The sequence below is a fragment of the Moraxella pluranimalium genome (assembly GCF_002014825.1).
Lineage (GTDB): Bacteria > Pseudomonadota > Gammaproteobacteria > Pseudomonadales > Moraxellaceae > Moraxella > Moraxella pluranimalium.
Genome location: NZ_MUYU01000012.1, coordinates 1 through 115,343, shown reverse-complemented (window position 1 = coordinate 115,343; position 115,343 = coordinate 1). Strand labels below are relative to the sequence as shown.

Annotated in this window: 106 protein-coding genes and 2 tRNA genes (1 of these 108 running past the window's edge); 69 read left to right on the top strand and 39 right to left on the bottom strand. The window is 47.2% G+C overall.

Annotated elements, in window-relative coordinates; genetic code table 11:
* The 6 genes from infB to pnp all read left to right on the top strand — a co-directional run.
* Positions 1-807, top strand: the final stretch of a protein-coding gene (infB, locus tag B0680_RS05385) for a translation initiation factor IF-2 (protein WP_169835329.1). Its footprint begins 1,944 nt before the window's first position; 807 of the gene's 2,751 nt are visible here — the last part of the coding sequence; the start codon falls outside the window, past its left edge; its stop codon occupies positions 805-807.
* A 145-nt stretch (positions 808-952) separates the two neighbouring features.
* Positions 953-1,360 (top strand): ribosome-binding factor A, encoded by a 408-nt coding sequence (locus B0680_RS05380; RefSeq protein WP_078254069.1) that lies wholly within the window; start codon positions 953-955, stop codon positions 1,358-1,360.
* A gap of 3 nt (positions 1,361-1,363) precedes the next feature.
* On the top strand, positions 1,364-2,284 hold the full coding sequence (truB, locus tag B0680_RS05375) for a tRNA pseudouridine(55) synthase TruB (protein WP_078254068.1): 921 nt from the start codon (positions 1,364-1,366) through the stop codon (positions 2,282-2,284).
* Between the two features lie 162 nt (positions 2,285-2,446).
* Positions 2,447-3,097, top strand: coding sequence for an opacity family porin (locus tag B0680_RS05370; protein WP_078254067.1), 651 nt, complete (start codon positions 2,447-2,449; stop codon positions 3,095-3,097).
* 183 nt (positions 3,098-3,280) lie between these two features.
* Positions 3,281-3,547, top strand: coding sequence for a 30S ribosomal protein S15 (gene rpsO, locus B0680_RS05365; RefSeq protein ID WP_078254066.1), 267 nt, complete (start codon positions 3,281-3,283; stop codon positions 3,545-3,547).
* 196 nt (positions 3,548-3,743) lie between these two features.
* Positions 3,744-5,837 (top strand): polyribonucleotide nucleotidyltransferase, encoded by a 2,094-nt coding sequence (pnp, locus tag B0680_RS05360; RefSeq protein ID WP_078254065.1) that lies wholly within the window; start codon positions 3,744-3,746, stop codon positions 5,835-5,837.
* A gap of 75 nt (positions 5,838-5,912) precedes the next feature.
* Here pnp and B0680_RS05355 read toward each other — a convergent pair whose 3' ends face one another.
* Positions 5,913-6,317, bottom strand: a complete 405-nt coding sequence (locus B0680_RS05355; protein ID WP_158078300.1) for an Lrp/AsnC family transcriptional regulator — start codon at positions 6,315-6,317, stop codon at positions 5,913-5,915.
* 114 nt (positions 6,318-6,431) lie between these two features.
* On the opposite strand from B0680_RS05355, the gene B0680_RS05350 reads away from it, so the two are divergent.
* Entirely contained in the window at positions 6,432-6,923 is a 492-nt protein-coding gene (locus tag B0680_RS05350) for an isochorismatase family protein (protein WP_078254063.1), read from the top strand.
* An 81-nt stretch (positions 6,924-7,004) separates the two neighbouring features.
* Here B0680_RS05350 and rlmH read toward each other — a convergent pair whose 3' ends face one another.
* Positions 7,005-7,487, bottom strand: a complete 483-nt coding sequence (gene rlmH, locus B0680_RS05345; RefSeq protein WP_078254161.1) for a 23S rRNA (pseudouridine(1915)-N(3))-methyltransferase RlmH — start codon at positions 7,485-7,487, stop codon at positions 7,005-7,007.
* A 138-nt stretch (positions 7,488-7,625) separates the two neighbouring features.
* Between rlmH and B0680_RS05340 the strand changes: the two genes are divergently transcribed.
* The 9 genes from B0680_RS05340 to B0680_RS05300 all read left to right on the top strand — a co-directional run bounded on the left by B0680_RS05340 (position 7,626) and on the right by B0680_RS05300 (position 15,888).
* On the top strand, positions 7,626-8,096 hold the full coding sequence (locus tag B0680_RS05340) for an RDD family protein (protein ID WP_078254062.1): 471 nt from the start codon (positions 7,626-7,628) through the stop codon (positions 8,094-8,096).
* Positions 8,096-8,506, top strand: a complete 411-nt coding sequence (locus tag B0680_RS05335; protein ID WP_078254061.1) for a YraN family protein — start codon at positions 8,096-8,098, stop codon at positions 8,504-8,506. The genes B0680_RS05340 and B0680_RS05335 overlap by 1 nt, the downstream gene beginning before the upstream one ends.
* 49 nt (positions 8,507-8,555) lie before the next feature.
* Positions 8,556-9,320, top strand: coding sequence for a BON domain-containing protein (locus tag B0680_RS05330; protein WP_078254060.1), 765 nt, complete (start codon positions 8,556-8,558; stop codon positions 9,318-9,320).
* Positions 9,321-9,462: 142 nt separating this feature from the next.
* Complete coding sequence (locus tag B0680_RS05325) at positions 9,463-9,708, top strand: BolA family protein (RefSeq protein WP_078254059.1); 246 nt, start codon at positions 9,463-9,465, stop codon at positions 9,706-9,708.
* Between the two features lie 22 nt (positions 9,709-9,730).
* Positions 9,731-10,993: a UDP-N-acetylglucosamine 1-carboxyvinyltransferase gene (gene murA, locus B0680_RS05320; RefSeq protein ID WP_078254058.1), complete on the top strand. Its 1,263-nt coding sequence runs from the start codon at positions 9,731-9,733 to the stop codon at positions 10,991-10,993.
* An 83-nt stretch (positions 10,994-11,076) separates the two neighbouring features.
* Positions 11,077-11,733 carry an ATP phosphoribosyltransferase gene (gene hisG, locus B0680_RS05315; protein WP_078254057.1) on the top strand — a complete coding sequence of 219 codons (657 nt, stop codon included), beginning with the start codon at positions 11,077-11,079 and terminating at the stop codon, positions 11,731-11,733.
* 42 nt (positions 11,734-11,775) lie between these two features.
* Positions 11,776-13,077 carry a histidinol dehydrogenase gene (hisD, locus tag B0680_RS05310; RefSeq protein WP_078254056.1) on the top strand — a complete coding sequence of 434 codons (1,302 nt, stop codon included), beginning with the start codon at positions 11,776-11,778 and terminating at the stop codon, positions 13,075-13,077.
* Positions 13,078-13,116: 39 nt separating this feature from the next.
* Entirely contained in the window at positions 13,117-14,202 is a 1,086-nt protein-coding gene (hisC, locus tag B0680_RS05305; RefSeq protein ID WP_078254055.1) for a histidinol-phosphate transaminase, read from the top strand.
* 156 nt (positions 14,203-14,358) lie between these two features.
* A complete protein-coding gene (locus tag B0680_RS05300; RefSeq protein ID WP_456080957.1) occupies positions 14,359-15,888 on the top strand; it encodes a fumarate hydratase in 1,530 nt (509 codons plus the stop codon).
* A gap of 213 nt (positions 15,889-16,101) precedes the next feature.
* Here the strand turns inward: B0680_RS05300 and B0680_RS05295 are convergent, their stop codons facing one another.
* The 10 genes from B0680_RS05295 to pstS form a co-directional block, all read right to left on the bottom strand.
* Entirely contained in the window at positions 16,102-16,512 is a 411-nt protein-coding gene (locus B0680_RS05295) for a hypothetical protein (RefSeq protein ID WP_078254053.1), read from the bottom strand.
* A gap of 460 nt (positions 16,513-16,972) precedes the next feature.
* Positions 16,973-18,244, bottom strand: a complete 1,272-nt coding sequence (rho, locus tag B0680_RS05290) for a transcription termination factor Rho (protein WP_078254052.1) — start codon at positions 18,242-18,244, stop codon at positions 16,973-16,975.
* Positions 18,245-18,532: 288 nt separating this feature from the next.
* Positions 18,533-18,608, bottom strand: a tRNA-Gly gene (locus B0680_RS05285).
* Positions 18,609-18,772: 164 nt separating this feature from the next.
* A complete protein-coding gene (locus tag B0680_RS05280) occupies positions 18,773-20,272 on the bottom strand; it encodes a Ppx/GppA phosphatase family protein (protein WP_078254051.1) in 1,500 nt (499 codons plus the stop codon).
* Positions 20,273-20,275: 3 nt separating this feature from the next.
* Positions 20,276-21,334 carry a phosphate regulon sensor histidine kinase PhoR gene (gene phoR, locus B0680_RS05275; protein ID WP_078254050.1) on the bottom strand — a complete coding sequence of 353 codons (1,059 nt, stop codon included), beginning with the start codon at positions 21,332-21,334 and terminating at the stop codon, positions 20,276-20,278.
* Between the two features lie 2 nt (positions 21,335-21,336).
* On the bottom strand, positions 21,337-22,029 hold the full coding sequence (phoB, locus tag B0680_RS05270) for a phosphate regulon transcriptional regulator PhoB (RefSeq protein ID WP_078254160.1): 693 nt from the start codon (positions 22,027-22,029) through the stop codon (positions 21,337-21,339).
* Positions 22,030-22,227: 198 nt separating this feature from the next.
* Positions 22,228-23,028, bottom strand: a complete 801-nt coding sequence (gene pstB / locus B0680_RS05265) for a phosphate ABC transporter ATP-binding protein PstB (RefSeq protein WP_078254159.1) — start codon at positions 23,026-23,028, stop codon at positions 22,228-22,230.
* 85 nt (positions 23,029-23,113) lie between these two features.
* Positions 23,114-23,995, bottom strand: coding sequence for a phosphate ABC transporter permease PstA (gene pstA, locus B0680_RS05260; RefSeq protein ID WP_078254049.1), 882 nt, complete (start codon positions 23,993-23,995; stop codon positions 23,114-23,116).
* Positions 23,996-24,013: 18 nt separating this feature from the next.
* Complete coding sequence (gene pstC / locus B0680_RS05255) at positions 24,014-24,979, bottom strand: phosphate ABC transporter permease subunit PstC (protein ID WP_078254048.1); 966 nt, start codon at positions 24,977-24,979, stop codon at positions 24,014-24,016.
* 84 nt (positions 24,980-25,063) lie between these two features.
* Positions 25,064-26,050 (bottom strand): phosphate ABC transporter substrate-binding protein PstS, encoded by a 987-nt coding sequence (gene pstS, locus B0680_RS05250; RefSeq protein ID WP_407661998.1) that lies wholly within the window; start codon positions 26,048-26,050, stop codon positions 25,064-25,066.
* Between the two features lie 489 nt (positions 26,051-26,539).
* On the opposite strand from pstS, the gene B0680_RS05245 reads away from it, so the two are divergent.
* The 5 genes from B0680_RS05245 (at position 26,540) to B0680_RS05225 (ending at position 30,294) form a co-directional block, all read left to right on the top strand.
* Positions 26,540-27,364: a M48 family metallopeptidase gene (locus B0680_RS05245; protein WP_078254046.1), complete on the top strand. Its 825-nt coding sequence runs from the start codon at positions 26,540-26,542 to the stop codon at positions 27,362-27,364.
* 18 nt (positions 27,365-27,382) lie between these two features.
* On the top strand, positions 27,383-27,712 hold the full coding sequence (locus B0680_RS05240; protein WP_078254045.1) for a BolA family protein: 330 nt from the start codon (positions 27,383-27,385) through the stop codon (positions 27,710-27,712).
* Positions 27,713-27,793: 81 nt separating this feature from the next.
* A complete protein-coding gene (locus B0680_RS05235; RefSeq protein WP_078254044.1) occupies positions 27,794-28,186 on the top strand; it encodes a hypothetical protein in 393 nt (130 codons plus the stop codon).
* A 3-nt stretch (positions 28,187-28,189) separates the two neighbouring features.
* Positions 28,190-29,887 carry a SulP family inorganic anion transporter gene (locus tag B0680_RS05230; protein ID WP_078254043.1) on the top strand — a complete coding sequence of 566 codons (1,698 nt, stop codon included), beginning with the start codon at positions 28,190-28,192 and terminating at the stop codon, positions 29,885-29,887.
* Positions 29,888-29,964: 77 nt separating this feature from the next.
* Complete coding sequence (locus B0680_RS05225) at positions 29,965-30,294, top strand: beta-lactamase hydrolase domain-containing protein (protein ID WP_078254042.1); 330 nt, start codon at positions 29,965-29,967, stop codon at positions 30,292-30,294.
* 82 nt (positions 30,295-30,376) lie between these two features.
* Here B0680_RS05225 and B0680_RS05220 read toward each other — a convergent pair whose 3' ends face one another.
* On the bottom strand, positions 30,377-31,105 hold the full coding sequence (locus B0680_RS05220; protein WP_078254041.1) for an RluA family pseudouridine synthase: 729 nt from the start codon (positions 31,103-31,105) through the stop codon (positions 30,377-30,379).
* 227 nt (positions 31,106-31,332) lie between these two features.
* Here B0680_RS05220 and trxA point away from each other — a divergent pair, with 227 nt between their 5' ends.
* Positions 31,333-31,653 carry a thioredoxin gene (trxA, locus tag B0680_RS05215; protein WP_078254040.1) on the top strand — a complete coding sequence of 107 codons (321 nt, stop codon included), beginning with the start codon at positions 31,333-31,335 and terminating at the stop codon, positions 31,651-31,653.
* 149 nt (positions 31,654-31,802) lie between these two features.
* On the opposite strand, the gene B0680_RS05210 is transcribed toward trxA, so the two are convergent.
* Positions 31,803-32,702 carry a hydrogen peroxide-inducible genes activator gene (locus B0680_RS05210; RefSeq protein WP_078254039.1) on the bottom strand — a complete coding sequence of 300 codons (900 nt, stop codon included), beginning with the start codon at positions 32,700-32,702 and terminating at the stop codon, positions 31,803-31,805.
* A gap of 246 nt (positions 32,703-32,948) precedes the next feature.
* On the opposite strand from B0680_RS05210, the gene ahpC reads away from it, so the two are divergent.
* Positions 32,949-33,515 carry an alkyl hydroperoxide reductase subunit C gene (gene ahpC, locus B0680_RS05205; RefSeq protein WP_078254038.1) on the top strand — a complete coding sequence of 189 codons (567 nt, stop codon included), beginning with the start codon at positions 32,949-32,951 and terminating at the stop codon, positions 33,513-33,515.
* A gap of 144 nt (positions 33,516-33,659) precedes the next feature.
* On the opposite strand, the gene B0680_RS05200 is transcribed toward ahpC, so the two are convergent.
* Positions 33,660-33,893 carry a YdcH family protein gene (locus tag B0680_RS05200; RefSeq protein ID WP_078254037.1) on the bottom strand — a complete coding sequence of 78 codons (234 nt, stop codon included), beginning with the start codon at positions 33,891-33,893 and terminating at the stop codon, positions 33,660-33,662.
* Positions 33,894-34,112: 219 nt separating this feature from the next.
* Between B0680_RS05200 and ahpF the strand changes: the two genes are divergently transcribed.
* Positions 34,113-35,669, top strand: coding sequence for an alkyl hydroperoxide reductase subunit F (ahpF, locus tag B0680_RS05195; protein WP_078254036.1), 1,557 nt, complete (start codon positions 34,113-34,115; stop codon positions 35,667-35,669).
* Positions 35,670-36,009: 340 nt separating this feature from the next.
* Positions 36,010-36,624: a hypothetical protein gene (locus B0680_RS05190; protein ID WP_078254035.1), complete on the top strand. Its 615-nt coding sequence runs from the start codon at positions 36,010-36,012 to the stop codon at positions 36,622-36,624.
* 160 nt (positions 36,625-36,784) lie between these two features.
* On the opposite strand, the gene B0680_RS05185 is transcribed toward B0680_RS05190, so the two are convergent.
* A complete protein-coding gene (locus B0680_RS05185) occupies positions 36,785-37,132 on the bottom strand; it encodes a hypothetical protein (RefSeq protein ID WP_078254034.1) in 348 nt (115 codons plus the stop codon).
* 156 nt (positions 37,133-37,288) lie between these two features.
* Here B0680_RS05185 and B0680_RS05180 point away from each other — a divergent pair, with 156 nt between their 5' ends.
* Positions 37,289-37,750, top strand: a complete 462-nt coding sequence (locus B0680_RS05180; protein WP_078254032.1) for a DMT family transporter — start codon at positions 37,289-37,291, stop codon at positions 37,748-37,750.
* A 39-nt stretch (positions 37,751-37,789) separates the two neighbouring features.
* Here B0680_RS05180 and B0680_RS05175 read toward each other — a convergent pair whose 3' ends face one another.
* Both B0680_RS05175 and B0680_RS05170 read right to left on the bottom strand, forming a co-directional pair.
* Positions 37,790-38,704, bottom strand: a complete 915-nt coding sequence (locus B0680_RS05175) for a DUF5672 family protein (RefSeq protein WP_078254031.1) — start codon at positions 38,702-38,704, stop codon at positions 37,790-37,792.
* Positions 38,705-38,835: 131 nt separating this feature from the next.
* Positions 38,836-40,497, bottom strand: a complete 1,662-nt coding sequence (locus B0680_RS05170) for an electron transfer flavoprotein-ubiquinone oxidoreductase (protein WP_078254029.1) — start codon at positions 40,495-40,497, stop codon at positions 38,836-38,838.
* Between the two features lie 315 nt (positions 40,498-40,812).
* Between B0680_RS05170 and B0680_RS05165 the strand changes: the two genes are divergently transcribed.
* From B0680_RS05165 to B0680_RS05155, 3 genes are read left to right on the top strand one after another with little or no spacing between them, the layout of a single operon-like run.
* Positions 40,813-41,427, top strand: coding sequence for a DUF1285 domain-containing protein (locus tag B0680_RS05165; protein ID WP_078254028.1), 615 nt, complete (start codon positions 40,813-40,815; stop codon positions 41,425-41,427).
* Positions 41,428-41,468: 41 nt separating this feature from the next.
* The gene (gene murI, locus B0680_RS05160) at positions 41,469-42,356 is read left to right on the top strand and encodes a glutamate racemase (protein WP_078254158.1); all 888 of its coding nucleotides are present in this window, start codon (positions 41,469-41,471) and stop codon (positions 42,354-42,356) included.
* Between the two features lie 34 nt (positions 42,357-42,390).
* The gene (locus tag B0680_RS05155) at positions 42,391-43,365 is read left to right on the top strand and encodes a hypothetical protein (protein WP_143821358.1); all 975 of its coding nucleotides are present in this window, start codon (positions 42,391-42,393) and stop codon (positions 43,363-43,365) included.
* A gap of 63 nt (positions 43,366-43,428) precedes the next feature.
* On the opposite strand, the gene B0680_RS05150 is transcribed toward B0680_RS05155, so the two are convergent.
* Entirely contained in the window at positions 43,429-44,463 is a 1,035-nt protein-coding gene (locus B0680_RS05150; protein ID WP_078254026.1) for a bifunctional nicotinamide-nucleotide adenylyltransferase/Nudix hydroxylase, read from the bottom strand.
* 91 nt (positions 44,464-44,554) lie between these two features.
* Here B0680_RS05150 and nfuA point away from each other — a divergent pair, with 91 nt between their 5' ends.
* The 3 genes from nfuA (at position 44,555) to B0680_RS05135 (ending at position 45,798) form a co-directional block, all read left to right on the top strand.
* Positions 44,555-45,163: a Fe-S biogenesis protein NfuA gene (nfuA, locus tag B0680_RS05145; protein WP_078254024.1), complete on the top strand. Its 609-nt coding sequence runs from the start codon at positions 44,555-44,557 to the stop codon at positions 45,161-45,163.
* Positions 45,164-45,301: 138 nt separating this feature from the next.
* Positions 45,302-45,484 carry a hypothetical protein gene (locus tag B0680_RS05140; protein WP_078254023.1) on the top strand — a complete coding sequence of 61 codons (183 nt, stop codon included), beginning with the start codon at positions 45,302-45,304 and terminating at the stop codon, positions 45,482-45,484.
* A 20-nt stretch (positions 45,485-45,504) separates the two neighbouring features.
* Positions 45,505-45,798 carry a hypothetical protein gene (locus B0680_RS05135; RefSeq protein WP_078254021.1) on the top strand — a complete coding sequence of 98 codons (294 nt, stop codon included), beginning with the start codon at positions 45,505-45,507 and terminating at the stop codon, positions 45,796-45,798.
* An 83-nt stretch (positions 45,799-45,881) separates the two neighbouring features.
* Here the strand turns inward: B0680_RS05135 and B0680_RS05130 are convergent, their stop codons facing one another.
* The 3 genes from B0680_RS05130 to B0680_RS05120 form a co-directional block, all read right to left on the bottom strand.
* Positions 45,882-46,892, bottom strand: a complete 1,011-nt coding sequence (locus tag B0680_RS05130; RefSeq protein WP_078254020.1) for an adenosine kinase — start codon at positions 46,890-46,892, stop codon at positions 45,882-45,884.
* 103 nt (positions 46,893-46,995) lie between these two features.
* The gene (locus B0680_RS05125) at positions 46,996-47,445 is read right to left on the bottom strand and encodes a universal stress protein (RefSeq protein WP_078254018.1); all 450 of its coding nucleotides are present in this window, start codon (positions 47,443-47,445) and stop codon (positions 46,996-46,998) included.
* Positions 47,446-47,562: 117 nt separating this feature from the next.
* Complete coding sequence (locus B0680_RS05120) at positions 47,563-48,225, bottom strand: histidine phosphatase family protein (RefSeq protein ID WP_078254017.1); 663 nt, start codon at positions 48,223-48,225, stop codon at positions 47,563-47,565.
* Positions 48,226-48,500: 275 nt separating this feature from the next.
* Between B0680_RS05120 and B0680_RS05115 the strand changes: the two genes are divergently transcribed.
* Positions 48,501-51,494, top strand: coding sequence for an insulinase family protein (locus tag B0680_RS05115; RefSeq protein WP_078254157.1), 2,994 nt, complete (start codon positions 48,501-48,503; stop codon positions 51,492-51,494).
* A 92-nt stretch (positions 51,495-51,586) separates the two neighbouring features.
* Here the strand turns inward: B0680_RS05115 and B0680_RS05110 are convergent, their stop codons facing one another.
* Positions 51,587-52,810, bottom strand: a complete 1,224-nt coding sequence (locus B0680_RS05110; protein ID WP_078254156.1) for a BaiN/RdsA family NAD(P)/FAD-dependent oxidoreductase — start codon at positions 52,808-52,810, stop codon at positions 51,587-51,589.
* 204 nt (positions 52,811-53,014) lie between these two features.
* Here B0680_RS05110 and pgsA point away from each other — a divergent pair, with 204 nt between their 5' ends.
* Positions 53,015-53,668, top strand: coding sequence for a CDP-diacylglycerol--glycerol-3-phosphate 3-phosphatidyltransferase (pgsA, locus tag B0680_RS05105; protein WP_078254155.1), 654 nt, complete (start codon positions 53,015-53,017; stop codon positions 53,666-53,668).
* Positions 53,669-53,751: 83 nt separating this feature from the next.
* Here the strand turns inward: pgsA and B0680_RS05100 are convergent, their stop codons facing one another.
* The 3 genes from B0680_RS05100 to nadR form a co-directional block, all read right to left on the bottom strand.
* Positions 53,752-54,186, bottom strand: a complete 435-nt coding sequence (locus tag B0680_RS05100; protein ID WP_078254015.1) for an Mpo1 family 2-hydroxy fatty acid dioxygenase — start codon at positions 54,184-54,186, stop codon at positions 53,752-53,754.
* A 112-nt stretch (positions 54,187-54,298) separates the two neighbouring features.
* Positions 54,299-55,057: a nicotinamide riboside transporter PnuC gene (gene pnuC, locus B0680_RS05095; protein ID WP_078254014.1), complete on the bottom strand. Its 759-nt coding sequence runs from the start codon at positions 55,055-55,057 to the stop codon at positions 54,299-54,301.
* Entirely contained in the window at positions 55,054-56,109 is a 1,056-nt protein-coding gene (gene nadR, locus B0680_RS05090; RefSeq protein ID WP_078254012.1) for a multifunctional transcriptional regulator/nicotinamide-nucleotide adenylyltransferase/ribosylnicotinamide kinase NadR, read from the bottom strand. Before nadR ends, pnuC begins: the two co-directional genes overlap by 4 nt.
* Positions 56,110-56,329: 220 nt before the next feature.
* Between nadR and B0680_RS05085 the strand changes: the two genes are divergently transcribed.
* From B0680_RS05085 to B0680_RS05065, 5 genes are all read left to right on the top strand, one after another.
* Positions 56,330-56,563, top strand: coding sequence for a PspC domain-containing protein (locus B0680_RS05085; RefSeq protein WP_078254011.1), 234 nt, complete (start codon positions 56,330-56,332; stop codon positions 56,561-56,563).
* A 354-nt stretch (positions 56,564-56,917) separates the two neighbouring features.
* Positions 56,918-57,859 carry a glycine--tRNA ligase subunit alpha gene (gene glyQ, locus B0680_RS05080; protein ID WP_078254010.1) on the top strand — a complete coding sequence of 314 codons (942 nt, stop codon included), beginning with the start codon at positions 56,918-56,920 and terminating at the stop codon, positions 57,857-57,859.
* Positions 57,859-58,212 (top strand): hypothetical protein, encoded by a 354-nt coding sequence (locus B0680_RS05075; protein ID WP_078254008.1) that lies wholly within the window; start codon positions 57,859-57,861, stop codon positions 58,210-58,212. The genes glyQ and B0680_RS05075 overlap by 1 nt, the downstream gene beginning before the upstream one ends.
* A 27-nt stretch (positions 58,213-58,239) precedes the next feature.
* Positions 58,240-60,306: a glycine--tRNA ligase subunit beta gene (gene glyS / locus B0680_RS05070; protein ID WP_078254006.1), complete on the top strand. Its 2,067-nt coding sequence runs from the start codon at positions 58,240-58,242 to the stop codon at positions 60,304-60,306.
* A gap of 401 nt (positions 60,307-60,707) precedes the next feature.
* Entirely contained in the window at positions 60,708-60,926 is a 219-nt protein-coding gene (locus B0680_RS05065; RefSeq protein WP_078254005.1) for a hypothetical protein, read from the top strand.
* A 134-nt stretch (positions 60,927-61,060) separates the two neighbouring features.
* Here the strand turns inward: B0680_RS05065 and upp are convergent, their stop codons facing one another.
* The 4 genes from upp to B0680_RS05045 form a co-directional block, all read right to left on the bottom strand.
* The gene (gene upp, locus B0680_RS05060) at positions 61,061-61,705 is read right to left on the bottom strand and encodes a uracil phosphoribosyltransferase (protein WP_078254004.1); all 645 of its coding nucleotides are present in this window, start codon (positions 61,703-61,705) and stop codon (positions 61,061-61,063) included.
* Positions 61,706-61,817: 112 nt separating this feature from the next.
* Positions 61,818-62,696 (bottom strand): 4-(cytidine 5'-diphospho)-2-C-methyl-D-erythritol kinase, encoded by an 879-nt coding sequence (ispE, locus tag B0680_RS05055; protein WP_078254002.1) that lies wholly within the window; start codon positions 62,694-62,696, stop codon positions 61,818-61,820.
* 22 nt (positions 62,697-62,718) lie between these two features.
* A complete protein-coding gene (locus B0680_RS05050; RefSeq protein WP_078254001.1) occupies positions 62,719-63,291 on the bottom strand; it encodes an outer membrane lipoprotein LolB in 573 nt (190 codons plus the stop codon).
* A 51-nt stretch (positions 63,292-63,342) separates the two neighbouring features.
* Entirely contained in the window at positions 63,343-65,460 is a 2,118-nt protein-coding gene (locus B0680_RS05045; RefSeq protein ID WP_078254000.1) for a tetratricopeptide repeat protein, read from the bottom strand.
* Positions 65,461-65,697: 237 nt separating this feature from the next.
* Between B0680_RS05045 and hemA the strand changes: the two genes are divergently transcribed.
* From hemA to B0680_RS05025, 4 genes are all read left to right on the top strand, one after another.
* The gene (gene hemA / locus B0680_RS05040) at positions 65,698-67,041 is read left to right on the top strand and encodes a glutamyl-tRNA reductase (protein ID WP_078253999.1); all 1,344 of its coding nucleotides are present in this window, start codon (positions 65,698-65,700) and stop codon (positions 67,039-67,041) included.
* A gap of 176 nt (positions 67,042-67,217) precedes the next feature.
* On the top strand, positions 67,218-68,348 hold the full coding sequence (locus B0680_RS05035) for an aminotransferase class V-fold PLP-dependent enzyme (protein ID WP_078253998.1): 1,131 nt from the start codon (positions 67,218-67,220) through the stop codon (positions 68,346-68,348).
* A gap of 230 nt (positions 68,349-68,578) precedes the next feature.
* On the top strand, positions 68,579-68,917 hold the full coding sequence (locus tag B0680_RS05030) for a YegP family protein (RefSeq protein WP_078253996.1): 339 nt from the start codon (positions 68,579-68,581) through the stop codon (positions 68,915-68,917).
* A gap of 99 nt (positions 68,918-69,016) precedes the next feature.
* A complete protein-coding gene (locus B0680_RS05025) occupies positions 69,017-70,519 on the top strand; it encodes an aminoacyl-histidine dipeptidase (protein ID WP_078253995.1) in 1,503 nt (500 codons plus the stop codon).
* Between the two features lie 120 nt (positions 70,520-70,639).
* Here the strand turns inward: B0680_RS05025 and B0680_RS05020 are convergent, their stop codons facing one another.
* The gene (locus B0680_RS05020; RefSeq protein WP_078253993.1) at positions 70,640-71,377 is read right to left on the bottom strand and encodes a dienelactone hydrolase family protein; all 738 of its coding nucleotides are present in this window, start codon (positions 71,375-71,377) and stop codon (positions 70,640-70,642) included.
* A 156-nt stretch (positions 71,378-71,533) separates the two neighbouring features.
* On the opposite strand from B0680_RS05020, the gene B0680_RS05015 reads away from it, so the two are divergent.
* The 5 genes from B0680_RS05015 to B0680_RS04995 all read left to right on the top strand — a co-directional run bounded on the left by B0680_RS05015 (position 71,534) and on the right by B0680_RS04995 (position 77,295).
* Positions 71,534-71,998, top strand: a complete 465-nt coding sequence (locus tag B0680_RS05015; protein ID WP_078254154.1) for a YcgN family cysteine cluster protein — start codon at positions 71,534-71,536, stop codon at positions 71,996-71,998.
* 152 nt (positions 71,999-72,150) lie between these two features.
* A complete protein-coding gene (locus B0680_RS05010; RefSeq protein WP_078253992.1) occupies positions 72,151-73,023 on the top strand; it encodes an HlyC/CorC family transporter in 873 nt (290 codons plus the stop codon).
* 150 nt (positions 73,024-73,173) lie between these two features.
* On the top strand, positions 73,174-74,778 hold the full coding sequence (lnt, locus tag B0680_RS05005) for an apolipoprotein N-acyltransferase (RefSeq protein ID WP_078253990.1): 1,605 nt from the start codon (positions 73,174-73,176) through the stop codon (positions 74,776-74,778).
* Between the two features lie 127 nt (positions 74,779-74,905).
* Positions 74,906-75,319, top strand: a complete 414-nt coding sequence (locus B0680_RS05000; RefSeq protein WP_078253989.1) for a hypothetical protein — start codon at positions 74,906-74,908, stop codon at positions 75,317-75,319.
* Between the two features lie 179 nt (positions 75,320-75,498).
* On the top strand, positions 75,499-77,295 hold the full coding sequence (locus B0680_RS04995) for an aminopeptidase P family protein (protein ID WP_078253988.1): 1,797 nt from the start codon (positions 75,499-75,501) through the stop codon (positions 77,293-77,295).
* An 85-nt stretch (positions 77,296-77,380) separates the two neighbouring features.
* Here the strand turns inward: B0680_RS04995 and B0680_RS04990 are convergent, their stop codons facing one another.
* The 4 genes from B0680_RS04990 to B0680_RS04975 all read right to left on the bottom strand — a co-directional run bounded on the left by B0680_RS04990 (position 77,381) and on the right by B0680_RS04975 (position 82,706).
* Complete coding sequence (locus B0680_RS04990) at positions 77,381-78,772, bottom strand: anthranilate synthase component I family protein (protein ID WP_078253986.1); 1,392 nt, start codon at positions 78,770-78,772, stop codon at positions 77,381-77,383.
* Positions 78,773-78,896: 124 nt separating this feature from the next.
* Positions 78,897-80,552 carry an alpha/beta hydrolase gene (locus B0680_RS04985; RefSeq protein WP_078253985.1) on the bottom strand — a complete coding sequence of 552 codons (1,656 nt, stop codon included), beginning with the start codon at positions 80,550-80,552 and terminating at the stop codon, positions 78,897-78,899.
* Positions 80,553-80,814: 262 nt separating this feature from the next.
* A complete protein-coding gene (locus B0680_RS04980; RefSeq protein ID WP_078253983.1) occupies positions 80,815-81,183 on the bottom strand; it encodes a hypothetical protein in 369 nt (122 codons plus the stop codon).
* A gap of 290 nt (positions 81,184-81,473) precedes the next feature.
* The gene (locus B0680_RS04975) at positions 81,474-82,706 is read right to left on the bottom strand and encodes a beta-ketoacyl synthase N-terminal-like domain-containing protein (RefSeq protein WP_078253982.1); all 1,233 of its coding nucleotides are present in this window, start codon (positions 82,704-82,706) and stop codon (positions 81,474-81,476) included.
* A 207-nt stretch (positions 82,707-82,913) separates the two neighbouring features.
* Here B0680_RS04975 and B0680_RS04970 point away from each other — a divergent pair, with 207 nt between their 5' ends.
* The 17 genes from B0680_RS04970 to gorA all read left to right on the top strand — a co-directional run bounded on the left by B0680_RS04970 (position 82,914) and on the right by gorA (position 105,000).
* Complete coding sequence (locus B0680_RS04970) at positions 82,914-83,876, top strand: EcsC family protein (protein WP_158078299.1); 963 nt, start codon at positions 82,914-82,916, stop codon at positions 83,874-83,876.
* Between the two features lie 228 nt (positions 83,877-84,104).
* Positions 84,105-84,479 (top strand): 30S ribosomal protein S12, encoded by a 375-nt coding sequence (gene rpsL / locus B0680_RS04965; RefSeq protein ID WP_003656377.1) that lies wholly within the window; start codon positions 84,105-84,107, stop codon positions 84,477-84,479.
* A gap of 114 nt (positions 84,480-84,593) precedes the next feature.
* Positions 84,594-85,067, top strand: a complete 474-nt coding sequence (rpsG, locus tag B0680_RS04960; RefSeq protein ID WP_078253979.1) for a 30S ribosomal protein S7 — start codon at positions 84,594-84,596, stop codon at positions 85,065-85,067.
* A 138-nt stretch (positions 85,068-85,205) separates the two neighbouring features.
* On the top strand, positions 85,206-87,332 hold the full coding sequence (gene fusA / locus B0680_RS04955) for an elongation factor G (RefSeq protein ID WP_078253978.1): 2,127 nt from the start codon (positions 85,206-85,208) through the stop codon (positions 87,330-87,332).
* Positions 87,333-87,453: 121 nt separating this feature from the next.
* Positions 87,454-88,644 carry an elongation factor Tu gene (tuf, locus tag B0680_RS04950; RefSeq protein WP_078253976.1) on the top strand — a complete coding sequence of 397 codons (1,191 nt, stop codon included), beginning with the start codon at positions 87,454-87,456 and terminating at the stop codon, positions 88,642-88,644.
* 137 nt (positions 88,645-88,781) lie between these two features.
* A tRNA-Trp gene (locus B0680_RS04945) sits at positions 88,782-88,857 on the top strand.
* Positions 88,858-88,918: 61 nt separating this feature from the next.
* Positions 88,919-89,380, top strand: a complete 462-nt coding sequence (secE, locus tag B0680_RS04940) for a preprotein translocase subunit SecE (RefSeq protein ID WP_078253974.1) — start codon at positions 88,919-88,921, stop codon at positions 89,378-89,380.
* 25 nt (positions 89,381-89,405) lie between these two features.
* The gene (nusG, locus tag B0680_RS04935) at positions 89,406-89,936 is read left to right on the top strand and encodes a transcription termination/antitermination protein NusG (protein ID WP_078253972.1); all 531 of its coding nucleotides are present in this window, start codon (positions 89,406-89,408) and stop codon (positions 89,934-89,936) included.
* A gap of 101 nt (positions 89,937-90,037) precedes the next feature.
* Positions 90,038-90,469 carry a 50S ribosomal protein L11 gene (gene rplK / locus B0680_RS04930; protein ID WP_078253971.1) on the top strand — a complete coding sequence of 144 codons (432 nt, stop codon included), beginning with the start codon at positions 90,038-90,040 and terminating at the stop codon, positions 90,467-90,469.
* Positions 90,469-91,170, top strand: a complete 702-nt coding sequence (rplA, locus tag B0680_RS04925) for a 50S ribosomal protein L1 (protein ID WP_078253969.1) — start codon at positions 90,469-90,471, stop codon at positions 91,168-91,170. The genes rplK and rplA overlap by 1 nt, the downstream gene beginning before the upstream one ends.
* Before the next feature lie 313 nt (positions 91,171-91,483).
* Positions 91,484-91,987, top strand: coding sequence for a 50S ribosomal protein L10 (gene rplJ / locus B0680_RS04915; protein WP_078253966.1), 504 nt, complete (start codon positions 91,484-91,486; stop codon positions 91,985-91,987).
* A 57-nt stretch (positions 91,988-92,044) separates the two neighbouring features.
* Positions 92,045-92,419, top strand: coding sequence for a 50S ribosomal protein L7/L12 (gene rplL, locus B0680_RS04910; RefSeq protein WP_078253965.1), 375 nt, complete (start codon positions 92,045-92,047; stop codon positions 92,417-92,419).
* Between the two features lie 421 nt (positions 92,420-92,840).
* Positions 92,841-96,932 (top strand): DNA-directed RNA polymerase subunit beta, encoded by a 4,092-nt coding sequence (rpoB, locus tag B0680_RS04905; protein ID WP_078253963.1) that lies wholly within the window; start codon positions 92,841-92,843, stop codon positions 96,930-96,932.
* A gap of 82 nt (positions 96,933-97,014) precedes the next feature.
* Positions 97,015-101,247: a DNA-directed RNA polymerase subunit beta' gene (gene rpoC / locus B0680_RS04900; protein ID WP_078253961.1), complete on the top strand. Its 4,233-nt coding sequence runs from the start codon at positions 97,015-97,017 to the stop codon at positions 101,245-101,247.
* Between the two features lie 182 nt (positions 101,248-101,429).
* On the top strand, positions 101,430-102,656 hold the full coding sequence (gene serA, locus B0680_RS04895) for a phosphoglycerate dehydrogenase (RefSeq protein ID WP_078253960.1): 1,227 nt from the start codon (positions 101,430-101,432) through the stop codon (positions 102,654-102,656).
* 268 nt (positions 102,657-102,924) lie between these two features.
* Positions 102,925-103,632 (top strand): class I SAM-dependent methyltransferase, encoded by a 708-nt coding sequence (locus tag B0680_RS04890; RefSeq protein WP_143821357.1) that lies wholly within the window; start codon positions 102,925-102,927, stop codon positions 103,630-103,632.
* A gap of 12 nt (positions 103,633-103,644) precedes the next feature.
* On the top strand, positions 103,645-105,000 hold the full coding sequence (gorA, locus tag B0680_RS04885) for a glutathione-disulfide reductase (RefSeq protein ID WP_078253959.1): 1,356 nt from the start codon (positions 103,645-103,647) through the stop codon (positions 104,998-105,000).
* A 110-nt stretch (positions 105,001-105,110) separates the two neighbouring features.
* On the opposite strand, the gene B0680_RS04880 is transcribed toward gorA, so the two are convergent.
* Positions 105,111-107,291, bottom strand: coding sequence for a carboxy terminal-processing peptidase (locus B0680_RS04880; RefSeq protein WP_078253957.1), 2,181 nt, complete (start codon positions 107,289-107,291; stop codon positions 105,111-105,113).
* A 332-nt stretch (positions 107,292-107,623) separates the two neighbouring features.
* On the opposite strand from B0680_RS04880, the gene nagZ reads away from it, so the two are divergent.
* Positions 107,624-108,697, top strand: coding sequence for a beta-N-acetylhexosaminidase (gene nagZ / locus B0680_RS04870; protein ID WP_078253955.1), 1,074 nt, complete (start codon positions 107,624-107,626; stop codon positions 108,695-108,697).
* A gap of 176 nt (positions 108,698-108,873) precedes the next feature.
* Positions 108,874-109,827, top strand: a complete 954-nt coding sequence (locus B0680_RS04865; protein ID WP_078253953.1) for an arginase family protein — start codon at positions 108,874-108,876, stop codon at positions 109,825-109,827.
* A gap of 37 nt (positions 109,828-109,864) precedes the next feature.
* Here B0680_RS04865 and B0680_RS04860 read toward each other — a convergent pair whose 3' ends face one another.
* The 3 genes from B0680_RS04860 to B0680_RS04850 form a co-directional block, all read right to left on the bottom strand.
* Positions 109,865-110,695, bottom strand: coding sequence for an N-acetylmuramoyl-L-alanine amidase (locus tag B0680_RS04860; protein WP_078254152.1), 831 nt, complete (start codon positions 110,693-110,695; stop codon positions 109,865-109,867).
* A 166-nt stretch (positions 110,696-110,861) separates the two neighbouring features.
* Positions 110,862-111,686 (bottom strand): Cof-type HAD-IIB family hydrolase, encoded by an 825-nt coding sequence (locus B0680_RS04855; protein ID WP_078253951.1) that lies wholly within the window; start codon positions 111,684-111,686, stop codon positions 110,862-110,864.
* Positions 111,687-112,304, bottom strand: a complete 618-nt coding sequence (locus B0680_RS04850; protein ID WP_078253949.1) for a DedA family protein — start codon at positions 112,302-112,304, stop codon at positions 111,687-111,689.
* A gap of 362 nt (positions 112,305-112,666) precedes the next feature.
* On the opposite strand from B0680_RS04850, the gene B0680_RS04845 reads away from it, so the two are divergent.
* Positions 112,667-114,427, top strand: coding sequence for an N-6 DNA methylase (locus B0680_RS04845; protein WP_078253948.1), 1,761 nt, complete (start codon positions 112,667-112,669; stop codon positions 114,425-114,427).
* Positions 114,428-114,570: 143 nt separating this feature from the next.
* Entirely contained in the window at positions 114,571-115,287 is a 717-nt protein-coding gene (locus tag B0680_RS04840) for a hypothetical protein (RefSeq protein ID WP_078253947.1), read from the top strand.
* Positions 115,288-115,343 lie beyond the last annotated feature (56 nt).

Below are 115,343 nucleotides of genomic sequence, written 5' to 3'. Positions count from 1 at the left end.
GGCCCGTCGATTCCTGTTGAGATTCTAGGCTTGCCAGAAGCACCTGCGGCAGGTAGTGAGTTCTTGGTCGTCTCAGATGAGAAAAAAGCCCGTGAAGTGGCGGATTTCCGTGCGGCTCGTGAGCGTGATCGCATCCTTGAACGCCAAAACAAAATGCGCCTAGATACGCTATTTGATAGCATGGGTAGTGCTGAAGTTGCCACCTTGAACATCATCCTAAAGACCGATGTGCGTGGTTCACTCGAAGCACTGCTTGGTGCGCTTGATGAGCTATCGACTGATGAAGTCAAAGTGCGTGTCATCAGCTCAGGCGTCGGTGCGATTACCGAGTCTGATGTCATCTTGGCAGAATCATCGGAAGCGGTACTGCTCGGCTTTAATGTCCGTGCTGACAATCAAGGCAAGAAAAAAGCCGATGCAGCTGGCTTAGACATCCGTTACTACAGCGTCATCTATGGTCTTATCGATGATGTCAAAGCGGCGATGAGCGGTATGCTTGCGCCTGAACATCGTGAGCAAATCTTGGGTATTGCTGAAGTCCGTGAAGTCTTCCGCTCAAGTAAATTTGGTGCAGCAGCAGGCTGTATGGTACAAGAAGGTACTATCCATCGCAACAAGCCAATCCGCGTCTTGCGTGATGATAAGGTCATCTTCACGGGTCAATTGCAGTCATTGCGTCGCTACAAAGACGATGTCAATGAAGTCAAAGCCGGTATGGAATGTGGTCTTGCGGTCAAAGGCTATGAAGTCGCTGTGGGCGATAAAATCGAAGTCTTTGAAATCCACGAAATCAAACGCGAGCTATAATCGCCGAACCCTTGCCAAAACCCTGTCGCATGATGGGGTTTTGTCGCCATAGCGATACGAAATTTGTTATACTAACAGGCATACAAGACAGCCCTTTATCCAAGTTGTCTTTGCTGGAAAATTCATTATTATTGGAAAAAATTCAATGAGCCAACGCTTACAACGACTTGCTGATCAGATTCAGCGCACCCTTGCTACCTTGATCCGTGATGAGATTAACGATCCGCGCTTGACGGGATTTGTGACCATCTCAAGTGTCAAGGTCAGCCCTGATTTGGGCTATGCCGATGTGTATGTGACCATTCTTGAGCCGCACAATGACACAGGCATGAATATCGATAGCCACCGTGAGAGTGTCGCCATCTTGAACCGTGCGTCGGGATTTTTGCGCACCGAATTATCACACACGATGAAAACTCGCACCACGCCACGCCTAAGATTTCATTATGATGAAGTGACAGCGCATGGCAATCACATGATGGATTTGGTCAATCAAGCGATGAAAAAGACGCACGAAAGCGAAAAACATTATGACGATGAGACGGCAGAGTGAGCGATGACCAAAACCGTCATTTCAGGCATTTTGCTACTGGATAAATCACAAGGCATCAGCTCGCATTCAGCATTGGCAAAAGCCAAATTCTTGTACAAATCCGACAGCCAAGATTCCAAAAAAGCAGGGCATACAGGCACGCTTGACCCGATGGCGACGGGGCTGCTGCCTTTGGTGTTTGGCGAAGCGACCAAATTTGCCCAATATGGGCTTGATGCGGATAAAGGCTACACGGCGATCATTCAACTAGGTGTGGCGACTGACTCGGGTGATGCTGATGGGCAAATGATTGATACCAAAGCTGTGCCAAGCTTTGACCAGGCGATGCTTGATGCCATTGCAGATAATATGACTGGGGTGCAAAGCCAAATCCCGCCGATGTATTCAGCACTCAAAAAAGACGGCAAAAAGCTTTATGAATATGCCCGAGATGGCATTGAGATTGAGCGTGCGCCACGAGCCATCACCATTCATATACTTCGCCTAACCAAAATCAGTGATGATACTATTGAGCTTGATGTCACTTGCTCAAAAGGCACTTATGTGCGTGTGCTGGGTGAAGACATCGCCAAACAGCTTGGCACAGTTGGGCATCTGACACGACTACATCGCACGATGACGGGTGGTTTTGGTATTGATGATGCCATCACCACCGATATGCTCGAAACACTGCCGATGAGTGAGCGACTTGGCAGGCTACTACCGATCGATGCCATGCTGATACATCTGCCGACTTTGGCGGTGAGCGATGATGAAGCATCACGGCTAAAGCTTGGTCAACGGCTGAATGTCAAAGACCGAGTGGCGGCATTGCCTGTATTTGATGAGAGTTGCTTGGTGCGTCTGTATCATCAGGCGGATTTTATTGGACTTGGTGAAGTGGCGGTGACAGGTAGGCTGCAGCCGAAGAAGCTTGTGGCTTGATACAAAGAATAATGCCTGATTTTACGCTTGCCAAAAAAATGAACCATGCCCCAAAAGTTAAACAGCTTTTGGGGTTTTGTGTATAAAAAATTCCATAATCGGCTTGCGGTTTTGTGCTTTTGAATGTACAATGAAACAAATCTGTAACAATTGGAGAAAGTGATGAAATTACGTCTAGTGACAGCATTGGTTGCGCTGATTGCAGGTGGTGCTCAGGCATCTGAATATGACTATGACTACGAATACACAAACCCGTGGACGACCCAATTTGACCTAGGTTACTCAGAGCTGACTTTTAGCCGTGGTGATTTTGAGCGTACCGAAGACGGCGTGGGTGCAAAAGTTCTGTTTAGTAAAGAATTGCCAAGTAACTTTCGTTATGGCTTTGATTATAGCTACTTTGGCGATTTGACGAACGTTGAGAGATATCAGGCGTACAACACTTTTTATCGTCGTAATGTTGATGTCCGTGATGAATTTAATTTGGCGGTACACTCTGTCGGCGTCAATGTATTTTACGACTTCAAAAACCAAAGCAAGCTTACCCCATATGTTGGTGTGCGTGGCGGTGTCAATCTGTTGAAATATGATGAAGAGCGTTGTGTCACCGTCTGGTCTGGCAATTCGGGTTGTACGGAACTATATTCGGATTCTGAAACTAAGGCGGGTGTTGGTGGTGTGCTTGGTGTTGCCTATCGCACAAGCCCGACCATGCAATGGACGGTCAGCGGTGAATATAACTACATCGGCAAAATTGAAGAGATTAAAGTGGATCAATACGGCATCAATCTTGGCGCACGTATGAGCTTCTAATTCATTGCCAAATCGCTTAAAACCCATCACACGCTGATGGGTTTTTGCCAAAAATAACAAAATCAGCTGACATCAGCTTAAAAATCTGTTATAATCTGCGTTTAAGTGCCAATTAGGCTTAGGCAGGCTTTAGCAATGCAATGCTTGCCCGAATCTCACCGCATTGCTTATTAGGAAATTGTTATGCTAACGAATCAAGATCGTATCGACATTATTGCTAAATACAAGCGTGGCGAAAATGACACTGGTAGCCCAGAAGTGCAAGTTGCACTACTAACTGCTCGTATCAACGACCTACAAGACCACTTCAAAACTCACAAAGCTGACCATCACAGCCGTCGTGGTCTAATCCGTATGGTTAACCAACGCCGTAAGCTACTTGACTACCTAAAAGGTAAAGACCTTAACCGTTACACCGACCTAATCGGTTCACTAGGTCTGCGTCGTTAATTCGCCCGATGGCGACAGGTAAGTCCTGTTTACGATAATAAAAACGGCGTGCTTTTTGCGTGCCGTTTTTTCGTTAATTTTCAGCAAAATTTGGCAAGTATTTAGAACTCTAAGGCATGGCACAAGTTGGCTTTCCAATCGGTGTAATGGCTTAGGGCTTTAGATATTGCCAAAGTTCATTAATTAGGAAAAGTTTATGTTTAATACCATTCGTCAAGAATTCCAATATGGCAACCAGCAAGTTGTCCTAGAAACTGGCCGTATCGCACGCCAAGCCAATTCAGTGCTTGTGCATATGGGCGGCGTGTCTGTACTGGTTGCTGTGGTGGTTCGCCCAGAAGCTGTCGCTGGTCAAAATTTCTTCCCATTGACTGTCAATTATCAAGAAAAAATGTACGCATCGGGCAAAATCCCGGGTGGTTATGGCAAGCGTGAAGGCCGTGCTAGCGAGTTTGAGACGCTGACATCTCGTCTGATTGACCGTCCAATCCGCCCGCTATTCCCAGAAGGCTACTACAACGAAATCCAAATTACTGCTACCACGATTTCATCTGACAAGACCCAAGATGCTGACATCGCAGCGATGATTGGTGCATCAGCAGCATTGGCGATCTCACCTGCGCCATTTAATGGCCCAATCGGTGCGGCTCGTGTTGGCTTTATCAATGGTGAATATGTTCTAAACCCAAACCTTGCTCAGATGAAGCAAAGCGATCTTGACCTAGTTGTCGCAGGCACCAAATCAGCCGTGTTGATGGTTGAGTCTGAAGCGCGTGAACTGTCAGAAGATCAAATGCTGGGCGCAGTGCTATACGGTCATGCACAGCAACAAATCGTGATTGACAACATCAATGCCTTTGCCGCTGCTGTTGGTAATGCTAAGCAAGAATTTGTTGCCCCTGCGATCAACGAAGAATTAAACAATGCACTAAAAGCAGGCTTTACTGACAAAGTGAGCGAAGCTTATACCATCACTGTTAAGCAAGATCGCTATGCTCGCCTAGATGAAATCAAAAACGAAGCCATCGAAGCATTGGCAGGCGATGCTGAGAGCGAAGGCTATGCTGAGCGTGTCGATGAAATCAAAGCGCTATTCGAAGAGCTTAAATACCGCACCGTGCGTGATAACATCCTATCAGGCAAGCCACGCATCGACGGCCGTGACCTAGAGACAGTGCGTGCACTGGATATCCAAGTGGGTGTATTGCCATATACACACGGCTCTGCGCTATTCACTCGTGGCGAGACCCAAGCTTTGGTTGTGACCACACTAGGTACAAGCCGTGATGTGAACTTGGTAGATACTTTGGCAGGCACTAAGCAAGACCACTTCATGCTACACTACAACTTCCCGCACTTCTCAGTGGGTGAGACAGGCCGTGAAGGTGCGCCAAAACGCCGTGAGATCGGTCATGGTCGCCTAGCTCGCCGTGGTGTCCAAGCCATGCTACCAGCTGCTGACCGCTTCCCATATACCATCCGTGTGGTATCAGAAATCACCGAGTCAAACGGCTCATCATCGATGGCATCTGTGTGCGGTGCATCACTGTCATTGATGGATGCGGGTGTACCGCTAAAAGCCCCTGTGGCAGGTATTGCAATGGGCTTGGTCAAAGAAGGCGAGCGTTTTGCGGTACTATCAGACATCCTAGGCGACGAAGACCATCTGGGCGATATGGACTTTAAAGTGGCGGGTACGACCGAAGGTATCACAGCGCTACAGATGGACATCAAAATCGAAGGTATCACCGCTGACATCATGGAACAAGCGCTTAAGCAAGCACACGCTGGCCGTATCCATATCCTAAAAGCGATGAATGAAGTCATCTCATCTAGCCGTACCGAAATCAATGCGCACGCACCAAACTATGCGACCATCAACATTAACCCAGAAAAAATCCGTGATGTGATTGGTAAAGGCGGCGCAACCATCCGTCAGCTGACCGAAGATACTGGTGCAACCATCGACATCGAAGACAACGGCACTATCCGTATCTTTGGTATGGATAAGGCATCAACTCGTGCCGCCATCGCCCAAATCGAAGCCATTACTGCTGAAGTTGAAATTGGTGCAACCTATGAAGGTACTGTGGCTCGCATCGTTGATTTTGGTGCATTTGTCACCATCCTACCGGGTACTGACGGTCTGGTGCACATCAGCCAAATCTCTGATGAGCGTGTCGAGAATGTCGCTGACTACCTAAAAGAAGGTCAAGTGGTCAAAGTCCAAGTCCAAGACATCGACAATCGTGGTCGCATCAAGCTAACCATGAAAGGCATTGAGCAATAAGCCATTGCTAATTAACCAAAACCGCCTTATCGTTGTGATAAAGCGGTTTTTTTTGTTGGGTGATGAAGTGTGTCTTTAAAGTATTCGTCGCACACTGCTTGAGAGTCGGTACGAACCATGCTGCAATAGTTCGGTCAAAAATTCATCAAGTACTGCATTGTCGTCTGTTGCATACACAATCAAATAACAGCCATCGCCACTGGTTTTATCAACGCTTTCAATATTTGGATGCTGACCAAGCCATGATTCAAAGTGGGCAAAGCGAGTATGTTGCATGATGACGGTGATAAAATGGCGAGTACGAGACTCTTTGATGCTAAAGCCAGTAATAATACCCTGCGCTTGCAGTTGGCGTACACGCTCAGCCACTGCTTGACCACTCAGATGTACACGCCTACCAAGATTTTGCCAACTGATGCGCCCATTGTTTCTTAACTCACGCAAAATTGCTTGATTCATCCGATCTTGCAATAATTTCATTTTCTCTGCCATATCGATTTTTTCTTTCAATTTACAATGTCATCATCTTACTAAATTTTGTAAGATAGCACTAGGGTGAAATTGCCCAAGAATGTATTTTAATGGGAGAAATATATGAAAAAAGCACTAATTGTAATTGATGTTCAAAATGATTATTTTGCCAATGGCGCATTTGAGCAAGCTAATGCTGAAACTGTGTGCGCTAATATTGTGGCACAAATTCGCACTGCAAAAGCTGATGGCGATTTGGTGGTATTGGTGCAGCATATCTTTGATGATGTCAATGCGCCATTATTCGCTAAAGACTCTCAGGGTGCACAATTGCACCAAGATATTTTGGCAGTAGCCAGCGATTGTCCTGTTGTGATTAAGGCGCACGCCAATTCATTTTTAAATACGACGCTTGAGAGTGTATTGGCTGAATTTGCAATTACCCATTTGCAACTTTGTGGGATGATGACCCAAAATTGCGTCACGCATACTGCGATTGCTAAAGAAGCTGAAAAATATACAGTCTCTGTACTTGGTGATGCATGTGCCGCACCAACGCAGATGGTTCATCAGATTGCTTTGGCTGCGTTGGCAGATCGGGTGGCTGTGATTTGATAAACAAAACCGCTTTATCGTCGTGATAAAGCGGTTTTTTGCTTGCTGATTATTTAAATAGGCTTTATCCAAACAGATAAATCAGCCGCCTCGATGATAAGGGTGGTTATTGATAATACTCATCGCACGGTATAGCTGTTCCATCAAAATCACCCGCACGAGCGGATGTGGTAGGGTCAAATCAGACATCGACCACTTAAAATCCGCCGCTTGTAGCACATCATCAGCGACACCGTCAGCACCGCCGATGACCAGTGCAATATCCGCACCATCTTGCATGGCGATGGATAATTTGTCGGCAAGCTTTTCGGTAGAGAGCATCTTGCCTTTGACTTCAAGTAGCCATAAGAGCTCTTTGGGCTGTTTGGCGTTTAAAATCGTCGCCGCTTCCACAGCTTTATATTTATCAATCTCGGCAGGCGATGGGTTTTTGCTGCGCTTGGCAGGCGGTAATTCAACAAGTTCAACGCTCATCATCGGCTGAATCCGCTTAAAATACTCTTCAAAACCTGTCTGCACCCAGTTTGGCATCTTATGCCCGACACTTAAAATTCGTAATTTCATCATCAATTTCCCAAAAATTTGCCAACAGTTTACCCAATTTTCCCCAAAAATTCACCGAAAAAATCGATAATTGATGGCGAAAATAACAAAACTTTGTTATGCTACAATTATTTCTTATCATCATATAGTTTATATCGCATGACTGCTACGAACACCGCCTTACATGACCCTAGATTGGATGACTCTGAATTTGAATATGCAGGGTTTTGGGAGCGGTTTTTGGCGACGCTGATGGATGGTTTGCTGTCCTTGATTGTGTTTGCACCGTTGATATATTGGGAATATGTGCAGATGGGGCAGTACAGCATCGATGAGATGCCGTGGATGACCGTGCCTGAAGCAATCAGTACGGTGCTTGGTGCGGTGGTGGTGATTGCTTTTTGGGTCAAAAAAGGCGCAACACCGGGCAAAATGCTGTTTGGGCTACAGGTGCGTGATGCCAAGACGGGCAAAATGGTGAGTATCGGTCAGGGTCTGCTTCGATATATCGGCTATTATGCATCGGCGATTGTGTTTTGTCTTGGTTATATTTGGGCGGGATTTGATAAGCACAAACAAGGCTGGCATGATAAGATTGCCAGCACTGTGGTGGTCAAGCGTATTCGCTGATGACCCAGTCTGCCAAGATTGCCAAAACTGCCAAACGCAGGCAGGGCGATGCCTTTGAGAGTCAAGCGGTGGCGATGCTACTGGGTGAGGGTTATCAGATTGTGGCGACCAATTATGTCGCACCCAAACTTGGCGAGATTGATATCATTGCCACTTGCCAAGTGCTTGAGCGTAGCGTGCTTGTGCCATGCGTGGTATTTGTCGAAGTGCGTAGTCGCCGAGCGTCCGATTATGGGACGGCGATTGATAGTATCACACCTGCCAAGCAAGCCAAGATTTATCGCACGGCTGAGCAGTTTTTGGCGACGCATGATACTTATGCCAAGATGGCAACCCGCTTTGATGTGATTGTTTTTGATATCAATCAAGATGGCACAGTATCGCAAGATTGGCTGATATCAGCGTTTTGATTGATTAGATTTTTTAAATTTAAATACTTTGATAAATGGGAAAGTTGTTATGAAAAAAGTATTTGCCGTATCGATGATTGCTATTTTGAGCGCAGGATTGGGTGCGTGTGCGACCAGTGGCACGGACAGTGTGGGCGCTGATGCGATGGGTCGTACCATCCCTGAGCGTATCAGTGATGAGAGTATTGAGCTGACCGCGCGTCGCAATCTATCAACCATCCCAGGGATTAATGAGAATAATGTGCGTATTGCCATTGACAGCTACCGCCGTGAAGTTCTGCTAACAGGTGAAGTACCAACCGAGCAAATCAAAGTAGAAATCGGACGCACTATTGAGTCGATGCGTGATGTGCTCAAAGTGTATAACTATCTGACCGTCACCGAAACCCCAAAAAGCCAAAGCCACACCGTGCACGAAAACTACCTACGCTCAAAAATCGGCACACGACTACTGGCTGAGCGAGGTATCAAATCATCACAGTACAAAGTCATCGTCCGTGACCGCACTGCCTATGTGATGGGTTATATGACGCCGGCACAGCAGGATTATATTTTGCAAGCGATTCAAGCGACCCCGGGCATGGCGATGGCAGTGACCTTGACGACGCTTGTCACCGATGGCGAAGTAGCCAGCCTGCCAGATGCGACCGCTACCAGTACCAATCAGCCAGCTGATAGCAGTACGGTCTATGGTGGCGATGCCCAAGATTCAGGCTATGCCCTACAAGAAATCTATACGCCAAACGCCAGCACGACCGCCCCTGTCAATACCGCCCCTGTACTTGGTGGTCAAGGCGGACAAACTGCCCAATAATTGACTGATTTTTTGGGATATTTTTATCAAATTTTCAAGGTGAATTGATAAAAATTTTGGTATAATAATTCTTTTGCAATAAACCCCTGTACTTACTTAACTAACCATTGTACAGGTTTTGTCAGTAATCAAAGAGATGTCAATGAATTCAGATGATTTAATCGCACTACTTCGTCCACACTTTGTCGATGCACATATCGAAGCGGTCAATCAGGGTAATAAATTTGAGCTACTTATCGTGGATAATGCTTTTGAAGGCAAGCGATTGGTGGCTCGTCAGCAGATGATTTTTGCTTTGGTCAACGAACACATCCAAAGCGGTGCGATGCACGCCTTGACCATCCATGCATTGACCCCTGCTGAATACGACGCTCGCAAATCTAACTGATTGATAAATAAAGAGAATACGCATGGATAAATTTAAAATCACGGGCAAAAGCCGTATCGCAGGCGAAGTGACCATCTCTGGCTCAAAAAATGCCGCTTTGCCACTGCTAGCTGCGATGCTATTGCCAAATGATGAAACCGTACTGCACAATGTGCCAACGCTCAAAGACACCGAAACTTTGGTCAAGCTGATTGCAGGTACAGGCGTCAAGATTAAAAAAGAAGGCAACACCGTCGTGGCAGATGCTCGCACGGTGACTGATTATTATGCACCGTATGAGCTTGTACGCACCATGCGCGCATCGATTTTGGTGCTTGGCCCATTGCTCGCTCGCTTTGGTGAAGCGGAAGTGTCACTACCGGGCGGCTGCTCAATCGGTTCTCGCCCTGTGGATCAGCACCTAAAAGCCTTTGAAGCACTAGGCGCAAGCATCACCGTAGAAAATGGCTATGTCAAAGCCAAAGCACCAGCAGGCGGTCGTCTGATTGGCTGTGATTTTAGCTTTGATATGGTAACCGTCGGCGGTACTGAGAATGTCATCATGGCAGCTGCGCTTGCTCGTGGTACGACTCGCCTAGAAAACTGCGCCACCGAACCTGAAGTGGTGGATTTGGCGAATATGTTGGTGGCGATGGGTGCTAAGATCAGCGGTATCGGCACGACGACGATGATTATCGAAGGCGTGGATAGCTTGCACGGCTGTGAGTACAGTGTCATCGCTGACCGTATCGAGACGGGTTCATACCTAGCCGGTGCGCTGATGAGCGAAGGCGATGTACTGACCAAGAACACATCGGCAGAGTTTTTGCACCCAGTGCTCAAGAAATTTGAAGCGATGGGCGCAACCATCACCACAGGCGATGACTGGATTCGTGCGGTGATGACAGGCCGTCCAAAGGCGGTGGATATTCGCACTCAAGTGCATCCAGGTTTCCCAACCGATATGCAAGCACAGCTGATGGCGGTCTGCTGTTTGGCAGAAGGGACGAGCACCATTATCGAAAACATCTTTGAAAATCGCTTTATGCATGTGCCAGAGCTACAACGCATGGGCGCCAAAATCCGTGTCGATGGCCATACTGCCATCGTCGAAGGTGTCGAGAAATTCACCCCTGCGCCTGTGATGGCGACTGATTTGCGTGCATCGATGTCGCTGGTGATGGCGGCGGCGTGTGCCGAAGGTGAGAGCATCATTGACCGCATCTACCATATCGACCGTGGTTATGATGATGTCGAAAACAAACTAAGAGCCTTGGGTGTCAATATCGAACGCATCAAGGGCTAAGATAAAAACGCACCAAGATGATTTGGTGCGTTTTTTCATGATAATGTATAGACAAGATTTGATGAATAAGCTGAGAATTTATCATGGCTGATCCAATCCAAACTGCTGATTTTGATGGCTTGACCATTGCGCTATCCAAAGGGCGCATCCTAAACGAAACTTTGCCGCTGTTTGCCAAAGCAGGCATTGCCCCGCTTGAAGATATGGAAAAATCTCGCAAGCTGATTTTTGAGACCACTGACCCGTCGGTGCGTTTTTTGATTTTGCGAGCATCTGATGTGCCGACTTATGTTGAGCATGGTGCAGCAGATATCGGCGTGGCGGGCAAAGATGTGCTGATGGAATATGATGCACAGGTGTATGAGCTGCTTGACCTTGACATCGCCAAGTGCCGTCTGATGACCGCAGGCATCAAGGGCAAAGCCTTGCCAAATCGTCGCCTGCGTATCGCCACCAAATATGTCAATGTCGCTCGTGCTTATTATGCCAGTCGTGGCGAGCAGGTGGACATCATCAAGCTGTACGGCTCGATGGAATTAGCACCGCTTGTGGGCTTGGGCGATTTGATTGTCGATGTGGTGGATACAGGCAACACCTTGCGTGCCAATGGGCTTGAGCCACTTGAGACCATTTGCCAAGTGTCATCACGCTTGATTGCCAATCCGGTGAGCCATAAGCGAAAACTTGCCAAGCTTGAGCCGATTTTACAGATTCTACAAACTGCGGTGCAGCAAAAATAACACCAAGCCACACAAAAGCAGCCTGATATATAGGAAATTATGATGAAAATTTTAAATTCAACCAGTGCAGATTTTCAAGAAGAACTTGCCAATTTGCTTGCTTTTGAAACTGTGACAGATGCCAGCTTGATTGCCACTGTCGATGCCATCATCGCTGATGTGCGTGCTCGTGGCGATGTCGCAGTGCTTGAGCTGACCCAAAAATTTGACCGTCATCCTGCCCAAAGTATCGATGAGCTATTTATTAGCCAAGATGCACTCAAGGCGGCATTTGATGGACTTAGCGATGAAGTGGCAGGCGCGCTCAAGCTGTCTGCTGAGCGTATTTTTGCTTTTCATCAGCACCAAGTGGACGACGGCTTTCGCTTTACTGACAGCTTAGGTAATCAGCTTGGACAAAAAATCACCCCGCTTGATAGCGTCGGCATCTATGTCCCGGGCGGTTTGGCAAGCTACCCATCATCGGTGCTGATGAATGCCATCCCTGCCAAAGTCGCAGGCGTGGCGAACATCACGATGGTCGTGCCTGCCCCAGATGGACAGCTTAATCCACTGGTTTTGGCGGCGGCACACCTAGCAGGCGTGGATACGGTGATTACCATTGGTGGCGCGCAGGCGGTGGCAGCACTTGCTTATGGCACAGCATCGATTGCCAAGGTGGATAAAATCACAGGGCCGGGGAACAAATTTGTCGCCGCTGCCAAGCGAGCAGTATTTGGGCAAGTGGGCATCGATATGATCGCAGGGCCGTCAGAGGTGCTGGTCTATGCTGAGGGCGAGGCAGCGGATAATGCGAAGTGGTTGGCGATGGATTTGTTATCCCAAGCTGAGCATGACACCGTGGCGCAGGCGATTTTTGTTACCACCAGTGCCGAGCAATTACAAGCGGTGGAAACAGCGATTGAGTCGGCATTGGCACGTTTACCAAAGGCAGACATCGCAAGAGCAGCGCTAAAGAATCGCGGTGCGTTGATTTTGGTCAAAGATCGTCGCGAGGGCATGGCAGTGATTAATCAGGTCGCACCTGAGCATCTTGAGCTGTCACTGGATGATCCTGAGGCAGTGCTTGATGACATTCGCCACGCAGGTGCGATTTTTATGGGTCGTCATACCCCTGAGGCGATTGGCGATTATTGTGCAGGCAGTAACCATGTATTGCCAACATCGGGCACGGCAAGATTTTCATCACCGCTTGGCGTGTATGATTTTCAAAAGAAATCATCACTGATTTACTGTACCCAGACGGGTGCGGTACCACTTGCCAAGACCGCTGATATTTTGGCCATCGAAGAAAATTTAGAAGCGCACGCCTTGTCAGCACGCTATCGCCATCAGGCAAACTGAACAAGCAACAGCTTTGACCAATAAACAAAAGGAAATCCCATGACGATTGATACTCGCCTTTGGAGCGACAAGGCAAAAAGCCTGACGCCGTATGTGCCAGGGGAGCAGCCCAAGCATGATAATTTGGTGAAACTTAACACCAACGAAAACCCATTTCCACCTAGCCCAAAAGCGGCGGCGGCCATGCAAGCGGTGCTCGCTGATGAAGCGGCGGCACTGCGTCTGTATCCTGAGCCTGAGTCAGATCATCTGCGTGATGCATTGGCGGATTATTATGGTCTTAGTCGCGATGAAGTTTTTGTGGGCAATGGCTCGGATGAAGTGCTGGCACTGGTGTTTGCGTGTTTTTTCAAAAAAACTCGCCCACTGCTGATGCCTGATATCAGCTATAGCTTTTATCCTGTTTATGCCGATACTTTTGGAGTAGATGCCCAAACTGTACCACTCAATGATAGCTTTGGCATTGATGTCGATGACTACGACAAGCCATGTGATGCCATTATTCTTGCCAATCCGAATGCACCGACGGGCAAGCTGCTGCCACTTGATGACATTCGCACGCTTGCCACACGCCATCCTGATGCGATCGTGGTCATCGATGAAGCGTATATCGATTATGCTGATGATGTCAAGGCGGCATCAGCAATCGCACTGATTCGTGAATTTGATAATATCGTCGTCACCCAAACTTTCTCAAAATCTCGTGCACTGGCAGGTCTGCGAGTGGGTATGGCATTTGCCAATCCAAGTCTAATTGCAGCTTTGATGGCGATGAAAAATAGCTTTAATAGCTATCCGCTGGATCGTGTGGCACAAGCAGGGGCAGCGGCCAGCGTGGCAGATCGTGAATATTTTGAGCGTCGTCGCACCGAGGTAATCGAGCTGCGTCATCAGCTGACAGCGGATTTGGTGGCACTGGGTTTTGATGTATTGCCATCGGCGGCGAATTTTGTTTTTGCCACTATTGCAGGTCAAGATGCTGCTGATATCGCTGCCAAACTTCGCAGCGAAGGCGTGATTGTCCGACATTTTAAGCAAGCACGCATCAAAGATTATCTGCGAATCAGTGTCGGCACTGCTGAGCAGAACGCACGATTGATTGAAGTTTTAAAACAAATTTTATAATTTTTGAAATTTTTTCAATCATAGTAATTGACAAATATGGGTGAATTTTTATCATAAATAATGGTAGAATAAATTCATCACAATGGGTCTTGGCGGATGCCAAGATAATATCAGCCGTTTGGCGTGCTTACGCCAAATTCGCCAACAAAGGAAGTCATCATGACCGTAATTAAGCAAGAAGATTTTATTCAAAGTATTGCCGATGCGTTTCAGTTCATCAGTTATTATCATCCGACCGACTACATCGAAGCACTGGTCGAAGCACTAGAAAAAGAAGAAAACCCGGCTGCCAAAGATGCAATGACGCAAATTTTGGTCAATAGCCGTATGTGTGCCGAAGGTCATCGTCCGATTTGCCAAGATACTGGTATCGCAACGGTGTTTTTGAAAGTGGGCATGAATGTTCAGTGGGATGCGACGATGAGCGTTGCTGACATGGTGAACGAAGGTGTACGCCGTGCCTATAACCACCCTGATAATACTTTGCGTGCATCTGTGCTGGCTGACCCAGCGGGCAAACGTGTGAACACCAAAGACAACACCCCTGCGGTCATCCATATGGAAATCGTCGCTGGCGATAAAGTGGAAGTGACCTGTGCAGCCAAAGGCGGTGGTTCTGAGAATAAATCAAAGCTTGCTATGCTAAACCCATCAGACAGCATCGTGGATTGGGTGCTAAAAACCATCCCAACCATGGGCGCAGGCTGGTGTCCGCCGGGCATTTTGGGTATTGGTATCGGCGGTACGCCTGAAAAAGCGGCACTACTTGCCAAAGAGTCGCTGATGAGCCACATTGACATCCATGAGCTACAAGCCAAAGCCAAATCAGGTGCAGAGCTAAGCACTGTCGAAGCACTACGCCTTGAGCTGTACGAAAAAGTCAATGCGCTGGGCATCGGTGCACAGGGCTTAGGCGGTCTGACCACTGTCTTGGATGTCAAAATCCTAGACTACCCAACGCACGCCGCATCAAAGCCAATCGCAATGATTCCAAACTGTGCTGCGACTCGCCATGTGGAGTTTGAGCTAGATGGCTCAGGCCCTGTAGAGCTGACACCGCCAAGCCTAGATGTCTATCCTGACATCACTTATAACCCTGAAAATGGCAAACGCATCAATGTCGATACCTTGACCAAAGAAGAAGTGGCAACTTGGCAAACGGGCGATGTACTACTATTGAGCGGTAAAATCTACACCGGCCGTGATGCAGCGCACAAGCGTATGACCGATATGCTCAATAACGGCGAAGAGCTGCCTGTGGACTTCACCAACAAGCTGATCTACTATGTCGGCCCTGTCGATCCTGTGCGTGATGAAGTGGTCGGCCCTGCAGGCCCAACGACGGCAACTCGTATGGATAAGTTCACTCGCCAAATGCTTGAGCAGACAGGACTGCTTGGCATGATTGGTAAATCAGAGCGTGGTGAAGCAGCGTGCCAAGCCATCGCCGATAATAAGGCGGTGTATCTGATGGCAGTGGGCGGCTCAGCCTATCTGGTCTCAAAAGCCATCAAACAAGCCAAAGTCGTGGCATTCCCTGAACTGGGTATGGAAGCGATTTATGAGTTTGAAGTCAAAGATATGCCTGTCACCGTCGCTGTCGATAGCAGTGGTAGCTCAGTGCACGCCACCGCACCAAAAATCTGGCAGGCCAAGATTGGCAAAATCCCGGTGACTGAAGCCTAATCAGACCTTGCGGTCAAAATATCGTCCAGTCTTGTTGGCTGGGCGTTTTTTTGTGTCTTTGCTTGGGCTGTGATGTATGGGTGATATATCACCGCCATAGCAGGTAAGTGCTTTAAAACTTAGATGAATGCACGACAATCGGACATAAAAAAAGAGAACCCAAATGAGTTCTCTTTTTGAAGAATAATTTTAGCAGTTAGGACTGCGTTAAAATTATTTTTTCTCTTCAGTTTTAGTTGCGTCAGCAGCAGCTTCGCCTTCTTTAGCGGCAGCGTCAGCAGCAGCTTCGCCTTCTTTAGCGGCAGCGTCAGCTTTAGCAGCGTCTGCAGCAGCAGCGTCAGCTTTAGCAGCGTCTGCAGCAGCAGCTTCGCCTTCTTTAGCAGCTTCGCCAGTTGCAGCAGCAGCGGCAGCGTCAGTAGCAGCTTTAGCAGCGTCAGCAGTTGCTTCTACGCCAGCTTTTGCAGCGTCAGCAGTAGCTTCAGCGCCAGCTTTAGCAGCGTCAGCAGTTGCAGCAGCAGCTTCTTTTGCAGCGTCAGCAGCTGGAGCAGCAGCTTCTTCAGCTTTTGAGCAAGCAGTTAGGGCTAGAGCAGCAACTAGTGCAGATACGATTAGTTTAGTTTGCATGGTAAACTCCAATTGGATGTATAAGTGTTTGACAGAAAAACGCCCATGAACGCATAAAAAGACTCCTTGCGACTGATGCCACCAAAAGTCCTTCTCACTTGTCCATAGGTTAATACACTGTGTGTTACGCAATAGTATATTACAATTTAGCGGAGATAAAAAACAAAATTTTTGTAAATACAGCTTAAAGTTGTAACAAAATATTTCTAAATCTGCCACATTGTATGATGTAGATCTGCTTAATCCTAAGCTTGTCTGCACCATTCTTACGCTTACAGTTCGGTGTTAAAACTATGGTAACATAAAATTGACAGTCTGACAATGTACCTTTACAAAAATTCTGCGTAATCTACCAAGAAAATTGTAAATTTTGCGCAATTTTTAATCAATTTTATGCAAGAGAATAAAAAAATCACCCACAGATAAGCATCTATGGGTGAGTGTGGTTGTAATGATGTAATTAGCTGTTTTGTGATTTTTTGATCATCTGCTCAAAGAATTCGTCGTTGGTCTTGGAATCTTTGAGTCGCTCAAGCAAAAATTCGGTGGCTTGCGAGTCGTCCATCGGCTGCATGAGCTTACGCAAAATCCACACACGGCGCAGGGTATCTTCGTCAAGTAGGCGTTCTTCACGGCGTGTGCTGGATTTTTTGATATTAATCGCAGGGAAAATGCGTCGCTCTGCCAAGTCACGCTCAAGGGTGATTTCTTGGTTGCCTGTGCCTTTAAATTCTTCAAAAATCACGCTGTCCATCTTTGAGCCAGTATCAATCAAGGCAGTTGAGATGATGGTCAGGCTGCCGCCTTCTTCGACATTACGAGCCGCACCAAAGAAACGCTTTGGACGCTCTAGCGCATTGGCATCGACACCACCGGTCAGCACCTTGCCTGATGATGGGATAACTGTGTTATAAGCACGGGCTAGACGAGTGATGGAGTCAAGTAGGATGACGACATCTTGTTTGTGCTCGACGAGTCGTTTGGCTTTTTCGATGACCATTTCGGCAACTTGGATATGACGCTGTGGCGGCTCATCAAAGGTCGATGCGACGACTTCGCCACGCACGGTGCGTTGCATCTCGGTGACTTCTTCTGGGCGTTCGTCGATGAGCAGGACAATCAGATAGCACTCTGGATGATTTTTGGTGATGGATTGGGCGATGGTTTGCAGTAGCACCGTTTTACCCGCTTTTGGCGGCGCGACGATGATAGAGCGCTGACCTTTACCAATCGGGGCAATCAAATCAATGATACGACCAGTCAGATCTTCGGTCGTGCCGTTGCCTGTTTCAAGCACCAGTTGCTCGGTTGGGAATAGCGGGGTTAAGTTTTCAAAAATCAGCTTATGACGGCTGCGGTCGGGAGTGTCAAAGTTGATTTCGCTGACCTTTAGAAGTGCAAAATAACGCTCGGAATCTTTTGGTGGTCTGATCTGACCTGCGATAGAGTCGCCTGTTTGTAGGTTAAAGCGGCGGATTTGGCTTGGGCTGACATAGATGTCATCAGGGCCAGCTAGGTATGAGCCTTCGGATGAACGCAAAAATCCAAAGCCATCGGGCAAAATCTCAAGCACGCCATCACCATAAATCGCTTCGCCGTTGCGTGCGTGTGTCTTTAGGATGGCAAAAATGATGTCTTGTTTACGGCTTCGTGCCATGTTTTCAAGACCCATAGCGTCAGCGATGGCGAGCAGTTCACCAACGGATTTTCGTTTTAGTTCGGTTAGATTCATAGATAGGTAAAAATGAAGTGTGTCATGCGCACGATATGTGCAAGAGAATGGATTGGTCTAAAAAAGAAAAATGCAATCAGCAGAACCTTGATTGCAAGCGTGCTAATATTAAGATGAAATTAGGGGGTTTGTCAAGTTAATTTGGCAAAATCAATTGATGGTTGTTTTGGCTAGTATTGGGTGATGGCGTGATACAGTGAATGGTGCAAACTGGTTTGGCAAAATACCATCGCTAAAAGCCGATAACAACAAAAAGCCCAAACCGTTCGATTTGGACTTTTTAAAATTTGGAGCGGGAAACGAGATTCGAACTCGCGACCCCAACCTTGGCAAGGTTGTGCTCTACCAACTGAGCTATTCCCGCATATCAGCGTTTTGCTTATTTACTTAGCATCTGTCGCTGTATGGGTGCGTATTATACAGGATAATAATCTGCCGTCAAGCGTTTTTTGTAAAAAAATTGGATTTTTTTCAAAAAAATTTCTGATTGATAAAAATATCATTGAATATCAATCAGTTAAATACTTATCAAACACCAGTCACCGACAGACCAATGCCCCATTTGGCGAACCATGTTGCTTCATCGCTGATGTCGATGACACACGCCTGATGTTCTGGCTTGTCGATTTGGACTTGGATATGCCAATGCTGGTCGCTGGTGATGTCAAGCTTGAGCTGTTGTTTGCCAAGCTCGGTACGGCTGTGATTGGCAACGACAGCGATACGCAGCAGTAGGGCGAGCGTTGCCAATTTGCGACCGCCGATTTGTTGTAAGAGGTCCAAATCATTGGCGGTGATGCCACGACGATGATAGCGAACCAAGCTTGAGAGTTTTTGTTGGTCGGTACGGCTAAAGCCTGCCATATCTGCGTGCTTGAGCATATACGCACCATGCTCATGATAGCCACTGTGTCCGATGGCTTGTCCGATTTCGTGTAAGAGCGCCGCTCGCTTGAGTAGTTGTTCATTGTCCAAGGACAGATGCAGGGTATCAGCGACTTGGTCAAAGAGTGCTTGGGCGGTTTTGGCGACTCGTTTGGCTTGTTTTTTGTCCACGCCAAATCGCTCCATCAACGCCAAAACGCTATCATCACGCACATCATCACTGCCAAGACGGGACAATAGGTCGTACATGACCCCTTCACGCAGTGCACCGTCACAGTAGCGCATCAAGCGAATACCAAAGACCTTCATCACAGCGAGTAAAATCGCCACCCCAGCAGGAAAAAACGCCTTGCGGTGCGCCTTGACACCAGCAAAATCAATCTCATCGACATGACCGCACGCCACCAAAGACGCACGCAGCTGCTCCACGCCTGCGATGGTAATATCATCACCGAGCCCAAAGCCTGCCAAAGCTTGCTTGATGACTTTGATAGTGCCTGATGAGCCAAGCACTTCTTCAAAGCCTGTTTTTTTGTAGCGGTTGGCGTGCTGAATGATTTCTTTTTGGGCGGCATAGATGGCTCGCTCAAAGGCAATGTCGCTGATTTGACCATCTTTAAAAAACCGCTGAGTAAAGCTCACCGAGCCCATCTGCGCACTTTCGGTGAGTAAGGGGGTGAGCCCTTTGCCGATAATCAACTCGGTTGAGCCACCGCCGATATCGACGACCAGTCGCTGGCGTGTGCTATGGCTTGTGTGGCTGACGCCCAGATAGATGAGTCGGGCTTCTTCTCGTCCTGAGATGATTTCGATAGGCACAGGCAAGATGGCATTGGCTTTTTGAATAAAGTCATCACTATTGATGGCTTGGCGTAGAGCATTGGTGGCGACCACACGCACCCGATTGATAGGCACATCGACGAGCCGACCGGCAAAGCGTGCCAAGCAATCTAGCCCACGAGCTTGGACGGATTCGGATAAGTGGTTATTCTCATCTAGTCCTGCACCAAGCTGTACTTTTTCGCTCATAGAAGCGACTTTTTTGAGCTTATCGCCGTGGCGTTCGGCGATTGCCAAATGAAAGCTATTTGAGCCTAAATCCACCGATGCCAATTTATCGAGCTCTTGTCTGATTAAATCCATGTCTTATCCTAGGCTTGGCGTTGGCAACACAGTATCTGTGGTGGCTGACAGTCGGGTGAATTTGCCATCAATGAGCTTGGCTGATGGGAATATAATGCGAAAAGTTGAGCCTGCGCCTTCTTTGGATTCAATCTCAAGTCTAGCATCGTGCTTATTGAGTACGTGTTTGACAATGGCAAGCCCAAGCCCTGTACCACCTGTGGCACGACTGCGACCGCTATCCACTCGATAAAATCGCTCTGTTAGGCGTGATAAATGCTCATGGCTGATACCGATGCCGTCATCAATGACGCTTAGATGTGCCGTATCGCCCACTTCTTCCCAGATGATATCAATCTCACCGCCTGCAGGGGTGTATTTGATGGCATTGGTAACAAGATTTAAAATCGCACTGTACAGATACGACTCGATGCCGATGATATTTTTGGCGGTGTCAAGATGGATATCAATCACATGACCAGATTGGTTGCTGGCTTGGGCGTTGTCAAAAACCTGCATCAGTAGTCGTGGCATATCTACCATCAGCTCAGGCTTGCTCTCATCACTCTCAAGCCGAGACAGCATGAGCAAATCATTAATCAGCTCATTCATACGCACGGCTTGCTCTTGCATGAGTTTCATGCCCCGTTGCCACACAGGGGGAATGTCAGGCGTGTGGGTGAAATTTTCTAAATACCCCAAAATCACCGTCAAAGGCGTACGCAGTTCATGCGATACATTACCCACAAAATCCGTCTTCATCTGCTCAAGATGATGCAGGCGTGTATAATCTTGGATACTAATCAGATGTCCATCGTCAAATGGCAAAATCCGCAACAACAGCACATCGCCTGCCACGCATGGCGACGGCGCACGAAACTCATAGGGCTCGCTTGGGCTGGTATTCAGATGCGTCGTGATTTGCTTGGCGATATCATTGCCAAACAGCTTGGCTAAATCAGTCGCAGCAGCGTCTAGCAGTAGCTCGTCTGCGATACGGTTCTTGTACTGGATGTGCCCATCATAGAGCAGTACCACCCCTTCACTGAGTGCGTCTAATATGGCAGGTGTCGTGGGTGTCATGATTATTTTTCCGAAAAGCGATAGCCCGTGCCACGCACAGTCTGTATAAAGCCATCTGCATCATAGGGCTTGAGTAAGTTGCGTAGTCGGCGGATATGCACATCAACCGTGCGTTCATCGATATAGACATTGCCACCCCATACCGCATCAAGAATCTGCGCACGGGTATAGGCACGCTCAGCATGACTGACAAAAAATAGCAACAAGCGATATTCGGTGCTACTCATTGATACTTCTTCATCGCCTGACATCACCCGCTGACTGGCGGTGTTGATGGTCAATGAACCAACGCTCATCGTCTGCTCGCTACTACTGCCATGCACACGGCGTAGCACGGCTTTGACACGGCTAACAAGCTCTCGGGTGCTAAATGGCTTGGTCATATAGTCATCGACACCAGCATCGAGTCCATAGACTTTGTTGTCTTCTTCGCCTTTTGCGGTGAGCATGATGATAGGAATGTCGGCGGTGGTGGGGTCTTTTTTTAGGCGTAGGGCAAAGTCAATACCCGATTCGCCAAAGGGCATCATCCAATCCAGCAAAATCAAATCAGGCTTGTGGTCAACCACGGCGACATAAGCGCTTTTGGTATCAAATGCTTGAATGGCGTGAAAGCTTGCCAACTCTAGCGTATTGACAATCAGCTCATTGATGGCAGGTTCATCTTCGACAACTAAAATCGTAGGTGTGGTCATGATGCTCTCAGTCGTGCCGTATTTGGCAAATGGATTAAGTTTTTGGGATATCCCTAGTCTAGCAAGTTTTGGGCTGATGTCAATTTTTGAGCGATATTTAGGCAAAGTTTTATCAAAATTCATCATATCGTATGCACTCATCGGACACCCTGTGATAAGGATGGCTGTGCCCAAGACAAAGGCACAGCCATTTTTTGATTAGCCGTGGCGACCTGCGATGTAGTCGGCGGTGGCTTTGTTTTTTGGTTGATTAAAGATTTGCTCAGTCTTGCCCATCTCAATCATATCACCCAGATACATATAGGCGGTGTAGTCAGAGCAGCGTACCGCTTGTTGCATATTGTGCGTGACGATGGCGATGGTGTAGTCATGCTTTAGGTCGTGGATAAGCTCTTCGATTGCACCTGTTGAGATTGGGTCAAGCGCAGATGTCGGCTCATCGAGCAGTAGCACTTCTGGACGAGTGGCGACTGAGCGTGCGATACATAGGCGCTGCTGCTGACCGCCTGATAGTGACATCCCTGATTTTTTGAGCTTGTCTTTGACTTCGTTCCATAGCGCGGATTTTTTGAGTGCCCATTCGACACGCTCGTCAAGCTCAGCTTTTGAGAGATTTTCGTACAGCTTGACACCAAAGGCGACATTGTCATAGATAGACATGGCAAATGGGGTTGGTTTTTGAAAGACCATACCGACTTTGGCACGCAGTAGATTGACATCGATGTGCCTGTCTAGGATGTTTTGGTTATCAAGGATGATTTCGCCCGTTGCTCGCATACCGTCATATAGGTCATACATACGGTTTAGGGTGCGTAGCAGGGTTGATTTGCCACAGCCTGATGGCCCGATGAATGCGGTGACTTTTTTGTCGGCGATGTCAAGATTGATATTTTTGAGCGCATGATAATCACCATAATAAAAATCAAGGTTGCGAACTTGTACTTTGGCGCTCGTCTGCTCGCTTGCGACGGCTTGGTCATCTTGCAAAAATAGTGGCATGGTTAGTGTGTCTGATGAGTGGTTGAAATTCGAGTTTAGCATGGTTTTTCTCCGATAATCTGCTATCAACGCTAGCTTGTCGTGTTTAGCGTTTGTGCTGTGAGTGGCTGATGATACGCGCGATGATATTAAGTAGTAAGACGGCAAAGGTAATCAGTAGCGCTGCTGCCCAAGCTAGGGCGTGCCAATTGTCATAAGGGCTCATGGCAAATTGATAAATGGTATTTGGCAAGTTTGCCATCGCTTGCGACATATCTGTACTAAAGTACTGGTTGTTCAAGGCGGTGAATAGTAATGGCGCAGTCTCGCCGGCAATACGAGCAAAGGCAAGCAGTACGCCTGTGATGACACCGGCTTTGGCGGATTTGAGCGTCACCATACTGACAAGCTTGTATTTGGGTGCGCCGAGCGCATAGCCTGCTTCACGCAGGTTATTAGGCACAAGCAGTAGCATACTTTCGGTGGTGCGGATGACGACAGGAATGACAATCACCGCTAGAGCAACGACACCTGCCCAGCCCGAAAAGCCACGACCATGCACCATGATGGCAAAGATAAATAAGCCGATGACAATCGATGGCGCTGATAGCAAAACATCATTCATAAAACGAGTGGTGCGAGCAAGCCAGCTGGTCTTGTCAAATTCTGCCAAATACACCCCTGTCAAAATCCCAATCGGCGTACCGACAAACAATCCCAAAAATGACAACAAAATCGAGCCAACAATGGCATTACGCAGACCACCTTCGGTCATTGGCGGTGGCGTGTCTGTTGTAAAGACAGGCATGGTCAATAAGCCGTCCATCCCGTGCCCGACCAAAGTAATCAAAATCCAAGCAAGCCAAAACAGACCAAAGACCATCGCCACGCTCGTAAACATCAAGCCTAGACGGTTGATGGCGGTGCGACGGCGGTATTTTGGCAAGTGGATGCGCTTCATAAAGGCGGTTTGGTTTGCAGAAGTCATATTCATATCCTTTGGGTATTAGTTGCCTGATTTGCGGTCAAGCTTCATCAGCATCAGCTTTGAGATGGACAGCACAATAAAGCTAATCACAAACAGAATTAAGCCTAAGTGCAGTAGCGATGACAGATGGATTTCGCTGGATGCTTCGGCGAACTCATTGGCAAGCGCTGATGTAATCGACACCCCTGATGTGAATAGACTTGCGTTGATATTAAAGGCATTACCAATCAAGAAAGTCACCGCCATCGTCTCGCCAAGCGCACGACCCAGACCTAGAATCAGACCGCCAACGACGCCTGCTTTGGTATAAGGCAGGACGACTTTCATCACCACTTCCCATTTGGTTGCGCCCATGCCATAGGCAGATTCTTTGAGCATATCAGGCACGACCAAGAACACATCACGCATCGATGACGCGATAAAGGGAATAATCATAATGGCAAGCACCAAGCCTGCGGTAAATAGACCAATACCAATCGGCGCACCGACGAACATCTGACCGATAATCGGCAGGCGAGCAAGATTCTCAATCATCCACGGCTGAACGGTTTCGCTAAACCACGGCGCAAAGACAAACAAGCCCCACATACCATAGATAATCGATGGAATACCTGCAAGTAGCTCAATGGCAATGCCTAGTGGTCGCTTCAAAATTGTCGGACATAGCTCAGTCAAAAACACCGCAATCCCAAAGCTGACTGGCACGGCGATGGCTACGGCAATGATGGATGTCACAAGCGTGCCATAAATCGGTGCAAGCGCCCCAAATTCGCCTGCGACAGGGTCCCAGTTGGCATTGGTATAAAAAGTTAGCCCAAATGCTTTGATGCTTGGCAATGCACCCACCAATAGCGAGACCAAGATACCGCCCAAGGTCAAAAGCACCATGATGGCACAAAGACGAGTTGCCCACACAAAGGCGACATCTAGGCGTCTTTGGCGAGCCAGTTTGGATGACAGTGTCGGATTGATTGTAGGATTCATAATGACTGATTTTATCTTTTAAAAATACTATCTTTAAAAATAATTGGGCTTGCAGACGACTGCCTGCAAGCCGCTTTTTTTGGATTAAAGGACAGGCTTACCGTCTGCGCCTTGTACTTGTTGCCAGCTTTGGCGGAAAGTTTCTACCGCTTTATCGCTAAATGGCACATAGTCAAGCTCAAGTGCTGCGTTATCGCCATTGGTATATGCCCAATCAAAGAACTTCAGTACACCAGCGACTTGCTCAGGATTTTGTGGGTTTTTGTGCACCAAAATAAAAGTCGCTGCTGCGATTGGCCATGCGCCTGCGGTGGCTGAATTGGTCAAGACTTGGTTAAAGCCATTATCCGCTGTCCACTCGATGTCACCGGCAGCAGCAAAGCTATCTGCAGATGGCTGTACAAATTCACCGGCGGCATTTTTGAGCGAGACATGAGCCATATCGTTTTGCTTGGCATAGGCGTATTCGACATAGCCGATTGAGTTTTTGATTTGACCGACAAAGCTTGCTACGCCTTCGTTGCCTTTACCGCCTGCACCGGTTGCGGTGGTTGGCCATTTGATTGACTTATCCACGCCGACGCCATCTTTCCAGTCGGTTGATACTTTGGCAAGATAGTCGGTGAAGTTAAAGGTCGTGCCCGAGCCGTCCGAGCGAAATACGGTGGTGATATTGGCATCTGGTAGGGTCAAATCAGGGTTTAGTGTGGTGATGGCAGCATCGTTCCACTTGGTGATTTTGCCAAGATAGATATTTGCCAAAGTCTCGCCGTCAAGCTTAAGTTTACCTGCTTCAACGCCTTCGATATTCACGACAGGCACGACACCACCGATGACCGTTGGGAACTGGATGAGACCTTCTTTATTAAGCTCGTCGATGCTCAGTGGTGCGTCTGATGCACCAAAATCAACGGTTTTGGCGATGATTTGCTTGATACCGCCTGATGAGCCGATAGATTGGTAATTGACCTGACCGCCATTGGCTACTTTAAAATCAGCTGACCACTTGGCATAAATCGGCTGTGGAAAAGATGCACCAGCCCCAGTGATATTGATACCGACTTGCTCCATGCTAGCAGGGGTAGCACTTGCTGTGGTGGTGGCATTGGTTTGGGTATCGGCTTTGCTGTCTTGGGCAGGCTTGCCACAAGCGCTCAGCAATGAGATGGTTGCGATACCGACAAATAGGGTTTTTAGTGTTAACTTTGGCATGATAGCTCCTAAATGTAAAATTAGCTTGAATGTATTGAGGGTTATTGTAGGGTGAGCAAATGACAATTTGATGACGGGCAAATGACAGTTTGGTGAACATTTCATGACAATTTGATGACATAAAATAACAATACCTGTCGCCATCTGTCACAATGGCAAACATCGCAGGATGATTTTGGAATGATTTTGAAATGTGTTTTGGATGGCTTGGCACGGCTGTGACTATCATTTGCACGGGTTTTGCATAATTATTGTAGTTTTTTGTTGAGATGGCTTTGCAGGGCAGTCAGCTTTGGTTATAATCAGTCTGATGATTTTTTTGTAAAAAGTCGATAAGGAGTATGACAAATGAAAGCGTTAAAACACAGCCTATTTGCCATGACCGTAGCAGCGGCGACCATTGCACCGATTACAGGGTGTTCTAGCACCACACAAGCAGGTGCTGTCGGTGCTGACCGCAAGCAGTTGCTATTGGTATCAAGTAGCGAGATTTTGCAATTGTCCAATCAAGCGTATCGTGAGACGCTTGCCGAAGCACGCTCAAAAGGCACGTTGGATGTGGATTATAGTCAGGTCAATCGCCTAAAACGCATTTCACAAAAGCTTATCCCGCATACGACCATTTATCGACCAGATGCTAATGCATGGAATTGGGAAGTGCACGCCATCAAAGATGACACCATCAATGCCTATGTGATGCCAGGTGGCAAGATTGTGTTTTATAGCGGTATCATTGAGCGTCTAAAGCTTAACGATGCAGAGATTGCCGCCATCATGGGGCATGAGATGGCGCACGCACTCAGAGAACATTCTCGCGAAAAAATGAGCCGTCAGATGGCAACCAGTGGCGTGCTTGGCATTGCCGCAAGCGCTTTGGGTCTATCAAGCGGTCAAGCGCAGTTGGTGGGCTTGGCAGGTCAATTGGGACTGGATTTGCCACATTCTCGCACCCAAGAAGCCGAAGCGGATAAGATGGGGCTTGAGCTGATGGCACGTGCCGGCTACAACCCAAATGCCGCCGTGACTTTGTGGCAAAAAATGGAAGCGGCTGACCGTGGTTCGATACCGCAGTTTTTGAGCACGCACCCAAGCAGTGCCAACCGCATCAAAAACTTACAAGAGCTCGTGCCGACCGTTGAGCCATTGTATCAAGCTGCCAAAAAGCGTTCTTAATCAGCAGGTGAATCGATAATGAACAGCCCAACCAAGAATGCTTTATTGACCGCATTGGCATCGCTTGCACCAACGCATATGACGCTTGATAACGAAAGCCATATGCACGCAGGCTATTTTGAAGGCAAAGAAAGCCACTTTAAGCTTGTGATTGTAAGTACAGCCTTTGATGGGATTCGCCTAGCTGCTCGCCATCAAAAGGTCTATGCCGAAGTTGCCCCGTATCTGACTGCCAATGGCGGTACGGTGCACGCACTGGCGATTCATGCTTATACCCCTGATGAATGGGCAAGTATGCAAGATGCACCCGACAGCCCGTTGTGTGCGTCTCGCCGAGCAAATAGCTGATTTTTTTTGGGCATTGCCCGTGTTGGCTTGGCAGGCATTATGCTTGCCAAGCGTGTTTTTCCTTGATATAAAAAGGTGTTTATGAAAGCATTATTCATCGGTGCGGCAGCGACTGCACTTGTGTTGACAGGCTGTGCTTCAACTGGTAAAGTTGCCCCACAATACGTCAATCCAACCACTTACCAAAACTATGATTGCACCGCTTTGCAATCAGAAGTCAATCGTGTGACAGCACTGGTTGAACAAACCCAAAAACAACAAGTGGGTCTATCATCAACAGGTATCGGCATCGGTATCACTGGCGGTCGTCATGGCATCTACCCAACCATTAGTCTAGGCATGGGCAGTGGCGGTCAAAAATCAGCCAAAACCAATGCACTATCACGCCTATACGGTGAGCATGATGCGATGATTGTTGCCTCTCGCCAAAAAGGCTGTGCCTTTGCTCAAGGTGTCAAAATCTACGGAGAATAATCCATGACATTGCAAAATCTATTACCCAACTGGGTTTTGCAATTCATCGACACACCCCGCACCGCCATCCCTGAAGTCTATGCCGGACTAATGATGGCGGTGCTTGTCATTCCCCAAAGTCTGGGCTATGCTGCATTGGCAGGCCTACCGCCCATTATGGGACTGTACGCATCCATCGTACCCGTCCTAGTCTATGCCTGTATCGGCTCAAGCAGTGTATCAGCACTCGGGCCTGTCGCCATCACTGCCATCATGACAGCAAGTGCCTTATCAGGCTATGCTACAGGCAGCTTGCAGTACATCGCACTTGCGATTGGCTTGGCGTTTATGGTGGGGGTGATTTTGTGGCTTGGTAGTTTGCTTCGCTTGGGCTGGATTATGCAGTTTGTCAGTCGTGGCGTGGCGGCAGGCTTTATCAGTGGCTCGGCGGTGCTGATTATCATCAGCCAATTCAAAAATTTACTCGGTATTAATATCAATACCGATAGCCTAATTTCACTCATTACCAGTACCTTTCAAAATACCCAGCCCATTCATACACTGACTTTGCTGATAGGCTTGGGTGCTTTGATATTACTGCTCATCAGTCGCTATGGCGAGCGGTGGGTGTGGGGATGGCTGCCAGCGCCGCTGATGGGCTTTGGCAATCGCTTGTTTGTCATTGTGCTTGTGGCTTGCTCGATTTATCTTGGCGTGCATTATCAGCTTGGTGAGCTTGGGGTGAGCGTGCTAGATACACCGCCTGCAGGCTTGGCATCACCAAAACTGCCGGCACTTGGCATTAATACGATGATTGAGCTGTTGCCATCGGCGTTATTGATTGCGCTGATTGCGTTTATTTCAAGCAGTACTGTCTCAGCACACCATGCTCGACTGCGTGCCGAGCCGTATGACGCCAACAAAGAAATGATGGGGCTTGGTTTTGCCAATATCGCAAGCGGTCTGTTTGGTGGCTTTGCGGTGGCAGGCGGGATTTCTCGTACGAGCCTAAATTTATCCGTCGGCGCAAATTCCCCCTTGTCATCCATCGTCTGTGCTGTCGGTATCTTATTGATTGTGTTGTTCTTTGGGCAGTATTTGGCAGGATTGCCTTATGCTATCTTGGCGGCGGTGATTATCAGCTCGGTCATCTCAATGGTCGATACCAAGACGCTCATCGGTGCATGGCGTCAAGACAGAGCGGATGCGCTGTGTTTTGTGCTGACCTTTGGTGCATCGATTGTCTTTGGGCTCAATGTCGGCTTGGTCGTCGGTCTGCTTGCCAGCTTTGCGATGATGGTCTATCGCACGCATCAGGTGCATATCGCTGTGGTGGGGCGAGTGGGTGATAGCGAGCATTTTCGCAATATTGAGCGACATACGGCGACGACTTTTGCAGGCTTGCTACTACTACGCATTGATGAGAGCCTATACTTTGGCAATGCCCAAACCGTGCATGCACAGCTGACTCGGCTGATGGCGGATGCATCGATTGCTGATATTGTGCTGATTATGACAGCGGTCAATCATGTGGATTTATCCGCCCAAGAGATGCTGTATGATTTTAATCAAGAGTGTATCAGTGCAGGCAAACGGCTGCACTTTGCCGAAATCAAAGGCCCTGTGATGGATGTGCTTGCCCATAGCGATGTGATACAGCAGTTATCAGGGCAGGTGTTTTTGAGCGCCAATCAAGCGGTGGCGACGCTCAAACGCTCATAAGCTTATGCCAAATCAAAATTGCAAGCGTGCGTGCTATCAGCTAAGATACTCCCATTAAAATTTGGGGAAAAATCATCATGCACAGCAGTATCACTTTATATAAACAAATCCATCCTTGCCAATGCCAAACGCTTGCCAAGCTTGGCTTTAAAAGCTTGGTCAATCTGCGATTTGATGACGAAAGCGAACATCAGCCGACCAGCCAAAGCATCCAAGACAGCGCACGCATGGCAGGGCTTGATTATCATCATCTGCCGATTGATGGCTCAGAATGTGTGGATAAGGCAAAAGTCGCAAGCTTTGCCAAGCTCATCAATGAACTGCCAAAGCCTGTGATGGTGTTTTGTAACTCGGGCTCTCGTGCCAAGCGTCTGTATCAATGTGCGCTGATTTCTGGATTGATTTGATAGTTTAAAATCCAAGCAAAAATGCCTGTATCCATACGATGACAGGCATTTTTTTGGGTGTATTTTGGGCGTGGATAAGCTGCTAAAACGGCACATCGCTTTGCCAATCCATCCATACGCCGTGCGTTGGGTGCTTTAGGCGCAGTTTGTGGGCGTGTAGATTGAGTCTTGGCGAGAGTGTGAGCGCTGTACCTTCGGCATAAATCGGGTCGCCAATCATCACATGACCGATATGCACCATATGTACTCGTAGCTGATGACTGCGTCCTGTGATGGGCTTTAACGCCACTCGTGTCACAGGATGTACCTTGCCCGTGCTGTCTTGACGCAGTTCATGATGTAGCACTTCATAGTGTGTCAAGGCACGCTTATCCCAATTCATATCCACGATATGTCGTGGTTTGGTCGATGGCTCATAGCGGACAGGCACATCAATCACGCCTTTTTTGTCATCCATCACAATGCTACCCATGACCACCGCTTGATATTCTTTTTGGGGAATGCGTTCGATGAACTGCTTGCTGATGTGCGTCTGTGCGTCGCTGTGCTTGGCAAAGATAATCAGCCCTGATGTGTCCATGTCTAGCCTGTGGATGAGCTTGACTTCAGGATTTACCCGTAGTAGCCGAGATTGTAAGCTGACCTTGAGCAGTCGCCCATCGACGCTCAGTAGCCCTGCAGGCTTATCCAGCACCCAAATGTCATCATCTTCATAGATGGTGATGGACTTGGCAAATTCTGCAAAAAACTCATCCGATTGCGCCAATTCGGCAGCGTTCATCTGCTCGATGTCTGTCTCTGAAAGTGTCATAATTTGTCTAATAAATCGGTATCTTTGATAAATTCAATCGCCAAAGCCAAGCCTTTGGTGCTAAAGCCTGTTATTATACCATGACTTATCGCAAAAACCGCCATCTTGAAAATTTCAACACAAGCCCCATCATAGCGATAGCTAAATCGTAGGGCTTGGTGAGATTGGTCACTAGGATAAGGCGATTCGTGAATAGTTTTTTTGATTATGTAAAAAGGTAGAAAATTATGTCAATTATCAATGCAACTGACGCCAGCTTTGATGCTGATGTGCTAAATTCTGACAAAGTGGTTTTGGTGGACTTTTGGGCGGCATGGTGTGGCCCATGTAAAGCCATCGCCCCTGTGCTTGAAGAGCTTGCCGAAGATTATGCTGGCCGTGTACAAATCGTCAAAGTCGATGTCGATGCCAACCCAGAATCAGCAGCACGCTTTGGTATCCGCAGTATCCCGACGCTATTTGTTTTCAAAAATGGCGAGCGTGTTGATGCTGTTGTCGGCGGCCGTCCAAAATCAGAATTTGCAGCACTACTTGATAAGCATCTGTAATTTGCGCATTGTTTGATGTTTTAAGTTTGATTTTCAAGCTTGATACTGCAAACAAAAAATCACCCAAATCAAGCGGTTTGGGTGATTTTTTTAAACCTGCATACAAATCATAGCATCACTTATCTCATGCTTGGTCAGCGATGTTAAAATCAGTTTGCAGTTTTTGCCAATGCCTTACCAAAAATCTCGCTCAATAGGCGCACATCATTGACACGAGCGTAGTTTAGGCGAGTGATGAATGCTAGACGGCGATGCGGGCCTGCTTCTGCTAGGGGTACGGCACGCACTTGGTTGGTGGCGCTGATTTGGTCAAGTGCCATCTTTGGCACAAGCGTCGTCCCCATACCAGCTAGGCTCATCTGAATCAGCGTGTTTAGGCTAGCATCTGAAAAGCTGGATTTGATTTCGCTTTTGCTTAGAGAGCACACAGACAGTGCTTGGTCAGTTAGGCAGTGTCCTTCGCCAAGTAGTAGCAGATTGGTCTTGGACAAATCATCGCTGTTGATTTTGCCAAGTTCGATATGTGCATCATTTTCGGGCAAAATCGCAAAAAAATCTTCCGCCCAAAACTCAAATGCGTGCAAGCCTTCTAGGGGATAAGGCAGGGCGATGATGGCGGTATCGATATGCCCATAGCGTACTTGGTCAATCAGGCGTTCGGTCTGTTTTTCGACCACAGACAGCTCAAAATGCGGATGGCTGTCTTTGAGCGTCGGTAGCACCTTTGGCAATAGGTACGGTGCGATGGTCGGGATGATACCGATGGTCATCGGATAGGCGAGCGGGATTTGGTGGCTGTGCGCTCGGGTGGTCAAATCACTGATTTCGCTAAAGATACGCTGTGCACGCTCGAGTAGCTCTTCACCGATGGGGGTGATGAGTACTTGTTTGTTATTGCGTTCAAAGATTTGGGTATCAAGCTGTTTTTCAAGCTCGGCGATACCAAGGCTGAGTGCGGATTGCGAGATGTTACATTCTTCGGCAGCACGCTTAAAATGACGATGTTTGGCGACAGCGAGTGCAAATTCCAATTGGCGTAAGGTAATCATGGGTTTCCTTGATATAATGAGTGCTCATTTGCATCCTGTGATACACGGTGGTTGAGCTTTAATAATATTACTATCTATTTTACCTAAGTTTGATAAAATAAAACAATAGATTTGAAAGTTTTAACTGTTGAAATTATGTTTTTTTGTTGTATTATAACTAAGACGCCAAAGCAAAAGATATCCAATCACGATATCGCATGGATTTGTTTTGGTAGCTTTTAAATCAATCAACCTTATAGGTGTATTATGACAGCAATCATCAACCAACACATCCCTGAGTTCTCAACTCAAGCCTATGTTAACGGCGAATTCAAAACCATCTCTACTGCTGACGTAAAAGGCAAGTGGGCAATCTTCCTATTCTACCCACACGATTTCACTTTCGTTTGCCCAACTGAGCTAGAAGACATGGCTGCTCACTACGACGAGCTAAAAGGTCTTGGCGTAGAAGTGTATGCAGTATCTACTGACACGCATTTCGTACACAAAGCATGGCACGATTCTTCTCCAGCGATCTCAAAAGTACAATACCCAATGCTAGGTGACGGTACTGGCGACATCACTCGTGGCTTCAACATCATGATCGAAGGTCAACACGCAGCTCTACGTGGTACTTTCCTAGTAGATCCAGACGGTCTAATCAAAGTTGCTGAAATCCACGACCTAGGCATCGGCCGTAGCGCAAAAGACATGGTTCGTAAAGTAAAAGCAGCTCAATACGTTCGTGAAAACGACGGCGAAGTCTGCCCAGCAGCTTGGGAAGCAGGTCAAGAAACCTTGAAGCCAAGCCTAGACCTGGTTGGTAAAATCTAATTTATCGATTAAGATAATATAGATATTAAGCTCCAAGCCTTATGGTTTGGAGTTTTTTTATTGATTTAGTAAATGTTACAGCGGATGATTCATAAAAAAAATCAGCCAACAAGTGGCTGATTTGATTGCAAAAGCAAACTCTAATTAGGCACGCTCAGCGGCAACTTTTTCTAGATAAGCTTTTAGCTCGTCTTTTAGATGTAGTTTCTTGTGCTTCATCTCGTCGATTTCACCAGCGCGGCTAACTGATGCCACTGGATCTTTTTCTAGGTTGTCGATTTCGGTGTCTAGTTCGTTGTGCTCATTGAATAGTTTTAGGAAGTGAGCATCACCTTCAGTTTTTAGTTCGGTCATTAGCTCGCGATATTCTGGAAGCATGGTATTCTCCTTTGGTTAAAAAATCAATTGCCATTGGGCTTGAACTTATCTTATCAAGAATGGGGCATATTATCAAGTACATTCGCAATTATGCTGATGTTTGATACAGATGATGACAATGTTTGAAATTCTTAAATACAGCTTTGGGCGTCGTTAGGTTATAATAACAATCAAGAGCAAATGCTCATGCATATTTCAACAGACATACAGGTATCCATTATGTTAGACCAAAATCTATTAAACGCTGTCAAAACTTATAGCGAAAACATGACTCGCCCAATCCAAATGGTCATCGGTGCAGGTGAGCACGAAAAGCGTGCCGAATTGGTGGATTTTTTGACCAAAATCGCTGGCACTAGCGACAAGATTGGCTTTGATGCGACCGTAGTAGATACCGATCTTAGCCCAATGAGCTTTAAGATCACCACCGAAAACAAAGACACAGGTATCGTTTTTAGCGGTATCCCAGGCGGTCACGAATTTACTTCATTGATTCTGGCGATCCTGCAAGCGGGTGGTCATACCTTGAAACTGGACGAAGGCATCCAAAGCCTAGTCAAGCGTATCCAAGCACCGCTAAAGTTCCAAACTTTTGTATCGCTATCATGCCACAACTGCCCTGATGTCGTGCAGGCGTTGAACCAATTTGCCATCCTAAATGACGGCATCGAAAACGAAATGATCGACGGCGGTGTATTCCCTGAATTGGTCGCCGAAAAAGGCATTCAAGGCGTACCAGCGGTATTCTTGAACGGTAAGCCATTTGCCAATGGTAAAGTGGATACTGCCAAGCTTATCGAAAAACTACAAGAGCAATACCCTGATTTGCTATCAGCCTCGGATGAGCCACAGCTTGAGACTCAAGATGTGACCGTCATTGGCGGTGGCCCTGCAGGTAGTGCGGCGGCGATTTATACCGCTCGTAAGGGTTTGCGTGTGGCACTGGTGGCTGACCGTATCGGTGGTCAGGTCAAAGATACCCAAGATATCGAGAACCTGATTTCAATTCCGCTAACCAATGGTAATCAGCTTGCTGCCAATCTAGCGACACACATCAAAGAGTACAACATCACTGTCAAAGAGCACGTGAGTGTCAGCAGCATCGAAGAAGTCAAAGGCGGCTATCAAGTTACGCTAAACACAGGTGCAAGCTGGACAACTCGCACCATCATCCTAGCGACAGGCGCCAAATGGCGTAAGCTTGGTGTCAAAGGCGAAGATGAGAACATCGGTAATGGCGTGGCGTACTGCCCACACTGTGACGGCCCATTCTTCAAGGGTAAAGATGTCGCTGTCGTCGGTGGTGGTAACTCAGGTGTCGAAGCGGCTCTAGACTTGGCGGGTATCGTCAAGCACGTGACTGTACTTGAGTTTGGTGACACCTTGCGTGCTGACCAAGTACTGGTGGATAAGGCGATGGCAAAAGACAACATCACCATCATCAAATCAGCTGCCACCCAAGAAATCACCACTGACGGTAGCAAGGTCAATGCACTGATTTATCAAGACCGCACCACAGGCGAGAACCAAACGCTACCACTATCAGCGGTATTCGTCCAAATCGGTCTGGTGCCAAACTCTGAAGTCGCCAAAGGCTTGGTAAAAACCACCCCGCAAGGTGAGATCGAAATCGACGCCAAATGCCGTACCGACAAGCCAGGCATCTTTGCTTGTGGCGATGTAACCACGGTGCCATATAAGCAAATCAACATCGCAATGGGCGAAGGCTCAAAAGCGGGTCTATCAGCCTTTGAATATCTGATGATGAACAGCTGATTGATTGCTGAATATGACAAAATCACGCCTATGATGGGCGTGATTTTTTTTGGGTTTGTGTTGGTGGGTGGGTTATGTTAAAGTGATGGGTGGTTACTGGGTAGAATTGTATGGTTGAGCTTTGCAAATGAACTCAACTCACGGATTGTGGCGTGGTTATAACATTGGGCTTATTGCGATAGCAATACCGCAAAACAAATGCTAGCCAACTCATATTGCTTGTAACCGCTCGCCAATGCGATTAGTTGGCAGTGCGTGATTATCTATGTGCAAAGTTTGCCTTAACTGGTAGGCTTTGCTACAATGAACTTAGGTTATATAGATTTATAGGAATGACATCATGCGCTTAACAACTTTTGGATTAACAGCAGTTTTGGCTTTATCTTCTTCATTGGCTTTAGCTAATTACAATCCGGTTTATGACCCAAATGATGAAGCTATGCCTTCTGTTGAAGATGATTTCTTGGAACAACCATATAAAAAGGTTGGCAAGTATAAAGTTAGCCATTGTTTTGCAGCACAAGGTGGTTATGTGGACACTGGTGTCTATGTGCCTGATGATGAATACGATAATTTTTGTAATTTAGAAGTTGTTGGTAAAGCTTTTGAAAAAGCTTCTAAACAAAAGGCGAATTTCAATAAAAACTATGTTCTTTATCAATATGAAGATAAATTACCGAATGAATCCACAATGTTTACTTGGTTTGCCTTGAATAAAAAAACCAATGAAGTGACTGTTTTAGGTGCTGATGCCAGCCCTAGAGATTATACTATACCTGGTTCAGACAAGTTGAGGCCAAAAACAAGCTTTAATGTAAAAAGCAATCAGTTTTGTATCACTCCACAAAAAAATCTAGGATTGTATAACGTTGGTGATAAATTTGAATATGAAGGAAAAACTTGCTTCTATCTGAAAAAAGGTAAGTACGGTCCTCGTTGGTCAGAGACGAAATAATTAGTGCTTTTGAGGCAAAAACCTGCTTTGATGCAGGTTGTATTTAAAATCACGCCCGTGATAGGCGTGATTTTTTTTGGATTTGTGTTGCATTCATTCTGTGTACCGATTGGAATGAGCAATATCAAACTCTATTCAAGAATATGGATGGGGTTTGATATCACTCTCGACGACTAAAAACAGTTTTTGTTTTTAAACTTTTTTCTCTGCGACCTATTAACCTGACGATAAAAAGCTGAACAATAGCCGCTATGACACTTGCAATAAAACCAAAGAAAGCGCGCCAGCCCTCATCGAAAAAAAGCCACATCGCTAGAGCTAATAAAGCAACAAGTGATGATGCCAAAAATCCAATGAATAGAGCTAACCCAATTACATTTAGAATATGCTGAAAGGGATCTGGTTGCGGAACATCGTATTTGATTGTAGCACCACAGCCACGACAGACGGTTGCACCATCAGGGATTTGATCATTATAGCAAAATGGACATGATATGTAATGTGACATGGGCATTTCCTTAAAGTTTGGTCATAGTTGTATTGTACCAATCCCCCCCCCCTTATTTTGTCAAGAAATTTATGAAAAAAAATTTATAAATTTGCTTTTGACTATAAGGCAAATATGCTACAGTAGCCAAAATTCATAAAAAAGATGAGATAAAAAATGCAGTATTTTTATTGGCTGATGGCGTTTGCCATCGGTGTGGGCGTGGCGACACAGGCAGCGATTAATGCACGCTTAGCGTTTGGCTTGGGTGGTCAGCCTTTGGCGGCGGCGTTCTTTTCATTTGCCATCGGTACGCTGTGTCTAGCGGTGGTGATGCTATTTTCGAGTAATTTTGGGGCGATTGGCGGTGCAATCGGTGCTCAGCCGTGGTGGCGATGGATTGGCGGGGCGATTGGGGCGGTGTTTGTCTTTAGCACGGCATTTTTGGCACCCAAGATTGGGCTTGTCAATATGGCGTTTTTGATTATCTTGGGTCAGCTGATTGCAGGGATGGTGATTGATGGCTTGGGGCTGATTCAGATGCCAGTGCGGACACTGGCATGGCATAAATACCTGGGGCTGACTGTGATGATGGTAGGGCTTGTGTTGTTTATGTTTGGGGATAAGATTGGGGCATAACATTAATAGCATTGATATTGGCGATGGCTTGATGATGAATCAGTCATCACTTTGCAAAAATGCTTTTGGCACATTGATGCTCAAATCCGCGCCAAGTAGCCAATTGCACAGCGCATTGGTCGCTGGATTGCTCTGACTCATACGCATTTTTTTGACCATGCGCAGAGTCTTGGTGTCGGTCAGTACCAGATGTCCAAAGGCATGACAGCCTAGCACTTGTTTGCGGGGAATATCCAAAATCTGATGCACTATGGTTGATTCACACGCAAAATAACACGCTGTCTTGAGCGGGGCAAAACGAATGCCTTGAGCCAATAATTGCTTGCGAATCATCAAGCAAAGATAGATATCTTCATTGTGCGATACGGATTCAAAGTCAAGCGACAAAGGCTGTGCGCTAAAAAACTTAGGAATATTCACCTGCCATTTGATGCCCAATTTTCTAGGCATACCCAGTAATTTTTTGCTACGCAATGAAAAACCGCCATTTTGCACATCAATGAAATTTGACGGCATATCATGCAGATACTCATCGCAGGCATCGCCTTGATGGTTTTTGACTTTGCCATCATCAAGCATCTCATACAGTCCATACACAGGCGCACCGATATAGTCATACTCAAAAAACTCATCTCGCCAGTTGTCGCCATCCACCACAAAGCCATCGTTTTGGACAATTAGGGCAAAATCCGTCTCCACCAATTGATCCAATGCGTATAAAATAAACAGATTGTATTCAAGATAGCTAAAAGGCTTGCATACTAGGTGCATGATATGCTCAGGCAGATGCTCAGGCTTATCAGGTGAGACCAGAATACAGCTTAGGCTATCTTTGGGTAGTTTCTTTTGAAGTTCGGTATAACTGCGCTCAATGGCATAGACAGAGCCTTGAGCATAGCCTTGATGACCTGTGACGCTGATGATAGTGATGCTTGGCGTGGATTTTTGGCTCATGAGATATCGCTTGGTAAAAATAGTAAAACCAGTTCAGTATAACAAATCCTATCAATAAATCTGTGAATAAATTGTTAAAAAAGCACGCCAATGATGATCATCAGCGTGCTTTTTGGGTGTGCTTGGCAGAGTTACATATTTGGATAGTTCGGGCCACCGCCACCTTCAGGTGTCACCCAAGTGATGTTCTGTGATGGGTCTTTGATATCACAGGTCTTGCAGTGCACGCAGTTTTGGCTATTGATGACAAACTGTGGCTCTTCGCCGTCTTTTTGGACGATTTCATAGACACCAGCAGGGCAGTAACGCTGTGCAGGCTCAGCATACAGCGGTAGGTTGACCGTCGTTGGCACACTTGGGTCAGTCAGGCGTAGATGGCATGGCTGATCTTCGGCGTGGTTGGTGTTTGAGATGAATACACTAGACAGCTTATCAAAGGTCAGCTTGCCATCTGGTTTTGGATAATCAGGCTTATAGGCGTGGTCTGCCTTATCAAGCGTACTGTAGTCAGGCGTGTTGTCGTGGATGGTGAGTGGCATTTTGCCACCAAGTAGATTTTGTTCGACAAAGGTGAACGCACCACCCATCCAAGTGCCCATGCGGTGCAGTGATGGTGAGAAGTTGCGTGCTTGATAAGCATCTTCAAACAACCATGAGTTCTCAAAGGCAGTTTGGTATTCAGTGACTTCATCGCCACTGCGACCGGCTTTGATGGCATTAAAGATGCTTTCGGCAGCGAGCATCCCTGATTTCATCGCTGTGTGTGAGCCTTTGATTTTGGCAGGGTTTAGAAAACCTGCATCATCACCGACCAGCACGCCACCGGCAAAGGTGAGTTTTGGTAGGCTATTGAGACCGCCTTTGGTCAAGGCACGAGCGCCATAAGATAGACGCTTACCACCTTCTAGGATAGGACGGATGACAGGGTGTAGTTTTAGGCGTTGTAGCTCATCAAATGGCGAGACGTGCGGATTGTGATAAGATAAATCCACGACCAAGCCAAAGCTGACTTGATTGTCTTCGGCAAAATACAAGAACCAACCGCCTGTTGAGCCCGTTTCGGTCAATGGCCAGCCCGAGCCGTGCAAAATCACGCCTTCTTCGTGCTTATCGGCATCAATTTCCCAAAGCTCTTTTAGGCCGATGCCATAGTGCTGTGGGTCTTTGTCTTTATCAAGATGGAAACGGCTGATTAGGCGTTTGCCCAGATGTCCACGACAGCCTTCGGCAAAGATGGTGTATTTGGCAACCAGCTCATAGCCCGGCTCAAAGCTACCCTTAGGCTCGCCTTTGGCATTGACACCCATATCACCTGTCACCACGCCACGCACTGAGCCATCTTCGTGATATAGGATGTCGCTAGCGGCAAAGCCTGGGAACATCATCACTTCAAGGGCTTCGGCCTGCTCGGCAAGCCAACGCACGACATTGCCAAGCGAGACGATATAGTTGCCTTCGTTGTGCATACTCGTTGGGACGATAGAGCTTGGTAGGCGTGTGCCTTTGGTTGCGCTTGATAGCATATAGACACGGTCTTCTTTGGCGGCGACCTTCAGCGGTGCGCCACGCTCTTTCCAATCAGGGAAAAGCTCGTCCAAGGCTCGTGGCTCGATGACGGCGCCTGAGAGCGTGTGTGCGCCAAATTCTGAGCCTTTTTCGATGACACAGACGGTAAATTCATCCATACCGTTTGCGATGGCAAGTTGGCGTAGGCGAATGGCAGCAGACAGACCAGCTGGCCCGCCACCCACGATGACGACATCAAATTCCATAGATTCGCGTTCGATTTGCATATCAATTCCTTATAAAAAAATTAAAATTTCAACAGATGGGCGGGTAGGCCATCATCCTAATGGCTTACTGGCAAATGATGGTTCTATTTTAACAAGCTTATCTCATTAGGCAAGTTAATATTGTGCAATATGGTGAATATATTACCAAATTTTATCAAAAAATGATATAAACCTTACCGATAGTTTGTAATAAACCCACCCAAGCATCACGGGGCAAATCACTTGCAATTTGCCCAAAAACAGCGCATCATAGATTTTAATCCGTGAATATTGGACTTATTAATACCAACCACGCATCACAAAAAGGATATGCCGATGACATCAAAAAACTCGATAAATTACAATAGCTTAAATGAACAGCTTTTACCATTTTTAACTAAAGCAAGTGATGGCGCGACACCTAAGCGCAAAATTCCACCGCTTGAGCGATGGCAACCAACGGGCGAATCCGACATTGACATCCATATCCGTGATAATGGTGAGTGGTATCACGAAGGCGTGAAAATGACTCGTCAGTCATTGGTGGATTTATTCGCTAGCGTCCTATGGGTAGAAGTCGTCGATGGGTGTATGGTGCATTATCTTAAGACACCAACGGATAAATATCGCATCCGTGTCGATGATGCACCACTGTTTATCAATCGGGTGGATGTGGTGCGTGATGATGGGGCAGATTGGCTAGAGTTTGGTACGACCAATGGCGATGTGATACGCCTAGATGATGCGCATGTGCCGTATTTTTCGCACTTTGGCGATGAAGAGCGGTTGTATGTCAAGACACGCTTTGGCTTGGTGGCAAAGGTGATGAATAATGTGATGTTTCATCTGATTGGTCTTGGCACGCTTGATGAGCGGATTGAAAATAATCATAACAAAACCGTGCTAAAGCTTGCCAGTGGTGGTAAAATCTATGAGATTTGCCAGTCGTGAGAATGAATGGGTGACTGGTGTGTTTTTTGTGAGTAATGGCGATGATTCATCCACACTCTGAGCAACATACAGCTGATGCGCCGATTGGGATTTTTGATTCGGGCGTGGGCGGTCTGTCGGTATTTCGGCATCTGGCACGGCTGATGCCACATGAACGCTATGTGTATTATGCCGACACCCAAAATGTCCCTTATGGCAACAAATCGGGCGATGAGATACTATTTTTGACCTTGCAGGCGGTGGATTGGCTGTGTAAGCAAGGTTGTAAGCTGATTGTGATTGCCTGCAACAGTGCATCGGCACACAGCTTAACGGCACTTCGGGCTCGATGTAGTGTGCCGATTGTTGGGCTTGTGCCAGCGCTCAAGCCTGCGTGCGAGATTAGCCAAAGTAAACAGGTGGCGGTACTTGCCACTCAAGCAACCCTACAAGGGCGACTGCTAGCACAGGTCATCGATGAGATTGCCACGCCAAAAGGGGTGACGGTGTATAAGCACTTTGAGCCGATGCTCGTGCCTTGGGTGGAGTCGGGGATGCCGATTGACCATCATGTGGCGGATTTGCTCATCAAGCAAACCGATGAATGGCATCAAGCAGGCATTGATGTGATTGTGCTTGGCTGTACGCATTATCCGTTTTTTAAGGCGTTTTTGCAGGCGTGGATTGATGAGCGGCAGCTGTCGATGACACTACTAGACTCGGGGGCGGCAATTGCCGAGCGAGTGCGCTCATTGCTTGAGTTTTTTGGGATTGTGACGACAAGCACACAGGCAGGTGAGCCGTTGGCATTTTATGCGTCAAGCTTAGCAGGCCATGTGGCAACGACCGCTAGACGCTTGGCAGGCGTGCCGATTCGCTTTGTGGATAGTGAGTTTGGGGATGTTGGTGTTATCCATAATGATGTCGGTTCTGATGATTTAGGCAAGTGATTTGCAAATTTTTTGATTAAAAAAGGTGATAATGATGTCAAGCAAGGTCTATCAACTATTATTGGGGCTGGGATTGCCGATGGTATGTGTGCAGGCGATGGCAAATGATGTGGCAGGGACGGGCAATACTTGGCTTGATAAGTCACGCACCAGCACCAAAACATGGCTCAATAATACAGCGCACAAGATGGACGACTGGTTTGGCAAGACCAATCCTGATGAGCCTGCCCGTGCCAGTTTGCGTTTGATGATGGATACCACTTGGAATGAGTATGATGGCGTAACCGTCAAGCCCCGTGTGCGTGGTAAGCTTAAACTGCCCACGCTTGAGCATCGGTTGAGTGTGATTGTCGGTGATGAAACGTTGGATGATTTGCCATCGGATGGCGGTCAAAACACTGATGAGCGTGTGGCAGTGCCTTATGCTGATGATAAGGTCTATGACCGCAAGCAAGCTCGTGAAGATAACTCATCATTGGCGATTCGTTGGTCGAAATTTCGCCGTGATACAGGCATTGATGTGGATTTGGGCGTGCGTTCGGATGATGTGTTTGTCCGTGCCAAATGGAATAAGGAATGGCAGCTGCCACACGATATCAGCAGCCGTTTTGAGCAGATGTATCGCTACGGCACTCGCAGTGAGCATACGCTGTTATCCACGCTAGAATTTAGCCAACCACAATCAGCGCACCGCCGTGTGATTAACCGCTCGCACCTGCTCTATACCCACAAGGGCGAAGAGAACCTAAACTGGGGCAATAGTCTATTTCAACAACATCATTGGCAGGTCAAGCATGGCACAGCTGAGCTGAACTATGGACTGTACGCTGGCGGTGATATCGTTGACAAAAATCCCAATCTCAACACCTACGGGCCGTATGTGGGCTATCGTCAGCCTGTGTGGCGTGATTGGTTATTTTTGCAAGGTGATGTGAGTTTTTATAATAATAAGCTGACCGATCGTGATCACCATGTGGCATTATTTAGCCGTGTAGAGATGGTATTTTGATGGTTAAATGGCTTGGATAATGTAAAAAGGCTTGTATGATGCAAGCCTTTTTATTTAGCTATTCTAAATCCCAAGCAAACGACAAATCACCCCATAATGATCTTCGAACATCTGACTGGTATCCAGCTGTGATAAGGGCAGCCAAAAGGCACGGCGAGCATCATCACTTGCTTTGATATTGGGCAAATTAGGATTGCTTGGCAATTCAAAATAATACGCCATCGTCACCGTGCGAGCACGGGCAGAGCGTTTGGGTGCATCAAACAGCTGGCTTGATACTAGGCTATTTTTTAAGATATTTTTATCAATATCAATACAAGTTTCTTCGATTAGCTCTCGTACGCAGGCGTGATAAAAATCTTCGGTATTATCGACAAATCCCCCCGGCAGCGCATACAGTCCACGACCGTACTCGCCACCCCGCTCAATCAGCAGAATATGCCCCGACTGCACGACGACGGCATCAGCGGTGATAAAGCTTGGTGGATAAGGCGCATCACGCCATGCGTCTTGGTAGGATTGGGTGTGGTCAAATTCTCGCTTGAGATTGGCATAATGGTCGGTTTGGCGAAACGCATCCAAAAACGCACGACTGGTATCGGTCAGCACCGCACTTGCCGTGCGATAGGCGTGCAAATCATCGCCAAAATACACATGACGCAGTGGTGTGGCAGATAAGCCATTGTAATTATCCACCATAAAACTGCCATACTGTGGGAATAGGGCAAGATAATACGAGCTGTCGTCTTTGGCGTGCCCGATGATGGCGATTTTTGGATTAATGGTACTGGCGGTGGCATCGGTGATGGCTTTTTGGACGCCGATGAGCCATTTATTATCATTATAAGTGGCGTCATGAATACCGATACAGTGGATGCGTGCGGCGTCAGCAGGCGCAAAACTGCCCAAAATCATCGCCGTACGTTCGCTTGCCGTAAAGGGATTTTTTGGGGTGCGTGGCGAATTGGCTGAGCCGATTAGGATGATGACTTGTTTGGCGTAGTTTAGGGCAAGTTGGACGACATGATGATGCCCCTGATGAAATGGCTGAAAACGCCCAATAAAAACCAAATAATCAAATTCAAAAGCATCACTCATATTTTATCCAAAAATCACAAAAAATTTCTTGATTAATCTAGAATATGTTACCATATAGGACAAGTATTTGTATCATTCAAAGAGAATTTTTATGACAGAATTAAGCAGCAACATCAAAATCACCGACTCTGCCCAAGATTATCTGGCAGAGCTACTTGCCAAGCAGGAAGTTGAAGGCATTGGCGTGCGTATCTTTGTGGAGCACGCAGGCACACCACGCGCTGAGTGCTGTATGTCGTATTGTCAGCCTGATGAAGTGGACGAAGATGATTTACACATCGCTTATGACAAATTCACCGCACACATCGATGCGCCAAGCATTCCGTACCTGCACGATGCGGTGATTGATTATAATAAAGACCGTTTCGGCGGTCAGCTCACTTTCCGTGCGCCCAACTCAAAAGTGCCACAAGTCGGCGAAAATGCCAGCATCGAAGAGCGCATCAACTATGTGCTACAGTCAGAAATCAACCCAAACCTTGCCAGTCATGGCGGCTCAGTTGAGCTACTTGAAGTCATCGAAGATGAAGCGGGTCTGACAGCGGTCTTGAAATTTGGCGGTGGCTGCCAAGGCTGCTCGGCGGTGGATGTCACCTTGCGTCAAGGCGTGGAAGTACAGCTTAAGCAATCTATCCCTGAGCTGACCCAAGTGGTGGATAGCACCGACCACAGCGTCTCGGATAATGCATATTACAAGTGATGAATTAAACCATCGTTCAGAATTATACCNNNGGTATAATTCTGAACGATGATCATTAATTGTTATAATAAAAAAATTGCAAATAAATAAACAATATGTTATAATTTTGAGTGTAATATACATTTTTTGGGGAGTGTAATGGAAGAATTGTTTTCTATGTTGTTTTGGTTTTTCGGTTTCGCAATTGCCTATGGAAGCATAGGGGCTGCAGGCGAGGCGTTCGCAGATCGAGCTTACCTAAAATTTTTCCTCCTATTAATTTTTGGTCTTTCAGTGGCTATGATTGTTTTAGCAACCGGCTTGGAATTTGTATTTGAATAATTGGAAAGGTAGAGTGGGTTTTGAGCAGCTTAATTAAAAAATTTGCAGCCAATATGTTTTTAAATGGTGAAAGTCTTGGTGGTTTTTTGTATGTTTATGAAAATGGTTTGAGATTTAAGTCTCATGCATTTAATTTCCAAAAGGCAGATGTTTGGATTGATATATTAGATATCCAAAACTTGGAAAATTTTAACACGCTATTCTTTATTCCAAATGGATTAAAAGTGTCTTGTTCTACCAGCGAATATGATTTTGTTGTATGGAATAGATCAAAAGTATCCAAATTGATTGCATCTTTAAGCCATAAAAAATGAAAATACCTGCTTGGGTTAATTAAAAATCAACCGCCTATTTTTCAAAGCGGTTGATTTTTTTTGGCTTTAATTATAAGCGTGCGTTATAGCGTCTTAGCCTTAATTGCTTGATAGTCCGCCACACTTAGGCGAGGGCCGAACTGACTGACGATGGCAGCGGCGACTTCAGCGGCAAGCTTACCACAAACAGGCAACTCAAGCCCTTGGGATAGTCCGTATAAGAACGCCCCAGCATAGTTATCACCCGCACCATTGGTATCAATCACTTGACTGACTGGGGCAGCATCGATGTGATGTTCGATGATGCCTGTATCGCCACGACAAGCGATGATGGCAGGCTTGTCTGAATTGGTGATGACCACGAGCTCACTGTATTTGAGTAGGGCATTGACAGGGTCAGCTTCACCATCTGCTTCAGCAAATAGTGTCGCTTCTTCAAAGTTACAAAACACCGCATCCACGCCACGATTAAGCATGGCTAATAGACCGTCTTTGGCGAATTTGACCACAGCAGGGTCGGCAAAGCTGACAGCGACTTTGACACCGTGCTTGCGTGCGGTGGTGTGTAGCTGAGTCAGTGCATCGCTGACCGATGGCGACATGGCAAGATAGCCTTCAAGATACAGCCATTTGGCACTGCCAAGTGTCTCAAAATTGACATTATCCGCACAAATCTCGCTACTGGTGCCCAGATGTGTCTGCATGGTACGCTCACCATCAGGGGTGACGAGCACCGCACACGAGCCTGTGATGCCATCACGATGTACCGCAAAGTCTGCATCGACTGTCACGCCTGATGATTCAAGGTCACCCAGATAAAAATCACCCATCTCATCACCACCGACACGGCAATGATAATAAGCACTACCGCCCAGTGAAGCAAATGCCACCATGCTGTTTGCAGCGCTACCGCCACCGGCCTGTTTGGCAGGGGTGATGCCTTGTTTGGCAAGCACTTCAAATAACGCCGCTTGGGCATCAGCATCCGCCAAAGTCATATTGCCACGAGTCAGACCAGTGGCAGCTAGGGCGTCTTCGCTTAGGGTAAATTCGGTATCAACTAGGGCATTACCAATGCCGACGACATCATACATAGCTTTCTCTTTAAAAAATCTAAAAAAACACAATCAGTCAAGCAAGCCAATATCTTTGACCTACTTGACTGATTATCAGATACAATCAGATAAAAATTAACGGTTATTCGGCAGCCAACTGCACGACCAATAAATCACTATCGACATCAGGCAGGATGCTGTCAGCAGTTGCACCTGCAATCCATGCCGACAGACCAGTACGCTTGTGGCGACCGATGACGACCAAATCCACAGCGTGCTTATCGCAATAATCCACGATGCCTTTGCGACCCGAAATGGCGGTCTTGATATTGACATGGTGTGCTTGTAGATGGTTGCGGCTTAGGACTTCAGCTAAGCGAACCCGAGCTTTTTGGCAGCGCTCATCATCAATCTGCTCATGCAGTGCCGATGCCGGAATCAGCTCATAGCCAAAGCCAAGCATGGTCTCTTCGACGATGTGCAAGACGGATAATTGGGCTTGTGGTTCTGCATCCAAAATCCACTTGGCTTTTTGTGCGACCAAATCGGTATCGTCTTTTAGGTCAGTGACTAGCAGTACATGTTGGTACATAAACACGCTCCTTTTGCTGTTTTGGTTGCCAATTTTCCTATACTTAGTATAACAAATATTAAGCGATAATTCAGCTGATTTGGGGGAATTTCTTTAAAAAAACTTGCCCAATTGCCATCACATCACAAGCGACACACCGCCACGATTATCCCGCAGTTTGGCGATGGATTCGGTTGTGCCATCGATGGTAAGTAGATACACATCATAATTATCAGGGCGGATGGTCAGCTCAAAAGTGGCAAAAGTGGCTTTATCGAGCACCTGCTTGCTGTCTTGGTGCAACAGCTGCCAAATCAACATCCCAATCCACATCCCATGCCCAAAGACCACATAACTGCCGTCCGCCATCTCGCCAAAGGTCTGCCGTGCCGTGCGTACTCGCGCCACAAAGTCATCAAAACTGTCCGTCTGCTCGCTGTCCTTATGGTCATTTGGCATCTGCCAAAACGCCTGCGCCATCGTGCGAATCTCGGATAATTCACGACCGCTGATACGCTCAAATGTCAGCATATTAAACTCTTGTAAGCTTGGCATGACGGTGGCATCAAAGCCTGTTTTATGCAGATATGACAAAGCAGTCTGATGCGTGCGGATATAAGGTGAGATAAACACACCGTTGATGGTTTCTTGGGATTTTGTCAAATACTCACACAGCCAGTCGCACAGTGTCAGGGCTTGAGCTTGCCCAAGTTCGGTAAGATTAATCAAATGATTTTCACGGATAACCAGTCCTGCGTTGGACTCGCTTTGGGCATGGCGGATTAGGTAGAATTTTTTCATAATAAATCAATTATTGGTTGGGTGTCAATCGTATATGGCGTGCGTTTAACGGGCAAATCGTGTAAATCATATCAGTATTTGAATGATAAAGCTGATGATAAGCCAAGCACGCTGATAAGTTTTGTTGCTTTGATATCATCATACGCCCTAAATGCAGGCTTTTGTGTTAAAATAACGCACTTTTATCATGATTTGTAAGCATAACAAAAACTGCCCAAAGATACCACCTTGGCAAGCAGATATTTAGGATTGATATGACCATCTCAACACAGGCGATGACGCCATCCACTTTTACACCATCCACCGAGCTACACCCAAGCTTTGAGCTGCTGGACACTCGCCGTATCGAAGCGCTCGACATTACCGTTTTAACCACTCGCCATCGCATGACAGGGGCGGTGCATTATCATTTGGCGTGCCAAAATAGCGAAAATGCGCTGATGATTGGCTTTGCAACTGTGCCTATGACTTCTCGTGGCGAAGCGCACATCCTTGAGCATGTGGTGCTGTGTGGCTCTGAAAAATACCCTGTGCGAGACCCATTTTTTAGTATGATTAAACGCTCGCTCAACACCTTTATGAATGCGATGACCGCCAGCGATTGGACGGTGTATCCTTTTGCCAGTCAGAATAAAAAGGACTTTTTTAACCTATTATCCGTCTATACCGATGCGGTATTTTTCCCCAATATTCATCCGCTAGACTTTGCCCAAGAAGGCATCCGCATTGAGCTTGATGACGATGGCAAGCCACATTATCACGGCATTGTATTCAACGAAATGAAAGGGGCGATGAGCGGTGAGATTGATCAGCTGTATTATGCGTTGACACCGCATCTGTTTCCGACGACGACTTATCATTATAATTCAGGCGGTGATCCTGCCGAGATTCCAAAGCTAAGCCATGCTGATTTGGTGGCATTTCACCAAGCGCATTATCACCCAAGCAATGCCATCATCATGAGCTTTGGCGATATTCCTGTGTCAGAGATTCAAGAAAAACTTCATAATGATGCCCTAAGTCGCTTTGATGATACGACTCGTCCCGCTCAAGGCAAAAAATTCTCATCATCACTTGAGACGCCGCTCACCGCCCCTGTGACGGTGACAGATACTTATAGCAGTGACAGCGATGGCAAGCAGATGACGCATCATGTGCTGGCGTGGCTATTGCCGACCATCACCGATCCAAAGGTGCGCCTATCATTGCGTTTGGTCGAAGGGGTCTTGGCAGAGCATAGCGGTTCGCCTTTGCGTGCATATCTTGAGAGTCATCCGCATGGCACAGCGCCAAGTCCGCTACTTGGCTTGGATGATAGCCATTATCAGATGGTATTTTATGCAGGACTGCGTGGCTCGGATGCCGAGTATGCCGATGCGGTGCAGCAGGGGATTTTGGATTTATTAACTGATATTGCGAGCAATCCGATTGCTGATGATGTCATTGAGACGATTTTGCACCAGATTGAGATTGATCAGCGTCATATCGGTGGCGATAGTATGCCTTATGGCTTGACCTTGATGCTCGAAGGCTTTAGCACGGCGATTCATGGCGGTGATCCGATTGATGTGTGGCAGATTGATGAGCATTTGGCATGGCTTAAGGATAAGGCATTTGAGCCAAACTGGGTGCAGTCATTGATACGCACGCACTTGATTGACAATCCGCACCGAGTACTACTGACCATGAGTCCTGATACGGATAAGGCGGCTCGCCTGATTCGTGATGAAGAGATGAAATTGGCAGAGCTAGATACGCAGCTCACTGATAACGACCGAGCCACGATCCGTCAGCAAAGTGCAGATCTGCAGGCTCGTCAAGCCACCCCCGATGATGTCAATCTACTGCCAAAAGTGGATCTGACTGATGTGCCAAGCGATGTGGCATTTACCCACGCCACGCATACCATGCTTGCAACAAATATGGGCGATGTGCCTGTACATCTGTATCATGCGGGTACGAATGGGCTGTATTATTATCAGCTGATTACACCATTGACCGGTGAAGTCGCTGATCAAGTGCTCAATAATCCGCTATTGCCACTGTATCTGGCGCTATTATCCGAAGTGGGTACGAGTAAGCATGATGCACGCAGTTTCCAAGCGGTGCAAGCATCGCATTCATCAGGGGTGACGGCTCGTATCAGTCAGCGTACCAGTATTGATGATAAAGATCAAATGGGCAGTTATTTTGTGCTTGCCACTCGTGCACTCAATCGCAAAACCGAAGCCATTGCACTCGTGTCCGAAGTGCTAAATGATACCATCTTTAGCGAAACTGACCGCATCCGTGAACTACTGCAACAAAAACAAAGCGGCTGGCAATCTCGTCTATCGGGCGCGGGGCACGCCTATGCCATGCAGACGGCAGTGCGTCAGATGAGCCGTCAAGCAGCGATTGAGTATGCCTATTCAGGTCTGCCGGCACTCGCTACGCTCAAGGCATTTTTGGCGCAGGCAGTCCAAGATGATTCGCAGTGGCAACTGCTAACCGAGCGACTGACGGCACTGCATCAGACGATGATGAGCCTGCCAAAGCAGGTGCTACTGGTATGCGAAGAGACAGCGAGCGAGTCACTATTGCCAATCATCGCCGACCAGCTATCGGCACAGCCGAGCAGTCAGACAATCCTATCATCAAGCACGCCGATGCTATTTGATGAGCTTAGCCATCTACTGCATGATGATAGCCGTGAAGACATCGCATGGCTGATCTCAACCAATGTCCATCACAACGCCGCTGCCTATCCTGCCACCACATCAGGTCATGCCGATACGCCTGCTTTGATGGTGCTTGCGCCATTTTTGCGCAATGGCTATCTGCACAGCGCCATCCGTGAAAAAGGCGGTGCTTATGGCGGTGGTGCAAGCTTTGACAGCAATTCGGCATCGTTTCGTTTCTACAGCTATCGAGATCCGCACTGCCAAGAGACCTTTGTGCACTTTGCCAAGAGTATCGATTGGCTACTCACTACCGAGCACGATGATGAGCAGCTGACCGAAGCCATCTTGGGCATCATCGCAGGCATGGATAAGCCGGGTTCGCCTGCCGGTGAAGCGGTCAAGTCCTGCTTTAGCGAGCTGCATGAGCGAGACCAAGCATGGCAACAGGCGATGCGTGCCAAGATTTTGGCGGTCAGTATCGATGATCTCAAGCGTGTGGCGATGACCTATCTTAAGGACAAGCCACATACCAAAGCCACCCTTGCCCCGATGGAAAAAGAACAAGCCATGAGCGAGCTTGGCTTTGTGATTAAAAAATTGACATAATAAAAGCGGGCTTCGGCTCGCTTTTTTTTGTGGGTTTGTAATGGGGTGATTGGTTGGGTGTGATTATTTTAAAATGCAACCCAAACACCATATCACCATTTCATCCCGATACTTTCGGCGCAGGCATAGCCACTTGCCCATGCCCAAGCAAAATTATACCCACCAAGCCAGCCAGTCACATCGAGCACTTCACCGATGAAATATAGGTTGGGTTGCAGGCGAGATCCCATTGTCTTGCCCGAGACATCATGAGTATCGACACCGCCACGAGTGACTTCGGCGACTCGGTAGCCTTCAGTGCCACTGGGTTTGAGCGTCCAAGCGTTCAGCGTTGTGGCGATTTGGCGCAGGGTGTCATCTTTGAGATTGGCAAGCTCGGTGTCTTTGTGCGCTTGCCATAGATGATTTTCGAGTGCGGTGAGTAGTTTTTTGGGCAGGATACCTGCCAAAGCGGTGCGTACAAGCTGTTTTGGATGTGATTTTTTGGCGGATAATAACAGCTCGGCGATGTCCGTCTGCGGTGCTAGATTGATGGTGATGCTCTCGCCTAAGTGCCAGTAGTTGGATAGCTGGAGCATGGCAGGGCCAGATAGTCCACGATGTGTAAATAGCAGTGGCAGTGTGAAGCTTATCTTATCATTGGATGCGATGACATCTAGGCTTAGTCCTGCTTGTGATTTTATCAAATCGCCTGTGGCATCGGTAAAAGTAAACGGCACTAAGGCAGCTTCGGTGGGGACTATGGTATGCCCAAACTGCATCGCCACCTGATAGCCAAAGCCACTTGACCCAAGTGTCGGAATGGATAGACCACCTGTGGCAATCACCAGATGCTGACATTGATAAGTGGTGGTTGTGCCGTCTTTTTTGTGGGTGGTGCTAAGTACAAAGCCGTTATCATCGGTGGCACGAATGCTATCAATGACAGTATGCAGATGGATACCGACGCCAAAGTCTTGGCACTGTTTTAGTAGCATATCTAAAATATCTTTGGCACTGTCATCACAAAATAGCTGTCCATGCTCTCGCTCATGATAGGCGATATGGTGCTGATTGACTAGGGCGATAAAGTCATCACTGCCGTATTTGGACAGGGCGGATTTGACAAAATGCGGATTTTGGCTGATAAAATGTCGTGGCTCAACTTGGCGATTGATAAAGTTACACCGTCCACCGCCTGACATCAGGATTTTTTTGCCGGCTTTGTTGGCGTGGTCGAGCACGAGCACCGATTTGCCAAAGCTTGCCACATTGAACGCGCAAAACAGCCCCGATGCCCCTGCACCGATGATGATGGTATCGACTGTATGGCTCATAATGCGTGTCCTTGATGGTGGTTGATGATGATTGATGATAGTTTGGCAAATCTGTAAAGCTTTTGGCATTTGTACTGTCGCCAAAATCGCTATGGTAACATTTTTGCCACCCAAAAGCATTAACCATCATCGCCAAAATCCACAAAACTTATGGCAAATCCTGTCAAAATTAGGTATCATAAAGCAAATTTCTTGAGTGTGATTATGAGTACAGACACACCGCAGACCAAGCCTGCATCGGTTTTTAATCTGCCAAACAACCTAACCATAGCACGCATTGTGATGATTCCTTTGTTTGTGGCGATTGCCTATTGGCCGCCGGCACTCGGTATCGGCGTGCCTGCGATTTCGGATAATGCCATCGCACGGCTTGGGATGAGTGAGTTTAGCGATAGTTTATTACGCTATTTTGTGCTGACTTTGGTGTTTGTATTGGCGGCATTGACTGATTGGCTTGATGGTTATTTGGCACGCAAGATGAATATCACATCGGCATTTGGTCGTTTTCTTGACCCTGTGGCGGACAAGTTGATGGTCGCAGCGGCGCTGATTGTGCTGGTGCAGTGGCATCCAAACATCGTGATGGCGACATCGGCGATTGTCATCATCTCTCGTGAGATTGCCGTGTCGGCACTGCGTGAGTGGATGGCGGAGCTTGGCGCACGCACGAGTGTGGCGGTGTCATATGTAGGTAAGCTTAAGACGACTTTTCAGATGGTCGCCATCACTGTGCTACTGCTCAACTGGGAATCGCTTGAGATGATTGGCTATGCGCTGATGGTGATTGCGGTGATTTTGACCCTATGGTCGATGATGATTTATCTCAAAGCCGCTTGGCCGTATCTCAAACAGCCATGACTTGGACGATAAATTAAGATGATAAAAAGTCGGGAATGGCTCCCGACTTTTTTGTTTGGCTTAAGTGTGATTGGCTGATCAAATCACCCACCCAATCGCCGACCCATATCATGCACCACCCATGCAGGGCCGATGAGCAAAAATTGCAAATCTTCAAAGAATGACGGCTTAGCGCCTTCAATTTTATGCCCGACAAATTGCCCAATCCAAGCGACGACAAACAGCCCAACCCAAAACCACACCGACACCGGCAGATAATAGACAATCATCACGCACAGCGCCATAAATGCTAACATCTGCACAAATAGCACCAACGATAACCGCAAATAAAAGAACAGCACGCCCACAGCAATCACTGCCAATAATGCAATATGCACATGATACAATAGCGCTACGATACATAGGAAAATCACCGGTACGCATAGCCAATGGATGGATTTGTTGGTGGGGTTTTGATGGCTGACGGCATAGTCATCGAGCCATGTTTGTAGTGATTTTTGACTGACGAATAATGACACGGTAACTCCTTTTATTGACACTTCCAAGATTGTCTATACTGTACCAATTTTTGGGCAATTTTCAAAGGATTTTTGCAAAAAATAAAGACCGCCACAGGGCGGTCTTTGGCTGTCAGCGGATGCCTTTGGCGAGCTGTTCGCTGCGATACCAGCCGTACAAGCCCACCACTGCATTGACTTGATAAATCACTGTCTGGATGGCAAAGATGGTGTTGCCCGTCATGATATTGACGATGAGCCACACGGCATTGACTAGAATCCACAGCCACCAGTTGAATGAATAACGCAAAATCATCGTCGCCTGTGCGGTGATGGATAGCACAAAGCCAATGACATTAATCCAAAAAAAGTCAATCATCCCCAAAAAACGACTGCCATCATCACTGATGACACCATAGCCCTGCGCCTGTAGCCAGCGGTTAATCACAGGAAATAGCAAAAGCCCTGCGATGATAAAGATGACGGTCAATAGCCAGACATATTTGTTGGCGGATTTTGGCACCATATCGCCATCAGCATCGGTGTTGCTTGCCCAGTATTTGACCCCATAAGCATGGCTAAAGAAATTAAACAGTGGCGCAAGCATCAAGCCCACCGCCCCTGATGTCGCCTGCACCACCACTTCGCCTGCGGTGGCAAGCATCCCAAGCCCGTTGCCTGCGATATTTTTGCGAAAGCTTAAGCCCACGACGCACAATAGACCAATGATAGATACCGCAAAATAAAACCAGTCGAGTGCTGTCTGCTCGGTCGTCGTCCAAAAGCCAAAAAACAACGCAAGCAAGCCACAGCTGAACCAAATCAGCACCCAGTACACGCTCCAGTCGTGCTTGCCAAAGCCGGTGATATTATCCAGTAGTGCGATTTTCATAGGGTGGCATCCTTTGGGTGTCGTGTAGAATAAGTTGGCATCTTGCCAAGTATGTGCGTATCAATCCACAAGACGGCTTGTTGATAGCGTGCGTGATAATTATCATCATCAATCACATGATGGCGGATGTCATGTCGAGCCAAGATATCAAGGAGCGTCTGGGCAAAGTGGCTACGAGCTTTGGTATCGCCAAGTCGGCGCATCCCATCGGCGACCCAAGTGACATTATTATCCAAATAAATGGTGAAATCTAAGCGAAAATTATCGGCAAGGCTTGCCACCACAGGGTGCGTGCGGTTTTCATATACTTCACAAAATGCCTGCGTCGTCGCAAAATCCGTATCCACAAGTGTAATGGGTGCGGTGGCAGCAGCGGTGGCCTCTGTGATGGCTTTGGCGTGATTGATGGCAATTGGCAGATAATCACTGTACTGTAAGCCAAGCTCCGTACCGCCTAAGTGTGAGTGTGTATAAAGCCGTCCCATCTCAAGTGCGACAGTTGCGCCATAGTGATTGGCAAGCTTATGAATGAGTGTGGTTTTGCCCGAGCTTTCGCCACCGACGATGCACACCGTCTGCGTATAAAAATAGCGACACGCAGGCGCAAGACGGTCAAAATTCATCAAAGGATTGGTCTGTATCATCAAGCCATCATCTAAGGTGGCGGCGATGATGGCGGTCGGATAGGTGGATTGGCTCAAAGGGTGCTTGCTTGCGATGATGACATCATCGAGCTGTAAGGCTTGGCAAATCGCATCAATGCTGTGATTGGCATGGCGACTGCTACGATAATCAAAGTCCACACTGGATAAGCCAAGACTTGCCACCGTATGCACTCGCACAAAGGCAAAATGCTGACACGCCACCTGCACCCATCGGGCGACATCACTAAGATTTGGCGTGCGACCGCTTGGCGTGGCAATGCCTGCAGATGCGGTGATGACGATATGCAAGGTGTTGGCAAGCTTGCTGGCGTCGTTGATGTCGGCAAGATGACCCAAATGCAATGGGGCAAAATCACCGATGAGTAGGGCATTGTTCGCCTTTGTCATCTTGTCATCCTTTGTAAAGCTATGTTGTGTTTTGTATAAGGGGGTGTTTTGCGCTTGAAATTGTTGATAAGAGCTACCATCTAAGTAGCAAGTCAGCTGGCAATGCACGCTTTGTACAAATATTACAAATTAACATTATACCTAAGTTGCATATTGCTGGCAAGTCATCGTTAATAACGACTAACAATTCATTATGGCAATCATCATACGGAGTGATTTTATGGCAAAACTCATCAAACTTCACCGCTCACAGAACCATCGCATGATTGCAGGGGTGATGGGCGGTATCGCTGAATATTTGGGATGGTCGCCAACGATGGTGCGCCTAGCTTTTATCATCATTTCGTGTGCAAGCGCTGCCGTGCCGGGGATTTTGATTTATTTGGTGCTGTGGCTGATGATGCCAAATGCCACACCGGCATCGTATGCAGATTATGGCGTCTATCGTTCGTAATGGGTGTGAAATTTTGTTCTGCGACATCCCATAAAGATGTCCCACAAAATCCACCAAAATCTTGAAAAAGAATGGAAAAAATGCCCGTTGTTTAGTACAATGGGCATTATTTTTTATCTTAATTTTAGGGCGTGTTGAACTTTGGTATTTGCAATGAAAAATGAGAAAAATCGCACGTTTTTCAAGGAAAATCATGCAGTTAATATTAAAATATTAACAAACGATTTGACGAAGAAAAACAAGATTTAGCCATTTTTCATGCAAAAATTGATGAAAAGTATTAAATTTTTATCATATTTTGTGACAATGTTATCAATGTTCAACACGCCCTACATGAAAATCGGGCGATAACTCATGACTTTTCAACAAATTATTCTCACTCTTCAAAACTACTGGGCGTCTCGTGGCTGTGTCGTGTTGCAGCCTTATGACATGGAAATGGGCGCAGGCACATTTCACACGGCGACATTTTTGCGTGCCTTGACCCCCGAAAAATGGAACGCCGCCTATGTCCAGCCATCACGCCGTCCGACCGATGGACGCTATGGCGACAACCCGAACCGCTTACAGCATTATTATCAATTCCAAGTGGTGCTAAAGCCAAACCCTGCCAATATCCAAGAGCTGTATTTGGGTTCGCTAGAAGCGTTAGGGATTGATACCTTGACCCATGATATCCGCTTTGTCGAAGATAACTGGGAGAGCCCAACGCTTGGTGCGTGGGGCTTGGGCTGGGAAGTGTGGCTAAACGGCATGGAAGTCACGCAGTTTACATATTTTCAGCAAGTCGGCGGTATCGAGTGCTTCCCTGTGACCGGCGAAATCACCTACGGTCTTGAGCGTCTTGCCATGTATATTCAAGGCGTCGATAGCGTCTATGATTTGGTCTGGACGGACGGCGAATTTGGCAAAGTCACTTATGGCGATGTGTTCCACCAAAACGAAGTGGAGCAGTCCACCTATAACTTTGAATACGCCAATGTCGATAAGCTGTTTGAGCTGTTTGACTTTTATGAAGCTGAAGCGGATAGACTTGTCGCGGTGAATTTGCCACTGCCCGCTTATGAGATGGTGCTAAAAGCAAGCCATACCTTTAACTTGCTAGATGCTCGTGGGGCGATTAGTGTGACCGAACGCCAACGCTTTATTTTGCGTGTGCGTACGCTCGCCCGCAAAGTGGCGGTGAGCTATACTGAAGCCCGTGCCAAGCTTGGCTTCCCATTGGCGGATGAAGCTCATAAGGCAGAAGCACTGGAGAAGTGGTTGCCAAAAGACGAACAAGCGGAGAATAAATAATGAAAGCAACGAAACTGATTTGGGTTCTAGGTCTATCTGCGTTCCTAACCGCCTGTGGTTTTATCGGCGGTAATGATAATAGCGATGATAAGGGCGATACTACCGAACAAACCAGTCGTCAAGATAATCAAAGCGACAACGATCGTGATAGCGACCGCACCAACGACGCTGATAATGACCGTGATAATGATGGTGATAATCAAGGCAATCAAGGTGATGACGACCGAGATAACGACCGCCAAAATGACAACGACAACGATCGTGACAATGATGATGACAATGATAACGATCGTGATAATGAGCGTAATCAGGACAACGACCGTGACGATGACGGCGATAAAAAAGATGATTGATACTATTTGAAAAATTTCGGAAAAGCTATGACCACAATCCTATTTGAACTTGGCACCGAAGAGTTGCCACCAAAAAACCTAAAGACCTTGCGTGATGCCTTGACGGACAATGTCAAAGCCGCCTTGGATAGCCAAAATATCACTTATCAAGCGATTAAGCCTTTTGCTGCGCCACGCCGTCTAGCACTACAAATCGTCGGCATCAGCGACAAACAGCCTGACCGCACCGAACAAAAGCGCGGCCCTGCTATCAAAGCGGCTTTTGATGCCGATGGCAATCTGACCAAAGCAGGTCTTGGCTTTGCAAGCGGACTTGGCATCACCAAAGATGACATCATCACCATCAGCACCGACAAGGGCGACTATATCGGCTATGAATTGATGGTGCAAGGTAAGCCAACCACCGAGCTGTTGCCTGCCATTTTCCAAAAAGCCCTAGATGACTTGCCGATTGCCAAGCGTATGCGTTCAGGAGCGAGCAAAGAAGAATTCGTCCGCCCTGTGCAGTGGGTGGTACTGATGGCGGATAATGCGGTGATTGACGCCACTATCCAAGGGCATAAGGCGGGTAATCTGACCCGTGGACATCGTTTTCATGCGCCAGATTTTGTTGAAATTAGTCATGCTGATGACTATGAATCTGTGCTACATAATGCCAAAGTCATCGCTGATTTTGATAAGCGTCAAGCATCTATCAAAGAACAAGTCGCCAAGCTGTCTGATGAAGTTGGTGCGGTTGCCATCGTACCTGATGAGCTACTTGATGAAGTCACAGCACTGGTGGATTTGCCAGTGGCACTACGGGCAAGCTTTGAAGAGCGTTTCTTGGCAGTACCTCAAGAAGCCCTAATTAGCACCATGCAGGCGGATCAAAAGTATTTTTGCTTGACGGATACCAATGGTAAGCTACTGCCTTACTTTGTATTTATTAGTAATATTGAAAGTAAAGATCCAAGCCAAGTGATTTTTGGTAACGAAAAAGTCGTACGCCCACGCTTATCAGATGCTGAGTTTTTCTTTTTGCAAGACCAAAAACAGCCCCTATTTGCCTTAACCGAGAACCTAAAAAATCGCATTTTCCAAGACAAACTTGGCACGATTTGGGAAAAATCAGAGCGTATCGCAAGCTTGGCTGCGATGATTGCCACCCACATTGGTGCTGATTCTGAGTACGCCATCCGCGCCGCGCATTTGTCAAAATGCGACCTTGCCAGTACGCTGGTCGGTGAGTTCCCTGAGCTACAAGGCGTGGCGGGTACTTACTATGCTCGCCTAAATAACGAGCCATCGGCGGTGGCAGATGCCATTGAAGAGCAATATTTGCCAAAATTTGCCGGTGACAAACTGCCTGCCACCGACATCGGCACCGCCCTTGCTTTGGCGGATCGCATTGATACGCTCGTTGGGATTTTTGGGATTGGTGAGATTCCAACAGGGTCAAAAGACCCATTCAGCTTGCGCCGTGCATCGATTGGTGTACTGCGTATTTTGATCGAAAAACGCCTAAACTTAAGCCTTGGCGAGCTGATTCGTCAGGCATTGGCAGGCTACGGCGATAAGCTTAGCGATGCTGCCAAGACCTTTGATGAAGTGATGGACTTTATCAATGCCCGCTATCGTGCGATGTACAGTGAGCAAGGCGTGGCGGTCGATACCATCCAAGCGGTGCAAGCGATGGATATTGATGTGCCGATGGATTTTGATGACCGTATCCGTGCGGTCGAAGTGTTCCGCAGTCTGCCACAAGCGGGCACACTTGCGGAGAATAACAAGCGTGTCGCCAATATCCTAGCCAAAGCCGATGTCGCTGTCAGTGATGCGGTCGATGAATCGCTATTGGTCGAAACTGCCGAAAAATCACTGTTCGATGCGGTAAAATCTGCCCAAACGGCGGTTGCGCCACTACAGGCTGCCGCTGATTATCAAGCGATTTTGACGACTTTGGCAAGCCTGTCAGAGCCTTTGACTGCATTCTTTGATGGCGTGATGGTCAATAGCGATGATGCCAAGCTCAAAAACAACCGCCTAGCACTGCTACAACAGGTGCGTAATCTGTTTATGCAAGTGGCGGATATTAGCTTACTTCAAGGTTAATTGCCCTAATGCAAAAACACCATCGGCTCAAGCTGATGGTGTTTTTGTTTGGGGTGTCAAGGGATTGCCTTATGTGGATGGAAAGCATTAAATAAGTTCTGCAATCAATATAAGTGTTGTAGAAGCAGCCATAACCACTGTATTTGCATAGTGATGATCGATATGATAACGATCGAATGATTGGAATTTTTAAGCAATTAATATGATCACAAAGGGCGGGCTTAGAAAATCATGCCCGCAAGTATCGTCCCTAATTGGTATGGGTTTTTGAGGTCTAAATAACCTATGCAGTCGTGAACTAATATATCACATATCGACGGTAGGGCTAAAAGGTGATATTATGTATAGTGATGATAGCAAATTAAATTCTTACAATCGTAAAGAAATGGGGGTGTAAAAAAATGGTAATTGATATTGCAAAAGTTATTCGTGATGTACAAGTGGATAAAGAAAAGTTTGCAGTAGAAAGAATGAAAATGCAAGCTGAAATTGATGAGGCTATCAAGAAAGCAAAACGTCACCCACCATCATCTGTCATTGTAGCAGCTATCGCTTGTTTTGGCAGTATCGTGATTGCATTGATTGCAGCGGTTACATTTTGGCTAATAAATACAGTTTAACCATAAATAAAATGCCGTTTCTATCAATTTTAATTGATATCAAGTTAACATTGTTTATGCCATCTTTTTGATTTCTAAATTAAAAAAACGCAGGTTGTCTTATCATCAACCTGCGTTTGATATCTCACAAGCACTTACAACTGCTTAGTCCCAAAAATCTTATCGCCTGCATCACCTAGACCTGGAATGATATAGCCGTCTTCGTTGAGATGGCTGTCTAGGGCGGCGGTGTAGATTTTGACATCAGGGTGCGCTTCATTGACCGCGCGCACGCCTTCGGGGGCGGCGACGAGCACTAGGGCTTTGATGTTGGTGCAGCCGTGTTTTTTGAGCATATCGATGGTGGCGACCATACTACCGCCTGTGGCTAGCATCGGATCTAGGATGAGCGCAGGGCGACGGTCGATGTCATTGACAAATTTCTCAAAAAACGGCACTGGCTCAAGCGTCTCTTCGTCACGCTGTAGTCCCACGACCGAGATTTTGGCGGTTGGCAATAGATCTAGCACGCCATCAAGCATCCCAAGACCTGCACGCAGGATAGGAACGACGGTGACGGTCTTGCCTTTGATCTGCTCGCCTGTGATTTCACCGCACCAGCCTTGCATGGTGAAGGTTTCGATTTCAAAATCACGGCTGGCTTCATACGCCATCAAGCGACCTAACTCATTGGTTAGGGTGCGAAATTTATAGGTGCTACTGTCTTTTTCACGCATCAGCGATAGCTTGTGTCGCACGAGTGGGTGATCGATAACTTGAATATTTAGCTCAGTGGTCATAAAACGCCTTAATTATCGTATTATTAAAATTATATAAATAAATCGCTCGGATTTATGGCGTCATGATAGCAATTTTTGGCAAAAATTGCATCAGTTTACCGATAATTTTCTCTCAATAATCATACAAACTCATCGCCACCACGCTTGGACAGGGGGCGGACAGTTGCCATGCGGTCAAGGTCGCATCATCAATCTCATCACTAATGGGCAAAAACACCGTGCTACCTGTGCCACTCATGCGGGCGGTGGCTTTGGCATCTGTCTCAAGCGTACGCAGATAATCCAGTGCCGTGCGTGTTGCAGGCGAGCTATCAAGGGCAATCGGCTCAAACACATTGCCAAACTCAGCCGTCAGCACCTTGCCATAGTCATCATAGCGTGTGTCAATGTCGGTGAGCACAGGGCAGTTTTTTTGAAGTGATGGATGACCAAAATACTGCGCTGTGGATAGATGGTCAGGTGGCAAAAGTAGCAAATAGCGTGCTGATGGTAGATGTAGCGTACTCAACAGCTCGCCAATCCCCATTGCTAGTGCATCGGCTTGATGAGCATGGCTAAAGATAAAAAACGGCACATCCGCCCCAAGCTTTGTCCCATAAGCGATCAGCGTCTCTGTATCTAGCCCAAGTTGCCATAGTGTATTGACGGCAAGTAGTGTCGTGGCGGCATTGCTTGAGCCGCCACCTAGCCCTGCGCCGGTGGGGATTTTTTTGTCCAGATGGATGGCGATGGGGCGTGCCTTGTCCGCATGGTGCTTGGCAAGTAGCTGTACGGCTTTGACAATCAGATTATCATTGATATCATCGGTCAAGGTGTCCGCACCTGTGAGCACGACAAGCGGTGATGCGGTATCGTCAATGAGCGAAAAACTCATCCAATCGCCAAAATCAATGGCACGAAACACGCTTTGCAACTCATGATAGCCATCTTGACGCTTGGCGGTGATGTGCAAAAATAGATTGAGTTTGGCAGGGGAAAATAGCTCAAGCATCCAAATTTACCTGTCAGTCTGCTTATTGATGAGTAATGGTCATTACCACACGATGTCCGTCCGTGTGGGTGATGCGTAGGCGATTTGGCTGTGTGCCTTTGTATTCAAAATTGGCCGTCCATGCGCCATTGACCGCTGTCGCTAGGCGGTTTTGGGCGTCATAAGTCTGGGTGCTGTCGCTTGGTGCACTGCGTCCGACAATCCAATAAGGCAGCTGTGAAATCGGCGCTTGCCAGCCGGTTGCACTCAGTAGCAATTCTTCGGGGCTGTCTGCGCTGATGAGCCCTGTGCGTTCGCTGTTTAGGGTGGCGGTGCGTCCATCGTAGCGGATTTCGGTTGCGCCGATACCGAGTGCGCCGGTCAAATCGATGCTAAAGCGGTCATCTTCTTGCGCCCAAGCATAAAAGGCACTACCGCCTTGTGCGCCTGTGTCTGTCTGTGTGGTGATGCCGATTTTGCCAGTGGTGCTAAAGCGGATAGGCGCATCAGCGGTTGGCAGGGCGCTTGGGTTTGCTGGTTTGACCGCCTGAGTGCTAGCACAAGCAGAGAGCAGTAGCGCAGATGCACAGATGGCAATTAGGCTGATTTTTTTCATAAAAAAATCCTTGAATATTATCAATAAAATGCGTGAAATTTTTAAAAATTCTTAATAGATTTGGCTATCAGCGGTGCTGTTTTGACCCACGCCAAAACGAGTTTGCATATCAGCAAGCAGGGCATTGACCGATGCCATATCGCCTAGCCCTTGATAAGCGCGCAATAAGGTGATGCCGACATTGAGCGTTGGCGAGACATCATAAGGGGCTTGTAGATAGTCGATGACCGCTTGATAATCGCCTTTTGTCAAGGCGTGATTGCCAAGCACAAGCAGGGCATCAAGCTGTAGCTGACTGTCATAAGCTGGGTCATCAAAGCTGATGTTGCTGATTTGGCGGGCGATGTTAAGTGCTTCGCTGTCATCAGGGTTTTGGCTTAGGCGGAATTTGGCGTCAGCAAGCTGATATTCTGGATTAAAATCATCAATCTCAAGCAGTTTGTCAATCGCTTGGCGTTTGTCTTCGGGTTCAAGCTCATCTTCAAGTAGTTTGTAGCTTGCGTACAGTAGTCTGTCATCATCGGGATATTCACGATTGGCAAGGGTCAATAGGTCTTTGGCGTGTGCTTTGTCGCCTTGACGCAGATAAATCTCGGCTTGTAGGATATAGCTGTCGGTGGCATAGCTTTCAAAATCATCACGCAGGCGAGTCAGTGTACTGATGGCGGCATCGGTGTTGTTTTCCATCAGATAATAGCCGACGACTTTGGTGCGAGCGTCGAGTATATGCTCGTAGTGATTGACCTTTTCATAATGCTGTCGTGCGTGGGCGATGTCACCGAGCCGCTCATAGCCGATACCCATGTAGTAGTGGGCTTGACTTGCCAAATTTGGGTTATTAAGTAGTGTCTGTAACACGGCGATGGCATCGGCATTACGCCCGCTATCAAGACCAACCAGACCCGCTAGAAGTGTGACATCAGGGTCATTAGTCTGCTTGGTGGCAAGGGTCAATAAATTCCATGCGCTGGTTAATTCGCCTTTTTCGATGAGATAGCGGATTTCGTATAGGTATAAATCTTTTTCTTTGGGTAGTTTTTTGCGGACTTGATGTAGATAAGTCCACAGCTCATCCATGCGATTGGCTGCACGCAAGATATCTAGCTTTAGGGTGATGAATGCCAAATTATTCGGCTCAAGCTTGAGCGCTTGATTGACATGAAGTCGAGCTGCATCAAGCTCACCAAGTCCCATCAAGATACCTGCTCGTAGCACCGAGATGGATGCGTTATTTTCGCCAAGATTTTGTAGTGCGTACAACAGCGCACGCTTGTCATCGGGATTGGTGGGAATGACGCCGGTCAAAATCTGCCCAAGATCCGAGCGGGGATCATAGTGCAAGATGGTCGAAATCATGCTAGCAGCTTGGCTGTATTCGCCTGCTTTGAGCGCCAAATGCGTCACATAAAACCACGCAGGAATATGCTCAGGGTTCTTATCCTGCCAAGCGGTGGCAAAAGCAAGCGACTCAGCGGGCGACTCAAACTCAATTGATAAGCTCAGCGCACGCTCAAAGACGCTTGTGGCGTTATCTTTGAAGGATTCTGCCTTATAAATGGTCAGTGCTTTGCCAATCTCACCCCGATCGGCGGCAAATTCTGCATCGAGCAGGGCATATAAATCAGGCGTCTCAAGCATCGGCTCAATATCCCCTGCAATCAAGGTATCATCGAGCAGTACCGCAGGCAAATCAAGCGCATCATCTTGGATATTACCCTGTAGGGTATCACTATTGGCAGTGCCATCGGTTGTGGTATCGGCATTGTCACTGATATCTGAACTGACATCGATACTATTTAGTGTATCTGTTGGCGTATCTATTAGTGTATCTGCATGGCTGTGATTGACATCGCTATTGCCATCACCATTACCATCCGTAGGACTCTTTGTCTCTGTGGCAGTTTGGGTGGGTGTATCGCTGTCGGTGCTTTGGGCAGATTTATAAAAAGGTAATAAGATTTTTAATAAAGGGTCAAACACATTAGCGCTGGCAACAGGGCTGACAATAAGTGCGCCAATGCCGATGGTTGTGATGGCGATGGTCAAAGGTCGCTTGATGAATGACTTGGACGAGCTTGTGTGCAGAATTTTTGGTGATGATGTCTGCTCATGCGCACGGCTTGTGGCATGATGGCGAGCAAATAAGCGTGTGTGCCAAAATTTTTTCATCATCGCTCAATTATCAAAATCAATCAGCTTATTATAAAAGGATTTTGGATAAGTGCAAATAAAACTGTCAAAATCTGCACCCAAATGCACAAAAATCGCACGCTTGGGCGAAACCTGTGTAAGAATTGACCAAAATCCATCAGTAAAACTTGTAATTTGTTAGGCAGATAGCAATAAAACTGATATAATACATCGTTTATTTTCTTAACCACTGATTTTCATCCGCATGGGTTGCCTATGAAACTTGCCGTCATTGGCGTCAATCACAAGACCGCACCTGTTTCGCTACGGGAAAAGCTGTCGTTTGGCTCAGACATGGGGCAGGCGATTGGTGAGTTGTCGCAGTTGGTCAAGGGTTGTACCATCGTTTCTACTTGCAACCGCAGTGAGCTGTATTTTGGTATCGAAGAAGATGCCGATACTACCGCTGATGTGGCTGATGGCGAAGATGTGCCGTTGTCAGCAGGGATGCAGGCGGTCAGTCAGTGGCTTGCCAAGTTCAAAAATATCTCATACGACGAGATTGCCCCTTATTTATATACTTACGAAAATTCTCGAGCGTTGAACCATTGGCTGCGTGTCGCAGCTGGGCTTGACTCGATGATTTTGGGCGAGCCACAGATTCTTGGGCAGATTCGCCAAGCGGTGGCGATTTCTCGTGAGCATGGCGGGGTGGATAGTGAGTTTGGTTGGCTGACTCAGCAGGTGTTTGCTGCGGCGCGTACGGTGCGTCGTGATACCAAAGTTGGTGCGCAGGCGGTGACTTTGGGCTTTGCCACAGCCAAGCTTGCGACGCAGATTTTTGATGACCCGAGTAAGCTGACCTTGTTGGTGGTGGCAGCAGGCGAGATGAATCGCTTGGTTGCGCACAATGTTGCGGCGCTTGGCTTGCACAAAATCATCATCGCCAATCGCAGTGCCGAGCGAGCGCAGAACCTAGCTGATGAGCTGACACAGATGATGCGTGATAGCGGTCGCGCGACGCAGATTGAGATGGTGGGGCTCGATAGATTGGGCGAAGTGCTGTCGCAGGCGGACATCGTCAGTAGCTGTAGCGGTAGTATGCAGGCACTCATCGATGTGGCGATGGTCAAATCCGCACTCAAACAGCGTCGCCATCAGCCGATGCTATTGGTGGATTTGGCAGTGCCCCGAGATATTGAGCCTGCGGTAGGTCAGCTTGACGACATCTATCTGTATTCGGTCGATGACTTACAGCACGTCATCGCAGGCAATCTTGCCGAACGCAAACAAGCCGCCGTCGAAGCCGAACTGCTCGTCGGACAGCTGGTCGCCGATATCGAGTCGCAGATGCAGGTGCAAATCGCTCGTGGGCGTATCAAAGACTACAGACAAATGGCAGATACGCACAAACAGCGCCTACTGGCTAAGGCGATGGCTCGTATCGATGATGGCGAAGATGCCAAAGCGGTGCTGACTGCCTTTGCCCATGAGCTAAGTCAGACGCTGACGCACAGTCCATCACGGCTGATGCGTCATGTCGCCAAGACTGCCGATGCGCAGACGCTTGAGATGGTGTCGGATGCACTGATTCATAGCTATCGAGATAAGCAGGTATAATACCTGCTTTTTTGTTGCTTATCATTTCTCAACTAAATAACCAGTATTTGACTTGTCGGTCGCTTGATTTTTTGGCGTGTGCTTGGTACAGTGTGGGTATCGGATTTTGATAAGGATTGACACTGCCGATGATGAATGGCGGTGGTAGTCCAATTTAACAAGACAAGGAGTACACCATGCCTGCATTACGACACGACATCGACCCTGATGGACTTTTGGAATATTCGGTGGTCTATACTGACCGTGCGCTCAATCATATGTCAGCACAGTTTCGAGCAGTGATGACTGATTTATCCAGTGAGCTAAAGGCGCTGTATCATGCCGATGCCGTCGCCATCGTACCGGGCTCTGGCACATCGGGCATGGAAGCGGTCGTGCGTGCCTTGGCAGCGGACAAGGACTGCGTGGTGGTGCGTAATGGGTGGTTTAGCTATCGCTGGACACAGATTTTGGATGCCACAAAGGTCGCCAAATCCGTCGAAGTATTCAAGGCGAGTCAGTCGGATAATGACGGCGTGGTGCAGTTCGCCCCTGCCAACATTGAGACGGTGACGGCATATATCCGCGAGCATCGCCCGCAGATGGTCTTTGCGCCCCATGTCGAGACCGCATCTGGCATGATGCTGTCTGATGACTATATCCGTGCGCTGGCTGATGCGGTGCATGAAGTCGGCGGTCTGCTTGCCATTGACTGTATCGCATCGGGCTGTATTTGGCTTGATATGCAGGCACTTGGTATCGATGCGCTATTGTCTGCACCCCAAAAAGGTCTGTCAAGCACCCCATGCGCAGGACTTGTCATGCTCTCAGACACTGCCAAAGAAGCCGTGCTTGCCAGTACGCCATCAAGCTTTGCACTGGATTTAAAGGCATGGCTAAACATCATGCTAGCTTATGAAAACGGCGGTCATGCCTATCATGCGACCATGCCAACCGATGGACTCAAGCAGCTGCGTGATGCACTCTTGGAAGCTCGTGACATCGGCTATGACACCCTAAAAGCCGCCCAAATCAAGCTTGGCACACAAATCCTAGCCGTGCTAAACGCCAAAGGCATCCAAAGCGTCGCCGCACCATCTGCCCAAGCCTATGGCGTCGTCGTCTGCCATGCGCCAAGCGATGCGGTGCATAAGGGCGCAGCCTTTGCCGAAGTGGGCGTACAAATCGCCGCCGGCACACCGCTACAAGTCGATGAGCCGAGTGATTATAAGTCATTTCGCATTGGGCTGTTTGGGCTTGATAAGCTCATCGATGTCGATGGCACGACCGAGCGATTTGCCCGTGCTGCCGAACAAGTGTTTGGCTGATAATGATGTGAGCGATGATAAAAAGGACGGCGATGGCTGTCCTTTTTTTGCTGTGTGAATTGAGCACAGGGCAGTTGTTTGTATTTGACAAAAAAATTACATCCATGCGTAACCGCTTGTTAAATATTGTAAATGGATAATTAAATCGATTGTAAATGCCAAGCGATGGCGTATAATGATGCTAAGCATGAGTTCATGCGATTTTTAATCGTCTTTTTAAGGAATACGCCATGACAACTTGGTTTGAATTGAGCAAAAGCTCAGACGGACAATTTCATTTTTCACTAAAATCAGACACAGGCACTTTGCTAAAAAGTGAAGCCTACGCTGCCAAAGCATCGGCGCTAAACGGTATCGAGTCAGTCAAGAAAAACTCAACCGAAGATGGTCGCTATGAACGCAAAGAAGCCAAAAACGGCAAACCGATGTTCAACCTAAAAGCATCAAACGGTCAAGTCATCGGTACAAGCCCAATGTTCGCTGATACTACTGCATCAGAAGCGGCGATTGAGCTTGTCAAGCAAACCGCAGGCGCAGCCGAGACTCGTGAAATCACAAGCGAAGCATAATTGGGCAAATCGCCACAAAATGGCAAGTTTGCCTTGAAAAATCAACAGGCTAGGTGTATGCTTAGCCTGTTTTTTTTGTGTTTTTTTTAAGGATAAAAAATGAGCCTAAATCAAGCTGCTTATGAGCAAAATCTAGCAGTCATCAAAGACTTTGCGCCCCAAAGCCTATGGCAATGGTTCGCCCGCATCTGCGCCACACCGCACCCAAGCTACCACGAAGAAGCGCTTGCCAATGACATCGTGGCATGGGCGACATCTCGTGGCATGACAGCCTATCGTGATGGCGTGGGTAATGTGATTATCAAAAAAAGCGCCAGTGATGGCATGGAAGATTATCCTGTCGTCGCCCTGCAAGCACACCTAGATATGGTGCCCCAAGCCAATGCTGATACGGTGCATGACTTTGCCACCGACCCAATCGCTCTGCGTATCCATCCTGATGATGGCGAGTGGCTGATGGCGACAGGCACGACGCTTGGTGCGGATAATGGTATCGGCATGGCAAGCTGTCTTGCGGTATTAGACAGTGATGACATTGCCCATCCACCGCTTGAAGTGCTATTGACCATGACCGAAGAGACGGGCATGGTGGGCGTGTTTGGGCTACAGCCACAGACTTTGTCCGCCAAGATGATGATTAATACCGATACCGAAGAGATTGGCGAAGTGTATATCGGCTGCGCTGGCGGTATCGATGCGGATATGAGCCTACCGGTGGATTGGCAGGCGTCACAGTTTGATACGGCGTTTGATTTGACCATCAAGGGCTTGCGTGGTGGGCATTCGGGGATTGATATTCATAAAAATCGTGGCAATGCCATCAAAATTATGGCACGCATTTTGGCGGATGTGCAGGCACGCTTTGCCGATAGCTTTGCCATCAGTGCCATCACAGGTGGTACGCTCAGAAACGCCATTCCCCGTGAAGCATCAGTGAGTATCGCCTGCCACACTGCTGATAAAGATAGCATCTTGACCATCATCCGCCAAAGCATCGATACCATCACTCATGAGATTCGCCAAGTCGAACCCAAATTCACCGCTATCATCGGCGAGAGCAACGCCCCAAGCCAAGTGCTCGATACACCAAGCACTGCCAAAGTGATTCATCTGATGAATACCCTGCCAAGTGGCGTGGTGCGATATAGCGATGTCGTGACTGATACGGTTGAGACTTCATTGTCATTTGGCAAGGTGGTGCTGACGACTGATATGCTTGACTGCACGCTACTGATTCGCTCATTGATTGAGTCGGGCAAGGCGGCGGTGTGTCAGACGCTCTCAAGTATCGCTACGCTTGCCGGTGCTGATGTGAAGTTCGACGGTGATTATGTCGGCTGGACACCAGATACCGAGTCTGCCATCACAGCGACCACCATGCGACTATATACCGAGATTTTGGGGCGTGTGCCAGAGATTAAGGTCATCCATGCAGGGCTTGAGTGCGGACTGATTAAGACCAGCCATCCTGCGCTTGACATCGTCTCTATCGGCCCAACCATCAAAAATGCCCATTCACCTGATGAAATGGTGCATATCCCGTCGGTGGCGACCTATTGGCAACTCTTGACACAGATTTTGGCGAATGTGCCAAAGGCATGATGTTAAATATCTCAAATAAACATAAAAACCGCTCAAATTGCCGATTTGGGCGGTTTGTCTTAGGTGTAAAAAAGCCGTCTGAAATTATCCAAACGGCTTGCGGTGCTTGATAAGATGGGATTACAAATTATCCTTCATAAACTGCACCATCTTATCCCAGCTTGCTTGGGCAGCGTCGGCATGATAGCCCAAATCTACGCCGTTCTCACGAGCGCGGTCATCGGCGTGCGGATTGCTAAAGCCGTGCTTAGCACCTTCATAGACATCAATCTCGTGGCTGACTTTGGCGGCGGTCAGCTCATCACGCAGTCCATCGATGGCGGCCATCGATACCATGCTGTCGGCAGCGCCGTGGGCGACGAGTACTTTGGCGGTGAATTTGCCTTCGACGGCAGGCGTGATGGGCGTAGGATTGCCGTGGAAAGTGGCGACGGCTTTGAGTGGTGTGCCTAGTCGTGCCATGTCCAGTGCGATTTTACCACCAAAACAAAACCCTGCAATGCCAATGCGTGCGCCATCTACCTGTGGCAATGCCGCCACCGCATCAAAAATCACCCGACAGCGGTTCATCAGCTCATCCGAGTTTTCAAGCATCTGCGTCATCCATGCGTTGGCTTGGTGTGCATCGGTGGTCATTTTGCCATCGCCATAGATGTCCATCGCTACCGCCACAAAGCCTGCTTTTGCCAAGCGTTCGGCGACGGTCTTTGGATGCTCGACCACACCCCACCATTCAGGGGCGACAAGCACGGCAGGGGATGTGCCATCAGTCGGTGTGTCTGTCGGCATGGCGACATAGCTGTGTAGTGGCGTGCCATCTGGTGCGGTGGCGGTCAAGGTGTTTGTGCTGATTGTCATGATGTATATCCTTAAATAAACCAAAAATTCACGGATGTGTAGGGATAACTTAACAAGGGATTTTGGGCAAGTCAAGCGGTTTTTTGGGTGGATTTGCGGTACAATATTCAACCACAGACACCACAATAGATACTTTGATGGCTACCAATGATTATGATGACCGACAATCAACTTCGCCCACGATTTTGGGAAATTTATCCGCTTAATGAACTGAACAATGATGAATGGGAAGCGCTGTGCGATGGCTGTGGCGTGTGCTGTTTGGTGAAGTTTCTGGACGATGACGATGTCCGCTACACCGAATACACCGATGTGGCGTGTCAGCTACTTGATTGCACGACGGGGCATTGCTCGGACTATGCCCACCGCCAACACACCGTGCCTGACTGTATCCGCCTGACTGCGGCGGATTTGCCAAATATGCTGTGGCTACCCCGTCACTGCGCCTACAAGCGTCTATATCTAGGGCAGCAGCTACCACCTTGGCACAAGCTACTCCACGACGGCATCAACCACAAAGTAGGCTTTGCTAAGGTGTCATCAGCAGGTCGCTGTGTCAGTGAAGTGGGCATGAGTGATGAAGCCATCGAAGAGCGTATCATCCGCTGGGTAAAGCTCTAAAGATAAGCTTGTATCGTGGCTTGGCGGACGATGAGTGGTACAATTGTACGCAAAATTATCCAAAATCCGCAAAAAGCCACTTGAATAATCCGCATCAATACGCTAAATTAAAAGCGAAAATTTCAATAACACGAGGTTAAATTATACCGCTGATGTCTGATGACAATTCGAGTAGTTGGTCAATGCGGGGGCTTAAGCGTTGGTTATCGACTGCGCCTGAGACCCGAGATGATTTGCTAAAATTGGTGCAGGAGTCGCGCCAGTTTCTAGAGCCTGATACGGTTGATATGCTAGAGGGTGTGCTGGATTTGCCTGCCACGCAGGTGCGTGAAATTATGACGCCACGCCCACAGGTGCACGCTGTGGCGAGTGATGATGATTTATCCGACATCCTATCGGTGGTGCTTGAGACAGAGCATTCTCGCTATCCTGTGTTTGATAGCCATGATGATAATGCGGTACTTGGGATTTTGCTTGTCAAGGATTTGATTCCACTTCTCAAAAACAAAGCCGATGGCATTGATGCACCACTGCGTATCTCAGACATCGTGCGTAAGCCTTTGTACATCAGTGAGACGGCGCGTTCAGATACTCTACTTCGCTCCCTACAAAAAGCCCAAGTGCACATGGCGGTCGTCGTCGATGAGTTTGGTTCGGTGTCGGGTGTGGTGACGATGGAAGATTTGCTCGAAGAGATTGTCGGCGACATCGTCGATGAGCATGATGACATCGATGAAGATAGCGATATTAATAATATCGTCCCACATCCCGATAAGGCGGGCGTGTGGCTTGTGCAGGCATCGACATTGATTAGCGACTGCAACGAAATCTTGGGCAGTCATTTTGATGATGCTGATGTCGATACGATGGGCGGGCTTGTCATGCAGGCGCTTGGCTTTGTCAGCCATCTAGAAGGCGAAACCGTGCTGATTGATGATTGGCAAATCACCATCGTCGATGTCGAAGGGCGATTTATCCACCTGCTTGAGCTGACTTTGGTAGCGCAGGCGGAAGCTGAAGAATAAGTGATGTTGTAAAACCTGTCTTGATGGCAGGTTTTATTATTTTGGGGCGTGGCGATGGTTAATTGGTATGAATAATTTACTGATAATCTTGCCAAAATCTGCTACACTTAAGCGTTTATCCCAAGTGATGTTAATTAGCCAAGAGTTCTCATGAGTACAGCGACTGCAAGTACACCCAAACTAATCCGCAACCGCAAACATGCCACCCAAGCCAAAAGTCTGCCGATGGCACTTGCCATGCCGATTGCATTGCTGGCAGGGGCGATATTTAGCTTATCGCTTGCGCCGTATTATCTGTATCCTATCGCTATCATCTCGCCGATGGTGCTGTATGTGCTATTGCTAGGCGCAAAAAACCCAAGACAGGCATTTTGGCTGGGGGAAGCCTATGGCTTTGGCACTTGGGCGGTGGGGGCGTTTTGGCTGTTTACATCCATCCATCAATACGGCGGTATCCCTGCATGGCTTGGCTATGTGATGATTGGGCTGATGGCGCTGATTATGGGGCTGTTTCATGCGGTGATGGCGTGGGCTTTTGTGCGATTTACAGCACACCAGCCGTTGGCTTTTGCAGGTTTTTGGGTGGTGCAAGAGTGGCTTAAGACTTGGTTTTTGACCGGTTTTCCATGGTTGTTTGTCGGTTATGCCTTTACCGAAGTGACATGGCTCAATGGCATTGCGCCGATGGTGGGTGTATTTGGGCTGTCGTTTTTGGCGGTACTGTTTGGGGCGGCGACCATTGAGCTGTTTCGAGTGCGTGGGGGCTATATGCTTATCAGTGCGGTGCTGACGGGTATTGCGGTGCTATTGAGCCTTGCTAATATCCACTGGACGACACCGACGGGCAAATCAAGCAGTGTATCGCTCGTGCAGGGTAATATTCCCCAAGATATGAAATGGCTTGCCGAGTACCAAATGCAGACGCTTGGCATCTATGCAGGGCTGTCGCAGTCAGAGTGGGGGCGTGATATCGTCATCTGGCCAGAAGCCGCCATTCCAATCCTTCAAGATGACGCATGGCCATTCATCGCCGAAGTGGCAAATCATGCTTATGAATCAAAGAGTGCTTGGGTGACGGGCGTGCCTTATCGTGAAATCCATCAAGATGGCGCAGGTATGGATTTGTACAACAGTGTGATGGCATTTGACGGTACGCAAGCAGGCGTGTACAAAAAACAACGCCTTGTGCCATTTGGCGAGTACATTCCGTTTGGCGGTCTGCTTGATATTTTGCCAAATCTTGCCGGTATGCAAAACGCTCAAGGCTTTAGCCGTGGCACTGATACGCAGTCGCCACTGATTGCCAATGGTGAGAAAATGGGCTTGGCGATTTGTTATGAAGTCGCTTATCCTGATACCACTCGCCGTAATGCCATTGATACCGACTTTTTATTGACCGTGTCCAATGATGCATGGTTTGGCACATCAGCAGGTCCGATGCAGCATCTACAGATGGTGCAGATGCGTAGTCTTGAGACGGGTCGCTACTTTGTGCGTGCCACCAATAATGGCGTGACAGCGATTATCAATGAAAAAGGTCAGGTGATTGCAAGCCTACCGCAATTTGAGCAAGCGGTATTGCGTGGCGATGTGCCAAGCATGACAGGCAAGACGCCATTTATGATTCTTGGACATTATCCAGTGTTGATTATCGGTATCTTATTGATTTTATTAAGTATCTTGGCAAATCGTATGAATAATACCAGTGCCAAAAAAGAAAAATACTACACTGCCAAAGGTGTCGCTGACCGCTAAGTGTGATGAATAATTCCTTAAATATTAAAAGGAATTGTACAAAAAGCGATAATTTGGTATATAATAGAGAAAATTTATTTCTATTTATCACAAAATCAATTTCCAACCCATTTTAGGCAGGTGACTTATGGCACATGATGCTTCACAAAATAACCCAGTAAAAGAATCGGTAACTGCACTTGTTGGTATCGTGCTATTGCTTGTGATCATTGGCGGTATCGCTGTATCAGCATGGCTACGTCCAGCAGGCGAACATCAGCCAGCTGAAGTAGCTGCTACCGAACAAGTCGCTGCAGAGCAAGCAGCACCAGCGGATGCAGAAGCTAAGCCTGCTGATACAGCTGCACCTGAAGCAGATGCAACAGCTGCCACCGAACAGCCTGCAGATGCTGCGACAGCTGAGCCAGTAGCAGATGTCAAAGCAGAAGAAGCTAAGCCTGCTGATGCAACTGCACAAGCTAAGCCTGAAGCAACAGAAGCTACTGCTGACGCTAAGCCAGCTGAAGCGACTGCAGAAGCAGAAGCAACCCAAAGCAAATAATCAAAGCGGATATCGCTACAAAAAACCCTTGTTTCTACAAGGGTTTTTTGTTGGATTAATCAGCTTTTGTGATAAGCTTATCAAGAGCCCATGATTTAAAACACATCAGGCTTGTGATAAAATGCTTGGGATTTGGGTGGGTATTGCCCACGGTTTTTCACATGATTTAGGATAGAATTATGACTGATTCGGTTCAAGTGCGTCGTGAACGCCTACAGAACGCTCGTGCATTGATGGCAGAACATGGCGTGGATGCGCTGATTATCCCATCTGCTGACCCGCATATGTCGGAGTATCTGCCAGTGTATTGGCAGGGTCGTTCGTGGTTGTCAGGCTTTACAGGCTCGGTGGGTACGCTGGTGATTACCGCTGATTTTGCTGGCGTGTGGACGGATAACCGCTACTGGGTGCAAGCACCGATGCAGCTTGAAGGTACGGGTATCGAACTACAAAAAATGCAAATCGGTCGCCCGACTTTCTCGACCTTTTTGGCTGAGCATCTGCCAAGCGGTGCCAAAGTCGCCATTGATGGCAATGTCTTATCGGTCAATGAATCAGACACGCTAAAAGCGGCTTTTGGTGATAAAGGCATTGAGCTTGTGACAACCCTTGATTTGCTTGCCAAGATTTGGTCGGATCGCCCAAGCTTGCCAACAGATGCCATCTATGAGCATCCTGCCGAGTTTGTCGATACGACAGCGGCGGACAAGCTTGCCAAAGTCCGTCGTGCCATGAGCGAAAAAGGTGCTAACGCGCATCTAATCAGCAGCCTAGATGACATCGCATGGCTGGTCAATCTGCGTGGCAGCGATGTGGTATTTAACCCAGTCTTTTTGTCGCATCTACTGATTACGGATACGGCTGCGACATTGTTTGTCGATCAAAACAAGCTTGATGACACCACCAAAGCAAATCTTGCTGATGCAGGCATCAATACGGCGGATTATGGCGATATCATCGATGCGGTGGCGGATGTGCGTGGTACGCTACTGATTGATCCTGCTCGTGTCTCGGTCGGCACACTCTCAAAACTGCCTGCTGATACCGCCATCGTGCGTGCGATGAATCCAAGCACCTTGCTAAAAGCCATCAAATCAGATGCAGATATTGAGCATATCCGTGAAGCGATGCGTCAAGATGGTGCAGCTTTGTGCGAGTTTTTCTCAGAGTTTGAAGCAAAGCTTGCCAGGGGTGAGAAGGTGACTGAGCTGGATGTTGATCGTATGCTCAACGAAGCTCGCAGCCGTCAGCCGCATCATATTTCGCCAAGCTTTGGCACGATTGCAGGTTATAAGGGTAACGGGGCGATTGTTCATTATTCAGCCACCGAAGATAATTTTGCTACCATCGAAGGTGACGGTCTGCTACTGATTGACTCAGGGGCTCAGTATTATAACGGCACCACCGACATCACACGTATGGCAAGCTGTGGCACCGTCAGCGATGACGAAAAGCGTGATGTGACTTATGTGCTCAAAGCACACATTGGACTTGCCAATGCGCACTTCCCAGAAGGACTGCCATCAGGTCAGATTGATGTGTTGGCTCGTATCCATCTATGGCAACAAGGCTTGGATTATGGTCATGGCACAGGTCATGGCGTAGGCTACTTTATGAATGTCCACGAAGGCCCACAAGTCATCTCAGTACACGCACCAGCCACCGCTGAGCGTGTGCTGAAGCGTGGCATGATCACGACCAATGAGCCAGGACTGTATCGTGAAGGCAAATGGGGCATCCGCCTAGAAAACTGCGTCGTACATATGCCAGCACATGAGACCGAGTTCGGTACTTTCTTGAAGTTCGATGATTTGACCCTGTGTCCGTTTGACACTCGTTTGATTTTGCCAGAGCTTTTGACGACTGAAGAAAAAGCATGGCTCAACAGCTACCATCAGCGTGTCCATGATGAGCTGATTGACCGTGTGTCAGGCGATGCCAAAGCATGGTTGATTGAACGCACCAAAGCGGTGTGATTGCTGGGTTGATTTAATAAAAAATCCGTTTATAGCATTGATTATAAACGGATTTTTTTATCTTAATAAATGGGCTAAAATTGAGCTATGTGCTTGACAAACTCTTTAAAATCGCCCCAACTTTATCCAAACATTCTTGATATTCATCATCCATCTGCGAGCGAATGGTGATGCCACCGCCTGCCCAGACGCTGACGGTATCGGCATTGGCTTGGATGGTGCGAATCAGCACATTAAATTGCCCTGTCCCATCAAAATTCAGATACCCCATCGTGCCACAGTACGCACCACGGGGGCGTGCTTCGAGCTCGTCTATCATCTCGCAGGCACGCTTTTTGGGTGCGCCTGTGATTGAGCCTGCCGGCAGTGAGCCAAACAGCACGGCAATGGGATGGCTGTCAGGCTTGAGCGTGGCGGTGATGGTGCTGACCATGTGATGCACATTATAAAAGCTTTCGATGGCAAAGCGGACAGGCGTTTTGACACCACCTGTGATGGCATATTTGCCCAAGTCATTACGGAGCAAATCAACAATCATCAAATTCTCGCTGATGTCCTTGCTACTCGTTGCTAGTGCTTGTTTGAGTGCATCATCGGCGACAGGGTCAGACGCTCGGGGGCGAGTGCCTTTGATGGGCTTGGTGATGATATTGATTTGATGATTTTGTTGATAAAAAGTAAAAAATAGCTCAGGCGATACCGACAATAGCTCAAAGTCAGCCACTTGTAAAAAGCCTGCAAACGGTGCGTTGGTTTGTTGGATAAGGCTAGGCAGATGTGCCGATAGTGCGCCTGTTTTTTTGGCTTGCCAAGCTTGGGTAAGATTGATTTGATAGCCGTCGCCAGCCAACAGATAAGCTTGGGCTTGGTCAAAGGCGTGCGCATAGTCGGCCTTTGACCATAGGGGCGTGAGTGTCAGTGCGGTTTTCTTTGGTAAATCATCCAAGCCAAGCCCGCCAATCATCTGCCCAAGTGTATCGACATCGATATTGTTATCATGACAAATCAGCTGATAGCCATCTGTGCAAGGGCGCAGGATAATATCATAATGCCCAAAAAAACACGCAGGCATAGACTCATCAATGCCAATGCTGTCATTGAGCGCATGAGCAGCGATGTCATAACCGACAAAGCCCATCAAGCCGTGCTGATATGATGGCTCGGTATCGTGCGTATCATCGTGCGTATCAGGGCTTGGCTTGTGTGTATCCGCATAGGCGCACAGCTGTGCCATCAGATGCTCATAACTGCTGGGTAGCTGTTCATACTGATAATCTGCCATCGCTTGGCGTGTGGCGACGGTCAATGTCTGTGCTTGTGCATGGCTTGTCATCTGCCAGCTGATTTTTGGCAAAATCCCAATCACAGGCTTGTGATGATTATTCAAAAAACACACCTGCCAATCAGCATGGCGGTGAGCGATGGCACAAGTCAGTTCGGCAGTGCTTAGCGTGCTTGGGATGATGATGTCAGTCATGATGGTCGATGAATAAAAAAGACAAATTGTATAGCAAATTACCCAAAAACAAAACCCCCATCACGCCCACCGTTGTCATCAAACAATGGGCGGGCGTTTGGGCGTTGGGTCATTATTTATCCAATCACCAAAAATCCACACTACGCACCAACACAGGGCGGTCGGTGGTGATAGTGACAGCGGTGATGGTGCGATCGGCGATGCTCTGTGGTAGGGGTAGATGTACTGTGCCAAGTCGATAGCTACCACTGTCGTGCTCGCTCGCTCTATCCATCAGGGCAGGATGTGTGGCAGGGATGGTTAGGCTGACGGTTTCACCATTATCAAGCAGTAGAGCGATATCAACAGTCGCACCTTTGCCATCGGCATGACTGCCCGCAGGGGCGATATGTAGTGCAAGTGCGCTTGCGCCTTTGATAGTGGCGGTGGCTTTGGCACTGTGGTCGATATACGCCACAGGGGTGAGTATCTGCACCACGCCCATCTCGGGCTCAGGGCAAGCAGGCATGATGGCGGCCGCAGGGTTCATCGGGTCTGAATAGGCGCAGTATTGGACGCCTGCGGATTTATCCAGCGCAGTTTCGCTGAATGCTTTGGCATCGACATAGCCGATGGCTTTTGGGCTTAGGGCGAGCCATCTTGCGCTGTGATTTGCCACTTGCTCAGGTAGTGGCGTGTGTGGGGTGAGTGGTAGGGTGCTGTGTTTGCCTTGTAAGCTTGCGCCGAACCACTCACTGATGACATCAAGTATCATCTGCTCATGCGCCTTGTCATCTTGACAAGCGATCATATCACAGCCACGACGGTCGTCAATGCCTGCTTTGGCGGCGGTGCGATTGATGGACATATGACCAAAATGCGGCAGCTCCACCGTGCTTGCCACCGTGTTTCTCGGTGTGGTGGCATAGTGCGACAGCCACAGATTGGCAGATGCGCCGACATCGGTATCACGGCTACCGACGATGGCAAGATAAGGAATATCCATCGGTGCAGGCGAGATATCAGCCAGCTCAAAGGTCTCATACGATGGCGCATAGGCTAGGATGCTTTTTAGGTGATCGCCAAACAGCCTTTTGGCAGTGTCTGTCATCTGCGCCGAGCGAGAATGGGCAAACAAGCCAATATTGGTCAAATCCACAGGTGCAATCGCCGTACCCAGCTTATCATCACCGCCATTGGTCTGCTCGATGGTGCTGATGAATGGGCTGATGATATGTTGCCAAAGTAGCGTCTGATCATACGGCTCTTTGACCCCAAGCCCAATAAACGCAGGCGCAAGGTCAGGAATCACCACCGTAAAGCCAAGCTTGGCAAGATGCTCGCCGATATACTGCATCCCTTCGTCATAGCGCAGCTCAGCGATACCATCGGCGCATGGATAGCGTGATTCTAGGTCGGCGCAGTTGGGCGCGCGCAGATGACTTAGGATAATCAGTGGTGTGGGCTTATCTGACTGCACTGGGGCGATGATTAGCCCACGCACAGGCGCAGTGTATTCGCCAACGCTGGCATTGCCATAGTCGATGGCGATGGTGGCGACTTGACCATCAGCACTGTGGCGGACTTCGGTCGGGGCGGGTGTGCGAGTGGCGGCGGCTTTTGGGCCGGTGGCAAATTCTTCGTCCATGATTTTGGCATCGGTATCGTGCGTCAGGCTCGTGCTGGGTGTGGCTGTATCATCAGACGGTGTGGGCTGCTCGGCTTGTGGTGTGCAGGCACTCAGTAGGGCGGTGCACAGCAGGCTTAGGGCAAAGGCTTTGGGCAATGGCAAATGGCGCATAACTATCATGATTGAATGACTAAAAGCTTTATTGTAAAGCACTTTGGTAAAAAACAAAATCCCATCAAGGGATGGGGTGTATATGCATCGACTCACGACATTTTCTCGCAGTCTAGTTTTAAATTGCTTTTTCATGGTGCGTTGTACGCACCCTACAGCACTACTGAAATATTGATGACAACATTTTTAGTTTGACCTTTATCGATTTTTTTAATAAAAACCAAAATCTTTAGACAGCCAAATTAAATTCCATACACCAGTATTATTTTGAATATCTATTTTTAAATAATGTTCTATAATGCTTTTTATGAAGGGCTTTATCTCTTCTTTTGTTAATATTTTTTTGATCCTCTCCTCTTGATAAATCACCATGCTCATCAGCATCAATATAGAATAAATATCCATCAAATTTTTCGTGGATATTGTGGTCTTCTGCCATATATTCATCCCAGTCCGAAATACCCCAAGCGATATCGCCACCAACATGACCATCCTTAAACCACATTTCAAATCCACGCACATCTATTTTATCTATTGATAGTAAATGTACCAGACAATTTATAACGGTTGCGTGATTGTCATCATTGGTATAGTCTTGCTCTGAAAAAGGCTCGTATAAACTTATAAACATAAAATTCTACTCTTTAACCACATGAACATTATCAATAAAAATAGGGGCTGTAGTCCAGTAGGGTGCGTACAACGCACCATCAAACATGATTAACTCAATCCATGTTGGCTATTTACCAAAAATGTTACATAACTCTATTGTATAATCGTCACCGTCAAATAAGCTGGGTAGTGTATTACCCACAAAAAAGTCATCGCCAAGATTGGCAATAATCACTGTATGCTGAACACCACACATTATACAAAAAACAAAACCCCATCAAAAGATGGGGCGGTTGGTTGATGGTGCTCTTAGCCCAAGAATTTTTGTAGGACTAGGGCGGCGTTTGTACCACCAAAGCCAAAGCTGTTGCTCATGGCGCTGTTCACCGCTGTGTGGCGTGTGGTGGTGACGATGTCAAAGTCTTTTGCGCCATCATCTAGGTTGGTGATGTTGATGGTTGGGGCGATAAAGTCGTGATTCATCATCAATAGGCAATAAATCAGCTCTTGGACACCGACCGCACCTAGGCTATGACCAGTCATCGATTTGGTTGAGCTGATGGCAGGGGTGTTATTGACCCCACCAAAGGCAGTAGCGATGGCGTTCAGCTCGGTGATGTCCCCAAGTGGCGTGCTCGTGCCGTGACTATTGACATAATCCACCTTGTCAAGGCCTGCTTGGGCTAGGGCGATTTGCATACAGCGTACCGCACCTTCACCGCTTGGTGCGACCATCTCAGCGCCGTCAGAAGTTGCGCCATAGCCTGTGATTTCGGCAAGGATGGTTGCGCCACGAGCTTGGGCAGATTCTAGGCTCTCGACGATGACCATACCGCCACCACCTGCAATCACAAAGCCGTCACGGTCTTTGTCATAAGGGCGGCTGGCAGTGGTCGGCGTGTCGTTGTACTGCGTGCTCATCGCACCCATCGCATCAAACATACATGACTGCGTCCAATGCTCACCTTCACCGCCACCTGCGATGACCATATCAGCCTTGCCAAGCTGAATCAGCTCCATCGCATGACCGACGCAATGGCTAGATGTGGCACAGGCTGATGACAGCGAGTACGAAGTGCCTTTGATTTTTAGGCCTGTGGCAAGGGTAGCTGAAACCGAGCTTGCCATCACCTTTGGCACAGCCATCGCACCCACGCCACGCAAACCCTTTTCACGCATGGCATCGACAGCAGCGACGACATCGGCAGTCGATGCGCCACCTGATGCTGCGACGACCGCCACTCGTGGATTGTCAGCGACATCTTCGACGCTGAGCCCTGCATCTTTGATGGCAGCTAGGGCAGAGACATAGGCATATAGGCTGGCATCGCTCATGAATCGCTTGAGCTTGCGGTCGATGCCTGTGGTATCTAGGCTATCAGCATCGATACTGCCAGAGACTTGTGATTTAAAACCATGCTCGGCATAGCTTTGGTTGAATGTTAGCCCTGATTTTCCATCCATGAGCGCTTGTTTGACGGTGGTTAAATCATTGCCTAGGCATGAGACAATGCCTGCACCTGTGATGACGACTCGTTTCATGAGCATTTCCTAATAAGTTTACAGTTGTAATGCGACTATTGTAACAAATTATTTTACCAATGATGAGATTTTTTTTAATTTTTCACAAAAAACCACCAAACAAACACATGAGCCCGCCCCAAGCGTTTTCATTCCCCCAAAATTATGCTACCCTTAAGCAGTGTATTATTTTTAGCATATCATAAACAAAAAAACGCAGGCACAGACATGACTAACCGTAGCGATACGCCCACCAACAGCGATACCCCAGTGATGGCGACTTATCCACGCCATCGCAAATTGACGCATAAGATTTCAACGGCATTGAGCAAATTGGGTGAGCATTTGGCGATTAACCAAGCAGCCTATCCTGCGGTGGATATCCAAAAGTCAGACTTTGGCGTCGATGCGTTTCACGCCCAAGGTGGTCAAGCATTTCGTCTGTTATTTGGTCATAAAGGCACGAGTGTACAGACTTTGGCGCTCAAATTCATCCCAAAGCCTGAACTGGATAAGGGTAGTGATTGGCTGTTTGATCAAGTGGCGAATTTGGCACGACGCTGGGCTGATTTTGCCATCACTCGTGATGAGCGTTTTGGGCAGCTGCATATCATGGATGATGATGCCAAACAAGCATTTGCCAAGGATTTTGCCAATGCACAGCGTACGCTTGCCACGATGGGTGGTATGACAGCATCTTTGGGTCTAAAAGGCGTAGTGCTGGATATGGCGTGGTTGTTGATGGTGTCATTAAAGACGGTCTTTGGGCTTGCGATGATTTATCAGCAGCCACTGACGGGTAGGCATGGGCTAACGATTGCTTTTGGCATCTTATCGACGGCAAGACTTGAGCATCTGCACGAAAAACAAGTCCTACTAACAGCACTTGCCATGGCACATAATGTACTTGAAAACGCCTATGAGACAGGCTTGGCATCAGAGCTAGATACATTGGGCAAACAGCATCAGAGTATGCAGATTTATACCAAACAGCTTGCAGATTTGGGCAATTATTTTGATATCGATAAGCTTAACCCATCATGGCTACATCGACTGTTGCCACTTGTGACGACAGGGGCGGGTGTGTATTACAATCGGATGCTGATTGATGAAGTGATTGGCACAGCGATGGCGACATTTGCCCAAAAATCTCAAATCAAGCACATCGAAACGCCAAAAATTCTTGATTGACCAAGTAAATTGTCATCAAATTGACCAATTTTGTCATTAAAATGATAACTATAGGGCGTTAATGGAGCGAAAACTGGGACAATTTTTTGTCAAAGCTTGAAGTTTTATTAATTTAGTCCTATAATATAGTGTCCCAAAAAGGGGATTTGCGTTATTGGATAAGTTGCTGACAGCTGTCGGTGATTTGCTAATGGCGAATTTTTAACAACAACGGGAGAGAATTGCCCTATGGCAACTACAAACCAGCTAATCCGCAAGGGTCGCACAACCATCAAGGAAAAATCAAAAGTTCCTGCGTTGCAAGCGTGCCCACAGCGTCGTGGCGTGTGTACTCGTGTTTACACCACCACACCAAAAAAACCAAACTCAGCAATGCGTAAAGTGTGCCGTGTGCGTCTAACTTCAGGCTATGAAGTTTCTAGCTACATCGGCGGTGAAGGCCACAACCTTCAAGAGCACAGCGTTGTTCTAATCCGTGGCGGTCGTGTTAAAGACTTGCCAGGTGTGCGTTATCACACCGTACGTGGTGCACTTGACTGTGCAGGCGTAAAAGATCGTAAGCAAGGCCGTTCCAAGTACGGTGCTAAACGTCCTAAGGCATAAGCCTAAGACATCATTTGCATGAATTGGGGTTTGGTGTGTCAGACCCACTCATGCAGTAAGGCTGGTTAAACCTAGCTTTATACCAGACAATCCTGAAGAAATAAGGAAACTATTATGCCAAGACGTCGTGTCGTCGCTGCCCGTGAAATCCTACCAGATCCAAAATTCGGCAGCCAAACAATCGCTAAATTCATTAACCACGTAATGGTTGATGGTAAAAAATCAGTTGCAGAAAAGATCGTTTACGGTGCTCTAGAAGCAGTTGTTGCTAAAAAAGACATCCAAGATCCTGTCGCTTTCTTTGAAGAAGTGCTAGAAAATGTTCGCCCAACCGTCGAAGTTAAAGCTCGCCGTGTTGGTGGTGCTACCTACCAAGTACCTATGGAAGTACGCCCATCCCGTCGTACTGCCCTAGCAATGCGTTGGTTGGCAGACGCTGCATCTAAGCGTTCTGAAAAATCAATGGCTCTACGCCTAGCTGGTGAGCTAAGCGATGCTTCAGAAGGTAAAGGCGCAGCCATCAAGAAACGTGATGATGTTCACCGTATGGCGGACGCAAACAAAGCGTTCTCACACTATCGCTTCTAATTGGTTTTGGCTGCTTGTCAGCAAAAACTTGCGATTGTTTTTGGGTAATTTCCCAAACAAAACTCAAAAATCTGCCAGACCGAGCACTGTTTGGCTGGCGGATTTACCAAATTAAACAGAATTTTTCTAGGAAAAATTATGGCTCGTACAACCCCAATTAGCCGCTACCGCAACATCGGTATCTCGGCACACATTGACGCCGGTAAGACTACTACTTCTGAGCGTATTTTGTTCTACACAGGTGTATCACACAAGATCGGTGAAGTACACGATGGTGCTGCTACCATGGACTGGATGGAACAAGAGCAAGAGCGTGGTATTACCATTACTTCTGCTGCGACCACCGCATTCTGGTCAGGCATGGGCAACCAGTTCAAAGAACACCGCATTAACGTTATTGACACCCCAGGCCACGTTGACTTCACGATCGAAGTTGAGCGTTCTATGCGTGTACTTGACGGTGCGTGCATGGTTTACTGTGCGGTAGGTGGTGTACAGCCGCAGTCTGAAACTGTATGGCGTCAGGCTAACAAATATAAAGTACCTCGTCTAGCGTTCGTTAACAAAATGGACCGTACTGGTGCCAACTTCTTCCGCGTCGTTGAGCAAATGAAAACTCGCCTAGGCGGTAACCCAGTGCCTATCGTTGTACCAGTAGGTGCAGAAGATACTTTCTCTGGTGTTATCGATTTGATCGAGATGAAATCAATCATCTGGGACGAGCCATCACAAGGCATGAAGTTTGAGTACGGTGATATCCCTGCTGATCTTCAAGATACTGCTGATGAATGGCGTACCAACATGGTTGAAGCGGCTGCTGAAGCATCTGAAGAGCTAATGGATAAATACCTAGAAAATGGCGATCTAACCAAAGAAGAGATCGTTCAAGGTCTACGTATCCGTACCCTAGCTTGCGAAATCCAACCAATGCTTTGTGGTTCTGCGTTCAAGAACAAAGGTGTTCAGCGTATGCTTGACGCCGTGATCGAGTTCCTACCAGCACCAAACGATGTTGAAGCGATCAAAGGTATCCTAGACGACAAAGACGAAACTGAAGCATCTCGTGAAGCGTCTGATGAAGCACCATTTGCTGCACTAGCGTTCAAAATCATGAACGACAAATATGTTGGTAACCTAACATTCGTTCGTGTGTACTCAGGCGTAGTTAAGCAAGGCGACAGCGTTTACAACCCTGTTAAGATGAAGCGTGAACGTATCGGTCGTATCGTACAGATGCACGCAAATGAACAAAAAGAAGTCGAAGAAATCCGCGCAGGTGACATCGCTGCCCTAGTTGGTATGAAAGATGTAACCACTGGTGATACACTGTGTGATAACGACAACATCATCACCCTTGAGCGTATGGAATTCCCAGAGCCAGTAATTTCTCTAGCAGTTGAGCCAAAAACTAAGGCTGACCAAGAGAAGATGTCTGTTGCTCTAGGCCGTCTAGCAAAAGAAGACCCTTCATTCCGTGTTCGCACTGACGAAGAATCAGGTCAAACCATCATCTCAGGTATGGGTGAATTGCACCTTGACATCATCGTTGACCGTATGAAGCGTGAATTCGGTGTTGAAGCGAACATCGGTGCACCGCAGGTTGCATACCGTGAAACTATCCGCCAAACTGTTGAAGTTGAAGGCAAATTCGTTCGCCAAACTGGTGGTCGTGGTAAGTTCGGTCATGTATGGCTACGCCTAGAACCGCTAGATCCTACTGGTGATGTAGAATACGAATTCGCTGAAGAAATCGTTGGTGGTGTGGTTCCAAAAGAATACCATGCAGCGGTTGATAAAGGTATCCAAGAGCGTATGAAAAACGGCGTTCTAGCTGGTTACCCAGTTGTTGGCGTAAAAGCAACTCTATACGATGGTTCATACCATGATGTTGACTCTGACGAACTATCGTTCAAAATGGCTGGTTCTATGGCGTTCAAAAAAGGCTTCCTACAAGCAAGCCCAGCGCTACTTGAACCAATCATGAAAGTTGAAGTAGAAACGCCAGAAGACTACATGGGCGACATCATGGGCGACCTAAACCGTCGTCGTGGTATGGTTCAAGGTATGGACGATCTACCTGGCGGTACTAAGTCTATCCGTGCCGAAGTACCACTAGCTGAGATGTTTGGTTACGCAACTCAAATGCGTTCTATGTCTCAAGGTCGTGCAACTTACTCAATGGAGTTTGTAAAATATCAAGAAACTCCGAAGAACGTTGCTGACGAGATCATCAAGAAGTTCACTGCGAAGGATGACGACGAGTAATTTATCGTCCCATTCTGATAAAACTGCCAATGCTGTCTTTTTTGGGCAGCATTGCAGATAAATTTATTAACCTTTGTGCATTGGGATACACCCAAATCGCACATTAATCGAGGAAACCATCATGGCAAAGGCCAAGTTTGAACGTAACAAGCCACACGTAAACGTTGGTACCATCGGTCACGTTGACCATGGTAAAACCACTCTAACTGCTGCTATTGCGACCGTTGCTGCTAAGCACCACGGTGGTGAAGCAAAAGACTACGCTGCAATTGACTCTGCTCCAGAAGAAAAAGCACGTGGTATTACCATTAACACTTCTCACATCGAGTATGACACTGCTGCGCGTCACTACGCACACGTTGACTGCCCAGGCCACGCTGACTATGTTAAAAACATGATCACTGGTGCTGCACAGATGGACGGCGCTATCCTAGTTGTTGCTGCAACTGACGGCCCAATGCCACAAACTCGTGAGCACATCCTACTATCTCGTCAGGTTGGCGTACCATACATCATGGTATTCATGAACAAGTGCGACCTAGTTGACGACGAAGAGCTACTAGAGCTAGTTGAAATGGAAGTTCGTGAACTTCTATCTGACTACGACTTCCCAGGTGATGACACTCCAATCATCAAAGGTTCTGCACTACTAGGCCTAAACGGTGACCAAGGTCAATATGGTGAGCCAGCAATTCTAGAACTACTAGACACCCTAGACAGCTACATCCCAGAGCCAGAGCGTGCTGTTGATAAAGCATTCCTAATGCCAATCGAAGACGTATTCTCAATCTCAGGTCGTGGTACTGTTGTAACTGGCCGTGTTGAATCAGGTGTCATCAAAGTTGGTGAAGAGATCGAAATCGTTGGTATCAAACCAACTCAAAAAACTACCTGTACTGGTGTTGAAATGTTCCGTAAACTGCTAGACGAAGGTCGTGCAGGTGAGAACTGTGGTATCCTACTACGTGGTACTAAGCGTGAAGAAGTTCAACGTGGTCAAGTACTTGCTAAGCCAGGTTCAATCACACCACACACCAAGTTCGACGCAGAAGTATACGTACTATCTAAAGAAGAAGGTGGTCGTCACACCCCATTCCTAAATGGCTATCGTCCACAGTTCTACTTCCGTACGACTGACGTAACTGGTGCAATCACTCTACAAGAAGGCACTGAAATGGTTATGCCAGGCGATAACGTTGAGATGAGCGTTGAGCTAATCCACCCAATCGCTATGGACAAAGGTCTTCGCTTCGCAATCCGTGAAGGCGGCCGTACCGTAGGTGCTGGCGTTGTTGCAACTGTTAAAGACTAATCGTCAAACAGAACAACCAAGCAAAAAGACAAATCCGAGAGGGTTTGTCTTTTTTTATTATCTACCAATAACTTTTTTGCAAAAAAAGCTTGCAAAATCAAAAAAGCTTGATATAATAGCAATCCATAACTAACCCTAGGCGATTGGCTCAATTGGTAGAGCATCGGACTCCAAATTCGAGGGTTGGGGGTTCGAGTCCCTCATCGCCTGCCATCTTCTTATAATACCACTCTTTTACATCAAAAAAATTGGTCATTCCAAGGCAAGTCACTGCATGAGCAATAACAAAGACAATTTGGATACCCAATCAACAAATACAACTCAACAAAAAACACCACTAACCATCTCAAAAGAAAGCGTTGTCGAAGTTGCTAAAACTCGTACAGGCTTAGATTCTATTTTGTGGTTATTGGCGATTGTTGCTTTAATCTCATCAACTTTGGTGAGTGAGTATTTGCCACGATACTGGGCACCAGCCAACAACATTTGGACCCAAATCGGTATTACAGCCGGATTGGTCATTTTTGCTTTTGTTTGTTTGGCGCTGACACATCAAGGTCGTGCATTTAAAACATTGCTAAAAGATGCGGGTATTGAATTGCGCCGTGTCACATGGCCAACCAAAGACGAAACCATCAAATACACATGGCAAGTTATCCTTGTCATGATTATTGTTGGTATTTTGGTGTGGCTACTTGATATGTTCTTTAATTATGTCATTGGTTTTATTATTTAACGAATAAATTGGAGAGGTTGAACGCATGCGTTGGTATATTATTCAAGCGTTTTCTGGTTATGAAAATCAAGTTCAGCGTTCTTTGATTGAGCGTATTAAGCGCAGTGAATTTGCTGATAAATTCGGTGATGTCCTTGTACCTACCGAAGAAGTCATCGAGATGCGTGATGGCAAAAAACGCACCACGCAACAAAAACTATTTCCGGGCTATGTGCTGATTAATATGGAAATGAACGAAGATACTTGGCATGTTGTTAAAACTTGTCCAAATATCACAGGTTTCATTGGTGGCACACCTGAACATCCAGCGCCAATCACCAAAGCAGAAGCGGACCGCATCCTAAATCGCATCAATAAAAATGGCGATGCACCACGTCCGAAGACGCTATTTGAACCAGGCGAAGAAGTCTTGGTCATCGATGGCCCATTCACTGATTTCAAAGGCTTGGTGAAAAAAGTTGATTACGACAAATCAAAACTTCATCTAACCGTGAGTGTATTCAACCGCCCAACTGAAGTTGAGCTTGAATTCACCAAGGTTGAAAAGATTAATTAATTTGCGTATAATACGCAGTTTGGGCTCTAGGCGTCTTGTCTAGGGCTTGTTATTCACGGGGAGCTCATTGAGCGTTTGTACCCACCATAGGAGAGATTCTCATGGCAAAGAAGATTGATGGCTACATCAAACTACAAGTGCCTGCCGGTAAGGCAAACCCTTCGCCACCAATTGGTCCAGCTTTGGGTCAAAAAGGTGTTAACATCATGGCATTCTGTAAAGAGTTCAACGCAGCATCTGCGAACATCGAACCAGGCTTGCCAATTCCAGTTGTTATTACCGTATTTAGCGACAAATCATTCACATTTGTGATGAAGTCACCACCTGCAGCCGTACTACTACGCAAAGCAGCTGGCATCGCTAAAGGTTCAAGCACACCACACAGCGCCAAAGTTGGTACTGTCACTCGTGCACAACTAGAAGAAATCGTTAAAACCAAGCAAGCAGACCTAACCGCTGCTGACCTTGAAGCGGCTGTTCGTACCATTGCTGGTACTGCTCGCTCAATGGGTATCACTGTGGAGGGTGTATAATGGCTAAGCTAACTAAGCGTCAACAGCTAATCAAAGATCGTGTCGATAGCAACAAGCTATACACCATCGAAGAAGCGGTAGCAATCCTAAACGATCTACCAGCAGCAAAATTCAAAGAGTCAATCGACATCGCAATCAACCTAGGTGTTGACCCACGTAAATCAGACCAAGTGGTTCGTGGTGCAACTAACCTACCAGCAGGTACTGGCAAAACTAAGCGTGTTGCTGTATTTGCTCAAGGCGCTGCTGCAGAAGCTGCAAAAGAAGCAGGTGCAGATGTTGTTGGTTTTGAAGACCTAGCAGACAGCATCAAAGCTGGCAACATGGACTTTGATGTGGTTATCGCATCACCAGACGCTATGCGTGTTGTTGGTCAGTTGGGTACTATCCTTGGCCCACGTGGCTTGATGCCAAACCCAAAAGTTGGCACAGTCACTGCTGATGTTGCAACTGCTGTTAAGAACACTAAAGCTGGTCAGGCTCAATACCGTGTTGATAAAGCGGGTATCATCCACGCTTCAATCGGTCAAGTTGGCTTCACTGCTGAACAAATCGAACAAAACGCAACTGCACTTCTAAACGACCTTAAGCGTGCTAAGCCTGCGACTTCTAAAGGTATCTATATCAAGAAGATCACGCTATCTAGCACTATGGGTCCTGGCATTGCAATCGATCCAGTTCCACATCGCGTTAATAAGTAATTTGATTAAAAATCAAGTAGATACAATATTTAACTTGATTTTAAAATAAATTCACTTATAATAGTGCGACTTTTCATCATCAAGCTACCCGCTGTCTTTGACAAATGGCTTGATGATGAATCAAGAATTTATTAGTTCAGCACAACGGGTTGTGCTGTCTAAGACCGTAGGTGCTCTTATGAGTCTAATTGGGAAACCTGCCTACGCAGACGGTGAGACACATGTCGCCGTAATGGTGCAAAACATCGTTTTGATGCTTTGTGAAATTAGCTTATTGCTTATGCCATATAAGCAATAAAATTGGAGACAACCCATGGCACTAAATCTTCAAGACAAACAAGCAATTGTTGCTGAAGTAAATGAAGCTGCCAAAGGTGCGCTCTCTGCTGTAGTTGCCGACTCGCGCGGTGTTACAGTAGCAAAGATGACCGAACTTCGTAAAGCTGCTCGTGAAGCAGGTGTTGATATGCGTATCGTGCGTAACACTTTGTTGCGTCGTGCCCTAGCTGACACTTCATTCGAGTGCATGAACGATGTATTCGTTGGTCCTACTTTGATTGCATTCTCTAACGAACATCCAGGTGCAGCAGCACGCTTGTTCAAAGAATTTGCAAAGGCCAATGACAAGTTCGAAATCAAAGGCGCAGCTTTTGAAGGTGAATTTATCGACGCAAAATCTATCGATCGCCTAGCAACTCTACCTACTTACGACGAAGCTATCGCTCGCCTAATGGGTACAATGAAAGAAGCAGCAGCTGGCAAACTAGCTCGCACCCTTGCTGCTTTACGCGACAAGATGGAATCAGAAGCGGCTTAATTTACCGTTTTATTTTAAATTTATTTACTCTCATACCTTTATTTAGGAATAATTGCTATGTCACTAACTAACGAACAAATCCTAGACGCAATCGCGGCAAAATCAGTAATGGAAATCGTTGAGCTTATCTCTGCGATGGAAGAAAAATTCGGCGTATCTGCAGCAGCTCTAGCAGCAGCTCCAGCAGCTGGCGGCGACGCTGGCGCAGCAGCTGAAGAAAAAGACGACTTCAACGTTGTTCTAACTAACGGCGGCGACAAGAAAGTAGCTGTAATTAAAGTTGTACGTGAAGTAACTGGCCTAGGCTTGAAAGAAGCTAAAGACCTAGTTGAAGGTGCTCCACAAACTGTTAAAGAAGGTGCATCAAAAGCTGAAGCTGAAGAGCTTAAGAAGAAGCTTGAAGAAGCTGGCGCGACCGTTGAACTTAAATAATTTGACTGATCTGACTTTGGCAGCTTAGTCAAACAAAGATCAGAAATTATTTAGCGAAAAAACCAATAATGTTATTGCATTATTGGTTTTTTTTTATTATAATTTAGTATTTGACCTTTTGTGTTATACATCTTTCAGCAGATGCCATGACACACCTCAAAAGGACAAACGCACCCATGCAAGCTGAACGACATTTCCACGTATAAACATTGAGCTAAATGCCTTTGGTATTTGGCGTTTTGTTGTGTCTACCGTCTTTTTGTTGGTGCAAAAGTCCAAAAAAAGTTCAAAAATGGGTGCATAAATCGCGAATTGCAATGATTCGCAACGAATTTTTGGGGCTAATTCAAGCTTTTGGATCAGTTCTGGGCTGTGTTTGCCGCTGGGCGACACGATTTTAAGTTTAACCTAAGGAATCTTAATGGCATATTCTTATACCGAAAAGAAACGCATTCGTAAAAGTTTTTCACGGCTTCCAGATGTCATGGATGTGCCGTATCTACTTGCCATCCAAGTAGATTCTTATGAGCAGTTTTTGCAAGAGCATAAGAAACCTCAAGCTCGTGCAAATGTTGGCTTGCAAGCAGCGTTTTCATCGATTTTCCCAATTGAAAGCCATTCTGGCAACGCACAGCTTCAATTTGTCGAGTACTATTTGGGTGAGCCTGAGTTTGATGAGCGTGAATGTATCATGCGTGGCTCGACTTTTGCAGCGCCATTGCGTGTCAAAATCCGCCTAGTCATCAAAGACAAAGAAAACAAAACCGCCATCAAAGACATCCGTGAACAAAGCGTCTATATGGGCGAGATTCCTTTGATGACTGATAACGGTACATTCATCATCAACGGTACTGAGCGTGTCATCGTATCGCAGCTGCACCGTTCACCGGGCGTGTTCTTTGATCATGACAAGGGTAAATCACATTCAAGCGGTAAAGTGCTATATAACGCTCGTATCATTCCTTATCGTGGCTCATGGCTTGATTTTGAATTTGATGTCAAAGATTTAGTGTATGCGCGTATTGACCGTCGCCGTAAACTGCTTGCAACCATTATCCTGCGTGCTATTGGTATGGATACACAGCAGATTTTGGATGCGTTCTTTGAAAAAGTGGAAGTATTCAAAGGTCAAGAGTCGTTCGAAACTGAATTGGTTGCTGATCGCCTAAAAGGTGAGATGGCGCAGTTTGACATCGTCAGCCCAGACGGTAAAGTGATCGTTGAGCAAGGTCAGCGTATCAATGCTCGCCGTGTGAAGCAAATCATCGAATCTGGCATGACTAAGCTTGCCGTGCCTGATGAGTACCTATATGAGCGTATCATCGGCGAAGATGTGATTGTTAATGATGAAGTCATCGTCCGTGCCAACAGCCTAATTGACCACGAAACATTGGTTAAACTGGCTGAAAAAAATGTTCAGTCATTCAAGATTTTGTTCACCAATGACATCGATCATGGCTCGTTTATCGCTGATACACTGCGCGCAGATACAGTGCTGACTCGTGAAGAAGCATTGATCGAAATCTACAAAGTGATGCGTCCAGGTGAGCCGCCAACGCTAGAAACTGCCGAAAAGCTGTTCGAATCAATGTTCTTTAGCCAAGAGCGTTATGATCTATCAAATGTCGGTCGTATGAAGTTCAACCGTCGTTTGGGTCGTGAGTTCGTTGATACTGATGACATCGAAGTACAGCGTGAACAAGGCGTGCTATCAAACGCTGACATCGTTGATGTGCTAAAAGAGCTGATTGAGATTCGTAACGGTCGTGGTGAAGTCGATGATATCGACCACTTGGGTAACCGTCGTATCCGTTCAGTGGGTGAGATGACCGAGAACCAATTCCGTATTGGTCTTGCTCGTGTTGAGCGTGCGGTCAAAGAGCGTCTGACCACTGCTGAATCTGACAGCCTATCACCACAAGATTTGATCAACTCAAAACCAGTTGCGGCTGCCATCAAGGAATTCTTTGGCTCAAGCCAGCTGTCTCAGTTCATGGACCAAAACAACCCACTGTCTGAGATTACCCATAAGCGCCGTGTATCAGCGCTTGGCCCAGGCGGTTTGACTCGTGAGCGCGCAGGCTTTGAAGTGCGTGACGTACATACCACGCATTATGGTCGTGTATGTCCGATCGAAACACCTGAAGGTCCAAACATTGGTCTGATCAACTCATTGGCGGTATTTGCTAAGACCAATAACTTTGGTTTCCTTGAGACACCTTATCGTCGTGTCATCGATGGTCGTGTGACTGATGAGATTGACTATGTTTCAGCCATCGAAGAAGTTGGCATGGTGATTGCACAGGCTGATTCTCCAATGAACGAAAACGGCGAGCTGACCGAAGAGATGGTCATGGTGCGCTATCAAGGTGAATCGGTGCGTATGAGTGCGGATAAAGTGACGCATATGGATGTTTCGCCACGCCAAGTTGTCTCAGTGGCAGCAAGCTTGATTCCATTCCTAGAGCATGACGACGCGAACCGTGCATTGATGGGTTCGAACATGCAGCGTCAGGCTGTACCAACTTTGCGTTCAGACAAACCATTGGTTGGTACTGGTATGGAACGCCATGTTGCTCGTGACTCAGGCGTGTGTGTGGTTGCTAAGCGTGGCGGTGTGATTGAAGAAGTTGATGCCAGCCGTATCATCGTGCGTGTTAATGAAAGCGAGATGACCGCCGGTGAAGCAGGTATTGATATCTATAACCTGATCAAATACACCCGTTCAAACCAAAACACCTGTATCAACCAGCGTGTTATCGTCAATGAAGGCGATCAAATCGCTCGTGGCGACATCCTTGCTGATGGCCCATCGACTGACCTTGGTGAACTGGCTTTGGGTCAGAATATGCGTGTGGCGTTTATGCCATGGAACGGTTATAACTTCGAAGACTCCATCTTGCTATCTGAGCGTGTGGTTCAAGAAGACCGCTTTACCACCATCCACATCCAAGAGCTGACCTGTGTGGCTCGTGATACCAAGCTTGGCCCTGAAGAAATCACTGGTGATATTCCAAACGTCGGTGAAGCAGCACTTGCCAACCTTGACGAAGCGGGTATCGTGTATATCGGTGCTGAAGTGGATGCAGGCGATATCTTGGTGGGTAAAGTTACACCAAAAGGTGAAAGCCAATTGACACCAGAAGAAAAGCTGCTTCGTGCAATCTTCGGTGAAAAAGCGGCTGATGTCAAAGATACATCACTGCGTGTACCATCATCAACCAAGGGTACCGTCATCGATGTACAAGTCTTCACCCGTGATGGTCTAGAAAAAGACAGCCGTGCTAAGTCTATCGAAAAAGCGATGCTGGATAATTACCGCAAAGACTTAAAAGAAGAGTTGGTGATTTTTGAAGCGGCGGCAAAAGGTCGTATCCTAAGCCTACTTGACGGCAAAAAAGTCTCAGGTGGTGCAGGCTTTAAGGCAGGTACTGTATTGTCACTTGCTGATATCGAGAACCTACCACTAGAAACTTTGCTTGACATTCAGCCTGCAGAAGAAGAAGTATCAGAGCGTCTAGGTCAAATCGCTGAATTCCTAAGCGATAAGCAAAAAGACATCGACAACAAATTTGCTGAGAAAAAACGCAAATTAACCCAAGGCGATGATTTGGCACACGGTGTCCAAAAAATCGTTAAGGTATATTTGGCGGTGAAACGTCGCATTCAGCCTGGTGATAAGATGGCTGGTCGTCATGGTAACAAGGGTGTTGTCTCGCGCATCATGCCTGTAGAGGATATGCCTTATGACGAAAACGGCAAGCCGGTTGATATCGTACTAAACCCACTGGGCGTACCATCGCGTATGAATATCGGTCAGGTACTTGAGACGCATCTAGGTATGGCGGCAAAAGGCTTGGGCGATAAGATTGATGGTATGCTACGTGCCCAAGCAAGCATCGCTGAGCTGCGTGATTTCTTGGATAAGATCTATAACAAAGTTGGCGGTGAGCAAGTTGATCTAGACAGCTTGTCTGATGAAGATTTGCTGGCATTGGCTCAAAACTTGCGTGCAGGCGTACCAATGGGTACTGCGGTCTTTGATGGTGCTAAAGAAACGCAAATCAAGGAGCTACTAAGCCTAGCAGGTCTATCGACCACAGGTCAGCAAACCTTGTACGATGGCCGTACTGGTAAGAAATTTGACCGTCCTGTGACTGTTGGCTATATGTATATGCTTAAGCTGAACCACTTGGTTGATGACAAGATGCACGCGCGTTCAACTGGCTCGTACTCGCTAGTCACCCAGCAGCCACTTGGTGGTAAAGCGCAGTTCGGTGGTCAGCGTTTCGGTGAGATGGAAGTCTGGGCACTAGAAGCGTATGGCGCAACTTATACACTTCAAGAGATGCTGACAGTCAAGTCGGACGATGTCGAAGGCCGTACCCGTATGTATAAGAACATCGTTGATGGTGAACAATACATGAACCCAGGTATGCCAGAGTCGTTCAATGTCTTGACCAAAGAGATTCGCTCGCTGGGTATTAACATTGACTTAAAAGAAAAGAAATAAGTCAGCCAAGACCAAAATTTGCCTAGCCATCGCACATGGTGGCTAGGTGTCAGAATTACGACGAATACAACGGAGAAACCTTTTGAAAGATTTATTAGATATCATGAAAGGCCCTGCTGATAGTGGTGCAAGAGAATTTGACAGCATTCAAATCTCACTTGCGTCACCTGAAGCGATCAAATCTTGGTCACACGGTGAAGTTAAAAAGCCAGAAACGATCAACTATCGTACCTTTAAGCCTGAGCGTGATGGCTTGTTCTGTGCCAAAATCTTTGGCCCTGTCAAGGATTTTGAGTGCTTGTGTGGTAAATATAAGCGCCGTAAATTCCAAGGCATCATCTGCGAAAAATGTGGTGTTGAAGTTACCGCTGCCAAAGTTCGCCGTGAGCGCATGGGTCATATCGAATTGGCAAGCCCTGTTGCGCATATTTGGTTCTTAAAATCACTGCCAAGCCGTATCGGTCTATTGCTTGACATCACGCTGCGTGATATCGAGCGTGTGCTGTATTTCGAAAGCTACATCGTTACCGATCCAGGCATGACTAGCCTTGAAAAATATCAACTGCTTGATGATGAAGAATACTTCAATGCGCTTGAGCAGTATGGTGATGAATTTGTTGCCAAAATGGGTGCTGAAGCGGTTCAAGACTTGCTCAAAGACATCGATGTCGATGGCGAGATTGACGAGCTACGCCAAGCCATTCCGCAAACAGGTTCTGAAACCAAGCTGAAAAAAATGGCAAAACGCCTACAGCTACTTGAGTCATTCCGCGATTCAGGCAACAAGCCTGAGTGGATGGTGATGACGGTATTGCCTGTATTGCCACCAGATTTGCGCCCGCTAGTACCGCTTGAAGGTGGTCGTTTTGCGACTTCTGACTTGAACGATCTATATCGTCGTGTCATCAACCGTAACAACCGCTTGAAGCGTCTATTGGAGCTAAATGCCCCTGACATCATCGTGCGTAACGAAAAGCGTATGCTACAAGAAGCGGTGGATGCGCTACTAGACAACGGTCGTCGTGGTCGTGCCATCACAGGTAGCAACAAGCGTCCATTGAAATCTTTGGCTGATATGATCAAAGGTAAGCAAGGTCGTTTCCGTCAAAACCTACTAGGTAAGCGTGTGGACTATTCAGGTCGTTCGGTCATCGTTGTTGGCCCGACACTGCGCCTACATCAATGTGGTCTGCCAAAGAAAATGGCACTTGAGCTATTCAAGCCATTTACTTATGCAAAATTGCTACAAAACAACATCGCAAGCACCATCAAAGCTGCTAAGAAGATGGTAGAGCGTGAAGAGCCTGCCGTTTGGGATATGCTGGCGATGGTGATTCGTGAACATCCAGTACTGCTAAACCGTGCGCCGACACTGCACCGTCTGGGTCTGCAAGCGTTCGAGCCTGTACTGATTGAAGGTAAAGCCATTCAGCTACACCCACTGGTCTGTGCGGCATTCAACGCCGACTTTGACGGTGACCAAATGGCGGTACACGTACCATTGACACTAGAAGCACAGCTAGAAGCTCGTGCATTGATGATGTCAACCAACAACATCCTATCGCCTGCAAACGGTGAGCCGATTATCGTACCTTCTCAAGACGTTGTTTTGGGTCTGTACTACATCAGTCGTGCGTGTGTCAATGCCAAAGGCGAAGGCATGGTATTTAGTACCGTGAACGAAGCGTTGCGTGCGATTGGTTCTGATGATTTGTCAGTCAATGCCAAAATCAAAGTGCGTGTGGCAGAAACTATTTTGGACGAAAAAACTGGCGAAAAAACCAGCCGTACTGAAATCAAAGAAACTGTCGCTGGTCGTCTATTGATTTGGAACATCATGCCTGAAGGTATGGCGTTTAGCGAATGTAATACCGAGATGACCAAGAAAAACATCTCAAAACTACTAAACTCATGCTATCGCAAACTGGGCGTCAAAGAATCAGTACTATTTGCTGACCACTTGATGTATCTAGGTTTTGCACAAGCGACGCTATCGGGTATCTCGATTGGTATGGAAGATATGGTCATTCCACCAACCAAAAAAGAAATCGTCGATGCGGCAGATGCTGAAGTGCGTGATATCGAGCATCAATTTGAGCAAGGCTTCGTGACTGCGGGTGAGCGATACAACAAAGTTGTTGATATTTGGGCTCGTACATCGGACAAAATCGCCAATGCGATGATGGAAAACCTATCAACTGATGAAGTTGTGAACCGTGATGGCGAGACCGAACGCCAAAAATCGTTCAACTCAATCTACATGATGGCAGACTCTGGTGCTCGTGGTAGTGCGACACAGATTCGTCAGCTTGCCGGTATGCGTGGTCTGATGGCAAAACCAGACGGCTCGATCATTGAGACGCCAATTAAGGCGAACTTCCGTGAAGGCTTGACCGTTTTGCAGTACTTTATTTCAACGCACGGTGCGCGCAAAGGTCTTGCTGATACCGCATTGAAAACGGCAAACTCAGGTTACTTGACCCGTCGTCTGGTCGATGTGGCACAAGACCTTGTGATTACCCAAGATGACTGTGGTACAGAAGCAGGTCAACGCATGACACCAGTGATTGACGGTGGTGAAATCGTTGAACGCCTAGGCGATCGTGTACTTGGTCGTGTCGCCGCCAAAGATGTCGTGAATGCTGATGGTGAAGTCGTTGTTGCAGCGGGCACGCTGATTGATGAGCGTTTGGTTGAGCAGCTTGATGCCAATGCGATTGACGAAGTTTATGTACGCTCGGTCATTACCTGTGAAGCCGGCCAAGGCGTGTGTGCTAAGTGTTATGGCCGTGACCTAGCTCGTGGTCACTTGGTGAATATCGGTGAATCTGTGGGCGTTATGGCAGCACAATCAATCGGTGAACCGGGTACTCAGCTGACCATGCGTACCTTCCACGTGGGTGGTGCGGCATCGGCAGCATCTGTGGACAACAGCGTCTCGGTTGGTAATACCGGTACAGTTCGTTTCCACAACATGAAGACTGTAGAGCACGTCGATGGTCATCTAGTTATCGTCTCTCGTTCAGCTGAAATCGGTGTGGCAGATGCCCAAGGCCGTGAGCGTGAGCGTTATAAAGTGCCTTATGGCTCAAGCGTACTAGTGCGTGATGGCGATGCAGTAGAAGCAGGTCAAGTGATTGCCAAGTGGGATCCACATACCCATCCGATTATCACAGAATTTGCGGGTACAGCACGCTTTAGCGACATCACCGATGGTATGACTGCGACTGTCAAGGTTGATGAAATGACGGGTGTCAGCTCGTTTGAAATCTTGGCAAGCAAAGACCGCCCGAGCATCGCCAAAGACTTGCGTCCTGCGATTATCCTTGATACTGATGATGGCAAAGAAGTTGTGTACTTCCTACCAAACGACACCATCATCCGTGTTGCCGAAGGTGAGCACGTGACCGCAGGTTCGGTGCTAGGCCGTGTTCCACAAGCTACATCAGGTACTAAAGATATTACCGGTGGTCTGCCACGAGTTGCTGACCTATTCGAAGCACGCCGTCCAAAAGACCATGCAATCATGGCTGAGATGAGTGGTGTGGTGAGCTTTGGTAAAGAAACCAAAGGCAAAAACCGCTTTATCATCACCAATGAAGATGGCGATGTGCATGAAGAGTTGATTCCAAAATGGCGTCAAATCAACGTGTTTGAAGGCGAAACGGTGGAGCGTGGTGAAATCATCTCTGACGGTCCGCAAAACCCACACGACATCCTGCGTCTCAAAGGCGAAACTGCATTGGCAAACTACATTGTCAATGAAGTCCAAGAAGTTTATCGCTTACAAGGTGTTAAGATCAACGATAAGCACATCGAAGTCATCGTACGTCAGATGTTGCGTAAAGTTGAGATCATCGACGGTGGCGATTCAAGCTACTTCAAAGGCGACCAAGCGGAATACTCGAAGATTCGCGCACTCAATGCTGAACTGATTGCGAACAACAAATTCCCAGTACAGTACGAGCGTCAGCTACTTGGTATCACTAAGGCAAGCCTTGCAACTGAAAGCTTCATCTCGGCAGCATCGTTCCAAGAGACTACCCGTGTCTTGACAGCGGCTGCGGTGATGGGTAAAGTCGATGACCTAAGCGGTCTAAAAGAGAACGTCGTGGTTGGTCGCCTAATCCCAGCTGGTACTGGTTTGGCTTATCACCAAAACCGCCAACGCAAAGCTGAAAAAGCAATCAAAGAAGCGTTGCCAGTTGAAGAGTTGTTGGCTGATTTGACTGCAAGCAGTGAGCCTGCCGCTGACCTAAGTGTCGAAGATAGCTTTGCCAAAGCCTTCGCCGACGAATTGGGTAGCCAAGAATAATGGCCCAGTAATACCAAAAGCCTGTCAGTAGTGATGGGCTTTTGTGTTTTTTATCCTGTGAATTTTGTGAGTTGGGTGCGTTATTCCAAGATTTTATAAACTAATTACTTGTCCAATCTTGCAAATATTTATTAATAAGTGTATAACAGTACATTGAATTTCACCCGCCAAAGGAATCCGACATGACCTTATCTCTACACAAAGACAAGATTCGTTTTCTGCTATTAGAAGGCGTACATGACAACGCCCTAAAAGTGCTGAATGATGCCGGCTATACCAATATCGAATACATCAAATCAGCACTGGATGAAGCTGAATTGATTGAAAAGATCAAAGATGCACACTTTATCGGTATTCGCTCACGCACACAGCTGACTCGCAAAGTGCTTGAAAGTGCCGAAAAGCTAATTGCCATCGGCTGTTTCTGCATTGGCACGAACCAAGTGGATCTAGAAGCAGCGCTTGAGCTGGGCATCCCTGTCTTTAATGCGCCATATTCAAACACTCGCTCTGTGGCTGAATTGGTGCTGGCTGAGACCATCATGCTGATGCGTGGCGTCCCTGAAAAAAATGCCGTCGTACATCGTGGCGGCTGGAACAAATCAGCCAAAGACAGCTATGAAGTGCGTGGCAAAGTGATGGGTATCGTCGGCTATGGCTCAATCGGCTCACAGCTGTCTGTGCTTGCCGAAAGTCTTGGCATGAAAGTCATCTATCATGATGCGGTGACCAAATTGCCACTGGGTAATGCCGTGCAAGTCGGTAGCCTAGAAGAGCTACTTGCCAAGGCAGATGTCGTGACACTACACGTACCTGACTTGCCAAGCACTCGCAATATGATGACCGCCAAAGAATTTGCCCAGATGAAAGATGGTGCATTCTTTATCAATGCCGCTCGTGGTGGCTGTGTGGATATTGATGCGTTGGCTGCGGCACTAGAAAGCAAAAAAATCCTAGGCGCTGCCATTGATGTGTTCCCAAAAGAGCCAAAATCAGCGGATGAAGAGTTCGAATCACCACTGCGTGCCTTTGACAATGTCATCTTGACCCCGCATGTCGGTGGCTCAACCCAAGAAGCGCAGGCGAACATTGGTCTTGAAGTGGGTGAGAAATTCGTCCGCTATTCTGACCAAGGCGACACCACCAGCGCGGTCAATTTCCCGAATGTCTCTATCCCATTCACCGATGGCACGCACCGTCTATTGCACATCCACCGCAATGTCCCGGGCGTACTATCACAAATCAACGCATCCTTTGCTGATGCGGGCATCAACATTGCTGCACAGTCATTGATGACCAAAGGCGATGTCGGTTATCTAGTGATGGATGTTGATGACAATGATTCAGCCAAAGCGATGGAGCGTCTGCGTGTCGTTCCTGAGACCATCCGTGTGCGTGTGTTATTCTAATTCATCATGCGAACAAGACCGTCAGCTTGGGCTGGCGGTTTTTTGTTTTGGATGTACTTGGGCGTGTGCATGGATTTTGATTTCAATAAAATACAACAATAGCGGCGGGCTTTTATGCTACAATGAAAAAATTGGTCTATAACATTTATCATCAATAGGCGTACTTTGACACTGCAGCACTTGTCATCCATCGGTAGCAGTGCAAGCGTGTATCAGTGCGTGCATTTGGTCATGTAAGACAAAACACTGAATCATTTGAGTATCAATCATGGCAAAACAAACAAAATCCAAATCATCGACAGCCAAAACCACAAAAAACAAGCCAACTGCTGAGCCACAAGTGGCAACGCCTACGCCTGAATTTCACTTTACCAAAGATTGGTTTAGCTATATCCAAAGCAATTTGGATTATGTGTTTAACGATATTAAGCCCAAAAAAGTGCTTGAGATTGGCGCATTTGAAGGGCGTTCGACGTGCTATTTTATTGAAAAATGCGCAAGCTTTCACCAAGAAGGGGTGGAGATTGTCAGCGTTGACACTTGGCAAGGTGGTCAAGAGCACAGCCAAATTGACATGAGTGCCGCTGAAGCTGCTTATATGCACAATGTACAGCTACAAGTGAGTCGTTTTCCAACGGTCAAAGTGACCAAAATCAAATCAGATTCGCATACTGCGATGATTAAATTGCTTGCCGAAGGTGGCGCTGGGCAATTTGATTTTATTTATGTCGATGGTTCGCACGAAGCGCCAGATGTGCTATTTGATGCATTGTTGGCGCATCGCTTGGTCAAAGTCGATGGCGTGATTGGCTTTGATGATTATCTGTGGTCGCCTGATTCAGCGCCAAACCACAACCACTATCTACTGGTCAAGCCAGCGGTGGACCATTATGTCAACACCTATCAACAAAAAGTGCACGTCGTTCAGCGACTACCGCATTTTTATCAATTATACGTACTTAAATTAGCAGATTAATAAGAGTAAACTATGACCAAGCATTATGACTATATCGCCATCGGTGGCGGTAGTGGCGGTATCGCATCCATCAACCGTGCAGCTAGCTATGGCAAAAAATGCGCCATTATCGAAGCCAAGCACATCGGCGGCACCTGCGTCAATGTCGGCTGTGTCCCAAAAAAAGTGATGTGGTATGGGGCGCATATTGCTGATGCGATTCATAAATACGCACCTGATTATGGCTTTGATGTGACGGTGAATCGCTTTGATTTTCAAACCTTGATTGCCAATCGCCAAGCGTATATCGGGCGTATTCATCAGTCTTATCAAAATGTCTTTGCCAAAAATTCGGTGGATGTCATCACAGGCTTTGCCAAGCTGATTGACAAACATACCATCGAAGTCGGCGGCGAGCGTATCACAGCTGAGCATATCTTGATTGCGACAGGTGGTCGCCCAAGCCGTCCTGACATCATAGGCGCTGAGCTTGGTATTGATTCGGATGGATTTTTTGAATTAACTGAACTGCCAGAGCGTATCGCCATCGTCGGTGCAGGCTATATCGCTGTAGAGATGGCAGGCGTGGTCAATAGTCTTGGGGCAAAGACGCATTTGGTGGTGCGTGGCGATAAGCCGCTGCGTAAATTTGATGCTGATATCGTCGATGTACTGGTCGATGTGATGACAAAAGACGGCATCGAGCTACATACTCAAGCCAATCCACAATCACTAACCAAAAACGATGACGGTAGCATCACCATCACGATGGTAGATGGGGCAAATCTTGTGGTGGACTGCGTGATTTGGGCGATTGGGCGTACGCCTGCCACCGATGGTATCGGGCTTGCAGAAGTTGGCGTGGCGATGAATGAGCGTGGGCAAATCATCGTCGATGAATACCAAAACACATCCGTCGATGGTATCTATGCGGTGGGCGATATTATTGCAGGCGGTATCGAGCTGACCCCTGTGGCGGTTGCGGCGGGTCGCCGTCTGTCTGAGCGACTGTTTAATAATAAACCGAACGAAAAACTGGATTATTCGCTCGTACCGACAGTGATGTTTAGCCATCCGCCGATTGGTACGATTGGTATGAGTGAAGCGGACGCTCGGGCAAAATATAGCGATGATGCCATCAAGGTCTATCGCTCAAACTTCACGCCGATGTATAGTGCCATCACAGCACATCGTGAGCCTTGCCGTATGAAGCTAGTTTGTCTTGGTGATGATGAGAAAATCATCGGATTACACGGCATTGGCTTTGGTGTCGATGAGATGATTCAGGGCTTTGGCGTGGCAATCAAGATGGGCGCAACCAAAGCGGATTTTGATAATACCGTTGCCATCCATCCAACTGGCGCAGAAGAGTTTGTAACCATGCGCTGATTGCCCGCTGTTAAAACTGCTGATATCAAATACGATAACAAGCACGACAATAAACAAATGCCACGATATGCATAAATATCGTGGCTTTGTTGTCTGCTATCGGTGCTGTGCTATTGTGCTTTTTTGGCATCAAACATCAAGCGAGCGGTTTCAAGCACATAGGCTTCGCTCTCAGGTAGCTTGGGGCGTTCATTTTCTTTCATTGCGCCACGCTCTTCACTGATAGCATCAAGATGGGCTTGATAAGTGGACCAATCAGTATAAGGCGCTTCGCCAGTGGCTTGACGACGAGCATTTTCGGCCGCCAAAGTTTCATTCTCAATCAGCTTTGCTTGGGTGCGACGCTTATCAAGATTGATGTCGGCAGGCTTTTTGTCATCATCTAGGGCGCGGATTTCGTTTAGCTTACCAAGATAGACAAACTGCGGGTCAGTAGCTTGGCGAGCCTTTGACTGCGCTTGAAGTGTGTCAATCAGCGACTGCGAATATTTGCCCGCCGCTGTGTAATTGGTTGAGTCGATGGTATCCCAAGGCAGTGGATTCTTATATTCACGTTCGCCAAATTCCATGCCTTGATAGATGTTGACAAGCTCGACATCAGGGACGACGCCTTTGTTCTGCGTACTGCCACCATTGACACGGTAGAATTTGTTTTGGGTGATGGTCATTGAGCCAAGCGCCACATCATCACGCTGTGCTTGGGCTGAGCCTTTGCCTGTGGTCGTGTTGCCAACGACCAGCCCAAGTCCATAATCTTGGATGGCAGCAGCAAAAATCTCACTGGCAGATGCTGAGCCAAGATTAATCAGCACCGACATATCGCCATTGTACAGCTGCTTACCGCCGTCGCTATCTCGATAGATGCGCACTTTGCCTTGATTGTCCTGAATTTGTACCACAGGGCCTTCTTTGATAAATAGGCCAAGCATTTTTGCCACTTCATCGAGCGAGCCACCCGGGTTGTTACGCAAGTCCACCACCAAGCCATCGATGCCTTGAGCGACCAAATCTTTTAGGGCTTTTTCGGTGTCTTTGCTGACACTGCGGTATTCTTCATCGCTAAGCCCCGCACGGCGAGCTTGGAAATTCAGATAAAAAGAGGGAATCTCAAGCACGCCCACACGCTTGGTGCTACCTTCATAGGGCATCTCAATCACTCGGTGCTGTACGCCGGATTCTTCTTGTTGGATGACATCACGAGTGAGCGTGACGGTGCGAGCTTGTGAATCTGGGGTGTTGGGCTGTTTGACCTTGATGGTGACGTTTGTGCCACGTTTACCACGAATCAGCGCCACGATTTCACGAGTGGTATAGCCGACTGTATCAACCATCGGCTCACCATCTTGGGCGACACCGATAATCAAATCATTGGCACGCACTTGTCCTGATTTGGCAGCAGGGCCGCCATCGACTAGGCTTGTAATGCGGATATAGTCAGGATTTTTGCGGTCGGGGCGGATGGATACACCAATGCCTTCAAGTTGCAAACTGCTTTGGATTTGCATATCTTGAGCCTGCACAGGAGCAAAGTAGTTACTGTGCGGGTCGTAGGTGGTCGTTGCTGCGTCTAGGATATATTCCATGATTTCATCATTTTTTAGACGAGCTAACTGTTCTTGTTGTCGGTTTAGGCGGTTGAGCAAGATTTCTGTTGGGGTGCGAGATTCTGCCTTGACCAAATCTTGACCACGAGACAATTCAGGATTGTTTAGATATGCTTGGTCTTTTGCTTTGTCATCTTCTTGGTTGAGCGTGATACCAATCAACGAATAAGCGGTTTGATTTTGCCAATACGCCACCTGTTCTTCTTTGCTACCAAAGCGTGGCGCATCTTCACGGTCGATGACAATGGTCTTATCGGTATATAAATTGACATCGCCTGCCAAATAGGTTTTGGCAACGTCATAATACTCGTTTGAGCGGGTGCGATAACGCTCAAAAATCTCAATGCCTGCGCTCAAATCGCCACGCAACAGACGCTGAGCGTAGTTATTGCCATATTTGGCGGTAAATTCGTCAATGTCGGACTGCAAAAATAGCGTACGATTTGGGTCAAGCTTATCAAAATACATTGCCAAAATCTTCTGGCTCATCTGCGCATCCATGCGAGCATCGACATAGTGCGCACGGTCGAGCAGTAGGGCAACTTGGCGCGCGGTGATACGCTGAGCCGGTGTCGGCTCAAAGGCGGCTTGGTCGGCAGCACTGGCAACCGTCACATAACTTTGGGCAAAAATAACGCCTGCAACCGCAGTGGCGATGCCTGAAAGCAAATATTGGCGTTTTGACATAAGATTATCCTAACTATTGTTATCAATGGGTCTGCCTATATTAGCACAATTTTCCCAAATATTTTTTGCATTCATGAGAGTTTTTGTAGATGGAATTGGGTGGTGGGTTACACTTGGGCAAGTTTTGGTGATTTTTGCAAGAATTAAGCAAAGCATGATGACAAGCCAAAGTGTCATCAGTCATCAGCTAAAGCTAGATGCAAGATAAGTATAAGTAGTGGCAAAATCGCCATCACGGATAGTTTGGCAACAAATCAGCACTAAAAAATCTTGGCAATTCATGGCATAATAAGCCATTTATCTAACAAAATCACTTGAATAAGGCGAAAACTATGGCGACAGGCATTATCATGGCGGATGTGGCAGGCAAGGTGCTCGATGACAGCGATGTGGCATTACTTGCCAATCCTGAAGTGGGCGGGATGATTTTATTTGCACGCAATGTCGAAAGCCCCGAGCAGGTGCGTGCCTTGACCGATGCGATGCGTGCCGCCAATCCTGATGTGCTGATTGCGGTGGACCAAGAAGGCGGCCGTGTGGCACGGTTTCGCACAGGCTTTTCGCCATTGCCTGCGATGGGGCGACTGGGCGAGCTATATGATGTCGATGCTGATAAGGCGTGTCAGCTTGCCTATGACTGTGGCTATCTGATGGCGGCAGAAGTGCTGGCGGTGGGTGTGGATTTTAGCTTTGCGCCTGTACTTGATATTAATGGTGTCAGCCTAGTGATTGGTGATCGTGCGTTTCATGCCAAGCCTGATGCGATCGTGGCACTGTCAGCACGCTTTATGGATGGGATGAAAGACGCTGGCATGGCGACGACGGGCAAGCATTTCCCGGGTCATGGCTCGATTGCGCCTGATTCTCATGTGGCGGATGCCATTGATGAGCGTAGCTTTGATGAGATTTTTAATTTTGATACCCAAACCTTTGTCAAAACATTGGATAAACTTGATGCTTTGATGCCGGCGCACGTGATTTTTAGTCAAGTGGATGATAAGCCTGCGGGGTTCTCAAGCGTGTGGATTCATGAGATTATCCGTGAGAAGCTTGGCTTTGATGGTGTGCTATTTTCGGATGATCTTAACATGAAAGCCGCGCATGTCGCAGGCGGGGTGGATGCTCGAGTGCGAGCAGCGATTGATGCTGGCTGTGATATGGCGCTCGTGTGCAATGATCGAGCGGGTGCGCTACTTGCCATCGAGACCGCCAAGCAGATGCAGACGCTACCGCATCAGCGTTTTGGGCGGATGAAAGGCAATATCCCTACATGGCTTGGCGATCTTGAGACGACTTGTCAGCAGTTTGCGTATTGGGCACACGCCAAAGCATCGGTGCAGGCGGCGTTTTTTGCCGAAGTTACCACCCCTTGTGACACCAAAGATCCAACCAATTATACCGCTTAATGCGTATATCACATGAAGTATGGCAATGTGATGCGATATCGACATACTTATCATGCAAATTTATGACAAACACTGAATAAGCCATTGGGATTTTTTGCAAATCGTGATGGCGTTCGGTGCTATACTAGCTTGTCTATTCAACTCACCCATCGAGCGGACAAATAGGGATACTTTGCATGACGATTGAGTTTATTGAAATTTATTCTGACATTGGCGCAGGCAAGCACGGCACGACGCATGGCGTGGCGATGTTATCCGAGCATTGCGAGACGCATTATCCGAGTGCGCCTGTACACAAGATTTATGCCAAGCATGATAAGCTTGCGCCTGCTCATCCATCGGCGAAATATATCGAAAATCTGTTGCCGTTTTTTAAAGAGACACTCGTGCCGCAAGTGGGCGAGTGCCTACAGCAGATGGATGGTCAATCTTTTCCCATCATCATCAGTGGTGATCATTCCAATGCCATTGGCAATTTGGCAGCGTTTATGAATCATCATCGTGATCAGCGTGTCGGTGTGGTGTGGATTGATGCGCACGCTGATTTACATTCGGCATTGACCACGCCATCGGGCAATATGCACGGGATGCCACTAGCGACAGCATTGAGACTTGATAACGCCGATTGCCAAATCAACACGCTTGATGAAACAGCGACAGATTATTGGCATAAGCTTAAATCACTCTCAAGCCATGGTGGTATCTTACCAAGCGATGTGTTCTTTTTGGGATTGCGTAGCTTTGAGCCGCCTGAAGTGCATTTAATTAAAACGCATCAGATGTTTGCTTATTCTGCCAAAGGCACACCGATTGCCGGCGGTGATCGTCAATCACTGGATACGATATTGGATGCGATGATTGACAAGCTTGCAGAATTGGATGCGGTTTATGTCAGCTTTGATGTTGATGCACTCGATGATACGCTGATTCCTGCCACAGGTACGCCTGAGCCTGATGGCTATCAAGCTGATGAAGTCAGACGGATTTTTGATCGTGTGTTGATGTTGGATAATGTCAAATTGTTTGAAATCACCGAGTTTAACCCAACGCTTGATGATGACAGCGATAAGCACCGCACCATCTTTGGGCTACTTGATCATGCGTTGGCGCTGATTCATCAGCGTAGCTAAGTGATTGATATGATTAATATGATTAATATCGCTCAAGTCAGCTTGGGCGATATTTTTTGTTCAAGGCTTGTAAAATTGCCCAAGTCTCAGCATCCATCACGCCTGTGGGCTGTTTTGGGCGAAAGTGTAGCTGAAAGGCATAGATGACATTTTGGCTCGGTCTATCCCATTCAGCGGTGTCATTGACGGTGTAGCCATAACGACGCAGTGCCGATTTGATTTGTGTAATCATCTCAGGCTGATTAAAATCCGTCTCGCCATCCATCATCGCCAAAAACGCCTGCTTATCCGTTTCATCATACCATGCGCCGATACCGTGATGGCGATATAGATATTCCCAAGGGAATTTGGCGCCAGGGTCGATTTTGCGGTTTGGGGCGATGTCAGAATGCCCAAGAATGCGTGTGGGGTCAATGGCGTATTTGGCGCTGAGTTCTTTGAGCAATTGGGCGGTTTGGGCGATTTGCTTGGGTGTATAATCGACATAGCCATCATAAGGGCGATAGCCTGTATATTTGCCCGTGATGCCATCGCTGACGATTTCGATACCTAGCGAGATGTCATTGAGTGATGATTTGCCACCAAAGCTACTGACACCTGCGTGCCATGCTCGCTTATCATCAGCCACCAGTTGATAAATCTTATCATCATCGCCATCAGGGATGAGATAGTGGCTACTGACCTGCCCTTGGGTTAGGACATTGACCGAGCCATCATAATCTTCGGCGGTATAGTGTAGGATAATGTATTCGATGCGTTCAGATTGTCCGATGGCATGATAAGTCGTGCGGTCAATGGGATAATACGGCGTGGTCGCACAGCCTGTCAGGGCAAGGATACTTAGTAGTAGGATGATGGATTTTGGCATAGCTAAAGATGGCTTGGAAAGTGGCTTAGAAGGCGCTTGAATTGTGGGTGATGATAGCAAATTGGGCGTGATGATATTGTCAAATTTTGTGGCAAATTTCTTAAGCATTCATTCAAACAAGACTAATGGCAGATGCTAATTTTTACAATGCTCTTAATAAGCTTATTTATAAAATAGCATCAATCCAGCCAAGCTTGCCCAAAATCTTGGCAATACCATCTTCATCATGGCGTAGGCAGACGATATCGGCATGGCGTTTGAGCTCATCATGGGCATTGCCCATCGCAATCGCCGTGCCGACCAGCTTGTGCATCTCAACATCATTGAGCCCATCACCAAATGCACAGGCATCTTTGGTATCGATACCAAGCTTATCAAGCACTTGCGCAATGGCACGAGCCTTTGAACCCTCACTATCAAGCACATCGACAGCAACCTGATGCCAGCGTACCGTCTTGGTCTGTGGTGGCAGTGCAGGCGTGTATTCGCCATCAGCATAAAACGCCAAAATCTGATACACCGCTTGGGTGTCATCAAAATCATCATGCGACACAAACTGATAAGGAATGTGTAGTGATGCCAATGCTGTGCGTAGATTTGGCGTATCACGCATCGCATAGATGGTGTCATGCGTCATGCAGGCGTGCCCGATACCGTCCGCATCGAGCGTCTGAATGATGGTACGCACCTTGTCCGTGGCTAAGGGGAAATCAAGAAAAGGCTTGCCTTGCCACAGATTATACCCGCCATTGATGGTCAGTAGTAGCTCAATGCCGACATCGGCAATCAGTGCTTGCACCACAGGCGGTATCACCCCTAGACTGCGACCTGATGCGATGGCGATGAGTGTGCCTGTGGCCTTGAGTGCTTTTAGGGCAGGGGCGACAGATGATGGCACATGGTTGGTGTCTTTGATGTATAAGGTGTCATCGATGTCAAAAAAGACAATCTTTGGGCGGGGTGTGTGGGGAAGTTGGGTGGCTTGGTTCATTTATTTTCTCAAAAAACTTTTTAATCGGATTAATACCACAAACAGCACAATCACACCTACCGTCCAGCCAACAGCGCTACTAATCGGTGCGATAAAATCAGCGACTTCTTGGTAATTGACACCAAGCACAAAGCCTGCATACGCCAAAATCGTCGTCCAAATCGCCGAGCCCAATGCGGTCAAAGTCAAAAATGGCAACATCGGCATCCGAGCCATCCCAGCAGGAATGGAAATCAGCGAGCGAATGGCAGGTATCATCCGCCCAAAGAATATCACCGATTTGCCATATTTGGCAAACCAAGCTTGGGCATTGATGATGTCATCAGGCTTTAGCAGTAGATATTTACCGTATTTTTCGGTCAATGTGTATAGTCGCTGTTCATCAAAGACCGTGCCCAGATAGTATAGTGGCAACGCCCCAAGCACCGAGCCTATCGTCCCTGCGATAATCACCAAAAACAGCTCCATGCGACCCATCGCCGCCGCAAACCCTGCTGCTGGCATAATCAGCTCAGACGGTATCGGCGGAAACACATTTTCCAAAAACATCATCAGCGCTACGCCAAATAAGCCAAGCTTATCCATTGTCAGTAGCACCCAGTCGCTTAATTGATTCATCATGGTGTCAAAAAGATAGGATTTTTCAAAGAATTTATTGTACCACAAGATAAGTTTGCGCGTCTGTTAGGGATTGTAGTGGGTGGGGGTGTGTCAAGTGGGTACTAACATGATGAATTATTATAAAAATCAGTTGGTTATTACAAGTATTAACGGATGTGATGTCGTTGATTGGGTGGTTAACTATTGAATGCTTACTTCCAAAAAAAATCTTTAATTCCATAAAAAAACGTATATTTTAATAAAAAAATAGTGGACAGTACTTTTTTATTAGTGTAGAATTATCAACATCAAATCATGGAGTGGAATCTAGCATTCCATTGTTCAATGTTCAACTTTTTTAATCTATTGGAGATTTTGATATGACAAACATGAGTATGAGCAAACAGCCAATCATCACGCTAAAGGCGCAATGGCGTGATCAGCTTAATGTACGGGATATACAGGAGATTGCTTTAAAGGCGCTCGCGTTGGTTGCTACTTATCCTATGCAGGTAGCAGAAAATCTTGATCAGGCTATCGACAAGGCTGAAACAAATCACCCGCAGGCATTTTGTGGTCATGGGCGTAATCTGCTTAGTGTAGAAAAAGATCGAGATGGCTTTAGGCAATTTATTGATCATTTAATTGGTTTTCAAACCAAAGGATTGCTCACCGCTGATAATAAATTTAGCTGGGTGTGCGAGCTATTGCCAGAGATTGGCGGTAGAGAGGACAATCCTGGTTCGGCATTGCATGATAGAGTTTATCAATTGATTGATGCATTATTGGTGGAGTCTAATTCAAAAACATTGTACATCCCATTTGAATCACGCCTTCGCCATACGATTATGCTGGGTCGTTCAAGAGAAGTATTTGTTGAGGGCGAGTTTTCAGAATCAGTACCACAGTTGCTTGATCTAATCTTGGGTGGCGTGCACTATCATCAATCGGATGCGCCATTGAATCCATCATTTGTTCAAGATGGTAAGTTGCAGAAATTTGATGCAGGTTTTATTGCAGACCCGTGGAGTTGTCGTGCGCCATCATCAACGCTAAAACACAATGACCGTTTCAAGATTCATAGCAATAACTATGATCATTACTTGATTCAGCACGCCATGCAACAAGTGGAGGGGTTGTTAGTGGTTGCGGCATCTGTAAGTGTCATTGCCTCTTCTGTGGCAAGCGAAGTTGAGATGCGTCAATGGCTTCTTAATCAAAAACATCTAAAGGCAGTGATTGCGCTACCTAATGGATTGGTTCAAGGGATGTCGATTAATAGTGTTTTAATGGTATTTGATATGAAACAAAGCTATGATCATGTTGAATTTATTACACTTAAAGGTAGTCAGTTCATCCAAAAACAAGGGCGAGAGATTAGCTTGGCTGAAACCGATCAATTGGTGCAATTGATCTTAACAAATACCCAATCCAAAAATAAAGCAACCATCGCTCATGCAGATATTGCAAAGCAAGGCTATGTATTTGATCCAGACCGGTATGTAATAAGCGATGATACAAAGCAGGCGCTAGATGCGCTTGCATGTCACGCCACGATGCGATTAGGTAATTTGGTGCAGATTATTCGTCCAATTGCTATTGCCAAGCTTAAGCAAGAGGGGCAGACGACAATATACGAAGTGCAAAGTGGCGATTTGCCCGAATATGGCTATATAGATACAGCCAGTAAGCCTGTATTAGTGAATGATAATGCGTTCAATGCGTGTATGCCTTTGTTTTTAAAAGCAAATGATATCATCATAACGGTACGCGGTAGTGTCGGCAAGGTGGGGATTGTTTCGCAGGATATGCTTGATCGTTATCAAGGTCGGGTGATTGCCGGTCAGACTAATATGGTTTTGCAAGTGATTGATGAAAAAATAATCAATGCAGAAACAGTATTAATGCAGCTGCGCTCAAGCTTTGGTCAGGCACGCTTGCAATTGCTGTCTGCTGGAGCGTTGATTGCTGGTGTGTCGCTTAAGGATTTGAAGGAATTTCAGATTGCTATGATGCCTGCCAAACAACAAGAGCAGGCAGCTAAAGATCTATTAATACAGCAAGCGATAAAACAAGAAATCATCCAAAAGCAAACCCAAGCACGACAGCTGGATAATAATATTTGGGTATGGCAACAATAGCCAAAAAAAACAAAGGGGCTGACGTAGATAGGGTTTAAATCCCACACCATTTTCTCAATTTTGCAGTATATTATATGTGCTAATCTACATTAGCCCCTAAATAATTTAGGCTAATTAAGCATTCAACCATAGGAGGAAAAGGCATGGCTCTGGCGAAATACTATGAAGATATTGCAGAAAGACTTACTGATGCTCTAGGCGAAATGAGCGAGAGCCTGTCTAATGATATCGAAAAAGTTTCATTGGAAGAAATGAAAAAATGGCAAGCGAGATTGAAAAAAGATTTGGAAGTTGCTGAAGAGCTATTGAATGAAGTTCTAAATGTTATGACCACGCCCCAAAAATTAAATTTGGAGCGAATAGAGGCAATGGAAAGACGATATCAAGAACGTCTTCAAGAAAGAGATAAATATCTTAGAGAAGAAATCAAAAGAATTCAGCGTGAAAAGGATGCCTTTATCCAACAAAAGAAAGATGATTTCAAATACCAAAAGCAGAAAAATCTAGAGTTAACAAGAGAAAATACCAGACTAAAAAAGGAAAATGCCAAATTGGTAGAAAAAAATAGTCAAATGGAAAGCCAAATACAGCAATTCAATCGACTAAGAAATAGCGAGATGGCTTTGCAAAAGCAAGCAAAAACTCAAAGCAAAAAATTGCATGACCAAGCGCAAAGGATGAAAAAAATTCAGCAAAAGAATGAATCTCTAGCGCAGGCATTGCAAGCGGAAAAAAATAAAAGAATGGTCAAAACCACAAAGTTGGATGGTAGTGTGACTTACACGGAGCTTTCTGAATGTAATGATAATAGGACATCCGAAAGACAGTATTTTGATTATCTAAAGCGTGTAAAAAAATGATAGCTATAGTATGTTGTGCTAGTAATCATCATTTATTTAATGTAGTGGTCAACTAA

Bases quoted from the DNA above. Each gene is read 5' to 3' on its own strand.
- B0680_RS05280 (WP_078254051.1), bottom strand. From the start codon at position 20,272: ATGGATTTAATCAGACAAGAGCTCGATAAATTGGCATCGGTGGATTTA.
- B0680_RS05155 (WP_143821358.1), top strand. From the start codon at position 42,391: ATGTCAAGCAAGGTCTATCAACTATTATTGGGGCTGGGATTGCCGATG.
- B0680_RS05335 (WP_078254061.1), top strand. From the start codon at position 8,096: ATGACCCAGTCTGCCAAGATTGCCAAAACTGCCAAACGCAGGCAGGGC.
- hisC (WP_078254055.1), top strand. From the start codon at position 13,117: ATGACGATTGATACTCGCCTTTGGAGCGACAAGGCAAAAAGCCTGACG.
- rpoB (WP_078253963.1), top strand. From the start codon at position 92,841: ATGGCATATTCTTATACCGAAAAGAAACGCATTCGTAAAAGTTTTTCA.
- tuf (WP_078253976.1), top strand. From the start codon at position 87,454: ATGGCAAAGGCCAAGTTTGAACGTAACAAGCCACACGTAAACGTTGGT.
- B0680_RS05325 (WP_078254059.1), top strand. From the start codon at position 9,463: ATGAATTCAGATGATTTAATCGCACTACTTCGTCCACACTTTGTCGAT.
- truB (WP_078254068.1), top strand. From the start codon at position 1,364: ATGACCAAAACCGTCATTTCAGGCATTTTGCTACTGGATAAATCACAA.
- pstC (WP_078254048.1), bottom strand. From the start codon at position 24,979: ATGAATCCTACAATCAATCCGACACTGTCATCCAAACTGGCTCGCCAA.
- B0680_RS05065 (WP_078254005.1), top strand. From the start codon at position 60,708: ATGGTAATTGATATTGCAAAAGTTATTCGTGATGTACAAGTGGATAAA.
- B0680_RS04855 (WP_078253951.1), bottom strand. From the start codon at position 111,686: ATGAACCAAGCCACCCAACTTCCCCACACACCCCGCCCAAAGATTGTC.
- B0680_RS05340 (WP_078254062.1), top strand. From the start codon at position 7,626: ATGACTGCTACGAACACCGCCTTACATGACCCTAGATTGGATGACTCT.
- lnt (WP_078253990.1), top strand. From the start codon at position 73,174: ATGAGTACAGCGACTGCAAGTACACCCAAACTAATCCGCAACCGCAAA.
- murI (WP_078254158.1), top strand. From the start codon at position 41,469: ATGATTCATCCACACTCTGAGCAACATACAGCTGATGCGCCGATTGGG.
- B0680_RS05370 (WP_078254067.1), top strand. From the start codon at position 2,447: ATGAAATTACGTCTAGTGACAGCATTGGTTGCGCTGATTGCAGGTGGT.
- ahpF (WP_078254036.1), top strand. From the start codon at position 34,113: ATGTTAGACCAAAATCTATTAAACGCTGTCAAAACTTATAGCGAAAAC.
- phoR (WP_078254050.1), bottom strand. From the start codon at position 21,334: ATGACACCCACGACACCTGCCATATTAGACGCACTCAGTGAAGGGGTG.
- phoB (WP_078254160.1), bottom strand. From the start codon at position 22,029: ATGACCACACCTACGATTTTAGTTGTCGAAGATGAACCTGCCATCAAT.
- hisG (WP_078254057.1), top strand. From the start codon at position 11,077: ATGGCTGATCCAATCCAAACTGCTGATTTTGATGGCTTGACCATTGCG.
- B0680_RS05185 (WP_078254034.1), bottom strand. From the start codon at position 37,132: ATGTCACATTACATATCATGTCCATTTTGCTATAATGATCAAATCCCT.
- murA (WP_078254058.1), top strand. From the start codon at position 9,731: ATGGATAAATTTAAAATCACGGGCAAAAGCCGTATCGCAGGCGAAGTG.
- B0680_RS05125 (WP_078254018.1), bottom strand. From the start codon at position 47,445: ATGTACCAACATGTACTGCTAGTCACTGACCTAAAAGACGATACCGAT.
- B0680_RS04850 (WP_078253949.1), bottom strand. From the start codon at position 112,304: ATGAATCAATTAAGCGACTGGGTGCTACTGACAATGGATAAGCTTGGC.
- nfuA (WP_078254024.1), top strand. From the start codon at position 44,555: ATGACAGAATTAAGCAGCAACATCAAAATCACCGACTCTGCCCAAGAT.
- glyS (WP_078254006.1), top strand. From the start codon at position 58,240: ATGACCACAATCCTATTTGAACTTGGCACCGAAGAGTTGCCACCAAAA.
- B0680_RS05200 (WP_078254037.1), bottom strand. From the start codon at position 33,893: ATGCTTCCAGAATATCGCGAGCTAATGACCGAACTAAAAACTGAAGGT.
- B0680_RS05045 (WP_078254000.1), bottom strand. From the start codon at position 65,460: ATGAAAAAATTTTGGCACACACGCTTATTTGCTCGCCATCATGCCACA.
- B0680_RS05180 (WP_078254032.1), top strand. From the start codon at position 37,289: ATGCAGTATTTTTATTGGCTGATGGCGTTTGCCATCGGTGTGGGCGTG.
- B0680_RS04880 (WP_078253957.1), bottom strand. From the start codon at position 107,291: ATGTCAAAACGCCAATATTTGCTTTCAGGCATCGCCACTGCGGTTGCA.
- B0680_RS05000 (WP_078253989.1), top strand. From the start codon at position 74,906: ATGGCACATGATGCTTCACAAAATAACCCAGTAAAAGAATCGGTAACT.
- B0680_RS05210 (WP_078254039.1), bottom strand. From the start codon at position 32,702: ATGATTACCTTACGCCAATTGGAATTTGCACTCGCTGTCGCCAAACAT.
- B0680_RS05190 (WP_078254035.1), top strand. From the start codon at position 36,010: ATGCGCTTAACAACTTTTGGATTAACAGCAGTTTTGGCTTTATCTTCT.
- B0680_RS04995 (WP_078253988.1), top strand. From the start codon at position 75,499: ATGACTGATTCGGTTCAAGTGCGTCGTGAACGCCTACAGAACGCTCGT.
- pstS (WP_407661998.1), bottom strand. From the start codon at position 26,050: ATGGAGCAAGTCGGTATCAATATCACTGGGGCTGGTGCATCTTTTCCA.
- B0680_RS05175 (WP_078254031.1), bottom strand. From the start codon at position 38,704: ATGAGCCAAAAATCCACGCCAAGCATCACTATCATCAGCGTCACAGGT.
- rpsO (WP_078254066.1), top strand. From the start codon at position 3,281: ATGCTAACGAATCAAGATCGTATCGACATTATTGCTAAATACAAGCGT.
- nagZ (WP_078253955.1), top strand. From the start codon at position 107,624: ATGGCGACAGGCATTATCATGGCGGATGTGGCAGGCAAGGTGCTCGAT.
- pnp (WP_078254065.1), top strand. From the start codon at position 3,744: ATGTTTAATACCATTCGTCAAGAATTCCAATATGGCAACCAGCAAGTT.
- trxA (WP_078254040.1), top strand. From the start codon at position 31,333: ATGTCAATTATCAATGCAACTGACGCCAGCTTTGATGCTGATGTGCTA.
- B0680_RS05355 (WP_158078300.1), bottom strand. From the start codon at position 6,317: ATGAAATTATTGCAAGATCGGATGAATCAAGCAATTTTGCGTGAGTTA.
- hemA (WP_078253999.1), top strand. From the start codon at position 65,698: ATGAAACTTGCCGTCATTGGCGTCAATCACAAGACCGCACCTGTTTCG.
- B0680_RS05115 (WP_078254157.1), top strand. From the start codon at position 48,501: ATGACGCCATCCACTTTTACACCATCCACCGAGCTACACCCAAGCTTT.
- glyQ (WP_078254010.1), top strand. From the start codon at position 56,918: ATGACTTTTCAACAAATTATTCTCACTCTTCAAAACTACTGGGCGTCT.
- ahpC (WP_078254038.1), top strand. From the start codon at position 32,949: ATGACAGCAATCATCAACCAACACATCCCTGAGTTCTCAACTCAAGCC.
- serA (WP_078253960.1), top strand. From the start codon at position 101,430: ATGACCTTATCTCTACACAAAGACAAGATTCGTTTTCTGCTATTAGAA.
- B0680_RS05170 (WP_078254029.1), bottom strand. From the start codon at position 40,497: ATGCAAATCGAACGCGAATCTATGGAATTTGATGTCGTCATCGTGGGT.
- pgsA (WP_078254155.1), top strand. From the start codon at position 53,015: ATGAGTACAGACACACCGCAGACCAAGCCTGCATCGGTTTTTAATCTG.
- rplJ (WP_078253966.1), top strand. From the start codon at position 91,484: ATGGCACTAAATCTTCAAGACAAACAAGCAATTGTTGCTGAAGTAAAT.
- B0680_RS05230 (WP_078254043.1), top strand. From the start codon at position 28,190: ATGACATTGCAAAATCTATTACCCAACTGGGTTTTGCAATTCATCGAC.
- B0680_RS05075 (WP_078254008.1), top strand. From the start codon at position 57,859: ATGAAAGCAACGAAACTGATTTGGGTTCTAGGTCTATCTGCGTTCCTA.
- B0680_RS04840 (WP_078253947.1), top strand. From the start codon at position 114,571: ATGGCTCTGGCGAAATACTATGAAGATATTGCAGAAAGACTTACTGAT.
- secE (WP_078253974.1), top strand. From the start codon at position 88,919: ATGAGCAATAACAAAGACAATTTGGATACCCAATCAACAAATACAACT.
- B0680_RS05150 (WP_078254026.1), bottom strand. From the start codon at position 44,463: ATGAGTGATGCTTTTGAATTTGATTATTTGGTTTTTATTGGGCGTTTT.
- pstB (WP_078254159.1), bottom strand. From the start codon at position 23,028: ATGCCACTATTTTTGCAAGATGACCAAGCCGTCGCAAGCGAGCAGACG.
- B0680_RS04865 (WP_078253953.1), top strand. From the start codon at position 108,874: ATGACGATTGAGTTTATTGAAATTTATTCTGACATTGGCGCAGGCAAG.
- gorA (WP_078253959.1), top strand. From the start codon at position 103,645: ATGACCAAGCATTATGACTATATCGCCATCGGTGGCGGTAGTGGCGGT.
- nadR (WP_078254012.1), bottom strand. From the start codon at position 56,109: ATGACAAAGGCGAACAATGCCCTACTCATCGGTGATTTTGCCCCATTG.
- B0680_RS04985 (WP_078253985.1), bottom strand. From the start codon at position 80,552: ATGCGCCATTTGCCATTGCCCAAAGCCTTTGCCCTAAGCCTGCTGTGC.
- B0680_RS05025 (WP_078253995.1), top strand. From the start codon at position 69,017: ATGAGCCTAAATCAAGCTGCTTATGAGCAAAATCTAGCAGTCATCAAA.
- B0680_RS05010 (WP_078253992.1), top strand. From the start codon at position 72,151: ATGTCTGATGACAATTCGAGTAGTTGGTCAATGCGGGGGCTTAAGCGT.
- B0680_RS04860 (WP_078254152.1), bottom strand. From the start codon at position 110,695: ATGCCAAAATCCATCATCCTACTACTAAGTATCCTTGCCCTGACAGGC.
- B0680_RS05165 (WP_078254028.1), top strand. From the start codon at position 40,813: ATGACATCAAAAAACTCGATAAATTACAATAGCTTAAATGAACAGCTT.
- B0680_RS05030 (WP_078253996.1), top strand. From the start codon at position 68,579: ATGACAACTTGGTTTGAATTGAGCAAAAGCTCAGACGGACAATTTCAT.
- B0680_RS05235 (WP_078254044.1), top strand. From the start codon at position 27,794: ATGAAAGCATTATTCATCGGTGCGGCAGCGACTGCACTTGTGTTGACA.
- B0680_RS05015 (WP_078254154.1), top strand. From the start codon at position 71,534: ATGACCGACAATCAACTTCGCCCACGATTTTGGGAAATTTATCCGCTT.
- ispE (WP_078254002.1), bottom strand. From the start codon at position 62,696: ATGCTTGAGCTATTTTCCCCTGCCAAACTCAATCTATTTTTGCACATC.
- B0680_RS05220 (WP_078254041.1), bottom strand. From the start codon at position 31,105: ATGACACTTTCAGAGACAGACATCGAGCAGATGAACGCTGCCGAATTG.
- rplA (WP_078253969.1), top strand. From the start codon at position 90,469: ATGGCTAAGCTAACTAAGCGTCAACAGCTAATCAAAGATCGTGTCGAT.
- B0680_RS04890 (WP_143821357.1), top strand. From the start codon at position 102,925: ATGGCAAAACAAACAAAATCCAAATCATCGACAGCCAAAACCACAAAA.
- fusA (WP_078253978.1), top strand. From the start codon at position 85,206: ATGGCTCGTACAACCCCAATTAGCCGCTACCGCAACATCGGTATCTCG.
- rplK (WP_078253971.1), top strand. From the start codon at position 90,038: ATGGCAAAGAAGATTGATGGCTACATCAAACTACAAGTGCCTGCCGGT.
- hisD (WP_078254056.1), top strand. From the start codon at position 11,776: ATGAAAATTTTAAATTCAACCAGTGCAGATTTTCAAGAAGAACTTGCC.
- B0680_RS05295 (WP_078254053.1), bottom strand. From the start codon at position 16,512: ATGCAAACTAAACTAATCGTATCTGCACTAGTTGCTGCTCTAGCCCTA.
- B0680_RS04990 (WP_078253986.1), bottom strand. From the start codon at position 78,772: ATGACTGACATCATCATCCCAAGCACGCTAAGCACTGCCGAACTGACT.
- B0680_RS05050 (WP_078254001.1), bottom strand. From the start codon at position 63,291: ATGAAAAAAATCAGCCTAATTGCCATCTGTGCATCTGCGCTACTGCTC.
- B0680_RS05245 (WP_078254046.1), top strand. From the start codon at position 26,540: ATGAAAGCGTTAAAACACAGCCTATTTGCCATGACCGTAGCAGCGGCG.
- B0680_RS05085 (WP_078254011.1), top strand. From the start codon at position 56,330: ATGGCAAAACTCATCAAACTTCACCGCTCACAGAACCATCGCATGATT.
- rpsG (WP_078253979.1), top strand. From the start codon at position 84,594: ATGCCAAGACGTCGTGTCGTCGCTGCCCGTGAAATCCTACCAGATCCA.
- B0680_RS04845 (WP_078253948.1), top strand. From the start codon at position 112,667: ATGACAAACATGAGTATGAGCAAACAGCCAATCATCACGCTAAAGGCG.
- pstA (WP_078254049.1), bottom strand. From the start codon at position 23,995: ATGACTTCTGCAAACCAAACCGCCTTTATGAAGCGCATCCACTTGCCA.
- B0680_RS05130 (WP_078254020.1), bottom strand. From the start codon at position 46,892: ATGTATGATGTCGTCGGCATTGGTAATGCCCTAGTTGATACCGAATTT.
- B0680_RS05240 (WP_078254045.1), top strand. From the start codon at position 27,383: ATGAACAGCCCAACCAAGAATGCTTTATTGACCGCATTGGCATCGCTT.
- rlmH (WP_078254161.1), bottom strand. From the start codon at position 7,487: ATGAAATTACGAATTTTAAGTGTCGGGCATAAGATGCCAAACTGGGTG.
- nusG (WP_078253972.1), top strand. From the start codon at position 89,406: ATGCGTTGGTATATTATTCAAGCGTTTTCTGGTTATGAAAATCAAGTT.
- rplL (WP_078253965.1), top strand. From the start codon at position 92,045: ATGTCACTAACTAACGAACAAATCCTAGACGCAATCGCGGCAAAATCA.
- B0680_RS05120 (WP_078254017.1), bottom strand. From the start codon at position 48,225: ATGAAAAAATTCTACCTAATCCGCCATGCCCAAAGCGAGTCCAACGCA.
- rpsL (WP_003656377.1), top strand. From the start codon at position 84,105: ATGGCAACTACAAACCAGCTAATCCGCAAGGGTCGCACAACCATCAAG.
- B0680_RS04980 (WP_078253983.1), bottom strand. From the start codon at position 81,183: ATGTTTATAAGTTTATACGAGCCTTTTTCAGAGCAAGACTATACCAAT.
- upp (WP_078254004.1), bottom strand. From the start codon at position 61,705: ATGACCACTGAGCTAAATATTCAAGTTATCGATCACCCACTCGTGCGA.
- B0680_RS05020 (WP_078253993.1), bottom strand. From the start codon at position 71,377: ATGACAATCAGCACAAACACCTTGACCGCCACCGCACCAGATGGCACG.
- B0680_RS05225 (WP_078254042.1), top strand. From the start codon at position 29,965: ATGCACAGCAGTATCACTTTATATAAACAAATCCATCCTTGCCAATGC.
- B0680_RS05380 (WP_078254069.1), top strand. From the start codon at position 953: ATGAGCCAACGCTTACAACGACTTGCTGATCAGATTCAGCGCACCCTT.
- B0680_RS05330 (WP_078254060.1), top strand. From the start codon at position 8,556: ATGAAAAAAGTATTTGCCGTATCGATGATTGCTATTTTGAGCGCAGGA.
- pnuC (WP_078254014.1), bottom strand. From the start codon at position 55,057: ATGAAAATCGCACTACTGGATAATATCACCGGCTTTGGCAAGCACGAC.
- B0680_RS05140 (WP_078254023.1), top strand. From the start codon at position 45,302: ATGGAAGAATTGTTTTCTATGTTGTTTTGGTTTTTCGGTTTCGCAATT.
- rho (WP_078254052.1), bottom strand. From the start codon at position 18,244: ATGAATCTAACCGAACTAAAACGAAAATCCGTTGGTGAACTGCTCGCC.
- B0680_RS04970 (WP_158078299.1), top strand. From the start codon at position 82,914: ATGACTAACCGTAGCGATACGCCCACCAACAGCGATACCCCAGTGATG.
- B0680_RS05350 (WP_078254063.1), top strand. From the start codon at position 6,432: ATGAAAAAAGCACTAATTGTAATTGATGTTCAAAATGATTATTTTGCC.
- B0680_RS05110 (WP_078254156.1), bottom strand. From the start codon at position 52,810: ATGAGCCATACAGTCGATACCATCATCATCGGTGCAGGGGCATCGGGG.
- B0680_RS04975 (WP_078253982.1), bottom strand. From the start codon at position 82,706: ATGAAACGAGTCGTCATCACAGGTGCAGGCATTGTCTCATGCCTAGGC.
- B0680_RS05035 (WP_078253998.1), top strand. From the start codon at position 67,218: ATGCCTGCATTACGACACGACATCGACCCTGATGGACTTTTGGAATAT.